The following is a 92705-nucleotide window of genomic DNA, read 5'->3' as shown; positions in this document are numbered from 1 at the left end:
TGGTGGGTGGTGCTGTTCTTTTTTTTTTTATTCCCCCCCCCCCCCAAATATGCCCCCCCCCCCCCCCCGACACCCCACCCAGCGCAACCCGCGAGACAAAGGTCAGAAGCAGCGAAAAGAGCGAAGCTCTAAACGCAAGCCCCACGGACCAGACGGCCCGCGGGAGCAAGCGAACCCCGACCACAGCGAAAGCGGGTAAATAGTTTCGAGATCTTGAGTCTCCTACCCGAGCCAATCGACGAGCTTCCCCCCTTGTTGCCAGATCGTAAGCACCGAGAAGACGCCGAACAGAAGCACCGACCACACGAGCGCGACGATCCGCCAAAGGCGGGGACGGATCTCGGGCGGAAGCACGCGGCGGTTGAGGAGGAGAAGGAGAGCCGAATAGATGAACATCATGAGGCCGCCCACGCAGGCCGCGATGACAAGGAGGGGTAGAGGCTGATTGAGCCCCGCGAGCAGGACGATTATGCCGATGGTGACGAGGCCCCAGACGAGGGTGAAGTAGATGCGGTTTTCGGAGCGGGAGGGGAGGTAGCTGGTTTTGAGGACGTCGGCGGCGAGGCGGCTTGTGTAGTCGACGATGCCGAGGGCGGCGGCGAAGAGGGAGAAGGCGCCGATTGTCCAGAAGAGGGTGCCGAACCAGGGGCCGATTGTGGTTTTGAGGGTTTGGCCTTCGATGCGGAGGAATTCGACGCTGTTGGCGAGGCCGGGGGTGCCGTAGACGGTGGAGTAGGAGAGGAGGGACATCAGGGCGATGGTGACGAAGGAGATGAGGGCGAAGGTGAGGGCCTGTTCCTGGTTGGCGAGTTTCCACCAGCGGCGCCAGTGGTTCAGGTTTTCCCGGGTGGGTTCGAAGATGAAGCCGGTGGAGGGGGCTGCTTCTTCGGCGCCGGTGACGGGGCTGACGAGGCGGGGGACGTAGGCGCCCATGCCGTAGCCCTTGTCGCGGATCCAGTTTGACTGGACGAGGTTCTGGCCGCCGCCGGCGCCGGCGAAGACGAGGGCGGAGAGCATGAGGGCGAAGCCGAGTTCGGTGGGGAAGGCGGGGGCGGTGACGGCGGTGGGGAGTTCGGCCCAGGCGTCGGCGGTGATGGCGAAGGCGATGGCGACCACGATGAAGAGGGTGACCAGGATGACTTTGAGGCTTTCGATGCGTTCGAGCGCTGTGTAGATGACCGGCGCGAGGGTGAGGGTGACGCCGATCAGGATCAGCATGCCGATGGCGATCCAGGTGGGGCTGCCGCCGAACAGGTAGGTGACCATGGTGGCGGAGCTGGTGGCCCAGCCGGGCCAGAGGTTCGCGAAGTAGACCATGATCGCGAAGACGAGTCCCCAGTGGCGCCAGAAGCGGGAGAAGCCGGTGAGCGCGGTTTCTCCGGTGGCGAGCGTGTAGCGCTCGATCTCCATGTTGAGGAACCACTGCGTCACGATGCCGACAGCGGCGGCCCAGAGGAAGACCAGGCCCACCTGCGAGGCTATATATGGGTAGAGCACGAACTCGCCGGAGGCGAGGCCGACGCCCGCTGCCACCACGCCGGGGCCGATCACCTTTCGGACCGAGGTGGGTGGTGCGGGGAGATCCCGGACCACGACTCCGGGGAGGTGACGTGCCGGGAATCGGCCGGCTGCGTTGTCGGTCACGGAGGCTCCCTTTCGCGCTGCGGAAATGGGCGGCCCTCTATACCCTCGACGAAATCCGGCTGAAACGTCACGGTGCCTCCATCCGGGGCATTACGCGATGTTCACCACATTTGTCCCGAGTGTCGGATGGTGCGCAGCGGTGACGGTCCAGAGCACGGACGATGTGGATAACCGGCGGAAAGGCCCTCCATGATCGAGCACCCGCTCATCGCCCAGCAGCTGACCTTCGTCATCACACTGCTGGCGCTGATCGTGGGCCATCAGCTCGGCGACCACGTCATGCAGACCGACCACCAGGCGGCCAACAAGGCAGGCAAGGGCCGTACCGCCGCCGGCGCCATGGCCGGGCACCTCGCCGCCTATCACCTGACGGTCGGGGCCGTGCTCGCCGTCACGGCCTGGGCGATGCACCTGCAGCTGACCTGGCTCGGCGTCGTCGCCGGTCTGCTGTTCAGCGTGGTCACGCACGCGATCCTGGACCGGCGGGCGGTCGTGCGGCTGGTGTTGCAGCACACCGGCTCGCGCGAGTTCGCCGATCAGACCTCGCCGGTCTGCGGGATGTACGTGGCCGACCAGTCCCTGCACTGGGCCTGCCTGCTGGTCTCCGCACTGTTGATGGCACGTCTGTAGAGCGTTCCCGGGCGCGCGATGATTACCGGGTGCGGATCACGACGCTCGGCGTCCTGGCGGTGGATGGGCGGCCGGTCCGTGGTGACCGGCTGGCGGCCGTGATCAGGGAGCTTCTCGACGCCAGGGGTGGCTCGGTCTCCACCGGCGCCCTGATCGACGCGGTCTGGCCGGAGGAGCCGCCCGACGACGCCCCGGGGGCGGTGCAGGCCCTGATCGGGCGGGTACGCCGACTCGGCGTGCCGGTGCGCACGGGGCCCGGCGGCTACCGGGTCCCGGCCGACGCGGTGGAGATCGACGCGGTCACGGCCCGGGGGCTGGTGGACCGCGGCCGGCAGGCGCTGGCGGCGGGGGATACGGCCGGTGCACGGGAGCATGCGGACCGGGCGCGGGCACTGTTCCCGGAGGCGCCGGAGCTCGGCGACCGGCTGTTCGGCGACGTCGTGAACCTCCGGGCGGAGGCCGCACTGGCCGGTGGTGGCGCGATCGACGAGACGGACCTGCGACGGCTGGCCACCCGCACACCGCCCGACGAACCGGCCGCCGCGCTGCTCGTACGGGTCCTCGCGGCCCAGGGACGCGACGCCGAAGCCCTCGACCTGGTCGAGCGGGTGCGCACCGATCTCGCTGACCGCTACGGCGCGGATCCGTCACCTGTGCTCGCGGAGACCCAGGTGGCGCTGTTACGCGGGCAGTTGGTGGCCGTCCGCCCCGCGTTGCCCGCGACCTGGCACCGGGTAGCGACCCCGCTTGTGGGCCGTGCCACGGATCTCGCCGCCGTCGGTGAGGCGCTCCGGGCCGCCCCGGTGGTGACCGTCGTCGCCGCCGGTGGTGCGGGCAAGACCCGGCTCGCTGCCGAGATCGCCCGATCGGCCCATCGCTCCGGGCCGGTCCGCGTCGTCGAGCTGGCAGGTCTGCGCGCGCCGGACGAGGTGCTGCCCGCGGTGCTCGCGGTCCTGCACGATGCGGGCCCACATGGCGCGGGCCCACATGGCGCGGGTTCGCATACGGAACGGCTGCGGGCCCTCGGTTCCGCGCTGGACGGGCTGCTCGTGCTCGACAACTGCGAACACGTCCTCGACGCGGTGGCGGCCGTGGTGGCCGACCTGCTGGCCGTGGCGTCGCCCGCGGTCAGCGTGCTCGCCACCAGCCGGGCGCCGCTCGGCCTGATCGGCGAGGTGGTCCACCGGCTGCCCGCGCTGCCCGACGACGAGGCGCTCGCGCTGCTCGACGCGCGGGTCCGGGCTGGGGGAACGGCGCCGGACTGGCCGCGGGACCGGGCGCTGACGCTCGTGCGCCGGCTCGACAACCTGCCGCTCGCAGTGGAGCTGGCCGCCGCCCGGCTGCGGCACCTGCCGCTCGACGACGTGCTGGCCGGGCTCGGCGACCGGTTCGCGCTGCTCGACGACGCGCTGCGCGGGCTGCCGGAACGGCACGCCGGCCTGTGGGCGCTCGTGGACTGGAGCTGTGCGCTGCTTGCCCCTGCCGAGCGGCGTCTGCTGGAACGGCTGGCCGTCCTGCCAGGCCGGTTCACCGCTGACCTCGCGCAGGCGGTAGCGGGCGGCGCCGACGCGCGTCGTGGCCTGTCGATCCTGGTCGAGCAGTCGCTGCTCCAGCTGGACGAGGGCCGGTACCGGATGCTTGAGACGGTCCGTGAGTACGGCGAGGCCGGATTGGACCCGGACGGGCGCGCGATCGCCCTGGCCGGGCTGGTCAGGTGGGCCGGCGAGCGGGCGGTGGCGCTGGCCGCGGACTTCATCGGCCCGGCGCAGGTCGATGCGCTGGTCGCGTGCGCGTCCGACCAGGACAACCTGGTCGCCGGCCTGCGCTGGGCGTGGGACCACGACGACGAACCGGCGGCGGTCGACATCGCCCTCGCGCTCGTCCAGCTGTGGACCGTGCACGGGCGGCACCTCGAGGCCGGGCGGTGGGCGGGAACGTTGCTGCACCTGGACGCGCCCTCGGCCCGGCACCGGTCGGGCATCCTGCACGGCCGGGCCAGTGGCCGCCCGCTGCCGCACGCGGACCGGCTCGCGTGGCTCTGCGTGCTGATCGCCGTCAACGCGGGAAGTGCCGGCGCGATGCGGCTCATCGCGCTGGCCCGCCGTGCGCTGCGGACGGTGATCCGGGAGCGCCCGGGGGAGGTCTCGGCACGGATCACCGCGCTTGCGGCAGCGCTGCCGGGACTGGCGCGGGCGGACCCAGACCGGAGTCTTGCGGACGCGGCGACCCTGATCGCGCACGAGGACCCGTACGTCCAGGGGATGGGCTTCTTCTTCCGGGCGGTCCTGGCCCGGAGCGCCGACGCCGAGGCCGCCTACCGCCGGTTCGAGGCGGTCGGTGACCACTGGGGGATGGGGATGGCCGCCCATGCCGCAGGGCACGCGACCGGCGCCGGGCCGCGCGCGGACGAGTGGCTGCGCCGCGGTGAGCGTCACCTGAAGCTGGTCGGGGCCGCCCAGGACGCCCGGTCCACCCGGGTGCTGCTCGACACCCGGCTGGCGCTCGCGGACGACGCGGAGGCCGAGCGCCGGCTGCGTGCGGTGGCTGACTCGGGCCGGCCGGGCGAGACCGGCCGGCCGGGGTCCGACGAGACCGACGCCCATCAGGCCCGGCTCGCCCTGGCTCAGCTGGCCTTGCGCCGTGGGCGGTTCGACGAGGCCCTGACCCACGCGGACGCGCTGTCGGGGATGCTCGCGGCGCTGCCGTCGCCGGCCGTGTTCCGGATCGCGGTCGCCGTCCTCCACCTGTGGGTCGCCGAGGCGCACCCGGCGAGCGGCGCCGAGACATGGGCCACCGATGCGCTGCGGCAGTCCCGCGCCGAGGTGCTGGCCGCCGGCGACCGTCCGCTGCTCGGCGCGTGGGCGATGGGCGGCGCGGAGCTGGCCGCCTTCCGCGGCGACGGGAGGACAGCGCGCGAGCTGTGGGCGCTTGGTACGCGGGTCGGCGCGAACGTCAGCCGGTTCTCCCCGCCGGGACACGGCGCCCGGCTCGCGGCGGTCCTGGGCGACCAGGAGAGCCGCGAGCCGTTCCGCACGGCGGCCGGCGCGCTGACCGGGACCGCCCTCCATCACCGCATCCGCGAGCTGATGGACGGCCTGTTGGCCCTGGGACCGTAGGGCCGGGTCAGGAGAAGAGGCGGATCAGCTCTTCGGCCGCGTTCTCGCCCAGCAGGATCTCGGCGGTGCCCGCCCCCTCCGCGTTCGCGGCGGCGCTGCGCGGGAACATCGCCAGCTCGTAGGCGGTGAGTGCCGCCTCCACGTCGCCCGGGTGGGCCGCGATCGCCGCGCCGAGCTCTGCGCCGTCCTCCATCGCCAGGTTGGCGCCCTCGCCGTTCGGCGGCTGCACGTGGGCGGCGTCGCCGAGAAGTGTCACGCCCGGCACCCGGTCCCAGCGGAAGTCGGCAGGCAGCCCGTAGTGGGGGCGGTAGACCGGGGCGGTGTCGCTGTCGGTGATCAGCGCGGTCAGTTCGGGCGCCCAGCCGTCGAGTTCCCGGGCGATCCGCGCGGTCGCCGCGGCCGGGTCGGCGAAGTCGATAGCGGCGAACCACTCAAGCGGCCGGGACAGCCACAGGTAGGCGTGCAGGTTCCCGTCGGCCTCGCGGTGGACCAGGAGGACCTTGCCGCTCACGTCGGCGTCGAACACGAACAGCGACCCGCCGCCGACCGCCTTCGCGGTGGCCGGGTGGCGGTTGACGCCGTCGACCAGGAACGTCTCGACTGAGGAGTTGCCGGCCCAGGTGGGCGTGGTGTCCGACAGCAGCGGCCGGACCCGCGACCAGGCGCCGTCCGCGCCGATCAGCAGGCCGGTGGTCGTGGTCGTGCCGTTGTCGAAGGCGACCTCGTGGCGGCCGCCGCCGAGCGCGCGCACGCCGGTGACCCGGTGGCCCCACCGGACGGTGCCGGCCGGGAGCGAGTCGAGAAGCATCTGCCGTAGCGCGCCGCGTTGTGCCTCAGGGCTTCCGCCGCCGTCGGCCCGGTCGAACAGGATCGTGCCGTCCCGGTCGAGGACCCGCATGGCCTCGCGGCCCTCCAGGACGATCGCGCGGAACTCGTCGATCAGCCCGGCCGCCTCGAGTGCGGGCTGGCCGTTGTAGTCGTGGATGTCGAGCATGCCGCCCTGGCCGCGGGCGGTCGCCGAGGCGTCCGCCTCGTAGACGGTGGACGGGATGCCGTGCACGTGCAGGACCCGGGCGAGCGTGAGACCGCCGAGGCCGGCGCCGATGATGGTGATCGAGGTGTCGTTCATGGCTCCGAGACTGCGCGGGCCCACCGACACGGCGCCGATATGCCACCGATACGTAAAGCCCGGGGCGGAGCCGAGGGCTCCACCCCGGGCTACCCAACCCCGGAGAACGTCTGGATCAGATGATGGCCTGCAGCAGGAGCACCACCGCGAAGACGACGATGAAGGACAGGTCGATGCCGACCGCGCCGAACCGGACCGGCGGCAGGATCTTCCGGACCGGCGCGAGGACGGGCTCGGTCACGGCGTAGACCACTGTGATCGCGCGGGCACGGAAGGAACCCGGCATGGAAGGCCCGGCCAGCACCGTGCTCCAGTCGAGGAGCGCGCGTGCGATGAGCACGAACTGAAACACTGTCAGGACCGCGCTGATCAGGGCGAACATGGTTACCTCCTGGGTACGTCACCCAAGAGTGCGGTAATTTCCTGAGACCCGGCTGGGTACCCGGCTGAGGACTGGCTGTGAGACGGCTCAGGCCCAGTTGTACGTGTGGCGGAGCACGTCGGCGATCCGGTCGAAGCGGGCCCGGTCGAGGACCGCGCCCTCACGGCGGATGCCTGCTTCGTCGACCTGGATGACGCGGTCGAGGCGGACGAAGCTGGGCCGCTTCTCCCGGTCCCACTCGCCGGGGCCGAGCGCGAGCCAGTGTCGCTGACCCTGGCGCTCGCTCTGGCTGGAGAGCATCAGGCCGAGAAGCAGCTTGCCGTCACGGCCGACGACAAGCACCGGGCGGTCCTTGCCCTGCGAGGGGTCCTCCTCGTAGGCGACCCACGTCCAGACGATCTCACCCGGGTCGGCCTGGCCGTCGAGCTCCGGCGCGTAGGCGAGCTGGCGGCCCTTGCGGATGCGCGCGGTGGCGGGCGTGGGGCGCGCGGGGCTGCCCTCGCGGCCGGTACCGGGACGGCCGGAGACACGCCGGCGCAGGCGGCCCGCGTTCTCCCGGATGCTGCCCCGCTGCGGGGGCGGGGAGGGCTTGGCCGTGGAAGCCGGCGGAGCCTTCGGCGGCGCTGGGGAGGGCCGGGGTGCGGGCGCCTTCGGAGCCGGGGCCGGAGGAGGAGCCTCGGAGGTACGTCCGGTCAGCCAGTTGAGGATTGCCCGCAGAATTCCCGCCATGACCGGCACCCTACGGGCCGTGTGCCACCCCCGCGACGCGCGGGCGGCTCCTACTTCGCTTGGTAGCCGATGACGGACGGTGCGTAGGTGGCGATCGTGGTCTGCCCGTACGCGTCGGTGACCCGGTAGCGGATCGGCGGGACCGGGCCGGGTGCGGTGCCGCGTGCGGGCGTGAAGGTCACGAACCCGGCCGCGGAGATGAGTGTCGGGTCGAACGGCCGGCCCTCCTCGGCGGCCACGCCGGAGATGGCGGCCAGCGAGTACTCGCCGTGCGGGGAGGACGGGGACGCGAGCTCCTTGCCGTCCGCGTCGACGTAGCCGATCCCGCCGCCGGGCGGCAGCGGCACCTGGACGCTCTGCTCGATGCCGGGGCGCCCGGTGCTGGTCAGGTCCGTGAGCGAGGGCGGCGCCGGGCGGGTCACGGTCGGCGTGTACGTGGTGGTGTGCTTCTCGCCGGCCGGGTCGGTGAGCTCGATCGTTACCGGGTCCGCCGCGCCGAGGAAGCCAAGCGTGGGCGTGTAGCTGATCGTGGTCGCCGACTCGCGCGCGTAGAAGCCGTTCGTGACGACCACGCAGTCGGTGTAGTCCGGGTGCCGGTCCGCCAGCTGCATGGTCCAGCCGGCCGGCAGTGCAAGCGTGATCTGCTGCTTGACCAGCCCGGCCGCGGACGATGTGTGCGGCTGCCAGACCGGTGCGATCTCGGTGGCACCGGCGGGCGCGGCGGCGGCGGGCGCGGCCGCGAGGAACGGCCAGGCCAGCGCGGGCGCGGCGAACACGGCGGCGGTGGCGAACGTCAGCGATCGTGGAGTCGGCACCGGCTCAGGATAAACGCCTATAAGCCGCCTATCGGGTCAACTACGGGGGAGTCGGACCAGAAAACCCATCCGGGGGTACGCCAGCGCGTGGCGTACCCCCGGATGGGTTTATGTGTTGATCGTCAGAGGTCAGCGCGGGCCGTTGTTGCCCCGCCCGCCGCCACCGTTGCCGGGCGGCGTCGACTTGGCCGGGGCCGGGGCGGTCTCCGGCCGGGACGGGTTGCCGGACTTGAAGGCGATCTTCGCGCTGGGGGCGTTGAAGTTCTTCTTCTCCTGGCCCTTCAGCACGTCGCGCATGGTCTTCGCGACCGCCGCGATGACCTCCTTCTGCACCTCGGCGCCGACGGCGTCGCGAGGGCTGTCCGGGTTCACCGCGATGCCGGCGATGGCCAGCTGCGGGGTGAAGCCGATGAACGACTCCGTCTCGTTGGCCGAGGAGCTACCGGTCTTGCCGGCCATCGGGCGGTCGATCATGTCCCGCACCTGGACCGAGGTGCCGTTGGTGCAGGAACCCTGCTGCGGCTGCTGGCCGAGCGGGCAGCGGGCCGCGTCGGTGGCGGCACGGGCCACGTCCTTGTCGATGACCTGCTTGCAGTCGGCCTGGGCGGCCTTCGCGGCCGCCTCGCTTGCCGCGCCGGTGGTGTCGATGATCGAGACGACAGGCGTGGGTGCGCAGTACTTGCCCTCGGCGGCGACCGTGGCGTATGCGTTCGCCATGTCGAGCGGGGTGGTGCTGGAGACGCCGAGCGTGAACGTGCCCCAGGTCCTGGCCCGGTCCGGCGAGGTGTACTGCGCGTCGTTGTTCCGGAACTTGATGCCGAGCCGCTGCGCCATCTCGACGGCCTTGTCCGCGCCGACCGTCTCCTCGAGCTTCACGAAGAACGTGTTCGAGGACTTGCCGAAGCCGGTCCACATATTCTGGTAGCCGTCCTGGTAGCTCGAGTTCGCGTTGCTCGGGCACCACATGCCGGCACAGCTGGGGTCGCCGCTGATCGGGTAGATCGACTTGTACGGCGACTTCGTGGTGAAGCCCTTGTCAAGCGCGATGCCGTTCTCAAGCGCGGCAAGCATGACGAACATCTTGAACGTCGAGCCGAACTGGTAGCCCGCCGAGTCCTCGGAGCCGGCGACCAGCTGGTTCACCGTGTTCGGGTACTTCTTGCCGCCCGGGTTGTCCGCGATGCTGTAGTGCCTGTTGATCGCGAGCGCCTTGACCTTGCCGGTGTTCGGCTCGATCGCGGCGAACGGCGCGGCCTTCGGGTTGTTGAAGTCGTAGATCTTCTTCGCCTCGTCGGCCAGCCGGTTCTGGATGTTCGCGTCCATCGAGGTGACGACCCGGAAGCCGCCCTTCTTCAGCGCGTCGTACCGCGCTGCAGGCGTGGAGCCGAACTCCTCCTGCTCCTGCCACCAGGAGACGAAGTAGTCGCAGAAGAAGCCCCAGCTGTTGTGCGCCTCGGAGACCGCTGTGCAGTTGCTCGGCGCGCGGCTCGGCTTGAGGTTCAGCGGCTCGGCGATCGCCGCGTCCGCCTCGGCCTGGGTGATCGCCTTGGTGCCGACCATCGCGCCGAGCACGTAGTTGCGGCGGTTGAGCGCCTCGGCCTCACCGTTCTCGCCGACCGGGTTGTACTCGTCCGGGGACTGGACGAGGCCCGCGATCATCGCGGCCTGGCCGAGCGTGAGCTTGTCCGCGGTGGTGGAGAAGTACGCGTTCGCGGCGGCGGAGATGCCGTACGCCTTGTTGCCGAAGTACGCGATGTTGAGATAGCGGCGGAGGATCTCCGGCTTCTCGAGCGAGTCCTCGATCGTGACCGCGAACCGGATCTCCTGCAGCTTGCGGCCGGTGGTCTGCTCAAGCGCGGCCTGCCGCTCCTCCTCGGTGATGCTCGGGTCGTTCTTGAGCACGTTACGGACGTACTGCATGGTGAGCGTGGACGCGCCCTGGGAGACCTCGCCGCCCTGCGCGTTCGACACGAAGGCGCGGACCAGGCCCTTCACGTCCACGCCGCCGTGCACGTAGAAGCGGGTGTCCTCGGCCGCGACGATCGCGTCCTTCATGACCTTCGCGATGTCGTCCGCGTCGAGGTCGGTCCGGTTCTCCTCGTAGAACTGCGTGATCACGGTCTTGCCGTCGTTCGCGTAGACGTACGACGTCTGGGCGGTCGGCGGCGTCTGCAGGGCGCTCGGCAGGTCCTCGAACGAGTCGCTGGCCAGCTTCGCCGCAAGGCCCGCAGTGGCGCTCGCGGGCAGGGCGGCCCCGGCCACCACTGCGCCGCCCACCAGGCCGAGCATCGCCAGGGTGAGCACCTTGCGGGCTATGGAGAGCGTGGTGCGTGCCTTGCCGGGGGCCGCGGTCGCCGGGGGGGTCTCCGGGACGGGCGGTTTAGCCGGTACCTGCATTGCGGGAAGGATCCCCTCGTCAGTGGAGTCGAGCGTCGTCAAGCGTCCCGCCCCGAAGTGCGGATGGCTACTCCGCGGGCGGAAGTCACAGGCAGCTGCCAGTGACGGATGGTCTTACAGCACGTACATTCCTGTTTGCGTGCCGTGATCATTCGTGTCCTACGGTGACCCGGGGGCGGGGCACTCGTCCGGATTGTGGTCTGTCGTCGTGCCGCGTCTTAGGAGAACATGAACGCTCCATTGATTCGGCACGGGGTACGGGGTTCTTACGGGGGTGGGACGTGTCCGATGAGAAAGACTCCGGGGCGGGCGAGTCGGTTGCGAAGAGTGATGACGAAAAGCCGACAGTGGGACCGCATGAGCTGTGGATGCGCTTCCGCTTCGTGATCCTGGTGGGACTGTCGGTGCTCGTTGTGGTGGTGGCGGCCAGTTTCGTCTTCATCAGTCGTACCCCGTCGGTGGACGAGTTACGCGATCAAGCCGGACTCAACGGTAAACAGACACTGCGAATCGGCGTGAAGTTCGACCAGCCCGGGATTGCCGAGCGTCAGCCGGACGGCACGTTCAGCGGTTTTGATATTGAGATCGCATACCTGGTCGCGGAGGATCTCGGATTTCGCCGCAACGAAATCGAGTTCTACCAGATCCAGAGCGAAGATCGCGAACGCATGCAGGCGCAGACGCCCGACGGGGCGAACGTGGTGATCGTGGACCTGGTGGTCGCGAGTTTCAGCATCACCGATGACCGGGCGAAGACGCCCGGAGTCGCGTTCTCCGCGGCCTACCTCTACACCGAGCAGTCAGTTCTCACGCTCGGGGATCACCCGCCGGTCGCCACGCTCGAGGACCTGCGCGGCAAGAACGTGTGCAGCCTGGCCACGTCGTCGAGCGCGACAGCGGCGTTTGCGGCCGGCAATCTGGTGCGGTCCAAGCTGACGATCAGCGAGTGCGTGGCGGCGCTGCGGTCCGGCGAGGTGGAGGCGATCAGCACGGACGCCACAATCCTCGGCGGGATAAAGGCGAAAAATCCGGACTTGGCGCACTGGGACATCGGGCTGACGAACAACGAGGCGTACGGCATCAACGTCGGCGAGAACGCGGCGCTGCTCACCCTCGTCAACCTCAGCCTGTGGCACTCCCGCGAGGACCCGGACGACGACAGGTGGGAGGACGCGTTCGACCGGAACATCCGGGTGAACATCCCGCTCAACCCCGGTGTCCCGCTGGCCCGGCCCGAGCAGCCGCAGGTGGCGCCCAAGCCGGAGGTCCGCGAGTGGTTCTCCGGGGGCCTCGGGTGACCGCACCGGAGGACGGGTCCGCCCGGCCCCCGGTCAGCACGCGGGCGCAGCAACAGTGGCTGCTGTCGCTGCTCCCCGCGTTCCCGCTGGTCCTGCTTGTGCTGCGGCTGTGGTACCTCAGCCGGCAGGACCTCGCGACCATGCTGCTGCTGGTCCAGTACGTCAGCCCGCTCGGCCTCGTCACCTCGCTCACCATCACGCTTGTCTGGGTGGTCCCGGCCGTGGTGCTGCTGATCCGCGCGTTCGGCACGCTGCTGCTGATCAGCGCGCCCAGCCGGGACGACGCCTGCCGCTCGCTGCTCGCGGTGATCACGCTGCGCATGCCGGACTGGGCGGTCGTGGTCGCGGTGCTGCTCGCGGCGATCACCTGGCAGATGCGCTTCCTGCCCACGCTGCTGATGCTCGTCCTGCTGATCGTCGGGCTGACCACCTGGCTGCGCCGCCGCGACGACCCGATCGTCCTGCTGATCATGACCGTGGTGGTGCCCGGTGTGCTTGCGGCGCTTGCCTACGTCTGGCTCGGCCCCGCGATCGTGCAGGCCTTCCGGGCCGGGGAGGTCATCACCGGCCTGCTGCTGGCCGTACCGCCCGCGGTGGCGCCGCTGCTCTCCGGCCCGATCCCGCCCGGCGTCGCCCGCCTCGGCACGCACTGGGCCGCGGTCGCCGCGTCGCTTGTGGCGCCGTTCGCGGTCGGCGTGCTCTTCATGCGCGCGCCGATACTGCCGAACACCGCGATCGAGGCGACGGCCGGCGCGTTGATCCTCCCCGAGGCGGCCGAGGTGATCACTCCTGGAGGGGAAAAATCAACTGAAAATTCCGGCCGGGGGTACGAGGTGTGGCTCGGCCGGCTGATCACCGTGGACGACAGCATGATCACACTCATGGATGCCGACGGCCGGGTCCGGTTCATCCCGTCGTCCGCTGTACGGTCCCGTACGCTGTGTCCCGAGGCGGAGCAGGTGCCATCCAGCTCGGTCTACGTGCAGGGATGGTATGCGGAGGACACCGCACTGGAGTGGATGGCGCCGAAGCAGCGACGTACCGCACCGGACCCGCGATGTCAGGGACGCCCGGTGCGGACCGAATGATTCTGCCGCCGAACCCGGCGCACGACGCGTTCGGTTGGCGGACCATGATGGGATACCACCGCCTGGAGACAGGCCGACGACGATTTGGCAGGCTTCCGCCATGACCTTGCAGCTGCGATCCGCGGCGGTCACCGACCGCGGCCTCATCCGGAGCGGGAACCAGGACTGCGCCTACGCCGGGCGGTACCTGGCGGCCGTGGCCGACGGCATGGGCGGGATGGCCGCCGGCGAGGTGGCGAGCCAGCTCACCATCGAGGCCGTCGCGCCGTTCGACTCGCAGATCTCCGACGAGCAGCAGGTCGAGGCGCTGCACGCGATGGTGGAGGCGGCGAACGCGCGCATCCACGAGCACGTCGTGGCGAACCCGACGCTGCAGGGCATGGGCACCACGCTCACCGCGCTGCTCTACTCCGGCACCCAGTTCGCGCTCGTGCACGTGGGCGACTCCCGGGCGTACCTGCTGCGGGACGGCAAGCTCGTCCAGCTGACGCGCGACGACACGTACGTGCAGATGCTTGTGGACGAAGGCGTGATCACCGAGGACGAGGCGACCGTGCACCCGCGCCGGTCCGTGGTCACCCAGGCGCTGCAGGGCGAGGCGGTCGCGCCGGCCTACGCGAAGATCCCGCCGGAGGCCGGTGACCGCTGGCTGCTCTGCTCGGACGGGCTCTCCGGCGTGGTGACGCTTGAGACCATGGCGGAGACGCTCACCGACTTCCCGGACATGCAGGAGTGCGCGAAGCGGCTGATCGATCTCGCGCTGCGCGCCGGCGGCCCGGACAACATCACTGTGGTGCTCGTCGACCTGGTCGACGGTGCCGCCGAGCCCGACCCGCAGGGCGCCACCTGCGCGGCCGAGCCGGCCGAGTCGGCCCCGGCCGAGCAGGCCGCGTAACGGGTGAGGCGGCGCCGAATCGCGCCGCGGCGAGACCTGCGGTAGGTTACTCACCGGTCGTTGACCTGCGGCCTTTCGATGCCCGGTGAGTGTGATGACCTCTACGCGCCTCGCGACCGCGATGCTGCCCCTCGCCGACGCCCCCGCGCGACCGCGCGCCCGGTTCGGGGTCGTGGCCACCGCCACGCTGCTCACGGTCGCGCTCGTCGTCGCCGTGAACGCAACAGGCGTGCTGCCCGGCCCGGCCGGCGTCGCGCTTGACAACCTGGCACAGCTGGTCGCCGGCGTGGTGGCGGCGGTCTGCTGCCTGGTCACCGCGCGTGGTGCGACCGGTGCCGCGCGCACCTGGCGGCTGCTGATCGGCCTCGGCATGGCCGGCTGGTCCGCGGGCCAGCTGATCTGGACGCTCGACCAGCTGTCCGGCGGCGACTATCTGCCCGGCCCGGCAACGGCCGAGCTGGGCTACCTGTCGCTGCCGGTCTTCGCGCTCTGGGCGCTGCTGACAGTCGCGGCCGCCACGCCGCGCCGCGTGCTCGGCCCGTCCCGGCGGGCCCGGCTGACCGCGATGCTCGACGTGGTCATCGTGCTCGGCTCCGTGGTCATGCTCTCCTGGGCGCCGGTCCGGGCGCTGCTGCACACCGCGGACGGGCTGCCCAGCGCGGTCGTGGCCGGCGTCGCCCACCTGGTGATGGACGCGTTGCTCGGCGTGCTGCTGGCGCTGCTGCTCGCGGTCCGGCAGCCGCCCCGTCCGCTGCGCCCGCAGATGCTGCTGCTCGGCGGCGGACTGGTCGCGCTCACCATCGCGGACGGCTTCTACGCCTACCTGGTGTCAGCGGACGCGGACCGGATGCTTCCGCTGCACAGCGCGGGCTGGATCCTCGGACCGGCGCTGATCGCGCTCGCCGCGCTGGCGCACACGCCGCCGGACGACCGGGCGTCCAGCACCGGCGACACCGACGGGGTGTTCCTGCTGCTCCCGCTGCTGCCGGTGGTCGCGACAGGCGTCACGATCGCGATCCGCACGCTTGTCGGGCACCCGCTGACCTGGCCGGAGGTGGCGCTCGGCTGGCTCGGCCTGCTGCTGGTGATCGCGCGCCAGCTGATGACCATCGTGGACAACCGGGCGCTGCTGATCTCGGTGGCGGAGGCGCGGCGCCGGCTCGCGCACCAGGCCGCGCACGATCCACTGACCGGTCTGGCCAACCGTGAGCTGTTCAACAAGCGGCTGACCGCTGCCGTCGACGCGCACCGGGAGGAGGGCCGGCCGATCGCGTTGATCTTCGTGGACCTGGACGACTTCAAGTTCGTCAACGACAGCTTCGGGCATGCGGCAGGCGACCGGATGCTCCAGGAGATCGCGGCCCGGCTGCAGCGCTGCGTACGCCGCGACGACACGGTGGCCCGGCTGGGCGGCGACGAGTTCGCGGTGCTGCTCGAGGCGGACCCGGGCGCGCCCGGCCTGGTGGGGGAACGGATCCTGGCCGCGCTCCGCGAACCGGTGCCTGTGGACGGGAAGCCGGTCACGATCGCGGCGAGCGTGGGCGTGGTCGCGCCGGAGCCGTACGACATCGGCCTCACCGGCGACGCACTGCTGCGTCGGGCGGACGCCGCCATGTACGCGGGCAAGCGCGCCGGCAAGAACATGATGGTCCGGTACGCCGGCACCCGCGACGGCGGCGGCGACGCGGACCTGCCCGGCCTGCTCGCCGAGGCGCTCGCGGCCGAGCCGGCGTCCTCCGGCTTCGCCGTGCACTACCAGCCGATCGTCGATCTCCGGAACGGCGGCACCGTGCTGGCCGTCGAGGCGCTCGCCCGGTGGACGCACCCGGACCTCGGCGTGATCGGCCCCGACGTGTTCGTCTCGGTCGCCGAGCGGGCCGGCCTGGTCGCCGCACTCGACGACTTCGTTCTTGACACCGCGTGCCGGGACGCCCGCGGCCTGGCCGCGCTGTACGGCGGCGACGTGGCCGTACACGTCAACGTGTCCGCCGGCCGGCTCGGCCGCCCGGAGCTGGAGTCCGCCGTGCGGGACGCGCTGCACCGCCACGACCTGCCGCCGGAGCGCCTGATCCTGGAGATCACCGAGACCAGCCGGATCGCGGACCTGTCCGCGGCGGTGGCAGCAGCCGAGCGGCTGACCGCGCTCGGCGTTCGGCTCGCGCTCGACGACTTCGGCACCGGCTTCAACACGCTCGCCCAACTGCACGCGCTCCCGGTCACCATCGTGAAGCTGGACGCAACGCTGACCACGGCGGACGACCGTTCCCGCACGCTGATCCGGTCGGTGCTGACGATCTGCCGCGAGATGGGCGCCTCAGTGATAGCCGAGGGCATCGAAAGGGAGCCACAGGCAGCGGCGCTCGCCGATCTGGGATGCCCGCTCGGCCAGGGCTACCTCTACGGTGCCCCGGTCCCTCTCAGCTGAGCCACGGCCGACTCCCAAACACCAAAACCGAAGTTTCAAGTTCGTGCTGTCCCACTTCCGACGCAGTGCGGCACCGTTCCTCCCGACTCCGGTGCGCATGCCGGTGCGGCTCAGCTTTCCCTTGACCAGACCCAACGCTTGCGCGAAATATCAAGATAAATCCCCCTGCCGGTACGAGGCCGCCGCCATCACTCTCCAACAGTCGATAGATCAGCGGCCAGGTGTGGCTTGTGCACGTCATCCGCGCCAAATAACGTGCTCACCCCTCACCTGACGCCTCGCCCCTCACCACTTCTCCGCATTTCACCCATTTCCCGCCCGTGCCGCCTGGCGTGTACCGTGCCGCCTGGCGTCTACCGTGCCGCCTGGCGTCTGCCCGTGCCGCCTCGCGTCTGCCCGTGCCGTGCCGCCCCGTGCCGCCCCGTGCCGTGCCGCCCCGTGCCGTGCCGTGCCGCCCCGCGCCGCCTACCCCGCCATCCCGCGCCGCCTGCCCCCGCCCTTGCCCTGCCTTGCCTTTGATCCTGTGTGGTGTGCGCAGCACACAAAGGTGACCGCCTGGCTGCCCCGTCTGCCATCGACCCGCCCTTCGGGGAGCAGATCATCGGCAGGGCCGCCACCAACGAGCCGCACCAACACCACCCAGCGCAACCAACGGCACGCGCTCACCAACGGGCCGGAACCCGGCGAACCCAGCGTGACCAGCAGACTCGTAAGAACCGATCAAGACGGCGCCAACACCACCCAGCCTGGCGGCCCTGCCGATGATCTGCTCGGCTCTGCCCGGGTCGATGGCAGACGGGGCAGACAGGCCACACGAAACCCAACCACAGACAGGCTTTAGCAGCGAAGCTGGCTGCGTTTTCGGTTGCCCCGGAGCCGGAGTGCTCCTCCCGGAGGGCCGCCGGAGGCAAAGAAACCGCAGCCAACCCTTCTCACGTCACCAACAGATTGAAGTGTCGGGCTGAGCGCGCACCGCCGCCGAGCAGCACATAGCAAGACCTCGGGCCGCACCGCGCCGGTTGGCCTCGGCTCGGGTGATCGCAAGGGCCGGCACCGAAGCCGGGAGCTGCCGAAAGCCAGTCGATCTCGGCTCTCGTGTGCCGCCGCGCCGGGGCCACGGCAGCTTGGGCGAAATTGGTTCGTTTTTTGGGGATTCCGCGTCCATCTGATGGGATGCAAGATCCTTGCGGCTCTGGTGGCCCTTATTCGAGCGCGATAGGGGCCACCAGAGCCGCAAGGATCTTGACGTGGGCCTTACTGATCTTTCGGCGTCAGGATGAACGCGTAAAGCGGTACCGGTTCGTCCGAGTTTGCGCTTCCAGGGGGCGTCGTCATGACGAAATGTCGGGCGGGCAGCGCCTCCTGACCGAGAACCTGCATGAGGCGGGTCGTGAGCATTGACGTATTCGGATCCGATGTGGTTCCGCGTTGGTGCCCGGCCCTGAGGCCTGCCGATTGCCGCGACCGGCCCGCACACTTGTGGACCGTGGTGCCTCGGTGCCGGTCCTTGCGCCCGCCCAAGCCGCAGTCGCCTCGACTCGCAGCCGCTGAGACGACGGCCGTGCGGCTTTCGCGCTCCGCAAGTACAACGACCAGCCGGAACGACTCACCAAGACCCACCCTTTCGACCGGGGGCCGAGACGGCCGGACGCGAATGGGCAACAGAGTCGCTCCTGCGGGCAAACCTCGCTGCCCATCGAGACTCCGCTTCGCGTCGCTTGCTGCTGCGCATCCGAGCCGGTCCCGCCCTGGTCAGCGAAGACACGCGATCAGTCGGGCGATGGCGACCAGATCCCGCCGCCCAGTGTTGGTCGTCTTGGCCGTCGCGCCCGCGGTTGGCGTCGCAGTTTCCGGCGCCGGCCGCCCTGATCGGCGACCGGCGTCGCGTTTCTGGGCGTTGGCCGTCCGGGTCGTTGTGCCAGCGGATGGCATTGCGATTCTCGGGGTCGGCCGCCCTAGGCTGGCGCACTGACGTCCGGGGGCGAGTTCCTCGGCTTTGGCGACTTGGTCGTCATGCTGGCGGTTGGCGTCGCGTTTCACGGCGTCGGCCGCCCGGGCCGGCGCACGAGCGGCGGGAGCGCATTCTGGGCGCTGGTCGTTGTGCCGGCGTCGGCCGCCCCGGGCCGGCGCACTGGCGGCGGGAGCGCGTTTCTGGGCGCTGGTCGTTGTGCCTGCGGTTGGCGTCGCGATTCCCGGGGTCGGCCGCTCTAGGCTGGCGCACTGGCGCACTGGCGTCCGGGGCGCGTTTCTCGGGGTCGGCCGTCTTGGTCGTCGTGCTGGTGGTGGGCGTTGCGATTCCCGGTGACGGTCGTTGCGGATGGCGTCGACTGCTGAGGTCTTGGGGTCAGAGGTGGTGCCGGCGACGATCGGGCGCTCCCGTGACCGATATGCCGCGCTACAGCCCGCAGCAGGGCTGGAGCGTGGTCTGGCCCTGCTGGCGGACGCTGTAGCCGGTGCGCATCAGATGTGGATGATCTGGACGTCGATGTTGCCGCGGGTGGCGTTGGAGTAGGGGCAGGCCTGCTCGGCGGCGTCGGTGAGGGCCTTGGCGGCGGTCTCGTCGACGGTAGGCAGGGCGACCTCGAGGATCACGGACAGGCCCAGCGCGGGCGTGCCCTCGGCGCGGCCGAGGCCCACCTTCGCGGTGACTGTGGATGCGCCCAGGTCTAGCTTGTCCCGGCGGGCGATCATGCGCAGCGCGGAGTGGAAGCATGCGGCGAAGCCGGCGGCGAACAGTTGCTCCGGGTTGGTGGCGCCGCCCGCGCCGCCGAGCTCCTTGGGGGCGGCGACCGGGAAGTCGATCAGGCCGTCGCTGGACTTGACGGCGCCGTTGCGCCCGTCGCCGGACGACGTGACCTCGGCTGTGTAGATGGCGGACATCTGTATCACTCCTTCGTACCGTGGATGGTGTTGGTGATCTTGTTGAGTGTCTGATGCAACTGGGCGTACTCCTCCAGGGAGATGCCCAGGCTGCCGGCGATCGTCATCGGGATGGCCGCGCACTCGGTGCGCAGCTCACGGCCGGTGTCGGTGAGCCGGACCTCGACCACGCGCTCGTCGGCGGCGCGCCGCTCGCGCCGGATCAGGCCGGCGGCTTCGACGCGCTTGAGCATCGGGGAGAGGGTGCCGGAGTCCAGCCGTAGCGTGGCGCCGAGTTCCTTGACGGTGACCGGCTCGTCCGGGTGTTCCCAGAGCACGAGCAGCACCAGGTATTGCGGGTAGGTGAGGCCGACACGGTCGAGGATCGGCCGGTAGAGGTCGGTCACCGCGCGGGACGCGGAGTAGAGCGCGAAGCAGAGCTGGTACCGCACACCCATGCCGATCGCCCGATCATCCGTCACCCGGCAAAGGTAGCCCACAATTTAGTTGTGCACAACCGAAGCGTTCGTTTCCGGCGCGCAAAATGGTGATCAAAGAGCTTCATGATCGATGGCTTGGCTGGTTGACTGTCCGGGTGACGCTCGCCGACTTCAACCAGCTCCCGGTGGAACAGGCGCGCGAGGAGCTGCGCACCTGCTGCGCCTCGACCCGCTGGGCGACCGAGGTGGCGGCGCGCCGGCCGTACCCCGGGATTGATCCCCTGTTGAGCGTCAGCGATGCCGTGCTGGCCGTGCTGACCTGGGACGACGTGCTTGAGGCGCTCGCCGCCCACCCGCGGATCGGGCAGCGGGTGACCGGCGGGGACCGGGAAAGCGCCTGGTCGCGGCGCGAACAGTCCGGGATGGACGATTCCCCCGATGACGTACGCGCCGCGCTGGCCGAGGCGAACGCGGACTACGAGGAGCGGTTCGGGCACGTGTTCCTGATCTTCGCGAGCGGCCGGTCCGACGTGGAGATGCTTGCCGCGGCGCGGGAACGGCTCGGCAACGACGAAGCGGCCGAGCGTCGCGTGGTGCACGGTGAGCTGACGAAGATCGTGCGGCTGCGGCTGGAGAGGCTGTTCGGATGACCGAGTACGCGAGCATCTCCACGCACATTCTGGACACCGTCTCCGGTGAGCCGGCCCGCGGCGTCTACGTGCGGCTGGAGCGGCGGGACGCGGACGGCTGGGCGCAGATCGCGGAGGGACGCACGGACGACGACGGGCGGCTGCGCGAGTGGGCGCCGGTCAACGCGTGGCAGGTGGGCGGGTTCCGGCTGGTCTTCTACGTCGAGCCGTACCTCGGGGGGAACGCGTTCTTCCCGGAGATCACCATCGCGTTCCACGTCCATGACCCGCACCGGCACTACCACGTGCCGTTGCTGCTCAGCCCGTACGGCTACACCACCTACCGAGGGAGCTGACCGTGGCGATCGTGCTCGGGCCGAACAGGTACGGCAAGGCCGAGACCCGGGTCGTACGGGTGGTCCGCGACGGCGGCACCCACACGATCACCGACCTGAACGTCAGCGTCGCGCTCTCCGGTGACCTCTCCGCCACGCACCTGACCGGCGACAACGCCAACGTGCTGCCGACCGACACCCAGAAGAACACGGTGTACGCGTTCGCGAAGCGGCACGGCGTGGCCTCGCCGGAGGCGTTCGCGCTGCTGCTGGCGCGGCATTTCACGTCGTCGCAGCCCACGATCGGCACCGCACGGGTGGAGATCGAGGAGTACCCGTGGAACCGGCTTGGGCCGCACTCGTTCTCCCGGGACGGGTCCGCCGTGCGTACCGCCGCGGTGGTGGTGTCCTCCGGGAGCACCGAGATCACCGGTGGCCTGGCCGGGCTGACGCTTCTCAACTCCACAGACTCGGAGTTCACCGGGTTCATCGTGGACGACTACACGACGCTTGCCGAGACGTCGGACCGGATCCTGGCCACCGCGGTGGACGCCACCTGGCGCTTCGCCGCGGCCGAGGCGGACTTCAACGCGGTCCACGTCGCCGCCCGGGACGCGCTTGTCGCGGCGTTCGTGGGCACCTACAGCCACTCGCTGCAGCAGACGCTCTACGCGATGGGTACGGCCGTGCTTGAGGCCTGCCCCGACCTGGTGGAGGTCCGGCTGCGACTGCCGAACAAGCACCATTTCGTCGTGGACTGCACGCCGTTCGGCCTGGACGCGGCGGCCGAGGTGTTCCATGCGGACGACCGGCCGTACGGCCTGATCGAGGGCACGGTGCTGCGGGACCCCGCATGACGCCGCGCGCGCTTGGGGACGCGTCGGTGGCGTTCGCGCGCCGGGAGCTGGCCCGCGGGTCTGACGTGCGCGACGTGTTCGCCTGGCTCGCGGGCAACGGGCGGAGCGCGCGGGCGGCGGCGCGGGCGGTGTGCCTGGCGCTGGGCGTGGAGCAAGCGGAGGCGGAGCGCAGGCTGGCCGCGGCGGGCCTGCGCGACGAGGGCGCGGTCGAGGCGGACATGATCGAGGACCTGGCGGATCTGCTCGCCGCGTCCGGGCTGTTCGCGCGCTGATCTCGTACCCCCGCGGGGGTTGTGGGTTTCCTTAAGTCTTCGCCGGAATCAAACCGGACCGCGGCAGAAGGCCGGCACCGCTCCGCGGCAGTCGATAACGTCGCGCCCATCATCCACGCATGATGTGTTTTCCCTGGTCGACGGGGGAATGAGCGGCATCTGAAGGAATTGATGCACCGCTATTGATAACGCCCGGGGGAGTGGGGAGCCTCGCGGGAGCGCCCACCGGCGCTCCGCAATCCCTACACCCCCGGGGAGATCCACTTGCTGCACCTCGAAAGACGGCACGTAGCGGCCGCCGCCGCGTTGCTGATCATGCCGGCCGGCGCGTTCCAGGCGCCCGCGGACGACGCGGCGGCGCCGGACATCTCGGTCACCGCGGTGAAGGCGCACCTCACCCAGCTGCAGTCGATCGCGACCGCCAACGGCGGGAATCGCGCGCACGGCCGCCCCGGCTTCCTCGCCTCGATCAATTACGTCAAGGGCCAGCTGGACGCGGTCGGCTACACCACTGTCGTGCAGTCGTTCACCTACGGCGGGTCCACCGGCTACAACCTGATCGCGGACTGGCCGGGTGGCGACACCAGCGACGTGCTGATGACCGGCGCGCACCTGGACAGCGTGACCGCCGGGCCGGGCATCAACGACAACGGCAGCGGCTCGGCGGCGATCCTGCAGAGCGCGCTCGCGGTGGCGCAGACCGGCTTCACGCCGGACCGGCACCTGCGTTTCGGCTGGTGGGGCGCGGAGGAGCAGGGACTGCGCGGCTCGACGTACTACGTGAACAACCTGTCCGCGGCCGCGCGGGCGCAGATCACCGGATACCTCAACTTCGACATGGTCGGGTCGCCGAACCCGGGCTACTTCGTCTACGACGGCGACAACTCGGACGGCACCGGTTCCGGCCCCGGCCCGGCCGGAAGCGCGGAGATCGAGGACGTGATCGAGGGCTACTTCGCCGGGATCGGCGTACCCACCCGCGGTACCGACTTCGACGGGCGCAGCGACTACGGGCCGTTCATCGCGGTCGGGATTCCCGCTGGTGGCACGTTCACCGGCGCGGAGGGCACCAAGACCAGCGCACAGGCCACGCTCTGGGGCGGCACCTCGGGCGCGCGCTTCGACCCGTGCTACCACGCGTCCTGCGACACCACGGCCAACATCAACGACACCGCGCTGGACCGGAACGCGGACGCGATCGCGCACTCGATCTGGACGCTCGCCTCCGGGGGTGGAACCCCTGGAACGCAGGTCTGGGCGGACGGCCTGGAGACCGCGATCGGCTGGACCGTCAACCCGGACGGGTCCGACACCGCCACCGCCGGTGTGTGGGAGCGCGGCACGCCCGGCACTACCAGCTCCGGCGTGGCGACCCAGCTCGCGGCGCGTACCGGCGGATATGACCTGGTCACCGGCGCGGCGGCGGGCAGTAGTGCGGGTGCGAACGATGTCGACGGCGGCATCACAAGCGTCCGGTCGCCCGCGATCACGCTGCCGTCGTCCGGCACGCTGACGCTGTCGTTCTCGTACTACCTGTCGCACCTGAGCAACTCCAGCAGTGCTGACTACCTGCGGGTACGGGTGGCCGGCAGCACCACGAGCACCGTGCTCACCGTGTCCGGCGCCGCGTCCGACCGGGCCGCCTCCTGGTCCGCCGCGAGCGTGAACATCTCCGCGTTCGCCGGCCAGTCGGTCCGGATCCTCATCGATGCGGCCGACGCGTCCACGGCCAGCCTGGTCGAGGCGGCCGTCGACGATGTGGTGATCACGCAAAGTTGACCCTGTGGAACGGGTAGCGTCGGCAGTCGTGCACGATCTCGTTGACTGGCTGTCGACGCTGCCACCCGCCGCGATCGCCGCCGTCGTGTTGCTGATCATCGGCGGCGAGAGCATGGGTATCCCGCTCCCCGGCGAACTGGCGCTGATCTCCGCGTCGCTGCTCTCGGTAAGCGCCGGCTTCAGCCCGTGGTACATCGCTGTCGGCGCGGCGACCGGCGCGATCATCGGCGACTCGATCGGCTACGGCATCGGCCGCCGCGGCGGGCGCCCGCTGCTGATCCGCCTCGGCCGCCGCTTTCCCAAACACCTCGGCCCGCCGCACCTGGCCCGCGCGGAACAGGTCTTCGCCCGATGGGGCGTCTGGGCCGTGTTCTTCGGCCGTTTCATCGCGCTGCTGCGCATCCTGGCCGGCCCGCTCGCCGGCGCGCTTCACGTGCCCTACGGCCGCTTCCTGATCGCGAACGGCGCCGGCGGCCTGGTCTGGGCGTTCGGCACCGTCTTCTTCATCGTCTGGGTCGGCGAGGCCGCCGAGCGCTACCTCAAGGACTTCGCCTGGACCGCGCTCCTGGTCACCACGCTCTTCGGCTTCGCGTCCACCTGGTTCATCCGCACCCGCACCAAAACCGCCTGACCTCGCCCTGCCCGCCGAAAGGCGTCGCGCGCCGGGTTCGGCTCTGGGCGGAACCGCCGCGGAACCGGAGCCCGCGGGAGCGTGCGGGCCGCGACCACCGCGGAAGTGGGAAGACCTGCTCGAAGAATGTGATCTTCGGGAGGGGGAGCGAAGGCGGACGGGAATCGAACCCGCCTGACCGAGAGACTCGGTCACACCGATTTTGAAGATCGGGGAGGGCACCAGCCACTCGATCGCCTTCTCCGGCACCCTAGCAAGCTGAACCGGGCGGTCCGGCGGGAGGCGTGGCAGAGTCGGACGGATGACGACGACCAAGCAGGGACGGCTTACCGGGTATGCGCACGGCGGCGGCTGCGCCTGCAAGATTCCGCCGGGTGAGTTGGAGGCGGTCGTTGCGGGGCTGTGGGGCGGGCCGGGCGAGGCGGAGCGCGACCTGATCGTCGGGCTGGACGACGGGGACGACGCGGCGGTGGTACGGATCGGGCCTGATCGCGCGGTGGTGTCGACCGCTGACTTCTTCACGCCGGTGGTCGACGACGCCTACGACTGGGGGCGGATCGCGGCCGCCAACGCGCTGTCCGACGTCTATGCGATGGGCGGCACGCCGATCGTGGCGATCAATCTGCTGGCCTGGCCGCGGGACCTGCTGCCGATGGAGCTGGCGGCGGAGGTGCTGCGCGGCGGCCTGGACGTGGCGCGCGGGGCCGGCTGTCCGGTGGCGGGCGGGCACAGCGTGGACGACCCGGAGCCGAAGTACGGCATGGCGGTCACCGGCCTGGTCGACCCGGCCCGCCTGCTGCGCAACGACGCGGGGCGGCCCGGCGTGCCGCTGACGCTTACCAAGCCGCTCGGGCTCGGCGTGCTCAACAGCCGGCACAAGTCGACAGGTGAGCCGTTCCCGCAGGCGGTGGCCACGATGACCACGCTGAACCGGGACGCGGCTGAGGCAGCGGTAGCGGCGGGGGCGGTCTGCGCGACGGACGTGACCGGGTTCGGACTGCTCGGCCACCTGCACAAGCTGGCCCGGGCCAGCGGCGTCACCGCGTTCGTGGACTCGTCCGCCGTGTCGTACCTGGACGGGGCCCGGGCTGCGCTTGCGGACGGCTTCGTCAGCGGGGGCACCCGCCGCAACCTTGAGTGGGTACGCCCGCACCTGGCCGCGGACGGCGTGTCCGAGGACGAGTTGCTGCTGCTCGCGGACGCGCAGACCTCGGGCGGGCTGCTTGTCGCGGGCGAGGTGCCGGGCTACCCGGTGATCGGCGAGCTGCGCGCGGCGGAGGACGGCCGCACGCTCGTCGTCGTCTAGGCGCCTGAACGGCACTCACTCATGTCACCTTTCGTGTCCGGACAGTTCACGCTGCGCAACCCGGGTATCGCCTCGTTGTCCGCATTTTTGAGACACAGTGAGGAGCAGCCGTGAGCATCGCGTCCGAGCACTGGAGTTCCCTGCCCGACCGGACCGTCTACGACCGCGACGGGGACCGGGTCGGCACCGTCCGGCAGGTGTGGTCCGGCCGGAACGGTACCGAGGCCGAGTGGATCAGCGTCCGCACCGGCTTCTTCGGCCTGCATGACACGCTCGTCCCGCTCGCCGCCGCCGATCTGCGGGACGGCGCGCTGTTCGTGCCCTACGACAAGTCCACGATCACGTCGGCGCCGCGGATCGAGACCGAGGACGACGAGCCGCTCGACGCCGAGGGCGTGCAGCAGGTCTACGAGTACTACGCCGCCACCGGCCGGCACCACGAGAGCGGTGACGACGACGCGATGACCCGCTCGGAGGAGCGGCTCGACGTCGGCACCGAACGGCACGCGACCGGAACCGCCCGGCTGCGCAAGTACGTGGTCACCGAGGATGTGAGGACCACGGTGCCGGTGCAGCGGGAGAAGATCCGCCTGGAGCGCGAGCCGATCACCGACGCGAACCGGGACGACGCCTACTCCGGCCCGGACATCGGCGAGGCCGAGCACGAGGTCACGCTGCACGCCGAACGCCCGGTGGTCCGCACCGAGGCGGTCCCGGTCGAACGGGTGCGGCTCGGCACCGAGACGGTCGAGGAGGAGGAGACGGTCAACGGCCGCGTCCGTAAGGAGCGGATCGAGACGGACCGGCGCTGAGTGAGCCGGGGCGCCGGATCGAAGCCCACCGGCGCCCCGGTCAGCCGGACCGTGACCAGGCCTCCGCGGTCGTCATGACCGGCCGGTCGCGCGTGGCGGACTCCTCGATCGCTAGCCCGATCAGGTGGTCCTGGGCCGCCTCGGCCAGGGGATACGGCGGCGGCCCGTCCCCGCGCACCCACGCGGCCGTCGAGGAGAGCAGCGCTGCCGTGGCGATCTCGTCGTCGTTCCAGCGCCGCCCCTCGTCGGGATTGCTCCACAGCACCTCGGCGCCGAACGTGATCGCCGACGTGTCGTACCCGTTGAGGTCCAGGTCGTGCCCGGTCTGCCGGCGGATAAGCGGTGTGCGGGCGATCCCGCGCGGCCCGGTCAGGTGGGTGATCTCGTCGTCCCGCAGCTCGCCGTGGGTGCCCCGGACCAGCAGCCGCCGGAACCGCAGCTGATTGCGCGTCTGCCCGGTGGTGAAGTCGTAGAGCCCCGACCCGGCCGCGCCGAAGTCGAGCGTGGCGATCGTGGTGACCGCGGTGCGCGGCGTCGTCTCGCCGGTCCAGCCGCCCCGGTCCAGCGGGTGCAGCAGCGGCGCCTCGGTCCGGCTCGCCCGCACCACCGCAGGCGCGTGCCCGGCCCCGAGCAGCCCGCGGATCAGCGCGACCGCGTGGTAGAGCTGTGTGGACGAGACCTGCACCTGGGTGGGCGTGCCGATGAGCCCGGCCCGGACCGCGGCAGCGCGGGCCGCGTGCGACGGCATCAACGGGTACTGCTCCGCGACCTGCACCAGCCCGCTGTCGCCGGCGTCGGCCCAGAGCGCGCGCAGCGCATCGAGGTCCGGCGCCGGGGGCGTCTCGGCCAGCACCGGCATACCGCGCGCGACACATGCCCGGATCAGGGCCGGGTTCTCCGCCGGTGGCACCGCGGTGACCACGAAGTCCGGCCGCGCTCGGTCAAAAAGAGCCGATAAAGACGGATATGAGGGTACGGGGAGTGCGCGCGGCGACCGGACGACCGCGCCGACACAGTCCAGGTCGTCAAGCGCGGTGGAGACGCGGTGCAGCGTCGCCGCCCGGAAGCCGAAGCCGACAAGCGCGAACGACGTGGTCATGCGGTCGGGTCGCGGTGCTTGTGCTCGTGCTCCGCGGCAGGACGGCGGCCGCCGAGCTCCGGCCCACCCCCGGCGACCACATCGTCATCGGGCGTCGCGGTGCTGCTGCCGAGCGCCACAGCGCTGCTCGACGTCGCGGCGCTGCTGGGCGTGGCGGTGCTGTTGGGCGTGGCGGTGCTGTTGGGCGTGGCGGTGCTGCTGGGCGTGGCGGTGCTGCTGGGCGTGGCGGTGCTGCTCGGCGTCGCGGTGCTGCCGAGCGCCACAGCGCTGCTCGGCGCCACAGCGCTGCTCGGCGTCGCGGTGCTGCTGGGCGTTGCGGTGCCTCCGTCGGCGGCAGCGATCCCGGCCCGGGCCGCCACCCGCGCGCGCTGCGGCACCACCGTGTACTTCGGGTCCTTCGCCGAGGCCACCCCGCCGTCGAAGACACCGAACCGGGTCGCGGCGGAGCCGGCCAGCAGCGCGGCCCCGGCGAGCGCGGACAGCACCCGGCTGCGCCGCCCGAGCACCGCACCGGCCGCGCCCGCGACGGTGAGCACCCGGCTGAGACGCAGCAGCCGTCCCGCCCAGCCCTGCCGGTAGGGCTCGCTGAGCAGCCCGAGCCGGTGCTCCATCCGCTGCGAGGCGGCGATCTCCAGCGCGGCGCCGGCCACCGCCATCCGTACCGCCGGCTGGTTCTGGGTTGTCGGAGCGGCGATCAGGCCGACCGCGGCGCCGCTGGCCAGTGCGCTGCCACCGAAGACGAACGGGAGTTCCGGGTAGGCCTCGTGCCAGGACGGCGTGGCGGTGTCCGCAAGCAGCACCGCGGTGTAGGTGGCGAGCGCGGGCGCGGCGGCCGCGGCGGCGAGACCTGCCGCGCGCCCGGTGACCGGCAGCGCACGCCGGACCAGGCGAAGCGGGCCGCGGTCCGGGAGCAGCGCGGGCCCGAGCTCGGCCGCCGCGGCGACAGCTGCCGCGCCGCCGAACGCGGACAGGATCCAGGTGCCCATCGACATCGGCGAGGTCGGCTTGGCGACGCGAAGCATGTGGTGGAAGCGGGCCGGCCGGCCGAGGTCCGCGATCAGGAAGTACGTGCTTGCCCCGAGCGCGCCGAGCGCGGTCAGCCGCCCGGCACGGCGCAGCGCGGGCCGCCCGGTCAGGTCGCCGCCGGCGCCGAGCAGCGCGGACCCGGCCGCGAGCCCGCCGGTGAACAGGTAGGCGGCCACGTCGTGCGTCCACACCGGCGCCTTGACGACAGGGCGGCCGTAGTAGCTGCGGAACTCGGCCTCCGGGACCATCAGCTCCTCACGTGACCTGCCGCGACCGCGACCGCGACGCACGTCCCGCTCGGCGCTCCGGGCCACCGGCAGGCCGTCCTTGCCCGGCCCCGGTGCGGCGCCTGTGGTGCCGCCCGCGCTCATCGCCGGCCGCCGAGGAACGAGGCCGCCACCACGCCCGCCATCGTCAGCGCCGCCATGCCCGCATGCTTCCACATCGACGGCAGGTCCCGGGTGGTCACGATCGGGTCCGGCGGCAGCCCGTAGACCTCGGGCTCGTCCAGGAGCAGGAAGAACGCGCCGTCGCCGCCCACCCCGTCGTTCTCGTCGTGCCCGTAGAGCCGGGCCGTGGTCTCGCCCGCGGCGCGGAGCGCGTCCACCCGCTCGGAGGCGCGTTCCCGCAGCTCGGACAGCTCGCCGTACTGGATGGACTCGGTCGGGCAGGCCTTGGCGCAGGCGGGGGTGAGACCGTCGCCGATCCGGTCGTAGCAGAGCGTGCACTTCCAGGCCCGGCCGTCGTCCTTACGCTGGTCGACCACGCCGTACGGGCAGGCCGGAATGCAGTAGCCGCACCCGTTGCAGACGTCCTCCTGCACCACGACAGTGCCGAACTCGGTCCGGAACAGCGCGCCGGTCGGGCAGACGTCCAGGCAGGCCGCGTGCGTGCAGTGCTTGCACACGTTGGACATCATCAGCCAGCGGAAGTCCGGCCGGCTCTCGCCCGGTGGGGGTCCCATGCCGGGCATGCCGAGGCCGACCGCGGGTGCGGCCCCCGCGCCACAGCCGCCCGCCGGCGCCGACTGCTCGATGAACTCCACCGCCCGCCACGAGTTCGCCGACAGCCCGCCGGTGTTGTCGAAGGACTGGCCGAGCAGGTCGTACCCGTCCGCGGGCACTCCGTTCCACTCTTTGCAGGCGACCTCGCAGGCCTTGCAGCCGATGCACACGCTGGTGTCGGTGAAGAAGCCCATCCGGGGCGGCGCGTCGGTGTATCCGGCGTCCGGCGCGGGATCGAGCGGACCGTAGAGGCTACCCATCGTCATCCCCGGTCAGAATCGGCGTTACATGGTCATCGGTCAGTCCCGCACGCCGCCGGTAGGCGGCCACGTAGGACAGCAGCTCGGGACCGCGAGGCCGCCGCCCCGGCACCAGGTCACAGGTGCCGATCTTGCTCTCCTGGATGAGCGTGTTCGGGTCGAGCGTGAGGCCGAACAGGTCGTTTGTGGAGTCGCCGGTGACCAGGCCGTTCGCGCCGAAGTGGTACGGCAGCCAGATCTGGTGCACGACCCGCCCCTCCACGCGCAGCGGCCGCATCCGTTCGGTGACGAAGACGCGGGCCTCCACGGCGGACCGCCCGGTCACCAGGTGCGCCCAGTCCATGTGTGCCAGCCCCAGCTCCGCGGCCAGCTGCGGCGACACCTCGACGAACAGCCCCGGTTGCAGCTCCGCCAGGTACGGCAGCGTGCGGCTCATCCCGCCGGCCGTGTGGTGCTCGGTGAGCCGGCTGACCGTGAAGATGTACGGGAAGACCTCGCTGTGCGGCTCCGGCGGGCTCGGGTTGATCACGTTGTCCGCGCGCACGTAGATCTTCCGCGTCGGGTTCGCCTGCTGGGTGTAGAGCGGGTTGCGGATCGGCGACTCGGCCGGCTCGTAGTGTGTCGGCATCGGGCCGTCGATCAGCCCGCTCGGCACGTACAGCCAGCCCTTCCCGTCGCCCTGCATGATGAACGCGTCGTCGCCCGCGATCGCCTCCGGCCCGCTCGCTCCCTCCGGCGGCCGGTACGACGGCGGCTTGGTCTTCTCGAAGTCCGGCACGTCCTTGCCGGTCCACTCGCCGGCCTCCTCGTCCCACCAGACGTAGGCCTTGCGCGCAGACCAGGGCCGGCCGTCCGGGTCGGCAGATGCCCGGTTGTAGAGCGTGCGGCGGTTCGCCGGCCAGGCCCAGCCCCACTCGGTCGCGACCTCGTCCTGCTCGTCGCGGGGCTTGCGCCGGGCCGCCTGGTTGACGCCGTCCTTGAACACGCCGGTGTAGATCCAGCAGCCGCCGAGCGTGCTCCCGTCGTCGCGCATCTCCGTGAACGCGGACAGCGGGCGGCCGGTCGCCGTCTCGTACCCGTTGATCTCCTTGAGGACCGACTCAGCGCTCGGCTCGTCGTGCTCCCCGTGCACCGGATAGTCCCAGGCGAGATCCAGCACCGCCCGGTCACGCGGCAGTGTCGAGCCCGACAGACGCGCACGCACCATGCGGCCCAGGTGGTAGAAGAACCACAGCTCGGAGCGGCAGTCCTGCGGCGGCTCGACGGCCTTCTCCCGCCACTGCAACAGCCGCTGCGTCTGGGTGAACGTGCCCTCCTTCTCCACGTGGCTCGCGGCCGGAAGCAGGAACACCTCGGTCCGGCAGGTCTCCGGCGTGATCTCCCCGGTCTCCACCTCCGGCCCGTTCTTCCAGAACGTGGCGCTCTCGATCTCGTAGAGGTCGCGCACCACCAGCCAGTCCAGGTTCGCCATGCCGAGCCGCTGCGCCTTGCCGTGCGCGGAGCCGACAGCCGGGTTCTGCCCGAGCAGGAAGTACCCCTTGATCTTCCCGTCGATCATGTTCAGGACCTGCTGGTACGTGCCGTGGTCGCCGGTCAGTCGCGGCAGCCACCCGTACCCCCAGTCGTTCTCCGGGGTGGCACTGTCGCCCCAGTAGGCCTTGAGCAGGTTGATCGCGTAGGCGCGCGCGTGCGCCCAGAACCCTTTCTGCCCCGGGTGCCGGATGCTGTCCACCCACTCGTCGAACGTGTCGTGCCGCCCGGCCGTCGGCATCGGCAGGTACCCCGGCAGCAGGTTGAACAGCGTGGGGATGTCGGTGGAGCCCTGAATGCTCGCGTGCCCGCGCAGCGCCATGATCCCGCCGCCCGGCCGCCCCATGTTGCCGAGCAGCAGCTGGATGATCGCGCCGGTCCGGATGTACTGCACCCCGACGCTGTGCTGCGTCCAGCCCACCGAGTAGACAAGCGCCGTGGTCCGCTCCCGGCCGGAGTTCCGCGTCCAGGCCTCACAGACCTTCACGAACTCATCAGCGGGTACGCCGGTGAGGCTCTCGACCAGCTCCGGCGTGTAGCGGGCGAAGTGACGCTTGAGGATCTGGTAGACGCAGCGCGGGTCCTGGAGCGTCTCGTCCCGCTGTGTCTCCGCCGGGATCGGCGGCCCGTGGGACTCCTGCTGAAGGCCGGCCGCGGTCTCCCGCTGCGCGTGCGACTCCTCCTCGCTGTCCTCGGTCCGCTCCTGGTGCCCCGCGTAGTTCCAGCTGCCCTGGTCGTAGACGTTCTTCTCCGGGTCGTAGCCGGAGAAGAGCCCGTCCAGATCCTCGGTGTCCCGGAAGTCCTCATCGATGATCGTGGCCGCGTTCGTATACGCAAGCACGTACTCCCGGAAGTCCAGCTCGTTGTCCAGGATGTAGCGCACGATGCCGCCGAGGAACGCGATGTCCGCACCGGCCCGGATCGGGACGTGCCTGTGCGCCATCGCGCTGGTCCGGGTGAACCGCGGGTCGACATGGATGATCGTCGCGCCGCGCTTCTTCGCCTCCATCACCCACTGGAACCCGACCGGGTGCGCCTCGGCCATGTTGGAACCCTGGATGATGATGCAGTCCGCGTTAGCCAGGTCCTGCTGGAACCCGGTGGCCCCGCCACGGCCGAAAGAAGTCCCCAGACCGGGAACGGTGGCGGAGTGTCAAATGCGCGCCTGGTTCTCGATCTGGATCGCGCCCATCGCGGTGAAGAGCTTCTTGATCAGATAGTTCTCTTCGTTGTCGAGCGTGGCGCCGCCAAGGCTCGCGATGCCGAGCGTGCGATTCAGCGGCCGGCCGTGCGCGTCGCTGTCCTCCCAGGTCTGCTCGCGCGCGGCCACCACCCGGTCGGCGATCATCTCCATCGCCGTGTCCAGGTCCAACTCCTCCCAGTCGGTGCCGAACGGCCGCCGGTAGCGGACCTTCGTCACCCGGGACGGGCTGGTGACCAGGCTCTTGCTGGCCGACCCCTTCGGGCAGAGCCGCCCGCGCGAGATCGGGCTGTCCGGGTCGCCCTCGATCTGGGTGACCGCGCCGTCCCTCACGTAGACGCGCTGGCCGCAGCCGACCGCGCAGTAGGGGCACACGGACTTCGCCACGGAGTCGGCGGTCTCGGTGCGCGCGGTCAGGCCCTTCGACCGCGCGGACTGCGCCGCCGCACCCCGCCCGAGCGGGTCGGTGCCGGTGAGCTGCCGCCACACGGGCCAGCCCTCGATGAAGGTCTTCATCCCCACGGCGCTCACCTCCCTGCGCCCTGTCTACCCCGTCGATCGCGCGCTAACCACCCCTTCTCCGGTAGAACCTGTTCATGACACCCGTCGCCACGCACATCACCGAGTTCAGCGAACCCGGCTCCCCCGCCCTGCCCTGGCCCGACGCCGAGCGCGTCCTCATCGACGCGGAGATGTTCTGGCTCTCCACGGTCCGCGCCGACGGCCGCCCGCACGTGGCCCCGCTGCCCGCCATGTGGGTGGATGGACGCGCGTACTTCTGCACCGGCGCGCACGAGCAGAAGGCACGCAACCTCGCCTCCCAACCCGCCTGCGTGCTGACCACCGGCACCAATACGTACCGGGCCGGCCTCGACGTGATCGTCGAGGGCACCGCCGCCGTCACCCGTGACCCGGAGCTGCTGCACCGGCTTGCCGCCCTCTGGCAGTCGAAGCTCGACTGGCAGTTCGAGGTCCACGACGGCGCCTTCCGCGACCCGGGCCACGGCAACGTCGCCCCGGTCTACGCCCTGACCCCCACGAAGATCCTGGCCTTCACAAAGGCGCCCTACACCCAGACCCGCTACACGTTCTGAGCTGGCTCTGAAACCGCATGCGGGCGGGGCTTTCACCCCTGTCGTCCAATCGGTGTCCCCGGGGATCTCGGTCAGGCATCTTGATCCCCGTCGCCGAGCCCTGGCACCCGGTCTCTACCGCTGTTCCCCGCGAACACTGAAGACCTGCGGCCCGGTTTCGCCGGCTCGCACCAGACCGAGGGTGACGGCGGGGAGGCCGAGGCGGACGGTCATCGTCTGCACGGCTTCCCGCACGAACGGAATGATGGAGATGACCGCCGTCTTCGCGATGAACCTCTGTACCAGCTCCCTGCTCAGCTCCACGTTCGCGATGGCGTCGGTGAACGCGAAGGTCTGCACCAGTGTGAGGCCGAGCGTGGCCACCTCCTGGCCGGTCGCTGAACTGAGTGTGGAATCGAACGACCAGCGAAGTTGCATCGTCTCGTCGTCTCGGCGGAAGTCGACGTCCAGGACCGGATCGAATTTCCCGACTGAGTTGGACGCATAGTCCAGCAGTTCACTGTTCCAGCGGACCACGCGAATGTCGATCAGCTCGACGCCCTGGACGACGTCCCACAAGTCTGTATCGACCTCAGCTGGAGGGCTCGCGGTTTCAGTCATTTGGTGTCGCTCGCATTCACCGATCTACGTTCATGCCAGGCCACTGGATCTAGATATGTCGCACGCAGGCTGCTCAAGCGGTCATCGGGCGCCGTTCCCGACGTTGCATGATTGTTTTCAAGCATTCTCATAGAAACGTGGACGCTGCTGGCGGCCTGTTGCCACTCGCGATCGACAGGTCCGATGACGCGGTGCAGAGATGCGTTGATCTCGGCCACCTGAATCGCAGACAGGTTCTCTTCGTCGTCATGTAGCTGATAGTGGCGAAGCCAATCGTTCACGGCGGCCCATTGCCACAGTCGCATCGAGCCGCGCTCGCCGCCACCGGCGGAAGCGATGGGGGCCGGGAAATTGCCGGGACCTCGCCTGCCGTCCACCCACAGGCGAACGGCCTCCCGTGTGACTCCGACGCGTTTCGCGATGTCCGACACGCCGACGATGTCCTGATCGACCTCCACCACTCGGGCACCTGGCAGCGAGGCCGCGATCTGACGGGCGGCCTGCGACGCGGCCCCGACGGGATTGCCCGGCGCATGGATGATCGCGATGGTTCGCCCATCGATCTCCATCCACGTCATATCGGTGAGATGATCGAGGACTGCGCCGAACACTCGGTCGTCGTCAAGGTCTACGCCAGTGACACGCAGGGCGATCCGGTACAAGGGTGTCCTCCCGGTGCGCGGCTGTCTCGCGATGCTATAGCCAACGTTGGCACTTGCCAACACGTTACGGTCCTCTGTGCCCAAGACGCAGCCGAACGTCGGCGATGCGCCTGCGCGCGATGTCGAGCCGACTCTTCAGTGCGATAAGGATGGGATTCTCCGGATCGGGAACCTCTGCCACAACGCCGGAAGCCTCGTCGACGCGCTCCTCCGCGCCGGCCACGTACACGCCCGGTGAACCGCCTGGGCCGGCCACCTCGGATCCGCGGACCCAGCCGCTTCGCGTGAGCTGGCGAGCTTCGTCGTCGAATTCCTGGGCGGTGGCCATGATGTGCTCGACTTCTTCGGCGTTGTCCACCGCGGTATCCAGCAGATCCTGAGCGCGTTGCCACGCATCGGCCGCCATGCTTTGTGCTTCCTCGGCGTCGAGGAAGTCCTCTGCCGCGTCCAGGAGCTTTTCGGCGCCCGCCAAAAGATCTCCGGCATGGGAGAGATCAACCGACACGTCGGCGAAATGGTGCGGACAGTCGCGGATCGCCCGTACCAGATCCTTCGCGCGGTCTTGGGGATTCTTCGGTGTCGTATCAACAATGATCTTGCATACCGGGGCGCCCCGTTCCACGCGGCGGCAGAAAGCTCGGCCGTATCCGTGTCCGAGGCTTTCACGGAGATGCCATCCGGCTTGCCGCGCGCTCTTCAGTGCCCTCTTCATGGCTGGGTGAAGATCGCTGTCGTTCGGCCACTTGGCTTTGGGGCCGTGCCAGAGGTCATCTCCGCCTGGTGGTGCCACGCGTCAGCCTCGATTCGGAGGGATGCCGATTGATCAAGCTCTGGGCTCGGTCGGCCAGTGTAGTCCCCACGCTAAACGACGGTCCAGGTCGGACATGTGTGCGAAATGAATTGTGATCAGCGATACGTCGTACCCAATGCTTGTGCTGTCAACTGAAAGTTTTCTTTAATGTGAGCGTCGGACGCAAAGGCGGCATGAATCCCGGCTCTTGTTCGCGCCGAACATGAGCGATCAAAAAGAGACATCAGCTCTTGCAGGTGTAATCCGCGCGGAGGCTCGGCGATGAGGGAGCTGCTTGCCGGGCCCGCGGTGCCGTCATTCTCGATCAGGCGGCGAACAGACTTCGCCTCATGGCATCAGAGCAGCTCGCGGCGGTTTTCGTCGGTGGGGAGGCGGCGGGTTGTGCCGTGGGTGTCGAGGAGCTCGAGGAGCGGGACGGCGACGCGGCGGCTGCAGCCGAGAGCCTGGCGGGCCTCGCTGACAGTGAACGGGGAGGAGAGCGCGGCCAGCCGGCGCGCGGCCTCGGGAATGGCGTCGGGTAGCAGGAGGACGCCCTCGGCTACGCGGAGCAGCAGGCCCGCGCGGACCGCGGCGGCGGACTCGCGGCGGCCCAGGCCCAGCTCGGCGAGCCGGGCCGCGTCCGGGGCGGCGAACGGGGTGTCGCTGAGGTCGGCGCGCACGGCCGCTACCGCACGGGCCAGCGCCGGTGGCACACCGGCGTCGCCGGGCAGGATGCGGCCGTCCCGGTAGGAGAGCGGCGCTGTCACAAGTGCCTCGACAAGCGCGATGTCCGGAAGGCCGAGCAGATGGCGCAGCGCCTCGGCGGGCGCGCCCGGCTCCAGCGGGTGCTCCTTCGCGTACGCGGTCGCCGCGTCCGTGAGCCGGGCGCGCAGCGCGGACCAGTGCCCGGGATCGGCAAGCCACTCGCCGGCCACCGGCGCGACGGTGACGGGCACGCCCATCCGCGCGAGGTCGCCCCGCCGGATCAGGCCGCGGCGGCGCAGCTCGTCGTGCACGTCCGGGACGCCTGTCATGGCGCTCAGCGTGGTGGCGCGGGCCGCGGCCGCGCCCCGCCGGCCCAGCGCGGGGGGACGGACGTCGAGCACTGTCGCGCCGCCCAGCACGCGCGGGCCGGCGCGGCCGGGGTCGCGGAGCAGGACCCGGTCGCCGAGGTGCAGCGGGAGCGGGCGGGCCAGTCGGAGTCGCAGCGTGTCCGGGCCGAGCGGGCGGATTCGGGCCACCACCGCGGCGGAACCGACGTGGACAGTGACCGAGGGTGGCAGCTCCGCGACCGGCAGGCCGTCCAGGCGCAGGTCCAGCTCGTCGGTGGGGACGAACACGCCGGGGGTGAGCAGCACGGTGCCCCGGCCCGCGGCGTCCCGGTCGACGCCGCGCAGGTTGACTGCGACGCGGGCGACCGGGCCGACCGTCTCGGTGGTCTCGCCGAGCGACTGGAGGCCGCGGATCCGGACCGGGCGGCCGTCCAACTCCAGCTCGTCGCCGGTCCGCAGGTGCCCGGCGCCGAGCGTGCCGGTCACCACGGTTCCGGCGCCGCGGACGGTGAACGCGCGGTCCACCCACAGCCGGACCGGCGCGCCGGGGTCCGGTGCGGGCAGCGAGGCGACCAGGCCGTCCAGCGCGTGACGCAGCTCCGGCAGGCCTGCGCCGGTCGCGCCGCTGACCGCGACAGACGGGATGCGCCCGAGGGAGGTGCGGGCGATCCGGTCGAGCGCCTGGTCGCGGGCCGGGCCGGGCGGGGCCAGGTCAGCGCGGGTGACGGCGAGCAACCCGTGCCGGACGCCGAGCGCATCGAGCGCGGTCAGGTGCTCCTCGGACTGCGGCATCCATCCGCCGTCCGCGGCGACCACGAGCATGGCGGCCGGGACCGCACCGACGCCGGCCAGCATGTTCGGCACGAACCGCTCGTGGCCGGGGACGTCGACGAACGCGACTGTGTCACCGGACGGCAGCGCGGTCCAGGCGAAGCCGAGATCGATTGTCATGCCGCGGCGGCGCTCCTCGGCCCAGCGGTCCGGCTCCATCCCGGTCAGCGCGCGGACCAGTGTGGACTTGCCGTGGTCCACGTGCCCGGCGGTCGCTACGACGTGCATGCGGCACGCAGCTCCGGGTCGCGGGCGGCGGGCACGCAGCGGAGGTCGAGCAGCAGCCGCCCGCGCTCCAGCCGGCCGAGCACCGCCGGATCGCCGAGGCGCAGGCGCGCGGCGTACTCCTCCGGAAGCGAGACCGCCCACGACGGCAGCGTGCGGCCCGGGGCGCCGCCACCACCGACGACCGCGTCGGTCTCCGTGGTGACCGCGTCGATCCCGTCCGACCGCAGCGCTTCGGCCAGGGCGTCGGCCCGTGCGTGAAGCGTGTCCGGGTCCGCGTCGAGGGCGCGCCGTACCGGCACGTCCTGGCTGTGCAGTGTGGCCTCCAGCGCCGCAAGCGTGAGCTTGTCGACGCGCAGTGCGCGGGCCAGCGGGTGCCGTCGCAGCCGCTCCACCAGGTCCGCGTCGCCGAGCAGTAGGCCGGCCTGTGGGCCGCCGAGCAGCTTGTCGCCGCTCGCCGTGACAAGCGTGGCGCCGGCGGCCAGCGCGGAGGCGGCGTCCGGCTCGTCCGGCAGTGCGGGGTGCGGCGTCAGCAGGCCCGATCCGATGTCCACGATCACCGGCGCACCCAGACCCGCAAGATCATTCACGGGTACGGCCGAGGTGAAGCCGGACACCACGAAGTTGGACGGGTGCACCTTCAGCACAAAACCGGTCTCCGGGCCGATCGCGTCCACATAGTCGGTGATCGACGTCCGGTTCGTGGTACCCACCTCGCGTAGCCGTGCGCCGGTGCTGACCAGGAGGTCCGGCAGCCGGAACCCGTCGCCGATCTCGACCAGCTCACCGCGGCTGACCACGATCTCCCGCCCGGCTGCCAGCGCGGTCGCGGCCAGTGCCAGGGCCGCCGCGCCGTTGTTGACCACGTGCACGGCTTCGGCCTCGGGAACGGCGGCGGCAAGCGCGGCCATCGCGGTGCGTCCGCGGCGGGCCCGGCGGCCGGTGTGCAGGTCGAGCTCTACATCTGTGTACCCGGCGGCTTCGGTGACGGCGGTGACCGCGTCGGCGGAGAGGGGAGCACGGCCGAGGTTTGTGTGCACGATGACGCCGGTCGCGTTGATCACCTGGCGCATTCCGGCGGGCGGGAGACTCGCGGCTGCGGAGGAGATCACCTCCTCGGGGGTGATCTCACCGCGGCGGGCCCGGTCCTGTGCCTCGACGATGACGGCTTTCACGGCAGCCCGGCCGAGGTGGATGGCGGCGGCGGTGAGACGGGGATCGGCGAGCGCGGTGTCGGTGCGGGGGATCCGCCGCCGGAAGTCGGTCACACCGTGACGGTAGTGCAGAGGGCGGGTGGTCGCGTCAGCCCTCGGCGGAGATCAGGCCCTGCGCGACCTCGGAGGCGCGCTCGATCGGGATGGCGAAACCGATGCCGATCGAGCCGCCGCCCTCGAGCGTGGCGATCGCGGTGTTGACGCCGATGACCTCGCCTGTGGAGTTGACGAGTGGGCCGCCGGAGTTGCCGGGGTTGATCGGCGCGTCGGTCTGGACCGCGGTCTGCCGGGTGGCGCCCTCGCCGCCGAGGCGGACGCGGCGGTCGACCGCGCTGACGATGCCGGAGGTGACGCTTCCGGAGAGGCCGAGCGGCGCGCCCACGGCAAGCACGGTCTCGCCGACGCGCAGCTCGCTTGACTTGCCGATGGTGAGCGGTTCGAGCGCCTCGGAGGGGGCGATCCGCAGCACCGCGATGTCGGTCTTCGGGTCGGTGCCGATCACGTTCGCCTTGATCGACTCGCCGTCCTGGCCGGAGACCGTGACGGTGACCGCGCCCTCGACCACGTGGTTGTTCGTGATGATGTGCTGCTCGCCGTCGATGATGAAGCCGGAGCCGGACGACGAGCCGTCCTCAGTGTTCACCTCGATCAGGACCACGCCGGCAAGCACCTGCTCGGCGGTGGTGGTCAGCTGCGCGCCGTCCGTGCCGACAAGCTGCGTGTTCGCGGAGTTGTCGGCTCGGTTGACGGCGCCCGCGCGGGTCGCGCCGTACCAGGCACCGGCGGTGCCGGCCCCGGCCGCGACGGCCACGATCAGCGTGCCGACCACCATGAACCGGGGGCCGCGGCGGGGGGAGTCGGTGTCCCGGTTCCGGGAGGCGCGCGGCGCGGGCGGCTGATAGCCGGCGCCGGTCTGCGCCCACGGGTCCGGCGGGGGCTCCCAGGCGGGGGCCGCTGGTGCGTAACCGGAGGTGGCGGGCGGGTACGCCGGGGCGGTGGCCGCCCACGGGTCCGTCTGCGGCGCGTTGACCCTGGCGAACGAGCCGGTCGCGCCGTACGCGGTGAACGAGCCGCTGGCCGACGCTGCCGGCTCGTAGTCGTCGTAGTCCGTCTCCGGCGCGCGCCGGCGCCCGGCCCGCGGCGTCGGCGCAGCGCTGTAGGAATCGTGGGAGGGACGCCGCCAGTCCTGCCGGTCCGCGTCCCTGGAGCGAGGTTCGTACTCGTCGTCTCGCCCCAACGATGCCATTTACGCCTCCGCGGTTCGTCCCACCCCGTCGGGGGTAGATACGGAAGTGGAGGCGAAACGGCTCATCGTCGCGCGGGAAAGATTCGTTCAGCCGCCGAGCAGGTGACCGATCGTGGTGAAGATGTCGGCGTAGAACGTGCCGTTGACGTCGCGGAAGAGCGCGAACGGCTCCTCCGGGCTGCCGAAGAACGGCCGCAGTGTCCAGGCCAGCTGAGTGCCGACGAAGCCGAACAGCCCGATCCAGATGTAGAGCAGCGTCATGCTTGCGGGCCGCTGCCCGGCCGGGAGTTGCTGCTCGGTCCGGCGCGGGTACGGGTACGCCGGGTACGGCTGCTGGTCCCAGGCGCCGGGCGGCAGCACACCGTTCGCCGGCGGGGCCTCAGCCGGCGGCGCGCCGACGAGCGCGGGCTCCTTCACCTCGGCGGGCACCGTCTCCGCCGGGGTGACCGCGCGGGCCGCCTCGACCTGGTGCGCGTTGAACGCGGTCATGCCCGCGGTCAGGAACCGCAGCCCGACGATCGCGGTGAGCAGCAGGATCGCCACGTTGAGCAGCTTGAAGAACGCGTAGCTGTTCGACGTGATCAGGAAGAACAGGCTGATCGGCGCGAACGCCAGCGTCAGCACCGCGGTGACGGTGATCGGCACCAGGATCAGCGTGACCGCCTGCATGACCGACAGCCGCGCGCCGAAGACCAGGTTGAACAGGTACAGCGTGGGCAGGCAGATGGCGAGTGTGGCCAGGAACAGCAGGGGGAGCTTCACGAACGAGGACAGCGCCTGCGTCCAGCTGTGTGACGCGCCGAGCACGATGCCGTAGAGCGCGAAGCTCAGCGAGGAGCTGGCAAGCATCTGAAGGCTCATCGTGCCGAGACCGCGCTCGTCGATGATCTGCCGCCACACACTGTCCCGGTCACGCAGGAGCCGCTCGATGATCAGCAGGCCGCCGGGGGAGTTCGTCATTGAAACCTCCTAGCCCCGACCGTCGGGTTGGCTGAGGCTACATCGAAGGGACGTGTTGTGGGGGGCCGGTTTCTGCGTAGTCTGAGCGCGTGACGGACCCCCTACTGCGTGCCTCGGACGCGGACCGGCAGCGCGTGGTCGCCGACCTGGAGCGGCACACCGCCGCTGGGCGGCTCTCGCTCGACGAGTTCACCTCCCGGGTCGATGCCGCGCTCACCGCCCGTACCCACGGTGATCTTGTTGAAGTGGTGTCCGACCTGCCGTCCGAGGTGCGCCGCGGCGATGACAGCCGGCACCTGCTGATCGCGTTCGCGGTCGCCGCGCTCGTCGTCTCGGTCCTCGCGGTGATCATTTCGGTATACCGTTGACCGGGGCCGGAGCAGCACCACCGCCCACAGTGTCACCCGTCGGCACCGCCCACATCGGAGGCGTCATGACCGAGATCCTCACCCCGGAGGCCGTGGCGTTCGTCGCGGACCTGCAGCGGCAGTTCGCGGACCGCCGGGACGAGTTGTTGTCGCTGCGGGCGTTGCGCCGGGCCGAGGTGGCCCGGACCGGGAGGCTGGACTTCCTGCCGGAGACCGTGGACGTGCGCGAGGGCACGTGGACAGTGCCGGCCGCGCCGCCGGACCTGGTGGACCGCCGCGTGGAGATCACCGGCCCGGCCGAGCGGAAGATGACAATCAACGCGCTCAACTCCGGCGCGAAGGTGTGGCTGGCCGACCTTGAGGACGCGAACACGCCGCACTGGGCCAACGTGCTCGGCGGACAGGTCAACCTCTACCAGGCGGTACGCCGGACGATCTCGTTCGACTCGCCGGAGGGGAAGCACTACGCGCTCGGCGAGGGGCCGTACCCGACGATCGTGGTCCGGCCGCGCGGCTGGCACCTGGACGAGCGCCGCTTCCCGCGGGACGACGGCAGGCCTGGTGTCGGCGCGCTCGTCGACTTCGGGCTGTACTTCTTCCACAACGCGCAGGAGCTGATCGAGCGCGGCTCCGGGCCGTACTTCTACCTGCCCAAGATGGAGTCGCATCTGGAGGCCCGCCTCTGGAACGACGTGTTCGAGTACGCGCAGGACCACCTGGGCGTGCCGCGCGGCACGATCCGGGCCACAGTGCTGATCGAGACGATCCCGGCCGCGTTCGAGATGGACGAGATCCTGCACGAGCTGCGCGACCACGCCTCCGGGCTGAACGCGGGCCGGTGGGACTACCTGTTCAGCATCATCAAGTACTTCCGGGACGCGGGCGAGGCGTTCGTGCTTCCGGACCGGGCCGCGGTGACGATGACCGCGCCGTTCATGCGGGCGTACACCGAGCTGCTGGTTGCCACCTGCCACAAGCGCGGCGCGTTCGCGATGGGCGGGATGGCCGCGTTCATCCCGAGCCGCCGCGACCCGGAGATCAACGCGGTGGCGTTCGCCAAGGTCCGCGACGACAAGGAGCGCGAGGCCCGGGACGGCTTCGACGGCTCCTGGGTGGCCCACCCGGACCTGGTCGAGGTGTGCCGCGAGATCTTCGACGCCGCGCTCGCCGGCGCGCCGAACCAGCTCGGCAGGCAGCGCCCGGACGTGTCGGTCACCGCGGACCAGCTGATCGACCTGACCGCCACGCCCGGCGAGGTGACAGACGCGGGCGTGCGCGGCAACGTCGAGGTGGCGCTCCGCTACCTGGAGGCCTGGCTGCGCGGCAACGGCGCGGTCGGCATCCACAACCTGATGGAGGACGCGGCCACCGCGGAGATCTCCCGCTCGCAGATCTGGCAGTGGATCCACCAGGGCACCCGTACCGCCGAGGGCACCGCGATCACGGCCGAGCTGGTGCACCGCCTGGAGGACGAGGTGCTGGCCGGCATCGCGGAGCAGCTGGGTGAGGCCGGCTTCAAGGACAGCCGCTTCGATGACGCGCGGCGGCTCTTCGAGCAGGTCGCGCTCGCGGACGACTTCGCGGACTTCCTGACGCTGCCCGCCTACGAGCTGATCGACTAAAAGATCAAGAACCATCGGGGGGTACGCGGTGAGCCGGCTCGATCCTGATCTCGACGACGAACTCGACGCGCGGCTCGCCGCGGTGGACCTGCACCTGAGGAACCGTTATCCGGGCGATCCCGGGGGCCGGCAGCCGGTGCACACGGTCTACGTGCCGGCCGACCGCTGGCACTACGACCTGGTGCCGGAGTGGGGCGCGGCCGCGCTGGCCGCCCTGGAGGCCGCGCCCGAGTTGCCGTATGCGCGGGACCTGCACGCACGGGTGGCCGCGAAGCTGGCGCACGAGCCGATCGAGGATCTGCGGATCGACTTCGAGGACGGCTACGGCGTCCGCCCGGACGACGAGGAGGACGCCGCCGCCGAGGCCGCCGCCAGGTCGTTGCTCCTGGCACAGGTGGTGCCGCCGTTCATCGGCGTCCGGGTGAAGTCGATGGAGGCGCACACCAGGAAGCGCTCACTCCGTACCCTCGACGGCTTTCTGGAGGTCTGGTTCTCCGGCGGTGCGACGTCGCTGCCGGAGAACTTCGTGGTCACGCTTCCGAAGGTGAGCGATCCGGCACAGGTGGCCGCGTTCGCGATGGTGTGCGGGCGGCTGGAGGCGTCCTACGGGATTCCCGCCGGTGAGCTGCGATTCGAGATCCAGATCGAGACGCCGCCGGCGATCCTCGGCGCGGACGGCACCGCCACGGTCGCCCGGATGATCACCGCGGCGGACGGCCGGTGCACCGGGCTGCACTACGGCACCTACGACTACAGCGCCGCGGCCGGCATCGGCGCGGCCTACCAGAGCATGGACCATCCGGCCGCGGACCACGCGAAGGCGGTCATGCAGGTCGCGGCCGCGGGCACCGGCGTGCGGCTCTCCGACGGCTCCACGAACATCCTCCCGGTCGGCACCGACGTGCAGGTGCGGGACGCCTGGGCGCTGCACGCCCGACTGGTCCGGCGCTCGCTGGAACGCGGCTTCTACCAGGGCTGGGACCTGCACGCGGCACAGCTGCCGACCCGGTACGCGGCCACCTACGCGTTCTTCCGGGACGGCGCGGCGGCGGCGCACGACCGGCTCGCCGCCTACCTGGACCGGCGGGAGACAGGCATCCTCGACGAGCCGGCCACCGCCCGCGCACTCGCCGGGTTCCTGCTGCGGGGCCTGCGCTGCGGCGCGCTCGACGCGGACGAACTGGGTGATTTCACCGCAGAGCGGCTCACCGCTCTGTGATCCACGACGAACCTGAGAAACTGTCAAGAAGCCTGAGGTGACCCGGATCAGCGCCGATCTCCGGTCTGAGATCAGTTGGAGGCGGAGTTGTCGGATTTCGACCTGGTGGTCCGGTCCCGGCGGACGATCACCCCGGATGGTGAACGGCCCGCCGCAATCGCGGTACGGGACGGCAGGATCGCGGAGATAGCGGCCTACGACGCGCCGCTGAGCGCGGTGCGCGAGGAGGATCTCGGCCGGCTCGCGCTGCTGCCCGGCCTGGTGGACACGCATGTGCACGTGAACGAGCCCGGCCGCACCGAGTGGGAGGGCTTTGCCAGCGCCACCCGGGCCGCGGCCGCGGGCGGCGTCACCACGATCATCGACATGCCGCTTAACTCGCTGCCACCGACCACCACCGTCGACGCGCTTGAGCTCAAGCGGAAGGCCGCGGCCGGGCAGGCCCGGGTGGACGTCGGCTTCTGGGGCGGCGCGGTGCCCGGAAACCTGGCCGACCTGCCGCCGCTGCACCGGGCCGGCGTGTTCGGCTTCAAGGCGTTCCTGATCGACTCCGGCGTGCCGGAATTCCCACCGCTGAGCCCGGCCGAACTGACGGACGCGTTCCGGGCGGTCGACGCGCTGTTCCTGGTGCACGCGGAGGACCCGGAGTCGATCCTGGCGCACGATTCCTCCGCTCGGTACGCGGACTTCGTGGCCTCCCGCCCGCGGGCCGCGGAGAACACCGCGATCGCCCGGGTCGTCGCGGCCGCCCGGAAGACCGGCGCCCGCGCCCACATCCTGCACCTCTCCTCGTCCGAGGCGGTACCGCTGATCGCGGCCGCAAAGGCCGAGGGGATCCGGATCACGGCCGAGACCTGCCCGCACTACCTGTCGCTCGTCGCGGAGGACGTGCCGGACGGCGCCACCCAGTTCAAGTGCTGCCCGCCCATCCGGGACGCGGCGAACCGGGACGCGCTCTGGGCCGCGCTCGCGGACGGCGTCATCGACCTGATCGTCTCCGACCACTCGCCGTGCACGCCGGAGCTCAAGCACGCGGAGACCGGCGACTTCGCGGCCGCCTGGGGCGGGATCGCGTCGCTTCAGCTCGGCCTGCCGATCATCTGGACCCAGGCCGTCGCCCGGGGGCACTCGCTCAGTGACGTGGTGCGGTGGATGTCGGCCAACCCGGCCGCGCTGGCCGGACTGACGGCGAAGGGACACCTGACCGCCGGCGCCGACGCGGACCTGGTCGTCTTCGACCCGGAGGCCAGACAGCGCGTCGACAGGGCCCGGCTGCAGCACCGCAACCCGGTCTCGCCGTACCACGACAAAACCTTGACCGGCGTGGTGCTGGGCAGCTGGCTGCGCGGCGTCCCCACGGTCGGCGAGCCGGCTGGCCGACTGCTGACCCCCGGAGGCGTGGCATGAACGACCTGCCCGACCTCGCCGCCCGCGCATTCGGCGGCGGCGTCGTGTACGCGAGCGACGAGTTCTTCGCGTTCGCCGCAGACCTGATCAACGACCATCCGCCCGCGTTCACGCCGCAGAGCTTCGGCGCGCGCGGCCAGGTCTACGACGGCTGGGAGACGCGCCGCCGCCGGCCGCGCGGCACCGGCGACGACCACGACCTGGCGATCGTGCGGCTCGGCGCGCCCGGCGTGATCCGCGGCCTGGTGATCGACACCGCGTTCTTCACCGGCAACTACCCGCCGGCCGCATCAGTCGAGGCGTGCCGGATGCCCGGCCACCCGTCGCCGCAGGAGCTGATCGACGCGGACTGGACGCCGGTCCTGACCCGGTCCGCGCTCAAGGGCGACACCCGGAACACGTTCGAGATCGGCGGCGACGACCGCGTCTTCACCCACGTCCGGCTGCGCATCTACCCGGACGGCGGGGTGGCCCGGCTGCGCGTGCACGGCGAGGCGGTGCCGGACCCGGCGCTGCTGCCCGAGGTCTTCGACCTGGCCGCGGCCGAGAACGGCGGCACCGTGGTCGCGTGCAGCAACATGTTCTACGGCTCCGCGCCGAAGATGCTGCTCCCCGGCCTGGCCCGGTCGATGGGCGAGGGCTGGGAGACGTCCCGGCGCCGCGACGACGGCAACGACTGGGTGCTCGTGAAGCTCGGCGTCCCGGGCAGGGTGCAGTTCGCCGAGATCGACACCTCGCACTTCAAGGGCAACGCGCCAGGCGAGTTCCGGCTGCGCGGGATTCCCGACCCACGCCTGCTGGACGCACCCGCGGAGTGGGCCGACCTGCTGCCGCTGACCCGCGCCCAGCCGGACACCCGGCACCGTTTTCCGGTGAACGACGCGCCCAAGGTGACGCATGTGCGACTCGACGTGTACCCGGACGGGGGCGTGGCGCGGCTGCGTCTGTGGGGCAGCATGTCGGAGAAGCAACGGCGCCGGCTGGCGGAGCGGCACTGCTGACGTTCGTACGCCTGTCGGGTAGGTTCTCAGGGTCCGCGTTCCATGCGGCCTTTTTAAAGGAGCAGCTCACCCTATGGGTAAGAAGACCGTCCACGTGTCCGACTTCAGCGGCGCCGTCATCGGCGACGACGCTGACGTGGTTCGCATCGTCGTGCTCGAGCACCCCGATCTGATGACCGGGCCGGTCCAGCTCGAAGCGCTCAGCGCGGAGGTGGAGAGCATCGACGACGCCGCGCTGGACGTGGTGGTGGTGGACATCTTCGACGCGCACGGCGACGGCGAGGCCCGGCGGGTCACGCTCAACGCCAGCGAGTTCGACGCGCTCGCCACCGGCACGCCGATGGCCGAGGTGCTCAAGACCGCCGAGCGGGTCAAGCCGCCGAAGGCCGCCCGCAAGGCGCCGGCCGACAAGCTCGACTACGGCACGCTTGAGCACGCGGGCAAGCCGCACCGCGGCAAGACCACCGACGAGGAGGCGGAGCTGGTCCGCGACAACCTCGACAAGATCAACGAGCGCCTCGCGTCCGAGGGTCTGCGCCTGGTCGATCCGGCCAACCCGGAGCACGCGGCGCGATACGGCTTCCCGGAGCCGGCTCCGCTGTCGAGTCCGCTGTCGGCTGAAGAGGCCTAAAACGCCGATTTACCCACTCGGTGGGTGGTTGCGGCCCGCATGCTCCCGCGGGCCGGCGGTTCCGCCGTGGCCCGGTTCTGAAAAGCACTGATGGGCGAAAGACCCCAGGGCGGCTCTCATCGCCCTGGGGTCTTTCACGTCTGTTACTTGCCGAACTCCTGGGTCCAGTACAGGACGCCCTTGGCGTTACGCGCCGCGCCGACACCGATAAGCGTCGACTTGCAGTTCATGATGTTCTTGCGGTGGCCGGGGCTGTTCAGCCAGGCACGCACGACGGCCTTGGCGTCCTTCTGGCCCCACGCGATGTTCTCGCCCATCGGGGTGCCGGTGAAGCCGGCCCGCTTGTCGCGCTTGACGAAGTTGCTGCCGTCCGGGCTGGTGTGGCTGAAGAACTTCTTGTTCGCCATCTCCGCGCTGAACGACCGCGCCGACGTGGTCAGGTGCGCGTTCACCGCCAGCTTCGCGCAGCCGGCCTGGACGCGGGCCTCGTTCGTCAGCGACACGACCTGCGACTCGAGCGTCGTCGTCGGCGTAGCGGCGGACGCGGCGGTCGCGGGGGCGACGAGCGTCATGCCGATAGCGGCGGCGGGGGCAAGAACGGCGAGGGCGGCCTGGCGAACGAGCTTGCGCAAGAGTGTCTCTTCTCTGTCGGTGCGTTTCGCTTACACCTGTTCATTCGGCGGCCCACGCCGGAGGCTGACGAATCGACCGGTTGCCCTCCTGTGAGCCGTTGGTTGCCGGGCGGGTGCGGCCTTCGCCTGGTCTAGAACCGGCGTTGGGCGCGAACGGCGGCGGCCGTGCTCTTGCCGCTGTGGCGGGACGGGCTCTGGGGCGAGGCGGACCGGCGGCGGTGCGCGGTCTACCCCGACACTTCAATCTGTTGGTGATGTAGGGCGGGTCGGCTGCGGTTCTTTTGCCTCCGGCGGCCCTCCGGGGGGAGCGCTCCGGCTCCGGGGCGACCGAAAGAGCTTGCGGCTTCGCCTTCTGACCCGGGGTGGCTGGGTTTCGTGTGGCCTGTCTGCCCCGTCTGCCATCGACCCGGGCAGAGCCGAGCAGATCATCGGCAGGGCCGCCAGGCTGGGTGGTGTTGGCGGCGGCTTGATCGGGTCTTACGAGTCTGCTGGTCGCGTTGGGTGCGCCGGGCTGCGGTCTCGTGGGTGGGCGCGTGTTTCTGGTTGCGCTTGGCGGTGTTGATATCTGTTCGTTGGTGGCGGCCCTGCCGATGATCTGCTCCCCGTGGGGCGGGTCGATGGCAGACGGGGCAGCCAGGCGGTCACCTTTGTGCTGCGCGCACGACACAGGATCAAAGGCAGGGCCGGGCGGGGCACGCGGGCAGGGGCGGGGCAGGCGGGCAGGCGGGGTGGGGTAGGCGGGCAGGCGCGCAGGCGGGGCGGGGTGGGACGGGCGGGGTGGGACGGCGCAGCGGGGCACGCGGGGCAGGCGCGCAGGCGCGGTGGGGCGCGCGGGGTAGGGAGCGCAGGCGGGGCAGGTGGGGCGGGGGCGGGGTGGGACGGCGCAGTGGGGATATGGGTGGAATGCGAAGAAGTGGCCAGGGGTGAGAGCCTCAGGTGAGGCGTGAGCACGCTATTCGCGGTGAATGACGTGCTCACGCCTCACCTGGCGGTCGATCTATCGAGCGTTGGTGATTGATGGCAGCGGCAGCGTACCGGCGGCAAGGGATTTATCTTGATATTTCCGGCAGAGGCTCGGTGTGATCACGCGATGGCCGAGCCGCCCGACGTGGCAACAGGCCGGGAGCGCCGGCCGGGCCGCCGCAGGGGCTGGGGTGGATCCAGGGGTGTCTCGGGGCGGTCTCAGCTGCGGCGGAGTGAGCGGGTCAGGGCGGCGGCGATTGTGGTGGCCAGGATCCAGCCGGCGGCGACCAGGAGGTAGGAGAGCCAGAGCGTGCGGCCGGACGGTACGAACGCGGTCTGCTGGCCGAAGTCGACAAGGGGCAGGAGCACGTCGAGCGTGTAGACCACGGCGTGGAACTCGGGGGCCTTCTCCGGCTCGGTCGCACGCGGTGGGTGGGTGGAGTAGGCGAGCGTGCCGGCGGCGAGCAGCACTCCCAGCCAGACCGCGGCGAGCAGCGGGCGGTAGCCGTAGCCGACCGTGGCGTCCTGCAGCACGCCCCAGACGCGAGCCGGCCAGCCGGAGGTACGGGTCCGCGCCCGCTGCCGGGTGAGCAGTACGGACCGGGCCGCGTCGTCGTCGCCGGCCGCCCGGAGCACTGTGGCGAGCTGCTCGTAGGGCTGGCGGGGGGCGTGTTCCGGGTCGCGGGCGAGCCAGGCGCGCCGGTCGACCTCGGTGGCCGGCGGTTCCAGCGTGTCGTAGGTGAGACCGGTCAGGTGCAGTACGTCCGGCCAGGCGGCGGGGTTGTCGCGGAGCAGCCCCACGTGTGCGTGCCGGAGGTCCACCGGGCCGGTCGGGGACGTCATCCGGACCCGCAGCTCGGGGGCCTGCAGGCGCCACAAGCGAAGCACGGAGCTGTCCTCGGGCGGCGCGTCGAGCTCGGACCCGTTGAGGCAGAGCAGGCTGCCGACGGTGCCCCAGGCGAACGCGACCTGCCCGCTCGCGGAGAAACCGTTGCACAGGTGTACGACGCTGCCCGCGGTCACGCTGTTGAGGCAGAGCGCGATCTCGCCCGGGTGGGAGAGCGTGGCGCCCCGGAACCCGACCGCGCCGTTGAGCTGCGCGTTCTCAAGCCAGACGCTGCCCTCGACGGTGGCCTCCCGGGCGTCGAGCGTGCCGTTGAGGGTGAGCGACTCGCCGAGCAGTGCAAGCGCGCCCGGGTGCGACAGCCGGGCTTCCCAGAGCGCGAACGTGCGGCTGATCTGCGCGTGCCGGCACCGTACCTGACCGGTTATTGTCGTGCGGGGGAGGAACAGGCCGCCGTCGAGCGTGGCCGAGTCGCACCGCAGCGCCACCTTGCCGGGATTGCTGATTGTGGTCTCGGTGAGGCTGACGACGCCGCTGATCCGGCTGTGCCACATCCGCACCTCGCCGTCGAAGGTGGCGCCGCGCGCGAAGAAGCCGCCCTCGACCACCACGCTCGCCGCCGACAGCACGCCCCCGTCCGCGGCGACCAGGTGGTGCGCTCCGGTGATCGTCTCCGGCTCGGCCGGCCGGATGAGGCGGGCGCGGTCCAGGGCCACGTCCCCCGCAATCCGCCCCTGGGCGATGACCACCAGGCCTTCGATGTCCGCGCGCTCGGCGGCCAGGTCACCGCCGAGCGTGATCCGTTCCGCGTGCAGCGCGACGCCCGGCGATCGCAGCCGCGCCTCCGTCAGCACCAGACCGCCGCTGATCCGCGCGCCGGCCAGCCGCAGCACGCCGTCGATCTTGGCGCCCTTGAGCTTCAGGTGGCCGTCCACTGTCACGTTCGACGCGTGCAGGCCGGGGAGTGAGGAGCGGGCGAAGCTTGTGAAGCCGAGCCGGGCCCAGTAGAGCACCGGCATGCGCTCGAACTCGCACTCCTCGAGCAGGATCGGCGCGTCCACCTGCGCGAACCACAGCGCGAACTCGCCGGTGATCCGCGCTCCGGACAGACGGAGCGAGGCCCTGGCCCCGGGCGCCGGCGCTTGTGCACCGAGCAGCAGCCGGGTCAGGACCTCGCCGCGTACCTCCCGTTCCCCGTCCGGGTCCGCCGTGACGGGTGTGCCGGTGGGGAACGCATCCCAGAGACGTTGTTCGAGCACATTCACGTACTCATGATCGTCCCTGGAGGCAAATCTAGACGATCGACATGTGTACGTGGTCCTCGTGCGTGCTGTCGCCCACGTACGGGCTCCAGCCGGTCGCCGGGAACCACACCTGCCTGTTCCAGATCACGTAGAGGATGCCGAGCTCGTTCGCGTTCCGTACCAGGAACGCCATCACGTCGTTGCCGTACTTCAGCTCGTCGTCGGTGTCCCAGACCGAGAAGCCCTTGGTCTGCAGCGACCAGTCGCAGGCGCGGCCCTTCGGATGCTCCCAGATGTCGCCGGTCCGGAAGCAGCCGACGAAGCGGTTGAACCCGGCCTTCTTCACCTCGTTGAACGCGTGAAGCGTGCGCGGTGTGAGACACCCGCTGGTGGTCGGGTCCTGCTCGGTGCAGGACTCGGCCGGCCAGCCGCCGCTGCTTGTGCGCGGGGCCGGAGCGGCCTTCGGAGAGTTCGCGGTGACCAGGCCCTTGGTGGTGACGTTGCCGCCGACCAGCGCGAGCGCCTTCTCCGCTTCCTTCTTCTGCTTGTCGATGACGGAGAGCGCCTTCTGCTCCTCGTCGACCTCCGCGTCGAGCTCGCTCTTGGCGCGCGCGATGGTGTCCTTAGCATCGAGGTACTCGTGCAGCCGTGCGTCGTTGTGCTCGGACAACTCGTTGAGCGACGTCATCCGCCCGAAGAAGCCGGACGGGTCGGAGCTGGCCAGCATCAGGCTCGGCCCGGTGAGGCGGCCCTGCCGGTACTGCTCCGCGGCCATCTCGCCGACCCGGGTAGCCAGCCCGTCCAGCGCGCCCTGTGCCGTGTCCAGCTGTTTCTGCAGCTCGGCTTGCTTCTTCTTCGAGTTGTCCAGCACGGCCTTGGCCTCGAGGTACCGCTTGCCGCTCGACTCCAGCACGGCGCCCAGGGTCTGGTCGCCGCCCTCGTCCGGGCTCGGCTCCGCGCTCGCGGGTGACAGCGGCGCGGTCAGCAGCGCCAGCGCGGTGGCGACCGCCGCGGCTGCGGCGGCACATCGACGACCGAGTGGGGTCATCAGAACGGATTCCTCTCGTCGTGCTGGGAAGCCCTCACGGCGGTGGGGACCGCCTTTCCTGGACTTACGGAGTCGGGGGCGTGGCGGTTCGATTTCGCCGGGCCCGCGCAGAGAGCGTCACGGCAAAGAAGAGTACGTCACCGTGCGGACGAAGGGCACCGCGCGTCCGTGACCTCCACGCACCGTGACCAGGTAAAGGCGGTGTGCTTTCGCCGTTGCTTGATAGCGTTTCCGGTCTATGCGAACAGAACGTTTGAGAGAGTGCCTGGCCGCTGATGCGGCACGCCTGCGGGAGGCCGTCGCAGGCGCCCCGGCCGCGCCGGTGCCGACCTGCCCCGGCTGGACCATGACCGACCTGGCCGATCATGTGACGACCGTCTACCTGCACAAGGTGGAGATCATCCGCACCGGCGCGTTTCCGGGGGAGGATTGGGAGCCGGCCGGGGTGGGGCTGGACCGGGCGTACGCGGAGCTGGCGGAGGAGCTTGCCGCGCGCGACCCGGCGGAGACCGTGCCGTCCTGGTACCCGGCGGATCAGACCGTCGGCTTCTGGGCGCGCCGGATGGCGCACGAGACCCTGATCCACCGGGTGGACGGCGAGCTGGCCGCCGGCCTTCCTCAGGCGCCGATCCCGGCGGACCTGGCGGTGGACGGCGTGGACGAGGTGCTGGTCCGGTTCCTGGAGCACGGCTCCCGGAACTGGCCGGACGACTTCGGCGACGCGCTCGAGAGCCTGGACGGCCGCGCGGTCCGGGTGAGCACCACCGCGGGCGGCTCCTGGCTGGTCAGGCTCGCGCCGGACGGGGTGACAGTGACCACGGACGAGGCCGGTGGGGACGGGGAGGCCACGGTGACCGGCGACCCGGTGACGGTGCTGCTCTGGCTGTGGCGTCGCGGCGGCCCGGACGGGCTGAGCTTCGGCGGCGACACCGCGCTCGTCGAGGTGCTGCACGAGCTGATGGCCAAGCCCACGCTGTAGACAAAGGCGCCGCCCGCCCCGTCACCCGTTTCGCATCGGCGCGCGGGGGTGTGGGCGGGCGGCGTCTGCCGCTCGGGTGGGATCAGGCCTGGTAGTACGCGTCCGGCTCGCTTGGCATCAGGAGCCAGAGGATCGGGTAGATCAGCAGCTGGCTGCCAGGTATCACCAGCAGGACCACCACGAAGAGCAGTCGTGCGACGTTGGCGTCCAGGCCGAAGCGCCGTCCCAGCCCGGCGCAGACGCCGGCGAGCAGACGGCCCTGGCGCGGGCGGACCAGGCCCTGGCTGCGGAGAGTGGTGTGCACGCTTGCCATCTCGGATCACTCCTTGAATCAGTGTTCACGCCGGCTTGGGGCGGTTGCCGGTTGACTCAAGAGTCCTCCGAGATGGGTGCCGGGACATCGGGGAAGCGCCCGATCCGCCCCCGATGTCCCGACTCGGGGCTGAACCCCTACCCCAGGAGCTGGTCGAACGACGGCGCGGACGCGAACGGGTCCGTGACCGTGACCGGCGCGCGGGCCGCGATCAGCAGCGCCAGCTCGGCGGCCGCGCGGTCGACGCGCGCGGCCAGGCCCTGGTGCGCCTTGCCGCCGCCGGTGCCCCAGTCCTCCGAGGCCGCGTAGACGCCGGTCGGCACCACCACGGACCGCAGGTAGGCGAAGAGCGGCCGGACCGCGTGGTCAAGCACGAGCGAGTGCCGGGGCGTGCCGCCGGTCGCGCCGATCAGAACCGGCTTGTCGGCCAGCGCCTCCTCCTCGACCACGTCGAAGAACGACTTGAACAGCCCGCTGTACGACGCGCGGAACGTGGGCGTGACCACGATCAGGCCGTCCGCCGCCGCGATCGCGTCGAGCACCTCGCGGAGGCCGGTCGGCGCGAACCCGGTAAGCGTGTTGTTGACGACGTCGTGCGCGTGGTCGCGCAGCTCGACCGTGCGCACCTCCGCCTCCTCGCCGCGCGCCCGCAGCTCGCGGACGGCGGCGGTGGCGAGGTGGTCGGCGAGCAGCCGGGTGGACGAGGGCTGGCTCAGCCCCGCGCTCACCACGACGAGTTTCCGGGTGTTCATGCCTTCACGTCTTCCAGGATGTCGGTCTTCGCGGCGGCCGCGGCTGCGACCAGGGAGGCGTGCGTGGGCGCGTCCGGGATGTGCGCCGGGCGGCCGATCGCGAACTCCCTGCGGAGCACCGGCAGCACCTCCTCGCCGAGCAGGTCGAGCTGCTCCAGCACGGTCTTCAGCGGCAGGCCGGCGTGGTCGATCAGCAGCATCATCCGCTGGAAGTCGCCGAAGTGCGTGCGGTAGCTGAGCAGCCGCTCGATGACCTGCTCCGGGCTGCCCACGACAAGCGGCGTCTCCCGGCTGAAGTCCTCGAGCGTCGGGCCGTGGCCGTAGACCGGCGCGTTGTCGAAGTACGGCCGGAACTCGTTCACCGCGTCCTGCGAGTTCTTCCGCATGAAGACCTGGCCGCCGACGCCGACGATCGCCTGGTCCTCCGCGCCGTGGCCGTAGTGCGCGAAGCGCTTGCGGTAGAACTCGATCATGCGCTTGGAGTGGTCGAACGGCCAGAAGATGCCGTTGTGCAGGAAGCCGTCCCCGTAGTAGGCGGCCTGCTCGGCGATCTCCGGGCTGCGGATCGAGCCGTGCCAGACGAACGGCGGCACGTCGTCAAGCGGCCGCGGCGTGGACGTGAAGCCCTGCAGCGGCGTGCGGAACTTGCCCTCCCAGTCGACGACGTCCTCGCGCCACAGCCGGCGCAGCAGCCCGTAGTTCTCGATGGCGAGCGGGATGCCGGCCCGGATGTCCTTGCCGAACCACGGGTAGACCGGGCCGGTGTTGCCGCGGCCCATCACCAGGTCCACCCGGCCCTCGGCCAGGTGCTGCAACATCGCGTAGTCCTCGGCGATCTTCACCGGGTCGTTCGTGGTGATCAGCGTGGTCGCGGTGGAGAGGATGAGCTTCTCGGTCTTCGCGGCGATCCAGCCGAGCATTGTGGTCGGCGACGACGGCACGAACGGCGGGTTGTGGTGCTCGCCGGTCGCGAACACGTCCAGCCCGACCTCCTCCGCCTTCAACGCGATCTGCATCATCGCCTTGATCCGCTCGTTCTCCGTGGGGGTCCGCCCGGTCGTCGGGTCGGTGGTCATGTCACCCACGGAAAAGATCCCGAACTGCATTGGCATTGGTCCCGCCTCCGTCACACCGATGATTCTTTCAAATCTTAACTATTACATCGGCAAGTAACCAGGGTTGGTCGCGGAGTATTCCGGCCCGGCACGCTCGCGCCGAGACGCGGCTCACACCAGACCGAGAAGCATCGGGGGTACGGAGGAGAGCGCCGCCCCCGCCGAGCAAGGATCGGGGGCGGGCCATCTCAACTGCGTGTCATCTGCGTGCCGGCAAGGCCCGTTCGCGAACATAGATCTCGCGTACCGCGCCCGCGTCGGTGGATGCGCGGCGGCACAGCCCGCGCACCCGCACCCAGGGCTCGGCGTCGAGCATCACCCGTTCCAGGATCTGCTCGACGATGATCGACAGCGGACCCACGCCGAATTTGTAGTCCTGATCCTTCAGCGTGATCACGTCGCCCGGCCGGAGCCGGGGCCTCGGATTGCCGGTCACCGGACCGCCCCCGAAAGCGCGGTCCCATTTTTCTCTCTGCGCGGCATGTCGCGCTCCCTCCCCGAAGGGCGGAGCGTGTGTGTCATTCACTGGGTGACTGGCTCGCGGAACACAGTGTGCCGGAGATGAGGCGGCCCCGGCAGCCCCGCCACCCGCACGGCGTACCCCCGGCGTGTCTTGATCTTCGATTATTCAGCGGAGCGAGACCTGCGCGGACGGATCGTCGCCGGGGAGGTCGCCGTCCGCCACGGCCAGGATCTCCATCCGCGTCATGGTCAGGCCGCCGCCGGTCAGCAGCGTGGAGAACGCCACGTCCGCCGCGTCCCGGCCGGTCGCGATCCTGATCATCGAGGCGCGCGGGGCCAGGCCTGTCGCGTCCACGATCCGCCACACGCCGTCCACCGCCACCTCGCTGACCAGGTGGAAGTCCATCGGCGACAGGCCCGGCGCGTAGACGGCGGCGACCCGGGCCGGCAGGCCTGACGCGCGGGTCAGCGCGGTCACCAGGTGCGCGTAGTCGCGGCAGACGCCGGCGCCGGCAAGCAGCGTGTCCGCCGCGTCAGTTGACGCGTCGCTGACCGGCCGGTAGCGCAGGTGGCCGCGCACGAAGTCGGTCACGTCGCGGACGATCTCGGCATCCGTGCCGCCGAACTGCCGCGCGGCGAACCCGGCCATCCGGTCCGACGGGCAGTAGCGGCTCGGGCGCAGCGCCTGCACACGGGCTGGCGCGGACACCCGGCGCGGCGTCGCGGCGTCACGGCGCACGGTCGCGGCGTAGTGCACGCGCAGCGCGCCCGGCTCGGCACGGACCAGGTGCTGACGGCCGCCGTGATGCGACGCCGGGATGACCTCCGCCTCGATCTCCGCGCCGTCAAGGGTGACTGACAGCTCCTCGTCCGCGTGCACCGGGCCGCCGGCCGTCACCGCGATCTGGAACACGAATTCGGAGGTAGTGTCCACTGTGTATTCGAGCGTGCAGGCGACACTGCCGCCGTCGGGGGTGTTCACGGCGCTCACGGTATCGCCCGCCACGTCAATGTTGATAGGTTCACCGATCATGTCCCGCCGCGTCACGCTCGTCCTGGTCGATCGCTCCGGCGCGGTGCTCGGTGCGCTCCCGCCGTACGAGGTCCCGATGCCCTGGTGGCAGGAGGTGGCCGACGTGGTTGACGGCGCCCGCCAGCACTACGGCGTCGACGTCACGGTGCTGCGCCTGCTGCGGGCCTCGCGCGACGCGCCGAACGGCGGGGAGGTGGTGTACCTGGCGGAGCTGAGCGGGGCGGGAACGCCGTCCATGGTGGGCGTGGACGCTCGTGATCAGCCCGGGGCGGATGAGCGGCGGGCACCCTGGGCCGAGCCCGGCGGGCCGGCCGCCACGCTCGGCTGGGCTGCGGAACGGCTTGCGGAGCGCGGGCGGCTGGTGGTCCGGCCGGTGCAGCAGCGCGCCTGGAACCTCTCCGCGATCTGGCGGCTGGACACGGTCTCCGCGGGCGGCCCGGCCCCGGCGGACATGCCCGAGCGGGTCGACATCGCACGCGAGCCGGTCTGGGTGAAGCAGGTGCCGCAGTTCTTCGCGCACGAGGCCGCGGTGCTGCGCTGGCTCGGTGACACGCTTCCCGGCACCGCGCCCGAGCTGCTCGCCGCGGGCCCCCACGGCCGCCTGCTGCTCGCACACGTGCCGGGTGACGGGCGATACGCGGCCGACACGGCGGAACGCGACGCGCTGGCCGGGGATCTGCACCGCGTGCAACTGCGGTCCGTCCCGGACCTGGACCAGCTGATCGCCGTCGGCCTGCCGGACCTGCGCGCACCCTGGCTCGCGGACCGGATACGCGCGGTGATCGCCGCCCATGCGCCGGACGATCCGGCGCTTACCGCGCTCGCGGACGGGCTGGACGCGCGACTTGCCGCAGTCGCGGAGTGCGGGCTGCCGGACACGCTCGTCCACGGCGACCTGCACCCCGGCAACGCGATCGGCGCCCGGGACGCCCGGATGATCATCGACTGGGGTGACTCGTTCGCCGGGCATCCCGCGTTCGACATCCTGCGGCTTGCCGACGGGGACGCGTCGCTGATCGGGTCGTGGGCCGCGCGGTGGCGGTCAAGCGTGCCCGGCTGTGACCCCGAGCATGCGATCGCGCTGCTCCGCCCGGTGGCGGCGCTACGGCACGCGGCCGTCTACGCCGGGTTCCTCGACCGGATCGAGCGGTCCGAGCATCGGTTCCACGCGGCGGACGTTCCGTACTGGCTTGACGCCGCGCGTGCCCTACTGTGAGGGGATGGCCGGGATCGACCGGTACGTCGACGAGCTGCGAGCCGCGGGCGCGCTGACCAGCGCGGCGCTGGCCGATGCGTTCCGGGCCGTACCCCGGGAGATTTTTCTGTCCTCGGGGTTTCACGGGCCCGGCGGGCGGTGGGTCGCGTCAGGCGATCCCGGATTCCTGGACGCGGTCTACCGCGACACGGTGCTTGTCACGAAGGTGCGGGACGGCGTGCCGGTCAGCTCGTCCAGCCAGCCGTCGCTGATGGCCACCATGCTCTCCGCGCTCGCGGTCACGCCCGGCATGCGGGTGCTGGAGATCGGCGCGGGCACCGGCTACAACGCGGCGCTGCTCGCCGCGCTCGGGGCGTCCGTGACAAGCATCGACGTGCAGGAGGATGTGGCCGCGGCGGCCGGGTCCGCGCTCGCCCGGTGCGGCGTGACCGCGGCGCGGGTGCTGCTGGCTGACGGGTACGACGGCGCGCCGGACGGAGCGCCGTATGACCGGATCATCGCGACGGCCGGGGTCTCCGGACTCTCTGCGGCGTGGGCGGACCAACTCGCACCGGACGGGCTGATCGTGGCGCCTGTCGCACACGGCGGCATCCAGCCGGTGATGACGGCGCGGCGGGTGGCGGGCGAGTGGCGAGCGCGGGCGGTGTGCGCGGCGGGCTTCATGACGGCGGCCGGTGCGTTGTCGGCGCGGCACGCGGGGTCCCATCCGCCACCGATGGTGCTGCCCCCGGAAGAAACCGGGACCGGTGTGGCGGCGCCGCTGGACGGCCCTGAGGACGGCGACAGTGTCGCATCCGACAGCGGGTCCCGGGGCGGGGCGTCCGCGGCGGAGTACCAGGATGTGTGGTTCGCGGCGGCGGCCTGGGACCGGCGCGTCACGTCCGCACCTGCGTTGTTCAGGGAGCGCCTCGGCGGGTTCGCGCTCCACGAACCGGGTCCGCCGGTGTCGGCGGCCGCATTCCTGCCGGACGGCCGGATCCGGGTGGCCGGCCCGGCCGCGGAGCGTCTGGCGCACGATCTGGCCGCGCTTGCCGGCCGCTGGCGGGGCTGCGGATCTCCACCGCTGAGCGCCTGGTCCGTGGCGCTGGCCCTCGGCGGCGACGCCGGACGCCCGATCTGGGCGCCCGCCGCCTTTACACTAGCCTCCTAGGAAGCCCTAGGCGGTTGGTCCTGCACCACGGGGTGCTCACTCCGGCGCGGCCGCCGACGGAGGCGACTTCTTCTTCAGTTCCTCCTCACGGCGCTTGAGGTCCGCTTCCCAGGCGCGCAGCAGGTCCTCGTCGTCGCGCCGGGTCTTGGCCAGGCTGCGGAGGAAGGCCGGATCGTCGTCCGGGGCGAGCGAGCGCGCCGGGCGCGGCCGCTCCGCCTCCGGGAAGCCGCTCCCCGGGCGCCACGCGGCACCGGCGCCGGTCGAGGCGTGTTGCGGGCGGCCGGCCACGAACCAGATGATCGCGCCGATGGGGGAGAAGAGCAGGATGAGGAAGACCCAGACGATCTTGGGTAGGTTGCGCACCGCGAACTCCTCGGTGGCGATGCAGTCGATGAGCTCACCAGCTCTTCGCGCGCCGATCCCGCATCGGCCGTCCGTCCGGGTCGTAGATCAGGCGGTACGCCGGGAGCGCCCACGCCTTCGTGAGCGGGCCCAGCTGTTCCGGCCGGTGCGGGCGCAGCCGTCCCGGCGGTCGCGGCCCGGTCCGCCCGCCGGTGTGCCAGTCCTCGAGTTTCTGCGCGGACGCGGTGATCGCCTCGATCGCGGACGCGGCGTCGACCAGGTCCGCGTCGTCGCCGTCCGCCCGGTCCAGGTGCTCGCGCCACAGCGTGAGCCGCAGGTCCCTGGCGAACGCGCCGGTCTCGTCGAGCACCGCGCAGGAGAGCTCGCTGTCGTGGGTCCAGGAGCGGCGGTTGAAGTTGTCGCTGCCCACGCTTGCCCACACGTCGTCGGCAACGCACACCTTCGCGTGTACGTAGACCGGGGTGCCGGCGTGGTTCTCCACGTCGAAGATGTGCACCCGGTCGCCGCCGGCCCGCTGGCAGACGGAGATCGCCTGGGCGCGGCCGACCAGGTTCGGCGGGAGGGAGAGCGCGCCGTCCACGTCCGGGTGGCGTGGCACGACCGCGACCAGGTGCAGGTCCGGGTTGTCGCGGAGCGCGTCCGCGAACAGCTCGGCGACCTCGGTGGACCACAGGTACTGGTCCTCCAGGTAGATCAGCCGGCGGGCGTGTCTGATCACCTTGGTGTAGCCGCGGGCGACAGTGCGTTCGCCGTCCGGGGCGAACGGGTAGCCCCGGTCCAGCGTGAGATCCGGATAGGTCCGGAGCACCTGCACCGCGTGCGGGCCGCACTCCGGCGGGTCCGGCAGTGGGTCGGGCAGCGTGTCCGCGTGCAGGTCCGCGCCGGCCGCCAGGTCCCGCACCCAGGCCAGCGGGCTGCGCGAGTCAAGCGGGTGCGGGTCGGTCCAGCGCTCGCGGAACGTCAGGTCCAGCGCGCCGACGACCGGGCCGCGAAGCATCAGCTGCACGTCGTGCCAGGGCGGGTGGTCGCCGTAGCGCGGCGACATCCGTACCGCCTGCGGGTCTCCGTCGTGCGCGGCCGTGTCCCGGCGGCTGTGGCACAGGTCGATGCCGCCGGCGAACGCCACGTCCCGGTCCGGCGCGGCCGGGTGGCGCAGCACCACGAGCTTCTGATGGTGCGAGCCGCCGCGCCTTACCCGCTGGTCCAGCAGCACCTCGCCGCCCGCGTCCGCGACCGCCTCGCCCAGGTGGCGGTTCTCCTCCTCGGAGTACTGCAGCTTGTCCAGGTGGGAGCGCCACATCAGGCCCTTGACGATCACACCGCGGCGGGCGGCGGCGGAGAACAGCTCCGCGACAGTGGGCCCACCCGGGCGCAGCCGCTCGTCCGGGTCGCCGCGCCAGTCGGTGAAGAACAGGTGGTCGCCGACTTCCAGCGCCGCTATTTCCGTTACCAGGCGATCGAAGTAGGAATCTCCGTGAACAAGAGGTTCTGCGTGGTTGCCTCTTGTCCAGGTGGGTATAGCGCTGGACGGGTTGCCCCGTTCCTGCTCGGTGAGGAACCACTCCTCGACATCCACGAGGCAACCTCCGAGATCGATTACACCCCTGCTATTCCCCCCGTGCCACCTGGCACGAAACCAGGATCCGCCCCCTCCGGCCGCAGCCTAGATTCAGTGATGCAGCCGGGTCCTGAAGGAGAGACCGATGACCACCGAAGCCGTCACCACCGAGACCACCACCCCCGAGATCGCCTCCGAGCGTGGCCTGCTCATCGCCGTCCTGCTGATGGTGTCGTTCGGCACCGCCGCGATGTTCCTGATCGGCTGAAAAGACAGGCGAACCCGCGAGGGTACGGGGCTCAGCTCCGACGCTTCCGCTCCGGCGCCAACCGCTTCGCGGGGACCACCCCGAGACGTCCCTTCTTCCAGTCCTCCCACGCCCTGGCGAGCTCGGCACGGGTCGTCATCACGAACGGCCCGTGCATCGCCACCGGCTCGCCGATCGGGCGGCCGCCCATCACGAACAGCTCAAGCGGCCTCGGGCCGGCCGCCTCCGCACGAAGCGTGTCACCGGTCCAGAACGTGGCCAGCTGACCGGAGCGCAACGGCCGCTTCTCCGCACCTGCCGAGCCCTTCCCGGACATCGCGTAGACGAGCGCGTTGTGATCGCGCCGCCACGGCAGGTCCAGCCGCGCGCCGGGCTGCAGCGTCACGTGCGCAAGCGTGATCGGCGTCTGGGTGCTCCCCGGGCCGCGGTGCCCGGCGATCTCGCCCGCGATCACCCGCAGCAGCCCGCCGCCGTCCGGCGTGGCCACAAGCGTCGACGCCTTGCCGCGAATGTCCTGGTAGCGGGGCGCTGTCATCTTCTTCGCGCGCGGCAGGTTCACCCACAGCTGCATGCCGTGGAACAGGCCGCCGCTCATCACCAGCTTCTCCGGCGGCGTCTCGATGTGCAGGATGCCGCCGCCCGCGGTCATCCACTGGGTGTCGCCGTTCGAGATCCGGCCGCCACCGCCGTGCGAGTCGCGGTGCTCCATGGTGCCGTCGATCATGTAGGTGACGGTCTCGAAGCCGCGGTGCGGATGCCAGGCGGTGCCGCGCGGCTCACCCGGCGCGTAGTCGACCTCGCCCATCTGGTCCAGGTGCAGGAACGGGTCCAGCTCGCTGTGTGAGACGCCGGCGAAGGCGCGGCGGACCGGGAAGCCCTCACCTTCGTACCCCCGTGGGGCTGTGGTGAGTCTTCTGACCGTGCGGATCGTGGCGGCCGGGGCGGGTTTCGGCAGGCGGGGGAGGACGAGGAGGTCGTGCGGGGTGACAGCGGGCATGGAACGTCCTTCAGCGGGTGGTGCGGAGTCTCGCCTGGAGGCGGGTGAAGACGCGGGTCAGCACCTCGGTCTCGGCCTCGTCCAGGTCGTCGACCAGGTAGCGGCGCACCGCGGTCAGGTGGCCGAGCGCGGCCTGGCGCAACGCGTCCAGCCCGTCGTCGGTGAGCACGGCCTCGCTGCCGCGCCGGTCGTCCGGGCACGGTTGCCTGCGGACCAGCCCGCGCTTCTCCATGGCCGCGACCTGGTAGGTCAGCCGGCTCGGTGAGAAGACCAGGCGGCTGGCGATCTCGCCCATCCGCAGTCGGCGCTCCGGCGCCTCGCTGAGCAGCACAAGCACGTGGTAGTCGGAGATGCTCAGCCCGGTCTCGGCGCGCAACTCGTCGTCGAGGCGGGTCTGCAGGTGCCAGCTGCCGTCGATGACCGCGCGCCAGGCGCGCATCTCCGTCGGACTCAGCGGAAGCGTGTCGCTCACCCGGCCAGCCTACTTCTTTAAAATCTGAACGACCAGTGGGGTACGGTGTGATCATGGAGCTGTTGGACCTGGCCGACTGGCGTGAGCGGGTCGCCACGATGTACCTCTCCGACCTCGATCTGGCCGGCTACCGCGCGACCCGGGACGAGCTGTTCGCGACCCACCCGCAGTCGCCGATCAGGGACCGTGCCGCGTTCACCGGGCTGCGCTACTTCCCGCCCGCGCCGGAGTTCGTGGCGGAGTGCCAGGTGCGGCCCGCGCCGGAGGGCGAACCGCTTGAGATCGACACCGGCGGCGACGACGGCGTGATCAGCTACCGCCGGCTGGGAATCGCGGCCACGCCCTGGGGTGACCTGACGCTCTTCTGGATCTCCGCGTACGGCGGTGGAGTCTTCCTGCCGTTCCGGGACACGACCGCGCCCGCGGAGACGTATGGCGCCGGTCGCTACCTGGCGGACACGGTCAAGGGCACGTTCGGCCGCGGGCTCACGCTGCTCGGCGCCGACCGGGTGCGCCTCGACTTCAACTACGCCTACAACCCGTCCTGCGTGTACGACGACCGGTGGGCCTGTCCGCTCGCGCCCCCGGAGAACCGCCTCACCGTGGCAATCCCGGCGGGCGAGCGGAATTTTCGCTAAACAGCCAGCGCGGCGACGGGAATGCCTTGTCCAGCAGCGGGACTGGGCTTCCGCAACTCCACCCGGGGGACGCGACCAGGGGCAGCAGTCGGGACTCAGTGTCGGGCACGGCCGGGGCGGGGCGCTTTCTCACCCGTACCACCAGGTCGCCGTTGATCTCGCAGTTGACGTAGTCGGTGCCTTCGCCGAGCCTGTGGCACGGATGCAGTGGCGGCGGCCCTGGGTCGCGCAGGTCCGATGCCGGGTGCGCAGCGCCAGGCATCGTCAGCCGCGCGGACACGGTTCACAATCCGGGAGCTGGCGTCCAATAAGCGGGACTCAAGATCCTTGCGGCTCTGGGGGCCCTTATTCGAGACCCGAAAGGGCCCTCAGAGACGCAAGGATCTTGAATTCGGTTGGAGAACCGCCTGACAGGGCCACACGCACGTCAGACACTCGGGAGACCCGGGTTCGCGTGTCTCGTTCTGCACTGGACCACGGCGGAACAGGATTGCGCGCCGGTTAGAGATCGCGGGTCAGTACGCCCCAGGCGGTCTTGACGCCGCTGTCGCCGCTCTCGTATGCCTCGAACAGGTAGATCGCGGACTCGACGACAGTGGTCCCGGCCTTGCACTCCGGGCCGAGCAGACTGGCGACGCCGCCCGGCGACCAGGTGCTCGGCGACACCTCCCAGTGGAAGCCGCGTTCCCAGATCTTGGGCGAGCGGCCGTGGAACGCGACAGTCCCCTCGAACGCGTCGTTCTCCGCGGTCAGCACCGCGATCGTGTCGGACGGCAGGATCTCCACGAAGCGCTGGTGCGAGCCGGCCGGCTCCTCGCCGTAGGCGGTCGTCACGTCGACGTCGCCTGTGTAGCCGTAGCCGTGCACCAGCCAGTCGGACCTGTCGGTGCCGCAGCCCCGGTCCGCCCGCGCAGCCGAAGCCGGCGCGGCGTGCAGCGCGGCGGTCGCGAGCAGCGCACCCACGAACGCGCCCCGGAAGAGGGTCCTGAACATGATCTTCCCCCGTCGTCATATACGGATTTATCGGACCAAACCGGGTGGGGTCTCGACTTTACCCTCATCAAAGTCAGGTCTGGACCGGACCGCGCCGGATCCAGCGTGAGCGCCCATGAACATGCGCGAACCGGTGCCGCTCGGCCACCGGATCGACGCGCTGGACATCACCGCGTTCACCGCGATCATCGAGTCCGGCGCCTCTACCTGCGCGGCGACATCACGCGGATCGTGCCGCCCCGGTTCCGCTCCGGCGCCACCATGTCCGCCGATCTGCCGATCAACGGCGTGCTCACGACGCCCTTCTCCTGCCGAACCGCCTCGGATCGTCACGGTAGGACGGTGCCCGCACGGCGTGCCGGCGGCCGATCATCCTGGCTTCGGGGACCAGAGCCAGGCGCGGGCCTGGTACGCCTTGACTGTGACGTCGGCGGGGAGGAAGTCGGCCGGGTCGAGGCGGGAGTGGCCCTCCGCCACCGTGAAGGGGTAGAGGCGGTCGGAGATCATGGCGGCGAAGAGGCGGTCCGGGTCGTCCTTCATGGTGGCGCGCAGGGGTGGGCTGTCGCAGAGACGGTTCGTCTCGATCACTGCGGAGTCGGACCAGCCGAGCGCGGCGATGCGGAAGGTGCCGATGGAGGCGCCCATCCGCAGGCGCAGCGGGCCGGCATAGCGGCGGCGCTCGGCCTGGAGCGCGGCGGAGGTGCCGTGAAGCAGCTGGGCCAGGGTACGGGGCAGATCCAGATCGGCGGGGAGGACCACGTTGACGCCGTCGCCGGTGCCCTGGTGGTCGGTGTCGGCAAGCGTGAGGTGCAGATCGCCCAGGGCCTCGCCCACCACGTCGGAGATCCGCTGCTGGACGATTTCGCGGCCCTTGGCGTCGTGCCCGCTGTAGCCGACCGCGTCGACTGTGAAGCTCATCCGGAGCGCGTGGCGGGTGGTACGCGGACGCGGCGCGGGGGGCGGCTCCGCGGGTGACGACCCGGCCGGCGCGATGGGCGACGACCACGCGCCGGTCCCGGGTGCCGGCGCGGCGGTGCGCAAAGACGCGTGGGGCGGCACGTCGTGGGACGGCACGTCGTGCGGTGGCGCGTCGCGGGGCTCCGGGAGCTTGGCGAAGAGGTCCGTGAGCGGGGTGCCGTCCGCGCGCAGCAGGTTCTCCAGGCGGGAGCTGGCGTCCTCCAGCTGCCGGGTCAGCCAGCGGCCGAACTGCTCGTCGTCAGTGACAGGATCGTGGCTGCTGTCGCCGCGCATTCCCGCCTCGCCCGCGGCCGCCAGCAGCGATCCCAGCGAAGCGGCCGACGCCGCGTGCATCGAATGCAGCCGGGCGAAGTCCGCGCGGAGCAGGTCCCGCCCCGGTCGCGCGTCGCGCACGGACGTGATGCGCCGCTGATCGCCGGTCCAGATCCGGTAGTGGTAGCGGAGCACCGCCGCGTGCATCAGGTACCGGCCGAGCGGCGGCAGCTGATCACCGCCCGGCGGACCCCAGGTGAGCGCGTCAAGGCCCGTGCCGGCCACGACCAGGCGGCGTTCCCGCCGGGTGTCCCGGCGCGGCGACATCTCCCAGGCGCAGGCGTGCCCGCCGATCCGGACCCGGTCGTTCTGCCAGCCGGCATGGGTGGCGAAGAACGGCAGGGCGGCGCGGGCCGGCGGGAAGGACGGGTCGGCCGCGGGCATCCGGTAGAGGCGGGCGGTGCCGATCAGCGCGTCGACGCCGCCGGCGGCCACGTCGTCAAGCCAGCGGTCCAGCTCCACCCAGCCGGCGTCGCCCACGCCGGGCAGCGCCGCGGAGAGGATCAGCACGTCGCGGTCGCGCCGCAGGACCGCGCGGAAATCGTCGCGTTGACGGGCGGCGAGCGCGCCGACCCGCCGTGTGCCACGCCAGTCCGGCGGCGTGACGGGCAGGCCGGGCATGGGTGCGCTCATGCCGAGCACCTCGCCGCACGCGGCCCAGAGTGCCTGAAGCTGCTGCAGTGCGAGCGGGGCCGCCGGGCCGTCGAGCGGCGCGAAGGCATGCAGGACCAGAGAGGTCACGCCGTCCACTCTAGAGACCCGGGCAAGCGAGATGCGTCACCCTCCGGCTACTGATCGTGTGCAAAGGCCGATTTTTAGCAGGTCGGTTGGGTGCACCGGACGCAGGATCGGAGCATGAAGACTCTGGACCAGCCACGAGAGGTGGCGCTCATCTGGCGGCTGCACGCCGCGCTCGAGGCGATGGCGGCCCGGGCGGACGCGAAGGCCGGCATCCTGCTTGCGCACCAGGGCGGCGCGTTCACCCTGGGGGCCGGCGCGCTGCACCTGGGCGCGAATCCGGGGGTGGTGCTGGCGATGGCGCTGGTGCTGGCCGCGATGGGCACGGCGATCCTGGTGGTGGTGCCGGTGCTGCGCCCGAAGGGACGGATGGTGGCGATCGGGGACATCATCTACTTCGGCCACCTGCGGGAATGGCAACCCCCGTCGCTTGCGGCGCGGATCGGGGAGCTGAGCAAGGAGGACGAGGTCGCCATGGTCACCCGCCAGTTGGTTACACTGAGCCGGATCACCTGGCGCAAGCATCGACTGTTGCAGATCTCACTCAGCCTGACAGTGTCGGCGATGAGCGTCGGCGTCGTGGCCGTAACGCTCCTCTAGGAAGACCCCGCGTCCGCCGGAGGATCCTGTGCAGCACGACTATCCGTACCCTGAATGGGGTCCCGGCACTTTTCTGGCCCAGCTCGCGCCCGAGCTGGTCGCGGAGATGGTCGGCATGGGGGCGCGCCGCAGGTTCGAGGCCGGGCAGGTGCTGATGCGCGAGGGCGATCGCGGCACCCACGTCGAGCTGCTGCTGATCGGCTTCGTCAAGGTCACCACGACGGACACGCTGCTGGCCATCCGCATGCCCGGTGACCTGCTCGGCGAGACCGCGGTGCTCACCGGCGCGCCGCGCAACGCGACTGTCACCGCGTGCGGGCGGGTGATCTCGGTGGTGCTTGCCCGGCCCGCGTTCGAGGGGTTCATCCGCCGCCGGCCGGAGGCGATGCGCCTGGTCACCGCGTCCGTCGTGGGGCAGTTGCAGTTCGCGAACCGGCGCCGCACCGACTTCGGCGCGTTTCCCGCGCACATCCGCCTGGCCCGGGTGCTTGTCGAGATCGCCGAGGGCTGCGGGCGTGCCCGGCCGGACGGCGGCGTCGAGCTCGGCGTCACGCTCAGCCAGCCGGAACTGGCCACGATGATCGGCATCGCGCAGGCCACGGTGCAGAAGGCCATGCAGGAGCTGCGCGCCCACGGACTGATCGAGACCGGCTACCGCCGCCTGGTCGTCTGCGACCTGCCCGCGCTCCGCACACTCTGCGACGCCTGAAAAACCACAGAATCCATCGTGGGTACGCCCGAGAGCGCCCAATATCGCAGGAACCCCTACTAATACACGGTTCACTCACGTCCTCACCCTCACGATCGAGTCACACGAACCTCACGTGTGACAGGTGACAAGGGGGGAGACACCGCAATGAAGACAGGAATGTTAGGGAGAGAACGCGAGTACCGCGCGATCTCGGGCATGCTGCGCCGGGGCGGGGAGGGCCCGGCGCTTGTGGTCGTGGAGAGTCCGCCCGGTGGCGGCCGCACCCGGCTGCTTGAGGAGGTCGCGGCAGGTGCGCGCGCCACCGGCCGTACCGTGCTCAGCCTGCCCGCCGGCCCGGTCGCCGCGGCCGGGCTGTCCCGGCTGCTCGCCTCCGCCGCGGCCCGGCCGGCCGGCGACGGGCCGGCACCGTTGCTGATCGACGATCCGATCTGGACCGACCCGGCCGTGGCGGCCGCGCTCGCGATCGCCTCCCGGACCGCGCGCGTGCTGCCGATCCTGGCCCGCCGGACCGGCACCCGGCTGCCCGGCCTGGACCCGCTCGACCTGGGCCGGGTGCGGCACATCGCGCTCGGGCCGCTTGATCCGGCCACGACCGGCGCGGTGCTCGCCGCGCTCTTCGGCGCGGAGCCCGACCCGTCGCTGCGGGACCTCGCGGCAGTGGCGGGCGGCCTGCCCGGCGCGCTGATCGAGCTGGCCCGCGGCCTGCGGGACGAGCACCTGGCCGAGGTGGCGGACGGGCGCGCGACGCTTCGCGGCCAGCGGCTCCCGGCGGCGGTCCGCGATCGCATCCGGGACCGGATCGCACTGCTCTCGCCGGGCGCCCGGCACCTGGTGCAGGTCGCGACCACCCTCGACGAGGAGTTCCACCTGGCCGGCCCGGCCGAGCTGCTCGGCGGGCCGGCGGCGGCGCTGCTGCCCGCCGTCGACGAGGCGCTCACCGCGGGTCTGCTGGCCACCCGCGGCGATCTGCTCGCGTTCCCGCACGCGCTGGTGCGGCGTGAGGTGGCGCGCACGATCCCGCAGCCGGTACGCGTGGCGCTGCACGACGGCCACGCATGCGCCGACCGGGGCGTACCCGGCGGCTTCCGCGTCCACCGGCCGGGCGGCGGCCTGCGCACCGCGCTCGCGGACCTGCACCGTGACACCGTGCGTCCCGGCCACGTACGCCCGGCGCCGGGGCGTACCCGGGCCGCGGTCGGCACCGCCCCGGCCCGGCCGGCCGGCACTCCCTGGTCCCGGCTGAACGACAGGGAACGCGAGGTCGCGGTGCGGGTCGCTGCCGGCCTGACCAACCAGGCGATCGCGACGGCGATCGGGCTGTCCCCGCACACCGTCAACTACCACCTGCGACAGATCTTCCGGAAGCTTGGCATCGCCTCCCGCGTCGAGCTGGCCACGCTGATCTCCGGCGACGACGGCCCGCACTGAGGCTGCGCAGGACGCCGCGATCCCGCCCCCGGGTCGCGGCGCCCTCCCGCGCTCGGTCCGAGCGCCGCAGGCGCTCAGACGCGGGCGCTGAGGCTCAGGCGCTGAGGCTCAGGCGCTCAGGCGCGGGCGCTCAGACGCGGGCGCTGAGGCGCGGGCGTCGAGGCTCAGGCGCTGAGGCGCGGGCGCTGAGGCGCGGGCGCTGAGGCGCGGGCGTTGAGCGGGTGCTGAGGCGTTCAGGCGCGGGCGCTGAGGCGCTCGGGCGCTCAGGCACGCAGCGTTGCGCCACCGTCCACGTAGAGGTCGTGCATTGTCACGTGCCGGGCCCGGTCGGAGACCAGGAATGCCACCGCGTCCGCCACGTCCGACGGCGATGCGATCCGGCCAAGCGGAATCCCGGTTTTGAACACGGCGCCGCTCCCGGCCACCGCGTCCCCGGGTGGCATTCCGCGCAGCATCTCCGTGTCCGTGGTGCCGGGCGCGACCACGTTGCAGCGCACGCCGCGACCGGCGAGTTCCAGGCCGAGGCAGCGGGTGAAGTGCGCCGCGGCTGCCTTCGCGGCGGCGTAGGCGGCCATGTGCATGCGCGGCACCCCGGCCGCGTTCGAGCCGACCGTGACGATCACGCCCCGGCCCCGGTCCGCCATCCGGCGGGCGACCGCGCGGCTGACAGTGAAGACGCCTGTGGCGTTGACCGCGAAGACCGCGTTCCAGTCCGCGTCAGTGGTGTCCAGGACCGGGCCGGTGCGCAGCACGCCTGCCACGTTGACCAGGATGCCGATCGGCCCGGCGTTCGCCTCCACGTCCGCGACCAGGCGTTCTACCGCGTCCGGGTCGCGCACGTCGAGAATGCGGGCCGTGTGCAGGTCGGTACCGATCACCGTGGCACCGTCGTCGGCCAGTGCCTTGACCACGGCCGCCCCGATGCCACCCGCGGCCCCGGTCACAAGCGCGACCCGCCCGGCCAGCGGCCCGGTCGTCACGCCGCGTGGTCTGGTGGCGACGGCTGCCGGCCCGGTTCCGGCGCGGCGCGGCCCGGTCATGACGTCACCCCGGCCGCCGCGTCGTAGCCGTAGAGCCAGTCGCGGTCCGGTGGGGTGGAGAGGCGGCGGTCGCGGCGGCGTTGCCGGAGGCCGTCGGGGAGGTGGTGTTCGTCGGTGGCGGTACGGATCGCCGCTGCCAGCCGGGCCGCCCGGGCGCCGCGAAGCGCGTCGTAGCGTTCCAGCGGGGTGAGTCCGCCGCCCGGCGCGCCCGAGGACCCCGGGAAGCCGCGGGAATCCGGCGAGCCCAGGCAGCGGGCCAGCGCGACCGCATCCTCAAGGGCCTGGGACGCGCCCTGTGCCATCCAGGGCAGCGCCGGATGTGCGGCGTCGCCGAGCAGCACCAGGCCTCCCCGGTGCCGGCGGGGCACCGGGGCGCCGGACCAGAGCGGCCAGGCCCGGCCCCGGCCGGCGGCGGCGGAGAGGAGTGCGCGGACCGATCCGCACCACTCGGCGTACCCCAGGATGAGCTTTTCGGGGTTGACCTCGGGGGACGGGGAGGGGGCGGTCGCGACCACGTTGACCTGGGCGCCGCCGCGGACCGGGTAGCAGACGCAGTGCCGTCCGGGACCGAGCCAGACGCGCACCCGATGTGGGCTGACCAGGTGGGTGGGCAGCTCGGAGGCCGGTACGACGGCGCGGTAGGCGACGTGGCCGGAGAAGCGCGGGCCGAGTCCGCCGTTGCCGAGTGCGGCGCGTAGCGCGGAGTGCACGCCGTCCGCGCCGATGACCAGGTCGGCCAGGTGTTCGCCGCCGTCGGCGAAGCGCAGCCGGACGCCGCCGCGGCCGACCGAGGCGCCGACGCAGCGGCGGCCGAGATGCAGGCCGGCGCCGCCGATCGCGGTGAGCAGCGCGCCGGAGAGTTCCGCGCGGGTGAGCGTCAGGTAGGGAGCGCCGTAGCGGGTCTCGGCGTCGTCGAGCGGCGCGCGCCCGAGCAGCGAGTTGTCCCGCCAGCGGCGCAGCTCGACCGCGTCCGGACGTACCACTGTGGATGGTGGTGGTGTCGCGCCGATCTCGCGGAGCGCGCGGACTCCGTTCGGTGAGATCTGGATGCCGAGTCCCATGCCGGCGAGCCTGCCCGGGTGGTCGCGGCTGTCGAAGACGTCGCAGCGCAGCCCGGAGCGGGCCAGCGCGGCTGCCGTGGCCAGCCCGCCGATCCCGGCGCCGACCACGGCTATCCGCGGTGGTTCCTGCATGATGCGTTCCCCCTGGTCGTGTCTGGGCGTGCGGTGGAGTCAGTAGTAGGAGAGCGCCCTGGTCCAGTCCTCGGCCGGGCCGAACAGGCTGCGGGGCTTGACCACGTCAGGTGCGTCGGTGAGCAGGGTGTGCGGCACCAGGCCGCCCGGCGGCAGCGCGCTGACCTCGGCGGGCACGTCGTAGCGGGCGCGGATCGCGGAGATCAGCGCGTCCGCGGCGCCCCGGTCGCCCTCCAGCTCGACGAGCAGTCGGTCCGGAAGCGCGCGGGCCCGCCAGAAGAGCACGCCGGGAAGCTGGAAGACCAGCTCCTCCACGCCGGCCTGGGTGACTGCCGCGCCCGCGACCCGGTGCACGGCTGCGCTGCGGCCGAGTACGCGCACAGTCGGCAGGTCCCAGCCGCACCGGCACGGGTCGGTGGAGACCTCGGCCTCGTCCTCGGTGTTGTAGCGCAGCAGCGGCATCGCCTCCCGGTAGAGCGGCGTGACCACCAGCTGCCCGCGTCCGGCAGGCGTGATGCGCCCGGTCGCCGGGTCTCGCACCTCGAAGATCGCGCGGTCCGCCCACAGGTGCAGGCGGCCGGCCGAACACTCGCCGGCCAGGCTGCCGCACTCGGTCGCGCCGTACTCCTCGACGACCGGGGCGTTCCAGAGCTGTGCGATCCGGGCGCGTTTGGCGGCGCCGAGCGGTTCGCCGCCGACGAAGAGCGCGCGAAGCGCCGGGAAGTCGCGCCCGGGGTCGAGGCCGGCCGTGCGTGCGGCGGCGGCCCAGAGGAGCGTGTCGGTCGGCATCGACCAGGTGAGCGTGACGCGCAGGTCGCGAAGGAGCCGGACCACCCGGGGGTACGGCATCGCGGTCGAGCGGTTGTCCGCCGGGACCACTGTGGCGCCACGCATCCGGGCCGCGGCCTGCGCCAGATGCCCGGTGATCATCAGCGCGTACGGCGTGCGGACCAGGAACGTGTCCGAGTCCCGGATGCCTACCCACTTGCGCGCGTACCGTTCGGACAGGTCGAGCCAGTCCTCCTCGGTGTAGTACGAGGACGACGGCGTGCCTGTGGTGCCGCTCGACTCGTGGTAGGTGGCCAGGCGGCGCCGGTCCACGGCGAGCAGCCCGAACGGGTACGCGTCCCGCAGGTCCGCCTTGGTGGTCAGCGGCATCTCCATCAGCCCGGCCCGGTCCACCGGCACCCGCCCCCGGTAGAACGGCGAGCGCGCGGCCGCGGCAAGCGTCTCCGGCAGCCGCGCGTCCTGCACCGCGGCCAGGCCGCCGGGTCCGGCCCAGTCCCCGATCTCCGGCCGGTCAGACATGGCTCAACTCCTGAAGATTGAGTAGACGACTCGCGTTCTCGCAGGCCACAGCGCGGCGTTCGGCGGCGGTGAGCCCGAGTGCGCCAAGCTTCGCGACCTCGACGCGCGGGTCCTGCAGCGGATATTCGGTGCCGAACAGCACCCGGGACGCGCCGAGCCGCCGGACCGCGAGCCGGGCCGTCAGCGTGTACGCACCGGACGTCTCGGCCAGTACGTTCGGCAGCGGCGCGAGCCGGTGCAGCCCGTCCGTGTCCAGGCCGTTGCCGCCGCAGTGCCCGAAGACGAACGTGGTCGCCGGCCGGGACGCGGCCAGCGCGGCCAGGTCCTCCGCGCGGGCGCCGGGCCGGCCGAGACAGACGATGTAGACCGGGTGGCCGACGTCCGCGGCGATCCGGGCCAGCGCGGCCACCCCCGGCTCACCGAGCGTGAAGCCGTGCACGGCCGGGGAGATCTCGAGCCCGCGGAAGCCGGCGGCGGCGCGGCGGTACTCCTCCGGGCCGCGGCGCGGGTCGGCGAAGTAGAACGGGACCAGGCGCCCGCCTGAGGTGGCGCACGCACGGCGTACCCCCTCGTTGTCGGGTCTTGCCGCGCTGCGGCCTCCGACACTGAGCTGGCGGGCGAGCCGGTCGATGCCGAGCACGCCCCCGGCACTGACCGCGGCGGCCGTGATCTCGGCCCGGTCCATGGCCGCGAGCAGCGCGGACGGCTCACCGGGACCGGGCGCCAGACGCGCGTGGAAGTCGATGATCATTGCTCTACGCACGTCTCGTCGATCGGGTAGCCGACGTGCCGGTCCGCGTCCGGCAGGCAGCCGAGGATCTCGTCGCCGGGGCGCAGCGCGGTCGAGTTGAGCACCGCGCCGCCGGGGCCGAGCACGCGCACGTGCCAGTCGTCCTGGACGATCAGGTTGACGGTCTCGCCGCCGGGCGCGACCGCGTCGATCGACAGCAGCGGCCGCGTCTCGATCTTCACGCGGCCGACGGTGACCGCGCGGGTGCGGCCGTCCGCGCCGGCCGCCAGCACCCGGTCGCCCGCGCGCAGCTCGCTCAGGTAGGCGGTCCGCTCGCCGGGGACGAGCGTGTACGACATGATCGCGCCCGCGTTCACCCGGAACGGCCGGGTCGGCATGTACGGAAGCGGATGCGTCTCGCTCGCGCAGAGCACCAGCCCGCGCGACCGCGATCCGACCAGGATGCCCTCGTCAGGAAGCAGCATGCTGCAGGTGTCCACACAGGCGCGTTCGCCGCTGCCGGCGTGCTGGACGGCCGTGACCCGCAGCGGAACCAGGTTCATGTCCGGGGTGACCGCCCGGAGCGCGGTCCGCAGCGCTGTCGCGTCGCCGACCCGGCCCGGGGCCAGCAGCACGCCGTGCGGGCCGTGCTCGAGCACCGCGCCCTGCACTGCCGCGTCCTGCGGGTCGGCCGCGACCGTGACGATCGTGCCGGTGGCGCCGGCCGCGGAGGCGAGCACGATCTCAAGCGGGATGTAGGTGGGATCGGCGAAGCGCAGCACGGTGTAGGCGTCGCGGGCCGCGCTCTCGCAGGCGATCCGCAGCGTCTCCGGGCCGGTGACCTCGATGTAGCGCCCGTGCCGGGGCCCCTGCCGCAGCCCGTGCGGCGGGGGCTCGCTCGTGGAGAGCAGCACGTCCGCGCCCTCGCTCTCGCCGCCGTCCACCAGGACGCGGAGCACGGTCGGCGGCAGCGTCGCCAGCAGGTCCGGGTCGTCGGAGACGATCGCGTCCAGGCCCTGATGAAGCGCCTCCTCGCAGATCTCCTTGGTCAGATCGCCGGTCTGCCGGACGTCGAGCCAGCACTGGGTCATGGTCGTCTCCTTCGTCAGCGCAGCGCCGGCATCGGCTGCCGGGCGCGTTCGTGGTGGACCAGATCGGCGACGGCCCGGGTCATCGCGGCCGGGTCCGCCGACTCGAAGATCAGCCGCCCGACCGCCGCGCCCGAGGCCCCGGACCGCAGCGCGGCGCCCAGGTGGTCGAGCACCGCTGGTGCGCCACCGCCGGTCGCGCCGCCCGCGGCAAGCACCGGGATCGGGCAGGCCGCGGTGATCCGGGCGATCTGCGCGGGATCGTCCGGCAGCGCGGTCTTCACCAGGTCCGCGCCGAGTTCGGCCGCGACAGTGACCGCGCGTGCCACCAGATCCGGGTCGCGGGCGTCGCGGACACCAGGCCCGCGCGGGTAGACCATCGCCAGCAGTGGCAGTCCCCACCTGTCGCAGGCGTCCGCGACCGAGGCCAGGTCGGCGAGCTGACGCGCCTCGGTCAGTGAGCCGGTGTTGACGTGCACGCTCACGCCGTCCGCGCCGAGCCGCAGCGCCTCCTCGACGCCTGTGACAAGCACCTTCGCATCCGGGTCCGGCGCGGAGACCGTGCTGGCGCTCAAGTGCACGATCAAGGACAGATCGGCGAACCAGCGGGTACGGACGTGCCGCAGCGCGCCCTTGTGCAGCACCACCGCATCCGCGCCGTTGTCCGAGGCCGCGTGCAGCAGCGGGTCCAGCCGGCCGTCCGCAACGATCGGGCCGGCGCCGATCGGGTGGTCCATCGCCACCACAAGCAGGCCGCGGTCGCCGTGCCGGTGCAAGCGCTCCCGGCGCATCCGCCGGGCGAACGTCTCATTCACCGGAGTGTTGCACCGTCTTGGGAATTGCATATCCATAGTGCGTCTCCAAAGCGTCAGCTCAGGCCTTTCGCCGGTGACGCTATGTGTCCGCCGGTCCGGTTCCCACTACCTCTCCGAGCAGCCCGTGGCCAGGTCGAGTAGTTGTCCGCGGGAATGGCATGGTGGCATCGTTTTCCCGGGGGATGGGGAATCGACCGCGGTAAAGACAAAATTGAGGTGAAGATCGTGAGCGCACCATTGCGTACCGGCCCGGAGCTGCTCACCGATGCGGAGGGCCGTGCCGTGCTGCGCCACGGGGGCGGGCCCTCGCGATGCTTCGCCGCGACGACGGGCCGGTGGAGGGTGGTGCTCGGAGGCGCGCGCGGGCCTGCCGCCGCCGGACGCGACCGGCGCCGGACCGGACGTGGTGGTGCGGTACCGGCAGATCACCGAGCGTGGCCCGGCCTGCGCGGACGGCGGAGTGCCGCTGCCGTCCATGCCGGTCCGCGCGCACGGCGGCCTGACCGGGTCGGCCCGGGACCGCGCTCGCGGTGTTCGGCCGTCTGCCGCGCCTTCCGGGACGACCGGCAGTGACCGGCGGCCCGACGCTGAGCGCGTACCAGATGATCGGGACCGAGCGGGCCCGGGCGTGGTCGCGCCGGCCGGGCGGTCCAGCGGGCGGCACAGGTGCGACTCGGTGCCGCTGATCCGCACCGCGGCTCCGGTTGGAGGTCCGCCGGGACCACGCCCGTCCGGCACGGCGACCCGCCGTGCAGCCGCCGCGGAGACGAGAGGCACGGCATCGGTGCTGCTCGCGGCGCCGACTGAAAAACGATTTAACCGCGACTGTGTAATGTGACGGAACCGTTTGCCGCGCTTTCCTCCCCGTGCGGCGGGACAACGCCCGATGGTCGTTCCACCGGCGCCACCCGAATGGGTGTTCTCCACCCTCACGGCCATCGCCCACAATCGGCACCGGAAAGTGCTTGGGGACCGGGACGGAGCACGATGGATGAAAAACTCGATGAGCTGATCGGCCGGGACCGTGAGTGGGCCGCGCTTGTGCGCGCGGTCGCGGCGACCGCCGGTGGCACGGGCGGGGCCGTGGTGCTGACCGGGCCGCCCGGGATCGGCAAGTCGCATCTGGCCCGGGCGGCGATGCGGGCGGCGGAGGCGCGGGGTGGGCTGACCGTGGCGTACCGGGCGGCGATGGAGGTGGACCGGACCGCGCCGCTGATCAGCCTGGCGGCCGCGCTCGGCGAGTGTGATCCGCCGTTGCCGGGTCTGGCGTGGCTGGCCGGGGAGACGCCGTCGCAGTCGACGCCGGATCGGATCGGCCGTGACCTGGCCGGGCTGTCAGGTGACCGGCCGCTGCTGGTGATCATCGACGATGCACAGTGGATGGACGAGTTCAGCGTGCTTGCGGTGCGCACACTCGTACCCCGGCTGGCTTCTTCTGCGGTGCGGTGGTTGTTCGTGCGGCGGCCGGGGAGCGGGGGCGCCGCCCAGGACGCGCTTGACGACCTGGCCGGGTCCGGGGCGGAGGAGATCACTGTCGGGCCGCTTGCCGAGGCGGACGTGGAGCGGCTGTGCGCGCGGCAGGTGGGCGTGCCGGTCGACGCGACAGTGCTCGCGCAGGCGGACCGGTGCGGCGGAAACCCGCTGTGGATCGTGCAGCTGCTTGCCGGTCTGCGGGCGGAAGGCCAGCTGGCAGTGGTCGGCGGGCGGGCGACGCTTGTCGGCGGCGAGGTACCGACAAGCTTCATCGGCGCGGCCCAGCAGCGGCTGCGCGGTCTGCCGGACCTGGGTCAGCTGCTGCTGCGGGCCGGTTCGGTGTTCGCCAGGCCGTTCCGTCTCGGCGAGGCGGCCGCGCTGGTGGCGATGCCGGAGGAGGCGCTGTGGACGTTCGCGGCGCGGGCGGTCACGGACGGGCTGCTCGTCACGCACGGGGACGCGTTCGCGTTCGAGCACGACATGCTTCGTGAGGTGGTCTACCACTCGATCCCGGCGCCGCTGCGGGACAGCCTGCACCGCAAGGTCGCGGCGATCACAGGTGTGAACGGGGGAACGCCGACCGAGGTCGCCCGGCACCTGATGAAGGCCGGGCCGGCCGCGGCCGCAAGCAACGCGGAACTGCTACGGGAGACGGCGGCCCGGATCGCGCCACTGGCACCGGGTGCGGCCGCGGACGTCTACCTCCACGCGGCCGGCGGGTTCGGCCCGCATGACCCGCGGCATGCGGCGTTCACGGCGGAGGCGGTGCCGTTGCTTGCCTCGGCCGGGCGGCTGGACGAGGCGCGGCGGCACGGCGAGGCCGCGTTCCGGTCCGGGCTGGACGCGACCACTGTGGCACGGCTGTGCCTGGGTCTGGCGGAGGCCTGCAAGCACGCGGGCCGCAACCTGGACGCGGTCGAGTACACCAACCGCGGGCTCCGGCGCACCGGCATCGCTCCGGAGGTACGGGCGCGGCTGTGTGCGGTCCGGGCGCACGCGCAGTTCTACCAGGGCCTGCTGGAGGAGGCCGACAGGTCCGGCGCGGAGGCGCACGAGATCGGCGCGGACCCCGGCGCGGCCGTGTTCGGGCTGACCGCGCGGTCGCTCGTCGCCGCCGCGCAGGGACGGTTCTCCGACGCGCTTGCCCACGCGCGTACCGCGGTCGAGCTTGCCGACGACGCGGGCGGCGAGGCCGTGCACAGGCATCCGCAGATCTGGCTCGGCAGCGCGCTGACCATGCTGGACAGGTCGGACGAGGCCGGCGCGGTGCTGAGCGAGGGCCGCCGCGAGTCGGACCGGCTCGGCACCGGCTGGTCCGGGCCGCTCTGGCACTACTACGAGGCGCAGCTGCTGGCCGCGCGAGGAGACCTGGCCGACGCGGTGACCGCCGCGCGGACCGGCGTGGAACTGGCCGAGCAGCAGGCCGTCTGGCAGCTGACCGTGCCACTGCTCGGCACGCTTGTGCGGCTCAGCCTGCTGCGCGGCGACCTGCCCGGCGCGCGCGGGTTCGCGGAGAAGATGCGCGAACGGACCCGGACCGGGATCACCGCCGCCCCGGAGGACGTGCTCTGGCCGGAGGCGCTGCTCGCGCACGAGGAGGATGGGCCCGAACCGGCCGTCGCCCAGCTACGGCCGCTCTACGACTCGATCGAGGCCAGGCCGGTGCTGATCGGCCAGGACCCGGCGGCCGCGGCAACCCTGGTCCGGATCGCGGTCGCGGCCGCGCGTACCGACCTGGCCGAGGCCGTGGTGCGGGCCGCCAGGAGGCTCGCGGAACGCAACCCGGCGCTGCCCACCCTGGCCGGCGCGGCCGCCCACGCGGAAGGACTGCTGCGCGGCGACGTGACGCTGCTGCGCGACGCGGTCGAACGACTCCGGACCGGCCCCCGGCGGCTGGTCCTGGCCGGCGCGCTCGACGACCTTGCCGTCCTCGCCGACTCCAAGCCCGACGCCACCGAGGCCGCCGAGCTGCGAAAGGCCTGCGGCGCGGCCACAGTGCCGAAACAGCGCCGCCGCCCGCTGCTGACCCCCACCGAACTCCGCGTCGCCGCACAGGTCGCCCGCGGCCTCCGCAACCGTCAGATAGCCGACGAGATGTACCTGTCCCCGCACACCGTCGACGCCCACATGCGGCACATCTACGCCAAACTCAACATCAACAACCGGTCCGCGCTCGCCACCTGGTACACGAACCAGGCCTCCATCACGTGAACGCGTGATGCGCGCCCCACGCCGCCCGCGAAGGATGACCTGCGGTGGTGAGGTCGCCGCACGAGGGGGAACAGGGCGTGCAAGCAGGCAGCATTCCGGTGCTGATCGTCGGAGCAGGGCCGGCCGGCGCGATCCTCGCGCTCGAGCTGGCGCATCACAGCATCCCGTGCACTGTGGTGGAGCGGTCACCCGAGCCGTCCCGCCAGCCCGGCGTCGTCTTCCTCGACGGCCGGAGCATGGAGCTTCTGCGCCGGCTCGGGCTGGCCTCCCGCCTGCGGGACACCTGCCGGATCGACGGCCCGGCCGGCGGCGTGGTCTGGACGAGGGGGCTGGACCAGCCGCCGGCCGGGGTGTGGCCGTCGCCGCGAGAGCCGTCCACCGACGCGGTGGACGGCACGGCGGCGCTCGAAACCGGGCTGTGGGTGCGGGGCGCCGCGCTTGTCGCAGCCCTGCGCGCCGCACTGCGCCGCAATCCCCTCATCGACCTGCGCGAGGGCTGGATCTTCACCGACCTGCGGCTCGAGGGCGACCGGGTGCTCGCCACAGTTCTGGAGCAGTCCACCGGGGTACGGCACGCGCTAGAAGCCGCCTACCTGGCCGGCTGCGACGGCGCCCGCAGCACGGTCCGCCGCTGCCTCGGACTCCGGCTGGAGCCCGCCGGCCCGCCCGCCCGCCGCTGCGCCGTGCTGTTCCGCAGCTCCGACGCGGTGCTCGCCGCACACGCGGAGGCCGCCACGGAGATCGTCGCCGGTGAGGCCACGCTCACCTGGCAGGGCGACGGGGACGCCTGGGTCGGCACGGTTCCGCTCGACGAGGGCCCGCCCGCCGCGGTCGACCCGGCCGCGGTGCTTCGCGACCGGCTCGGGCTGGACGGCACGTACGACGTACTCGCCGTGTCCGAATGGGACGAGGCCCCCGCCGTCGCCAGCGCCTACGGGCAGGGCCGCGCCTACCTCGCCGGCGCCGCCGCACACCGGCTGCGCACCGCTGTCGGCCGGCGCGTCGGGACGGACGTGGCGGACGCGGTCGACCTCGGCTGGAAGCTCGCCGCCACGGTCCAGGGCTGGGGCGGGCCCGAACTGACCGCCAGCTACCAGTCCGAACGCCGGCACGCCGCCCTGATCGACCGTGAGCTGCACGACCTGGCCATGCAGACCCGGCTGCGATTCGGGCGGCTGGCCGCGGCCGGTGCGTCCCACGAGCTGCTGGCCGGGTTTGTCGCGCAGGAGTCGCACCAGCTCGGCGACGCCGGCATCACGTTCGGCCGCCGCCTGGCCGGTTCGCCCGTCGTCTGGCACGAGGCCGGCGGCCCCGGCGACCTGCCGTGGGACCGGATCACGCCCTCCACCTGGCCGGGCAGTCGCGCACCCGCCGTGCCGCTCGCGGACGGCGCGCCACTGTTCGACCGGCTCGGCCCCGAGCTGACGCTTGTCGACCTCGGGGGCGGGGGCGCCGGGCGCGTACTGGCGGAACGCGCCCGGCGCCGGGGCATGCCGATGACACACCTGGTCGCCGGCGGGCCCGCGGTCTGCGCCGCCTGGGACCGGCGGTACGTGCTGGTCCGCCCGGACCACCTGGTCGCCTGGCGGTCCGACGCGCCGCCCCCGGAGACCGACTGGACCACAGTGCTCGACCGGGTCACCGGCAGGTCCCGTGAACACGTGATGTCCCGTGATCCGTACTCCGGCGAGACTCGGTCGATCCCGCTGATGACCGAGAGGACGGAGTGACCGTGACTGCCATCGCGATCACCGACTGCTGCTCGACGATGCTCACCGGCACCGTCATCGCCGACTGGCGGCTGCGCCTGGCCCGGGACCACAACCGGGAACGCAGCCACTGGCGGACCAAGACCGCGTACTACCGGGCCACCGCAAGCCTGGTCCAGGACGGCGCGGGCCGGCCGCCGGGCTGGCGGGCCGTGGTCGACGCGGTCCTGCCGCAGGGCAGCCGCACCACGTTCTACGAGGTGGCCGGCGACCACGCACGCCACCCGATGGTGCGTGACCTGGCCCGCGAAGGAAGCCTCGACTCGATCCAGCTCGCGCTTGTCTACCGGCGGCCGGACGCGGTCGCGCAGCTGATCGACGAGACCAAGGTGTGGTCCTTCTGGGAGTACCGGGAGGAGCTGGTACGCCGGTTCGAGGCGGAGACGCCCGGGCCGGACGAGGCGGGCAGGGAGGTGCGGGCGGCACTGCTGGCGTGGGCCGCCGACCACCCGGAGCTGGCCGCGGCGCTGCATCACGCGCCGCCGGCCTGCGCCGTCGAGGACCTGGTGGTGCTGAGCGGGGGACGCGCCATGGCGATGCGCGTCGCCCAGGAGCTGGCCGGGCTGCTTGGCGCCCGCTGAGCGACCCGGTGGCCCGAGGTTGAAGGGGGCTCCGCCCGGGCCACCGGGATCGCTTGACAGGCATCTATATCGGCACGTTGGATGGCTTCATGGCCGCTGGATCCGTAGCCCTCGCCACGCTGCTCGCCGTTACCCTGCTCCCGCCGGTCACTGCCGCGCAGCCCGTGGTGTGCGATGCGCCGGTGCCCAGCACCACCCAACCCGGGTACGTCGTCGCCGACCCGGACTGCGACCTGGACGGCACGCCGTTCACGCCGGTCGCGGGCTCGACCGTGCGTACCGGGATCGAGCGGGGCGCGGCGTACCGGATCGAGGTCCCCCGCCGCTGGAACGGCCGCCTGGTCCTCTTCGCGCACGGCTACCGCGGCGACGGCCCGGTCCTGCACGTCAGCAACCCGCAGCTGCGGGCGCACTACCTCGACCGCGGCTATGCGTGGGCCGCCTCCAGCTATCAGCTCAACGGCTACGAGGTCGGCCAGGGCGTTCGCGACTCGCACGCGCTGATCTCCCTGTTCCGCCGCGTCACCGGCCGCACCGCACAGTCCGTGCTGATGACCGGCGAGTCGATGGGCGGCCACATCACCGCTGTCGCGCTCGAAGAGTTCCCGCGCTCGTTCGCCGGCGCCATGCCGGTCTGCGGCGTCCTCGGCGACGCCGCGCTCTACGACTACTTCCTCGATGCGAACGTCACCGCCGCCGCCCTGTCCGGTGTGAACATCGCGTTCGAGACCACCCCGGACGAGTGGCGCGCCCAGGTCCGGCAGATTATGACCGCGCTGGGCCTCTCCGCAGGCGCCCCGCCCGCGCTCACCCCCGCCGGCCGCACCTGGTCCGACGTGGCGGAGCGCCGCACCGGCGGCGAGCGACCCGGCTTCGACGCCTCGTTCGCCTACTGGAACACCGCCACGTCGCTGGAGCCCTACGCCGACCTGCCGTTCCTCTTCGGCCTCTACCCCGGCCTGTCCGGCAGCGCGGACAACGTGGCAGGCAACCGCCACACCGTCTACCGGATCACCGACGCCCCGCACCTCACCCCCGCCGAACGCCGCCTCAACGCCGACGTCCTCCGCGTCTCCCCCTCCGCCCACCCGTCACCCGGCCTGGGCAGCATCCCCCGCGTCGACGGCCGCCCCCGCGTCCCGGTGCTCTCCCTGCACGGCCTCGGCGACCTCTTCGTCCCCTTCTCCATGGAACAGATCTACGCCCGCCGCGCCGCCCCCACCGGCCTGTTCGTCTCCCGCGCCATTCGCGCCACCGGCCACTGCGACTTCACCCAACCCGAACTCCGCACCGCCTTCGACGACCTCACCCGCTGGATCGCCACCGGCCACCGCGCCGCCGGCGACCCCATCCTGACCCCTCGCGCAGTCGCCGCACCCACCTTCGGCTGCCGTTTCACCAGCGCCCCTCGCGCAGGCTTCGCCGCCTGCCCATAAGGCCTCCACAGCAGATCTTTCCGTTCCCGCGGTACGGTCCGCAGGCTCCCGAATCTGGTGCCCATTCGCGTCCGGTCGTCTGCGGACCCGCGGTCGAGAGGGCTGGGGCGTGGTGAGTCGTTTCGCTTGTCGTTGTGCTTGCGGAGCGGGAGAGTAACGCGGCTGTCGTCTCAGTGGCTGTGGGTCTAGGCGGCTGCGGCGTGGGTGGGTGCAAGGACTGGCACCGAGGCCACGGGTTGCGCAGGTGTGCGGGTCGGTCGCGGCACTTCGGCTGGTCTTGGGGCCGGGTGCCAATGCGGAGCCCGACCGGATCCGGATATGTCAGGACACAGTCCACGATTACGACCGCCTCATGCAGGTTCGCGGTCAGTGTCTAGGTTCAAGCGGCGCGCGCCCGATATTTCGTCATATAGGTTCCGCCTGGCGCGCAGGTTCGCGGTCGGTGTCGGCGTTCGAGCGGCGGGCGCGCAGGTTCGCGGTCGGTGTCGGCGTTCGAGCGGCGCGCGCCCGACATTTCCTTATATAGGTACCTCCCGGCGCGTTCATCCTGACGCCGAAAGATCAGTAAGGCCCGCGTCAAGATCCTTGCGGCTCTGGTGGCCCCTATCGCGCTCGGATAGGGGCCACCAGAGCCGCAAGGATCTTGTATCCCGCCAGATGGACGCGAGATCCCGAACGACGAACCAGTCTCGGTGCGGAGCGCCGGGCTGTAGTGGCGGCGCACGAGACCCAAGATCGACCGGCCCCTCGGGCTAGCTCGCGGCCTCGGTGCTGGTTCTTGTGACCGCCCAGACCGCAGCCGCCCGACCAGCCGCTGCTTACTGACCTTTCGCGGTCAGGGTGAGGGCGCGTCAGGGGCTTCTATATACCGAAATTTCGGGCGCGGAGTGCCCGACTCACACCCCGACCGCGAAACCTCAGTAGACGATGACCGTGCTGCCCCCGCGGGCCATGAGACCGTCAACCGGAGCCGGCCCCGCGCCCGCGCCCCGCGCCCGCGCCCGCGCCCCGCGCCCCGCGCCCGCGCCCCGCGCCCCGCGCCCGCGCCCCGCGCCCGCGCCCCGCGCCCGCGCCCGCGCCCGCGCCCGCGCCCCGCGCCCGCGCCCCGCGCCCGCGCCCGCGCCCGCGCCCCGCGCCCGCGCCCGCGCCCGCGCCCCGCGCCCGCGCCCGCGCCCCGCGCCCGCGCCCGCGCCCCGCGCCGCGCCCTGGGCCCCGGGCCCTGCGCCCTGCGCCCCGGGCCCTGGGCCCCGCGCCCCGCGCCCCGCGCGCTTCCCGCCGTCGTCAGGTCCTGCCTGCGCCCTGCGCGCACATCGCACGTCCATGTTCGGCGGCGGGCGTGTGAAGGCGGCGCTGGAAGGGTTCGTGAGTCGCGGCCGGGGCTGGGGCGGCGGCGTGGGGTGCGGGGGTTTGGTGACCGGCGGCGGGGCCGGCTCCGAGCGGCGGGGAAAGCGGAGCGCCAGCGGAGTCTTTGCCCGGCGCGAGGTTTGCCCGCGGGAGCATGCGGGCCGGGCCACCGCGGGAGCGGGAAAATCAGGTTGCTCTTTTGGTTGCACCGGGTCGGGATGTTGACAGTGGATCTGTGCTGACGGAGGCGGATCGCGGCGCGGGCGGGGCATCGATTGCTGCCGGGGCGGTGATGAGGTGGACGGTCGCGGTGCGGTCGTGGCCGGGTGGATCGGGCGGGGACCAGGGAACGGATCGGCCGGGGCGGGATCGGAAGTCGAGGGCGGGGGCGCGCGCCGGGCGTTGTCACGGCGGGTAGGCGATCCGCGTGACTGTGTGTTACTCACGGTGCCTGTTTCGAACCCGACCGCACTTGAGCCGTTTGTTTGGTTGACACCCAGGAAGCTCCCACGTTGTATGAAGCCGGGCGCCATCGACAAGGGCGAAATAGGGATATTTCCGGTTGTGGGACGGAGTGTTGCGCGCGCGATGATCAGGTGGACGACCGACCCTCGACGCGTCGCGATAGTCGCCTCGGTGGTGCTGCTGGCGGTGATCGGCGGGCTGCTGGTCGCGGCGCGCGTGACCGCGAGTAACCAGCGGGCTAATGCGGCGCCCTACAAAGCGCCGCCGCGCGTCGTGCAGGAGCAGGCCGCCGCGAGCCAGGCTCAGGCGCCGCGGCCGCCGATGCGCGCGGACCCGGTGAACCGCCAGCGGGTCGTCAACGGCCCGAACGGTACGCAGCGCACCACCGGCACGGCCGAGATCACCCTTACCTTCGACGATGGACCGTCGCAGTTCACCGACCAGGTGCTTGACATGCTGAAGGAGAGCGGGATCAAGGCCATGTTCTGCGTGATCGGCAGCCAGGTGCGCACGCATGCGTCGCAGATGCGCCGGATCGTCGCGGAAGGACATACGCTGTGCAATCACACGTGGAACCACGACTTCCAGCTGAGCGAGCGCAAGCCGGAGGACATCGTCAAGGACCTGGTCCGGACGAACGACGCGATCCACACAGTCGTGCCGAACGCGCCGATCCGCTACTTCCGTAACCCGGGCGGGAACTTCAACCACCGCACGGTGTCGGTCGCGCAAGGGCTCGGCATGGTGCCGCTCTACTGGAGCATCGACTCGCGCGACTGGGAGAGCAAGGACTCCAAGAAGATCTGCGACCAGGTCGACGGTGGCGCGCACCCGGGCGCGATAGTGCTGCTCCACGACGGCGGCGGCGACCGCAAGGAGACGCTGAAGGCGTTGAAGACGATCCTGCCGTTCCTCAAGGAGCGCTACCAGTTCGTCGCGGCGCCGTAGAAAAACGGCCGCCCCGGTCGGGGCGGCCGTCGATTTAAGAGGTCAGACCAGTGTGGCGTCGACAGTGATCGGCACCGCGGAGAGCGCGGCCGAGACCGGGCAGCCCGCCTTGGCGGTCTCCACGTGCCCGGCGAACGCGTCCGCCTCGATGTTCGGCACCGCGGCCTCCACGGTCAGCGCGATCCCGGTGATGGCCGGGCCGGCGCCGAGCGTGACCGCCGCGGACGTGCGCACCGAGTCGGCCGTGAAACCGGCTCCGGCCAGCACGTTCGCCAGGAACATGGAGAAGCAGCCGGCGTGTGCGGCCGCGATCAGCTCCTCTGGGTTGGTGCCGGAGCCGTCCTCGAAGCGGGACACGAAGGTGTAAGGCCCCTCGAAGGCGCCGGAGCCGAGCGCAACGGTGCCCGCCCCGCCCTTGAGGTCGCCGGACCAGACAGCTGAAGAGGTACGAATTGGCATGGCCCCGATTCTGCCCGCCCGGCCCCGCCGACGCCCAGTCCACACGCTGCCCGCCGCCGATCATCTAAATCGGCTGTAACACGGATCTTTACATTTATCGATACGTTCTACCGGAGGGCCCGACAGACGGGCCCCTTGGAAAGGACGATCCCGTGCTTCGCAGAACCGTGACCACGGCGGCCGCCGTCCTCGCCGTCGTCCTCGGCGTGCAGACCGGCGCGCAGGCAGCCCCGGCACCGGGCGCACCAGGCGTCGGCGACAGCTACTACCCCGACTACGGCAACGGGGGGTACGACGTCGGCCACTACGACATCCGCCTGCGCTACTACCCGGCCACCGACCGGCTCACCGGCACCACCACGATCCTGGCCACCGCTACCCAGGACCTGTCCGCGTTCAACCTTGACTTCGTGCTGCACACCGGCGCGGTCCGGGTGAACAACAGGCCAGCCACTGTCGCCCGGCAGGGCGACCACGAGCTGGTCGTCACGCCGGCCCGCCCGGTGCTCAAGGGCCAGACCTTGACGGTCGTCGTCGAGTACGACGACGTGCCCTCCTCGGTCGTGGCCGCCGGCTTCACCTCGTGGAACCGCACCGAGGACGGCGCGCTCGCCGTCAACGAGCCGGAGATCGCCTGGTGGTGGTACCCGAGCAGCGACCACCCGACGGACAAGGCCAGCTTCGACGTGTCGATCCTGGTCCCGGACGGCGTCGAGGCCATCTCCAACGGCGTGCCGACCCGCTGGGCCGAGCCGTCGTTCGCCGGCTGGAGCCGCTGGTCGTGGCGCCAGGACAAGCCGCAGGCGCCGTACCTGACGTTCCTCGCGATCGGCGACTTCGAGACGTACCGGGACACCGCCGCGGACGGCAGCCCGATCGTCACCGCCTACAACACCCGCCTCGACGCGGCCACCGCGGACGCCGCCAAGTCGAGCGTGGAACGCACGAGCGAGATCCTCGACTGGGAGGCCGGGCTGTTCGGCCCGTACCCGTTCGGCGCCCAGGGCGGCGTCGTCACCGGCGCCGGCGACCAGGGCTTCGCCCTGGAGAACCAGACCCGCCCGGTGTACGACGGCCGCTCCTTCACCCGCGGCTCCAACAACTCGCTTATCGTGCACGAGCTGGCCCACCAGTGGTTCGGCGACAGCGTCTCGGTCGGCGAGTGGAAGGAGATCTGGCTCAACGAGGGCTTCGCCTCCTACGCCCAGTGGCTCTGGTCCGAGGACCAGGGCGAAGGCACCGCCGACGAGATCGCCGACTACGTCTACTCCGTCGTCTACCCCGCCGATGACCCGTTCTGGCAGGTCCTCCCCGGCGACCCCGGCAGCACCCGCCTCTTCGACGACGCCGTTTACGACCGCGGCGCCCTGACCCTGCACGCGCTCCGCGAGGCCGTCGGCGACGACACCTTCTTCGCCATCCTCAAGGCCTGGACCACCTCCCACCGCTACGGCAACGGCCGGACGCCGGAGTTCATCGCGCTCGCCGAGCAGCTCTCCGGCCAGGACCTCGACGCCCTCTTCCAGGCCTGGCTCTACACCCCCGGCCGCCCGGCCGCCGACGCGAGCACGGCTGGCTTCTCCGCGTCGAGCACCCCGGCCGAGCCCAGGTCCTGGTCGAAGATCTCCACCGCCCACGAGGAGGCCCACAAGCGCTGACCCGCCTTTACCACGGTCACCGAGGCGGCGCCGGTCACCCGATCGGCGCGGCCTCGACCCGAAGACCCGGATCCCACCTCGTTTCCCGCTCGCGCGGGAGCATGCCGGCCGCACCTCTGCGGGAGCGTCGCGGTTACCAGTCGCGTAACAGCGCGTCCAGCCCGTCCAGCGCCCGCGTCCAGCTCTCCGAGGGATCCGGCGCGCTGTGGCTGAAGCCGCCACCCGCCTCCAGGCTCACCCAGCCGTTGAAGACGCTGCCCAGCAGCCGGACGGCGTGCACCTGCTCGGCCTCGGGCAGGTTGTACCCGCGCAGCAGCGCCCGCGTCATCTGCGACAGCCGCAGCGCGCCGCTGCCGGCCGCGGTCTCCCGGTCGAGCCGAAGCTGTGCCGCCGCCCAGCGCCCCGGGTGGGCGAGCGCATAGTCGCGGTACACGTTCGCGAACGCGACCAGCGCGTCCCGCCCCGAGCGCCCCGCAAGCGCCTCGGCCGCGCGGCCGGCCAGCTCGTCAAGCGCCAGCAGCGCGATCCGGACCCGCAGATCCTGGCCGCCCGCGACGTGCGAATACAGGCTCGCGACCTTGACGCCGCACCGTCGTGCCACAGCCGACGGCGTCACCTGGTCGAAGCCGATCTCGTCCGCCAGTTCGGCGCCGACCCGGGCGACGGTCTCTGTGGTCAATCCCGCACGAGCCATAACTCATTATGCGGTTGCCTAAAGGTTTTAGGCAACCTAGCCTCGATCGCATGAGACCGCTGACCGAGCGAGAGATCCGCGCCGCGTTCGTGAACTGCACCAAGGGCGAGGCCACCCGCCTCTCCATCCCCCGCGACCTGGCCGACCGCCCCTGGCCCGACCTCGACTTCCTCGGCTGGCGCGACCACAAGTCCCCGGAACGCGCCTACCTCGCCACCGAGTCCGGCATCGGCCTCGTGGCGATCGCACTCCGCGTCCCCGCCCCCTCCGCCGCCCGCACCGCCCGCCGCGGCATGTGCGCCCTCTGCCTCACCGTCCACGACACAGGCGTCCCGCTGATGGTCGCCGCCAAAGCCGGCAAAGCCGGACGCCAGGGCGACTCCGTCGGCACCTACATCTGCGGCGACCTGGCCTGCTCCCTCTACGTCCGCGGTCGCCGCGACCCCGGCACCGCCGGCCGCATGCACGAGTCCCTGACCAGCGAGGACAAGGCCGCCCGTCTCGTCGCGAACCTCACCGCCTTCCTCACAAAGATCCAAAGCTGACCGCTCTTCCCGCTCCCGCGGTGGTCCGGCGGGTCATCTACCTGAGGTGGGCGGCTGGTGAGGGCCGTGGGTGAGGCGTTGTCGGCAGGCGGCGGCGATGGCACGTGCGGTCTCGGCCGGTGTGCGGAAGACGTCATCGGCGGTGAAGCGGAGGGCGAGCCAACCGGCCTGTTCCAGGCGGCGCTTGCGGGTGATGTCTTCTCGGAAGGTGTCACGGTCGCGATGGTGATCACCTTCGTATTCGATTGCGATGCGCAGCGCCGGATAGGCGAAATCAACGCGGGCCAGCCAGCGGCCGGCCGCCGTCGTGACGTCCACTTGAGCGACGGGGCGCGGCAGACCCGCATCGGTGATCAGCAGGCGTAGCAACGTCTCCATCGGCGATTCGGTCAGCGGCTCGGTCTCACCGAGGCGCGCGGCGAACAGGGCAACTCCCGGCCAGCCCGAGCGGTCGGCGACGAGGTCGGCCAGCCGCTCCTTCTTGACCACTTTCCGGTGCAGAAGCGCGTCAAGTGCCATGATCGCCGCCCGCCGGTCTGTCTGCCTCCCCACATCGAACGCGGTCCTCGCCGGACTCGTCACCGGCACCCCGGCGAACGAAACGACATCCCCGGGCGGCAGCAACTGATGGCACACCACCAGCCGGTCCTGCCCCCGCATCCGCCGCGGCAGCGGCACCGTGACAGACACCGGCGCCCCACTGTCCGGCACTCCGGCACCCCAGAGAAACGCCGCACTCGCCCCGCTGATTGCGCTACCCGACGGCAGGATCAGCGCGGCCGCATCACACCACATTCGATGATCGTCTCCGCTGAATTCCGATGCCCTCACATAAACGTCATGAAAGAGCCGTCGCCACGCCGACGATCGCAGATGATTCTTGGTCAACAGCCCACCCGCGACCGCGTCACTGCCTCGGAACGGCAGGTATCGCAGCCTCCCGGGCACTGACGCCGGTCTAACCACCCCCCAATCCTGCCTCACTCCCCATCATTCCGACGCCCCTCAAAAGATCAACCGTCGAATGTACGTGGGAGTGGTTATGGAGGCTTTATAACCACTCCCACGTACATTCGACGGTTGATCTTATCGGTTAGCACTCTAGATCGATGTGGCAGAATGGGATTGGCGTGGGGGAATTAAGAGTCGATACCCCAATAAGCTGAAATTTCGGGCACGGAGTGCCTGAGCCCTTGGCCCGCCGGGCTGGCCGCGGCCGCGCCCGCCGATCCGCGTGAGGTCGCCGCAGCCCGCAAGCATCTCGGTATCACCGCCTGCGACGCGGTCGCGGACGGCATCCTCCAGACGAAGTGGCCGCGCTTGAGGCGGCCGGCGTCGCGGTCGGCACCACGCCCACCGAGACGGCAGAGCTGATGCGGGCGCCGCTGCCTCCTGACTGAGCGACCGGTCTGAGCTGATTGGAGGGTCAGTTTTCGAGGAGGGTGCGGGCGGCGGCCGTGGCCAGCCAGGTCTCGGCCCGGTCGAACGTCCAGCCGCGATCCGCGACCAGGTCGTACCAGGCGTGGTGCCCGAAGAAGAAGTACAGCTCGTCGATCAGCTGCTCGCGGCCCAGCCCGGCCCGCAGCCCGTCCAGCTGCAGCAGCCGGTCGGCGACGCCGGTGAGCCCGCGCAGGCACTTGGCCACCGCGTCGTCGATGGCCAGCTGCGCCGCGGGCTCGCCGGGCGCCTGCCGGATCAGGCCGTGCAGGATGTCCCGGTGGTTCTCGTGCACCCGGCGTGAACCGCTCGCGGCCAGCGCGAGCACCCGGCGGGGATCTGTGGTCTCCCGCCCGCCCGCGTTCGCCTCCACGGCCGAGGTGTCGTCGAGCAGCGGCTGGAGCAGCGCGGCCAGCACGCCCGACTTCCCGCCCGCGCTGGCGTAGACGGTCTGGGTGGCGACCCGCGCGGCCTTGGCGATCTCCGGAACGGTGACCGTGGCGTACCCGCGCTCCAGGAACAGATCACGCGCGGCGGTCAGGATGGCCGCGCGGGTGGCGGCCGCGGCGTCTTCCCGGCGCGGAGAGCGATATCTGACGGTCACCGGATCACTATAGCGCGCACGTTTGACCGTAGTGCTCTCTAATGAATAGTGTGATGCCCATGGATAACGTGATCGTCGTAGGCGCGGGCCCGACCGGACTGTGGCTGGCATGCGAGCTGCGACTGGCCGGCGTCGAGGTGACCCTGATCGAGCGGCAGTCCGGCCCCCGGCCGAACACGCGAGGGCTGGGCACCCACGCCCGGACGCTTGAGATGCTCGCCATGCGCGGGCTGGTGGACGTGCCGCTGGCGACTGGCCGCGTGGTCCCGCGCTGGCACTTCGGCATGCTCCCCAGCCTCGCCGACTACAGCGGGCTCGACACCCCCTACCCGTTCGTGCTGGCGTACCCGCAGAACGCGCTCGAAGAGTTCCTCGACGCGCGGGCCGTGGAACTCGGCGCGACGATCCTGCGCGGCACCTCAGTCGCCGGTTTGACCCAGAGCCCCACGGGGGTACGGGTCCAGCTCGCCGACGGGACCGAGCTCACCGCGTCGTGGGTGGTCGGGGCGGACGGCGCGGGAAGCACCGTGCGCAAGGCGGCCGGCATCGCGTTCCCGGGCACGGACGCGACCTACTGGGGCTACGTGGCGGACGTGACGCTCACCGGCCCGCCGCCCGCGCGCGCGATCGCCTCGGTGGGCGGCGCGCTGATCACCGCGCCGCTGCCCAGTGGCGGCTTCCGGGTGAGCGGGTTCGACCCGCACGATCAGCATCCGGAGCAGGAGATGACGCTTGAGCGGGTGAGCGCGTCAGTCAACCGCGCAGCCGGGCGCGACCTCGGCCTCACCGACCCGATCTGGATCTCCCAGTTCGGAAACGCGACCCGGCGCGCCGCCGAGTACCGCGCCGGGCGGGTGTTCGTGGCCGGCGACGCCGCGCACATGCACCCGCCGACCGGCGGCGTCGGCCTGAACGTCGGCATCCAGGACGCGATGAACCTCGGCTGGAAGCTCGCGGCCGTGGCGACCGGCCGGGCACCGGAATCGCTTCTTGACACCTACCACGACGAGCGCGCGCCGGTCGGGACCGCGGTGCTTGAGAACACGCGGGCGCAGAGCGCGCTCGTCAACGCGTTCACCCCGGAGGGGCAGGCGTTGCGCGCGCACCTGTCCGGGCTCATCGACAGGCACCCGGCGGTCGCGGCGGACCTGGCCCGCTCGGTCTCCGGCCTGGACGTCGCCTACCCGTCCCCGGACCCGGACGCGCACCCGCTGACCGGCAGCCGGTTCGCGGACGCCACCGCGTTCCCGCTGTTCGCCACCGGCCGGCCGGTGCTGGTCCGCTACCCGTCCGCGCCGCCGATCACGCCGCCGGGCGGCATCGGCGTCCACGACTCGGCGTCCACCTCGGACGACGTGACCTATGCGCTGATCCGCCCGGACGGCTACATCTGGTGGGCCACCACGTCCCCGGACCCGGACGCCGCCCTCGCCGCGATCAAGACGCTCGTCTAGAACGTGCTCGTGCGGTGGGGGGGGGCGCCCCCCCCCCCCCCCGGGGGGGGCCCCCCCCCCGGGGGGGGGGGCCCCCCCGGGGCGGGGGGGGGGGGGGGGGGGGGGGGGGGGCCGATGGGGTGACAACCCACCCCC

The 92705-nt window shown here is 71.6% G+C and carries 79 protein-coding genes, 1 tRNA gene and 1 pseudogene; 37 read left to right on the top strand and 44 right to left on the bottom strand.

The window, feature by feature from the left end:
* Positions 1–222: 222 nt before the first annotated feature.
* Entirely contained in the window at positions 223–1644 is a 1422-nt protein-coding gene (locus tag ACIA8K_RS05345; RefSeq protein WP_396055202.1) for an Nramp family divalent metal transporter, read from the bottom strand.
* 189 nt (positions 1645–1833) lie between these two features.
* Between ACIA8K_RS05345 and ACIA8K_RS05340 the strand changes: the two genes are divergently transcribed.
* Together ACIA8K_RS05340 and ACIA8K_RS05335 are read left to right on the top strand one after the other, a co-directional pair.
* Positions 1834–2274: a DUF3307 domain-containing protein gene (locus ACIA8K_RS05340; protein WP_396055200.1), complete on the top strand. Its 441-nt coding sequence runs from the start codon at positions 1834–1836 to the stop codon at positions 2272–2274.
* A gap of 29 nt (positions 2275–2303) precedes the next feature.
* Positions 2304–5390, top strand: coding sequence for a BTAD domain-containing putative transcriptional regulator (locus tag ACIA8K_RS05335; RefSeq protein ID WP_396055198.1), 3087 nt, complete (start codon positions 2304–2306; stop codon positions 5388–5390).
* Between the two features lie 7 nt (positions 5391–5397).
* Here ACIA8K_RS05335 and ACIA8K_RS05330 read toward each other — a convergent pair whose 3' ends face one another.
* The 5 genes from ACIA8K_RS05330 to ACIA8K_RS05310 all read right to left on the bottom strand — a co-directional run bounded on the left by ACIA8K_RS05330 (position 5398) and on the right by ACIA8K_RS05310 (position 10842).
* Positions 5398–6519 carry an FAD-dependent oxidoreductase gene (locus ACIA8K_RS05330; RefSeq protein ID WP_396055196.1) on the bottom strand — a complete coding sequence of 374 codons (1122 nt, stop codon included), beginning with the start codon at positions 6517–6519 and terminating at the stop codon, positions 5398–5400.
* 115 nt (positions 6520–6634) lie between these two features.
* Positions 6635–6901, bottom strand: coding sequence for a YggT family protein (locus ACIA8K_RS05325; RefSeq protein ID WP_396055194.1), 267 nt, complete (start codon positions 6899–6901; stop codon positions 6635–6637).
* An 87-nt stretch (positions 6902–6988) separates the two neighbouring features.
* Entirely contained in the window at positions 6989–7630 is a 642-nt protein-coding gene (locus ACIA8K_RS05320) for a type II toxin-antitoxin system PemK/MazF family toxin (RefSeq protein WP_396055192.1), read from the bottom strand.
* A 50-nt stretch (positions 7631–7680) separates the two neighbouring features.
* Complete coding sequence (locus ACIA8K_RS05315) at positions 7681–8445, bottom strand: hypothetical protein (RefSeq protein ID WP_396055190.1); 765 nt, start codon at positions 8443–8445, stop codon at positions 7681–7683.
* 129 nt (positions 8446–8574) lie between these two features.
* A complete protein-coding gene (locus ACIA8K_RS05310) occupies positions 8575–10842 on the bottom strand; it encodes a transglycosylase domain-containing protein (protein ID WP_396055188.1) in 2268 nt (755 codons plus the stop codon).
* Between the two features lie 281 nt (positions 10843–11123).
* On the opposite strand from ACIA8K_RS05310, the gene ACIA8K_RS05305 reads away from it, so the two are divergent.
* From ACIA8K_RS05305 to ACIA8K_RS05290, 4 genes and pseudogenes are all read left to right on the top strand, one after another.
* The gene (locus tag ACIA8K_RS05305; protein WP_396055186.1) at positions 11124–12140 is read left to right on the top strand and encodes a transporter substrate-binding domain-containing protein; all 1017 of its coding nucleotides are present in this window, start codon (positions 11124–11126) and stop codon (positions 12138–12140) included.
* Complete coding sequence (locus ACIA8K_RS05300) at positions 12137–13228, top strand: hypothetical protein (RefSeq protein ID WP_396055184.1); 1092 nt, start codon at positions 12137–12139, stop codon at positions 13226–13228. Before ACIA8K_RS05305 ends, ACIA8K_RS05300 begins: the two co-directional genes overlap by 4 nt.
* 100 nt (positions 13229–13328) lie before the next feature.
* A pseudogene (locus ACIA8K_RS05295) lies at positions 13329–14039 on the top strand (PP2C family protein-serine/threonine phosphatase); the annotation flags it as partial.
* A gap of 178 nt (positions 14040–14217) precedes the next feature.
* Positions 14218–16548, top strand: coding sequence for a putative bifunctional diguanylate cyclase/phosphodiesterase (locus ACIA8K_RS05290; protein WP_396055182.1), 2331 nt, complete (start codon positions 14218–14220; stop codon positions 16546–16548).
* Between the two features lie 2460 nt (positions 16549–19008).
* On the opposite strand, the gene ACIA8K_RS05285 is transcribed toward ACIA8K_RS05290, so the two are convergent.
* Together ACIA8K_RS05285 and ACIA8K_RS05280 are read right to left on the bottom strand one after the other, a co-directional pair.
* Complete coding sequence (locus ACIA8K_RS05285; RefSeq protein WP_396055180.1) at positions 19009–19428, bottom strand: organic hydroperoxide resistance protein; 420 nt, start codon at positions 19426–19428, stop codon at positions 19009–19011.
* A gap of 5 nt (positions 19429–19433) precedes the next feature.
* On the bottom strand, positions 19434–19865 hold the full coding sequence (locus tag ACIA8K_RS05280) for a MarR family winged helix-turn-helix transcriptional regulator (protein ID WP_396055654.1): 432 nt from the start codon (positions 19863–19865) through the stop codon (positions 19434–19436).
* Positions 19866–20002: 137 nt separating this feature from the next.
* On the opposite strand from ACIA8K_RS05280, the gene uraD reads away from it, so the two are divergent.
* The 6 genes from uraD to ACIA8K_RS05250 all read left to right on the top strand — a co-directional run bounded on the left by uraD (position 20003) and on the right by ACIA8K_RS05250 (position 24350).
* Positions 20003–20497: a 2-oxo-4-hydroxy-4-carboxy-5-ureidoimidazoline decarboxylase gene (gene uraD / locus ACIA8K_RS05275; RefSeq protein ID WP_396055178.1), complete on the top strand. Its 495-nt coding sequence runs from the start codon at positions 20003–20005 to the stop codon at positions 20495–20497.
* Positions 20494–20832, top strand: a complete 339-nt coding sequence (gene uraH, locus ACIA8K_RS05270) for a hydroxyisourate hydrolase (RefSeq protein ID WP_396055176.1) — start codon at positions 20494–20496, stop codon at positions 20830–20832. Before uraD ends, uraH begins: the two co-directional genes overlap by 4 nt.
* Positions 20833–20834: 2 nt before the next feature.
* Positions 20835–21668: a factor-independent urate hydroxylase gene (gene pucL / locus ACIA8K_RS05265; RefSeq protein WP_396055174.1), complete on the top strand. Its 834-nt coding sequence runs from the start codon at positions 20835–20837 to the stop codon at positions 21666–21668.
* On the top strand, positions 21665–21940 hold the full coding sequence (locus tag ACIA8K_RS05260) for a hypothetical protein (protein ID WP_396055172.1): 276 nt from the start codon (positions 21665–21667) through the stop codon (positions 21938–21940). Before pucL ends, ACIA8K_RS05260 begins: the two co-directional genes overlap by 4 nt.
* 315 nt (positions 21941–22255) lie before the next feature.
* Positions 22256–23719 (top strand): M28 family peptidase, encoded by a 1464-nt coding sequence (locus ACIA8K_RS05255; RefSeq protein ID WP_396055652.1) that lies wholly within the window; start codon positions 22256–22258, stop codon positions 23717–23719.
* 28 nt (positions 23720–23747) lie between these two features.
* The gene (locus ACIA8K_RS05250) at positions 23748–24350 is read left to right on the top strand and encodes a DedA family protein (protein WP_396055170.1); all 603 of its coding nucleotides are present in this window, start codon (positions 23748–23750) and stop codon (positions 24348–24350) included.
* 148 nt (positions 24351–24498) lie between these two features.
* On the opposite strand, the gene ACIA8K_RS05245 is transcribed toward ACIA8K_RS05250, so the two are convergent.
* Positions 24499–24591: transfer RNA gene (locus ACIA8K_RS05245), tRNA-Sec, on the bottom strand.
* 60 nt (positions 24592–24651) lie between these two features.
* Between ACIA8K_RS05245 and selD the strand changes: the two genes are divergently transcribed.
* Positions 24652–25656 (top strand): selenide, water dikinase SelD, encoded by a 1005-nt coding sequence (gene selD / locus ACIA8K_RS05240; RefSeq protein WP_396055168.1) that lies wholly within the window; start codon positions 24652–24654, stop codon positions 25654–25656.
* Between the two features lie 110 nt (positions 25657–25766).
* The gene (locus ACIA8K_RS05235) at positions 25767–26468 is read left to right on the top strand and encodes a DUF2382 domain-containing protein (protein ID WP_396055166.1); all 702 of its coding nucleotides are present in this window, start codon (positions 25767–25769) and stop codon (positions 26466–26468) included.
* A 40-nt stretch (positions 26469–26508) separates the two neighbouring features.
* On the opposite strand, the gene ACIA8K_RS05230 is transcribed toward ACIA8K_RS05235, so the two are convergent.
* Genes ACIA8K_RS05230 through fdh form a run of 4 tightly spaced genes read right to left on the bottom strand, consistent with a single transcriptional unit; the run spans position 26509 to position 33110 of the window.
* On the bottom strand, positions 26509–27567 hold the full coding sequence (locus ACIA8K_RS05230) for a Gfo/Idh/MocA family oxidoreductase (RefSeq protein ID WP_396055164.1): 1059 nt from the start codon (positions 27565–27567) through the stop codon (positions 26509–26511).
* Entirely contained in the window at positions 27564–28964 is a 1401-nt protein-coding gene (gene nrfD / locus ACIA8K_RS05225) for an NrfD/PsrC family molybdoenzyme membrane anchor subunit (protein WP_396055162.1), read from the bottom strand. Before nrfD ends, ACIA8K_RS05230 begins: the two co-directional genes overlap by 4 nt.
* A complete protein-coding gene (locus tag ACIA8K_RS05220) occupies positions 28961–29863 on the bottom strand; it encodes a 4Fe-4S dicluster domain-containing protein (protein ID WP_396055160.1) in 903 nt (300 codons plus the stop codon). Before ACIA8K_RS05220 ends, nrfD begins: the two co-directional genes overlap by 4 nt.
* Complete coding sequence (fdh, locus tag ACIA8K_RS05215) at positions 29850–33110, bottom strand: formate dehydrogenase (RefSeq protein WP_396055158.1); 3261 nt, start codon at positions 33108–33110, stop codon at positions 29850–29852. The genes ACIA8K_RS05220 and fdh overlap by 14 nt, the downstream gene beginning before the upstream one ends.
* Positions 33111–33184: 74 nt before the next feature.
* Between fdh and ACIA8K_RS05210 the strand changes: the two genes are divergently transcribed.
* Positions 33185–33682, top strand: coding sequence for a pyridoxamine 5'-phosphate oxidase family protein (locus ACIA8K_RS05210; RefSeq protein WP_396055156.1), 498 nt, complete (start codon positions 33185–33187; stop codon positions 33680–33682).
* Between the two features lie 114 nt (positions 33683–33796).
* On the opposite strand, the gene ACIA8K_RS05205 is transcribed toward ACIA8K_RS05210, so the two are convergent.
* The 7 genes from ACIA8K_RS05205 to ACIA8K_RS05175 all read right to left on the bottom strand — a co-directional run bounded on the left by ACIA8K_RS05205 (position 33797) and on the right by ACIA8K_RS05175 (position 41262).
* Positions 33797–34282, bottom strand: coding sequence for a hypothetical protein (locus ACIA8K_RS05205; RefSeq protein ID WP_396055154.1), 486 nt, complete (start codon positions 34280–34282; stop codon positions 33797–33799).
* A complete protein-coding gene (locus ACIA8K_RS05200) occupies positions 34279–34944 on the bottom strand; it encodes a hypothetical protein (RefSeq protein ID WP_396055152.1) in 666 nt (221 codons plus the stop codon). The genes ACIA8K_RS05205 and ACIA8K_RS05200 overlap by 4 nt, the downstream gene beginning before the upstream one ends.
* Positions 34945–35008: 64 nt before the next feature.
* The gene (locus ACIA8K_RS05195) at positions 35009–35656 is read right to left on the bottom strand and encodes a hypothetical protein (RefSeq protein WP_396055151.1); all 648 of its coding nucleotides are present in this window, start codon (positions 35654–35656) and stop codon (positions 35009–35011) included.
* Positions 35657–36090: 434 nt separating this feature from the next.
* Positions 36091–37845, bottom strand: a complete 1755-nt coding sequence (gene selB / locus ACIA8K_RS05190; protein ID WP_396055149.1) for a selenocysteine-specific translation elongation factor — start codon at positions 37843–37845, stop codon at positions 36091–36093.
* Positions 37833–39110, bottom strand: coding sequence for an L-seryl-tRNA(Sec) selenium transferase (gene selA, locus ACIA8K_RS05185; protein WP_396055147.1), 1278 nt, complete (start codon positions 39108–39110; stop codon positions 37833–37835). The genes selB and selA overlap by 13 nt, the downstream gene beginning before the upstream one ends.
* A 34-nt stretch (positions 39111–39144) precedes the next feature.
* Positions 39145–40302: a S1C family serine protease gene (locus tag ACIA8K_RS05180; RefSeq protein ID WP_396055145.1), complete on the bottom strand. Its 1158-nt coding sequence runs from the start codon at positions 40300–40302 to the stop codon at positions 39145–39147.
* 87 nt (positions 40303–40389) lie between these two features.
* A complete protein-coding gene (locus ACIA8K_RS05175) occupies positions 40390–41262 on the bottom strand; it encodes a hypothetical protein (protein WP_396055143.1) in 873 nt (290 codons plus the stop codon).
* A gap of 89 nt (positions 41263–41351) precedes the next feature.
* Between ACIA8K_RS05175 and ACIA8K_RS05170 the strand changes: the two genes are divergently transcribed.
* The 6 genes from ACIA8K_RS05170 (at position 41352) to ACIA8K_RS05145 (ending at position 47510) form a co-directional block, all read left to right on the top strand.
* A complete protein-coding gene (locus ACIA8K_RS05170; protein ID WP_396055141.1) occupies positions 41352–41630 on the top strand; it encodes a DUF1707 domain-containing protein in 279 nt (92 codons plus the stop codon).
* Between the two features lie 65 nt (positions 41631–41695).
* Positions 41696–43252 carry a malate synthase A gene (aceB, locus tag ACIA8K_RS05165; protein WP_396055139.1) on the top strand — a complete coding sequence of 519 codons (1557 nt, stop codon included), beginning with the start codon at positions 41696–41698 and terminating at the stop codon, positions 43250–43252.
* A 28-nt stretch (positions 43253–43280) separates the two neighbouring features.
* Positions 43281–44471 (top strand): DUF6986 family protein, encoded by a 1191-nt coding sequence (locus ACIA8K_RS05160; RefSeq protein WP_396055137.1) that lies wholly within the window; start codon positions 43281–43283, stop codon positions 44469–44471.
* An 87-nt stretch (positions 44472–44558) separates the two neighbouring features.
* Complete coding sequence (allB, locus tag ACIA8K_RS05155) at positions 44559–45878, top strand: allantoinase AllB (protein ID WP_396055135.1); 1320 nt, start codon at positions 44559–44561, stop codon at positions 45876–45878.
* Positions 45875–46879: an allantoicase gene (gene alc, locus ACIA8K_RS05150; protein ID WP_396055133.1), complete on the top strand. Its 1005-nt coding sequence runs from the start codon at positions 45875–45877 to the stop codon at positions 46877–46879. The genes allB and alc overlap by 4 nt, the downstream gene beginning before the upstream one ends.
* A gap of 73 nt (positions 46880–46952) precedes the next feature.
* Positions 46953–47510: a hypothetical protein gene (locus tag ACIA8K_RS05145; protein WP_396055131.1), complete on the top strand. Its 558-nt coding sequence runs from the start codon at positions 46953–46955 to the stop codon at positions 47508–47510.
* A 143-nt stretch (positions 47511–47653) separates the two neighbouring features.
* Here ACIA8K_RS05145 and ACIA8K_RS05140 read toward each other — a convergent pair whose 3' ends face one another.
* The 3 genes from ACIA8K_RS05140 to ACIA8K_RS05130 form a co-directional block, all read right to left on the bottom strand.
* Entirely contained in the window at positions 47654–48142 is a 489-nt protein-coding gene (locus ACIA8K_RS05140; protein WP_396055129.1) for a CAP domain-containing protein, read from the bottom strand.
* A gap of 1182 nt (positions 48143–49324) precedes the next feature.
* The gene (locus tag ACIA8K_RS05135; RefSeq protein WP_396055127.1) at positions 49325–51214 is read right to left on the bottom strand and encodes a hypothetical protein; all 1890 of its coding nucleotides are present in this window, start codon (positions 51212–51214) and stop codon (positions 49325–49327) included.
* 28 nt (positions 51215–51242) lie between these two features.
* Positions 51243–52241, bottom strand: coding sequence for a coiled-coil domain-containing protein (locus ACIA8K_RS05130; protein ID WP_396055125.1), 999 nt, complete (start codon positions 52239–52241; stop codon positions 51243–51245).
* Positions 52242–52479: 238 nt separating this feature from the next.
* On the opposite strand from ACIA8K_RS05130, the gene ACIA8K_RS05125 reads away from it, so the two are divergent.
* Positions 52480–53220, top strand: coding sequence for a maleylpyruvate isomerase family mycothiol-dependent enzyme (locus ACIA8K_RS05125; protein ID WP_396055123.1), 741 nt, complete (start codon positions 52480–52482; stop codon positions 53218–53220).
* 82 nt (positions 53221–53302) lie between these two features.
* Here the strand turns inward: ACIA8K_RS05125 and ACIA8K_RS05120 are convergent, their stop codons facing one another.
* The 5 genes from ACIA8K_RS05120 to ACIA8K_RS05100 all read right to left on the bottom strand — a co-directional run bounded on the left by ACIA8K_RS05120 (position 53303) and on the right by ACIA8K_RS05100 (position 56844).
* Positions 53303–53533: a PspC domain-containing protein gene (locus ACIA8K_RS05120; protein ID WP_396055121.1), complete on the bottom strand. Its 231-nt coding sequence runs from the start codon at positions 53531–53533 to the stop codon at positions 53303–53305.
* A gap of 137 nt (positions 53534–53670) precedes the next feature.
* Entirely contained in the window at positions 53671–54285 is a 615-nt protein-coding gene (locus ACIA8K_RS05115) for an FMN reductase (RefSeq protein WP_396055119.1), read from the bottom strand.
* Positions 54282–55391: an LLM class flavin-dependent oxidoreductase gene (locus ACIA8K_RS05110; protein ID WP_396055650.1), complete on the bottom strand. Its 1110-nt coding sequence runs from the start codon at positions 55389–55391 to the stop codon at positions 54282–54284. Before ACIA8K_RS05110 ends, ACIA8K_RS05115 begins: the two co-directional genes overlap by 4 nt.
* A gap of 208 nt (positions 55392–55599) precedes the next feature.
* Positions 55600–55836, bottom strand: a complete 237-nt coding sequence (locus ACIA8K_RS05105; RefSeq protein WP_396055117.1) for a hypothetical protein — start codon at positions 55834–55836, stop codon at positions 55600–55602.
* A 192-nt stretch (positions 55837–56028) separates the two neighbouring features.
* On the bottom strand, positions 56029–56844 hold the full coding sequence (locus tag ACIA8K_RS05100; RefSeq protein ID WP_396055115.1) for a transglutaminase family protein: 816 nt from the start codon (positions 56842–56844) through the stop codon (positions 56029–56031).
* Between the two features lie 49 nt (positions 56845–56893).
* Here ACIA8K_RS05100 and ACIA8K_RS05095 point away from each other — a divergent pair, with 49 nt between their 5' ends.
* Positions 56894–58111 (top strand): phosphotransferase family protein, encoded by a 1218-nt coding sequence (locus tag ACIA8K_RS05095; protein WP_396055113.1) that lies wholly within the window; start codon positions 56894–56896, stop codon positions 58109–58111.
* Between the two features lie 4 nt (positions 58112–58115).
* Complete coding sequence (locus ACIA8K_RS05090; protein ID WP_396055111.1) at positions 58116–59261, top strand: protein-L-isoaspartate O-methyltransferase; 1146 nt, start codon at positions 58116–58118, stop codon at positions 59259–59261.
* Between the two features lie 36 nt (positions 59262–59297).
* On the opposite strand, the gene ACIA8K_RS05085 is transcribed toward ACIA8K_RS05090, so the two are convergent.
* Both ACIA8K_RS05085 and ACIA8K_RS05080 read right to left on the bottom strand, forming a co-directional pair.
* The gene (locus tag ACIA8K_RS05085) at positions 59298–59645 is read right to left on the bottom strand and encodes a PLD nuclease N-terminal domain-containing protein (RefSeq protein ID WP_396055648.1); all 348 of its coding nucleotides are present in this window, start codon (positions 59643–59645) and stop codon (positions 59298–59300) included.
* Between the two features lie 13 nt (positions 59646–59658).
* Positions 59659–61200, bottom strand: a complete 1542-nt coding sequence (locus ACIA8K_RS05080) for a phospholipase D family protein (protein WP_396055109.1) — start codon at positions 61198–61200, stop codon at positions 59659–59661.
* 127 nt (positions 61201–61327) lie between these two features.
* Between ACIA8K_RS05080 and ACIA8K_RS05075 the strand changes: the two genes are divergently transcribed.
* Positions 61328–61450 (top strand): hypothetical protein, encoded by a 123-nt coding sequence (locus tag ACIA8K_RS05075; protein WP_396055107.1) that lies wholly within the window; start codon positions 61328–61330, stop codon positions 61448–61450.
* Between the two features lie 31 nt (positions 61451–61481).
* On the opposite strand, the gene ACIA8K_RS05070 is transcribed toward ACIA8K_RS05075, so the two are convergent.
* Entirely contained in the window at positions 61482–62447 is a 966-nt protein-coding gene (locus ACIA8K_RS05070) for a pirin family protein (protein WP_396055105.1), read from the bottom strand.
* Positions 62448–62457: 10 nt separating this feature from the next.
* Positions 62458–62886, bottom strand: coding sequence for a MarR family winged helix-turn-helix transcriptional regulator (locus ACIA8K_RS05065; protein WP_396055646.1), 429 nt, complete (start codon positions 62884–62886; stop codon positions 62458–62460).
* An 86-nt stretch (positions 62887–62972) separates the two neighbouring features.
* Here ACIA8K_RS05065 and ACIA8K_RS05060 point away from each other — a divergent pair, with 86 nt between their 5' ends.
* Complete coding sequence (locus ACIA8K_RS05060) at positions 62973–63557, top strand: DUF1684 domain-containing protein (protein WP_396055103.1); 585 nt, start codon at positions 62973–62975, stop codon at positions 63555–63557.
* Between the two features lie 501 nt (positions 63558–64058).
* On the opposite strand, the gene ACIA8K_RS05055 is transcribed toward ACIA8K_RS05060, so the two are convergent.
* Together ACIA8K_RS05055 and ACIA8K_RS05050 are read right to left on the bottom strand one after the other, a co-directional pair.
* A complete protein-coding gene (locus tag ACIA8K_RS05055; protein ID WP_396055101.1) occupies positions 64059–64550 on the bottom strand; it encodes a hypothetical protein in 492 nt (163 codons plus the stop codon).
* 369 nt (positions 64551–64919) lie between these two features.
* Entirely contained in the window at positions 64920–66581 is a 1662-nt protein-coding gene (locus ACIA8K_RS05050) for a CATRA conflict system CASPASE/TPR repeat-associated protein (RefSeq protein ID WP_396055099.1), read from the bottom strand.
* 114 nt (positions 66582–66695) lie between these two features.
* On the opposite strand from ACIA8K_RS05050, the gene ACIA8K_RS05045 reads away from it, so the two are divergent.
* The 3 genes from ACIA8K_RS05045 (at position 66696) to ACIA8K_RS05035 (ending at position 69318) form a co-directional block, all read left to right on the top strand.
* Positions 66696–67178 carry a Pycsar system effector family protein gene (locus ACIA8K_RS05045; RefSeq protein WP_396055097.1) on the top strand — a complete coding sequence of 161 codons (483 nt, stop codon included), beginning with the start codon at positions 66696–66698 and terminating at the stop codon, positions 67176–67178.
* A gap of 28 nt (positions 67179–67206) precedes the next feature.
* Positions 67207–67887 (top strand): Crp/Fnr family transcriptional regulator, encoded by a 681-nt coding sequence (locus tag ACIA8K_RS05040; protein WP_396055095.1) that lies wholly within the window; start codon positions 67207–67209, stop codon positions 67885–67887.
* Between the two features lie 159 nt (positions 67888–68046).
* A complete protein-coding gene (locus ACIA8K_RS05035; protein ID WP_396055093.1) occupies positions 68047–69318 on the top strand; it encodes a LuxR C-terminal-related transcriptional regulator in 1272 nt (423 codons plus the stop codon).
* A gap of 263 nt (positions 69319–69581) precedes the next feature.
* Here ACIA8K_RS05035 and ACIA8K_RS05030 read toward each other — a convergent pair whose 3' ends face one another.
* The 6 genes from ACIA8K_RS05030 to ACIA8K_RS05005 are packed head-to-tail and all read right to left on the bottom strand — an operon-like array spanning position 69582 to position 75492.
* A complete protein-coding gene (locus ACIA8K_RS05030) occupies positions 69582–70358 on the bottom strand; it encodes an SDR family oxidoreductase (protein WP_396055091.1) in 777 nt (258 codons plus the stop codon).
* Positions 70355–71551, bottom strand: coding sequence for an FAD-dependent monooxygenase (locus ACIA8K_RS05025; RefSeq protein WP_396055089.1), 1197 nt, complete (start codon positions 71549–71551; stop codon positions 70355–70357). The genes ACIA8K_RS05030 and ACIA8K_RS05025 overlap by 4 nt, the downstream gene beginning before the upstream one ends.
* Before the next feature lie 39 nt (positions 71552–71590).
* Positions 71591–72859, bottom strand: a complete 1269-nt coding sequence (locus ACIA8K_RS05020) for a phenylacetate--CoA ligase family protein (RefSeq protein ID WP_396055087.1) — start codon at positions 72857–72859, stop codon at positions 71591–71593.
* Positions 72852–73622 carry an amidohydrolase family protein gene (locus tag ACIA8K_RS05015; protein WP_396055085.1) on the bottom strand — a complete coding sequence of 257 codons (771 nt, stop codon included), beginning with the start codon at positions 73620–73622 and terminating at the stop codon, positions 72852–72854. The genes ACIA8K_RS05020 and ACIA8K_RS05015 overlap by 8 nt, the downstream gene beginning before the upstream one ends.
* Positions 73607–74680, bottom strand: coding sequence for a 3-dehydroquinate synthase II (locus ACIA8K_RS05010; protein ID WP_396055083.1), 1074 nt, complete (start codon positions 74678–74680; stop codon positions 73607–73609). Before ACIA8K_RS05010 ends, ACIA8K_RS05015 begins: the two co-directional genes overlap by 16 nt.
* A gap of 14 nt (positions 74681–74694) precedes the next feature.
* Positions 74695–75492 (bottom strand): 2-amino-3,7-dideoxy-D-threo-hept-6-ulosonate synthase, encoded by a 798-nt coding sequence (locus ACIA8K_RS05005; RefSeq protein WP_396055081.1) that lies wholly within the window; start codon positions 75490–75492, stop codon positions 74695–74697.
* A 987-nt stretch (positions 75493–76479) separates the two neighbouring features.
* Between ACIA8K_RS05005 and ACIA8K_RS05000 the strand changes: the two genes are divergently transcribed.
* The 5 genes from ACIA8K_RS05000 to ACIA8K_RS04980 all read left to right on the top strand — a co-directional run bounded on the left by ACIA8K_RS05000 (position 76480) and on the right by ACIA8K_RS04980 (position 85719).
* Entirely contained in the window at positions 76480–79176 is a 2697-nt protein-coding gene (locus tag ACIA8K_RS05000) for a helix-turn-helix transcriptional regulator (protein WP_396055079.1), read from the top strand.
* 44 nt (positions 79177–79220) lie between these two features.
* Positions 79221–80906: an FAD-dependent monooxygenase gene (locus tag ACIA8K_RS04995; RefSeq protein ID WP_396055077.1), complete on the top strand. Its 1686-nt coding sequence runs from the start codon at positions 79221–79223 to the stop codon at positions 80904–80906.
* Between the two features lie 2 nt (positions 80907–80908).
* Complete coding sequence (locus tag ACIA8K_RS04990; protein WP_396055075.1) at positions 80909–81526, top strand: hypothetical protein; 618 nt, start codon at positions 80909–80911, stop codon at positions 81524–81526.
* Positions 81527–81615: 89 nt separating this feature from the next.
* Complete coding sequence (locus ACIA8K_RS04985) at positions 81616–82962, top strand: phthalyl amidase (RefSeq protein WP_396055074.1); 1347 nt, start codon at positions 81616–81618, stop codon at positions 82960–82962.
* A gap of 1932 nt (positions 82963–84894) precedes the next feature.
* Complete coding sequence (locus ACIA8K_RS04980) at positions 84895–85719, top strand: polysaccharide deacetylase family protein (RefSeq protein ID WP_396055072.1); 825 nt, start codon at positions 84895–84897, stop codon at positions 85717–85719.
* A 42-nt stretch (positions 85720–85761) separates the two neighbouring features.
* Here ACIA8K_RS04980 and ACIA8K_RS04975 read toward each other — a convergent pair whose 3' ends face one another.
* A complete protein-coding gene (locus ACIA8K_RS04975; RefSeq protein ID WP_396055070.1) occupies positions 85762–86178 on the bottom strand; it encodes an OsmC family protein in 417 nt (138 codons plus the stop codon).
* 152 nt (positions 86179–86330) lie between these two features.
* Between ACIA8K_RS04975 and ACIA8K_RS04970 the strand changes: the two genes are divergently transcribed.
* Positions 86331–87836: a M1 family metallopeptidase gene (locus tag ACIA8K_RS04970; protein ID WP_396055068.1), complete on the top strand. Its 1506-nt coding sequence runs from the start codon at positions 86331–86333 to the stop codon at positions 87834–87836.
* A gap of 133 nt (positions 87837–87969) precedes the next feature.
* On the opposite strand, the gene ACIA8K_RS04965 is transcribed toward ACIA8K_RS04970, so the two are convergent.
* A complete protein-coding gene (locus ACIA8K_RS04965) occupies positions 87970–88515 on the bottom strand; it encodes a TetR/AcrR family transcriptional regulator (RefSeq protein ID WP_396055066.1) in 546 nt (181 codons plus the stop codon).
* 65 nt (positions 88516–88580) lie between these two features.
* Between ACIA8K_RS04965 and ACIA8K_RS04960 the strand changes: the two genes are divergently transcribed.
* Positions 88581–89075 carry an FBP domain-containing protein gene (locus tag ACIA8K_RS04960; protein WP_396055064.1) on the top strand — a complete coding sequence of 165 codons (495 nt, stop codon included), beginning with the start codon at positions 88581–88583 and terminating at the stop codon, positions 89073–89075.
* A gap of 33 nt (positions 89076–89108) precedes the next feature.
* Here ACIA8K_RS04960 and ACIA8K_RS04955 read toward each other — a convergent pair whose 3' ends face one another.
* Positions 89109–89963, bottom strand: a complete 855-nt coding sequence (locus ACIA8K_RS04955) for a DUF559 domain-containing protein (protein WP_396055062.1) — start codon at positions 89961–89963, stop codon at positions 89109–89111.
* A 538-nt stretch (positions 89964–90501) separates the two neighbouring features.
* Positions 90502–91116, bottom strand: coding sequence for a TetR/AcrR family transcriptional regulator (locus ACIA8K_RS04950; protein ID WP_396055060.1), 615 nt, complete (start codon positions 91114–91116; stop codon positions 90502–90504).
* 59 nt (positions 91117–91175) lie between these two features.
* Here ACIA8K_RS04950 and ACIA8K_RS04945 point away from each other — a divergent pair, with 59 nt between their 5' ends.
* Entirely contained in the window at positions 91176–92570 is a 1395-nt protein-coding gene (locus ACIA8K_RS04945) for an FAD-dependent monooxygenase (RefSeq protein ID WP_396055058.1), read from the top strand.
* Positions 92571–92705: the final 135 nt, after the last annotated feature.

The organism is Catenuloplanes sp. NPDC051500 (assembly GCF_044454585.1).
GTDB lineage: Bacteria > Actinomycetota > Actinomycetes > Mycobacteriales > Micromonosporaceae > Catenuloplanes.
Note: the sequence above shows the minus strand (reverse complement) of the source record. Positions and strands in the feature narration are given on the sequence as shown.

Coding starts and splice junctions, on each gene's coding strand:
- ACIA8K_RS05340 (WP_396055200.1), top strand. CDS start 1,834: ATGATCGAGCACCCGCTCATCGCCCAGCAGCTGACCTTCGTCATCACA.
- ACIA8K_RS05330 (WP_396055196.1), bottom strand. CDS start 6,519: ATGAACGACACCTCGATCACCATCATCGGCGCCGGCCTCGGCGGTCTC.
- ACIA8K_RS05325 (WP_396055194.1), bottom strand. CDS start 6,901: ATGTTCGCCCTGATCAGCGCGGTCCTGACAGTGTTTCAGTTCGTGCTC.
- ACIA8K_RS05320 (WP_396055192.1), bottom strand. CDS start 7,630: ATGGCGGGAATTCTGCGGGCAATCCTCAACTGGCTGACCGGACGTACC.
- ACIA8K_RS05310 (WP_396055188.1), bottom strand. CDS start 10,842: ATGCAGGTACCGGCTAAACCGCCCGTCCCGGAGACCCCCCCGGCGACC.
- ACIA8K_RS05290 (WP_396055182.1), top strand. CDS start 14,218: ATGACCTCTACGCGCCTCGCGACCGCGATGCTGCCCCTCGCCGACGCC.
- ACIA8K_RS05285 (WP_396055180.1), bottom strand. CDS start 19,428: ATGTCCGCCATCTACACAGCCGAGGTCACGTCGTCCGGCGACGGGCGC.
- ACIA8K_RS05280 (WP_396055654.1), bottom strand. CDS start 19,865: ATGGGTGTGCGGTACCAGCTCTGCTTCGCGCTCTACTCCGCGTCCCGC.
- uraH (WP_396055176.1), top strand. CDS start 20,494: ATGACCGAGTACGCGAGCATCTCCACGCACATTCTGGACACCGTCTCC.
- ACIA8K_RS05260 (WP_396055172.1), top strand. CDS start 21,665: ATGACGCCGCGCGCGCTTGGGGACGCGTCGGTGGCGTTCGCGCGCCGG.
- ACIA8K_RS05255 (WP_396055652.1), top strand. CDS start 22,256: ATGCCGGCCGGCGCGTTCCAGGCGCCCGCGGACGACGCGGCGGCGCCG.
- selD (WP_396055168.1), top strand. CDS start 24,652: ATGACGACGACCAAGCAGGGACGGCTTACCGGGTATGCGCACGGCGGC.
- ACIA8K_RS05230 (WP_396055164.1), bottom strand. CDS start 27,567: ATGACCACGTCGTTCGCGCTTGTCGGCTTCGGCTTCCGGGCGGCGACG.
- nrfD (WP_396055162.1), bottom strand. CDS start 28,964: ATGAGCGCGGGCGGCACCACAGGCGCCGCACCGGGGCCGGGCAAGGAC.
- ACIA8K_RS05220 (WP_396055160.1), bottom strand. CDS start 29,863: ATGACGATGGGTAGCCTCTACGGTCCGCTCGATCCCGCGCCGGACGCC.
- ACIA8K_RS05210 (WP_396055156.1), top strand. CDS start 33,185: ATGACACCCGTCGCCACGCACATCACCGAGTTCAGCGAACCCGGCTCC.
- ACIA8K_RS05205 (WP_396055154.1), bottom strand. CDS start 34,282: ATGACTGAAACCGCGAGCCCTCCAGCTGAGGTCGATACAGACTTGTGG.
- ACIA8K_RS05195 (WP_396055151.1), bottom strand. CDS start 35,656: ATGAAGAGGGCACTGAAGAGCGCGCGGCAAGCCGGATGGCATCTCCGT.
- selB (WP_396055149.1), bottom strand. CDS start 37,845: ATGCACGTCGTAGCGACCGCCGGGCACGTGGACCACGGCAAGTCCACA.
- ACIA8K_RS05180 (WP_396055145.1), bottom strand. CDS start 40,302: ATGGCATCGTTGGGGCGAGACGACGAGTACGAACCTCGCTCCAGGGAC.
- ACIA8K_RS05175 (WP_396055143.1), bottom strand. CDS start 41,262: ATGACGAACTCCCCCGGCGGCCTGCTGATCATCGAGCGGCTCCTGCGT.
- aceB (WP_396055139.1), top strand. CDS start 41,696: ATGACCGAGATCCTCACCCCGGAGGCCGTGGCGTTCGTCGCGGACCTG.
- alc (WP_396055133.1), top strand. CDS start 45,875: ATGAACGACCTGCCCGACCTCGCCGCCCGCGCATTCGGCGGCGGCGTC.
- ACIA8K_RS05145 (WP_396055131.1), top strand. CDS start 46,953: ATGGGTAAGAAGACCGTCCACGTGTCCGACTTCAGCGGCGCCGTCATC.
- ACIA8K_RS05130 (WP_396055125.1), bottom strand. CDS start 52,241: ATGACCCCACTCGGTCGTCGATGTGCCGCCGCAGCCGCGGCGGTCGCC.
- ACIA8K_RS05125 (WP_396055123.1), top strand. CDS start 52,480: ATGCGAACAGAACGTTTGAGAGAGTGCCTGGCCGCTGATGCGGCACGC.
- ACIA8K_RS05120 (WP_396055121.1), bottom strand. CDS start 53,533: ATGGCAAGCGTGCACACCACTCTCCGCAGCCAGGGCCTGGTCCGCCCG.
- ACIA8K_RS05115 (WP_396055119.1), bottom strand. CDS start 54,285: ATGAACACCCGGAAACTCGTCGTGGTGAGCGCGGGGCTGAGCCAGCCC.
- ACIA8K_RS05110 (WP_396055650.1), bottom strand. CDS start 55,391: ATGCAGTTCGGGATCTTTTCCGTGGGTGACATGACCACCGACCCGACG.
- ACIA8K_RS05095 (WP_396055113.1), top strand. CDS start 56,894: ATGTCCCGCCGCGTCACGCTCGTCCTGGTCGATCGCTCCGGCGCGGTG.
- ACIA8K_RS05090 (WP_396055111.1), top strand. CDS start 58,116: ATGGCCGGGATCGACCGGTACGTCGACGAGCTGCGAGCCGCGGGCGCG.
- ACIA8K_RS05075 (WP_396055107.1), top strand. CDS start 61,328: ATGACCACCGAAGCCGTCACCACCGAGACCACCACCCCCGAGATCGCC.
- ACIA8K_RS05070 (WP_396055105.1), bottom strand. CDS start 62,447: ATGCCCGCTGTCACCCCGCACGACCTCCTCGTCCTCCCCCGCCTGCCG.
- ACIA8K_RS05065 (WP_396055646.1), bottom strand. CDS start 62,886: ATGCGCGCCTGGCGCGCGGTCATCGACGGCAGCTGGCACCTGCAGACC.
- ACIA8K_RS05060 (WP_396055103.1), top strand. CDS start 62,973: ATGGAGCTGTTGGACCTGGCCGACTGGCGTGAGCGGGTCGCCACGATG.
- ACIA8K_RS05055 (WP_396055101.1), bottom strand. CDS start 64,550: ATGTTCAGGACCCTCTTCCGGGGCGCGTTCGTGGGTGCGCTGCTCGCG.
- ACIA8K_RS05045 (WP_396055097.1), top strand. CDS start 66,696: ATGAAGACTCTGGACCAGCCACGAGAGGTGGCGCTCATCTGGCGGCTG.
- ACIA8K_RS05035 (WP_396055093.1), top strand. CDS start 68,047: ATGTTAGGGAGAGAACGCGAGTACCGCGCGATCTCGGGCATGCTGCGC.
- ACIA8K_RS05030 (WP_396055091.1), bottom strand. CDS start 70,358: ATGACCGGGCCGCGCCGCGCCGGAACCGGGCCGGCAGCCGTCGCCACC.
- ACIA8K_RS05025 (WP_396055089.1), bottom strand. CDS start 71,551: ATGCAGGAACCACCGCGGATAGCCGTGGTCGGCGCCGGGATCGGCGGG.
- ACIA8K_RS05020 (WP_396055087.1), bottom strand. CDS start 72,859: ATGTCTGACCGGCCGGAGATCGGGGACTGGGCCGGACCCGGCGGCCTG.
- ACIA8K_RS05010 (WP_396055083.1), bottom strand. CDS start 74,680: ATGACCCAGTGCTGGCTCGACGTCCGGCAGACCGGCGATCTGACCAAG.
- ACIA8K_RS05000 (WP_396055079.1), top strand. CDS start 76,480: ATGGATGAAAAACTCGATGAGCTGATCGGCCGGGACCGTGAGTGGGCC.
- ACIA8K_RS04985 (WP_396055074.1), top strand. CDS start 81,616: ATGGCCGCTGGATCCGTAGCCCTCGCCACGCTGCTCGCCGTTACCCTG.
- ACIA8K_RS04980 (WP_396055072.1), top strand. CDS start 84,895: ATGATCAGGTGGACGACCGACCCTCGACGCGTCGCGATAGTCGCCTCG.
- ACIA8K_RS04975 (WP_396055070.1), bottom strand. CDS start 86,178: ATGCCAATTCGTACCTCTTCAGCTGTCTGGTCCGGCGACCTCAAGGGC.
- ACIA8K_RS04960 (WP_396055064.1), top strand. CDS start 88,581: ATGAGACCGCTGACCGAGCGAGAGATCCGCGCCGCGTTCGTGAACTGC.
- ACIA8K_RS04945 (WP_396055058.1), top strand. CDS start 91,176: ATGGATAACGTGATCGTCGTAGGCGCGGGCCCGACCGGACTGTGGCTG.